At 72.6% G+C, this 111,231-nt stretch carries 110 protein-coding genes and 3 tRNA genes (1 of these 113 only partly in view); 55 read left to right on the forward strand and 58 right to left on the reverse strand.

Annotation, left to right across the window (positions count from 1 at the left end; all coding sequences use genetic code 11):
* Positions 1-160: 160 nt before the first annotated feature.
* From RQG84_RS11465 to RQG84_RS11475, 3 genes are read right to left on the reverse strand one after another with little or no spacing between them, the layout of a single operon-like run.
* Positions 161-1,558 carry a class II fumarate hydratase gene (locus RQG84_RS11465; protein ID WP_311210138.1) on the reverse strand — a complete coding sequence of 466 codons (1,398 nt, stop codon included), beginning with the start codon at positions 1,556-1,558 and terminating at the stop codon, positions 161-163.
* Between the two features lie 31 nt (positions 1,559-1,589).
* Positions 1,590-3,290: a fumarate hydratase gene (locus RQG84_RS11470; protein ID WP_056580271.1), complete on the reverse strand. Its 1,701-nt coding sequence runs from the start codon at positions 3,288-3,290 to the stop codon at positions 1,590-1,592.
* A 22-nt stretch (positions 3,291-3,312) separates the two neighbouring features.
* Positions 3,313-3,942, reverse strand: a complete 630-nt coding sequence (locus RQG84_RS11475) for a hypothetical protein (RefSeq protein ID WP_311210139.1) — start codon at positions 3,940-3,942, stop codon at positions 3,313-3,315.
* A 79-nt stretch (positions 3,943-4,021) separates the two neighbouring features.
* On the opposite strand from RQG84_RS11475, the gene RQG84_RS11480 reads away from it, so the two are divergent.
* Positions 4,022-4,390, forward strand: coding sequence for a VOC family protein (locus RQG84_RS11480; protein ID WP_311210140.1), 369 nt, complete (start codon positions 4,022-4,024; stop codon positions 4,388-4,390).
* Between the two features lie 18 nt (positions 4,391-4,408).
* On the opposite strand, the gene RQG84_RS11485 is transcribed toward RQG84_RS11480, so the two are convergent.
* A complete protein-coding gene (locus tag RQG84_RS11485; RefSeq protein WP_311210141.1) occupies positions 4,409-5,311 on the reverse strand; it encodes an alpha/beta fold hydrolase in 903 nt (300 codons plus the stop codon).
* Positions 5,312-5,397: 86 nt separating this feature from the next.
* Between RQG84_RS11485 and RQG84_RS11490 the strand changes: the two genes are divergently transcribed.
* Positions 5,398-6,012, forward strand: a complete 615-nt coding sequence (locus tag RQG84_RS11490; protein ID WP_311210142.1) for a GrpB family protein — start codon at positions 5,398-5,400, stop codon at positions 6,010-6,012.
* A 7-nt stretch (positions 6,013-6,019) separates the two neighbouring features.
* On the opposite strand, the gene RQG84_RS11495 is transcribed toward RQG84_RS11490, so the two are convergent.
* The 6 genes from RQG84_RS11495 to RQG84_RS11520 form a co-directional block, all read right to left on the reverse strand.
* Positions 6,020-6,784: a methyltransferase domain-containing protein gene (locus tag RQG84_RS11495; RefSeq protein WP_311210143.1), complete on the reverse strand. Its 765-nt coding sequence runs from the start codon at positions 6,782-6,784 to the stop codon at positions 6,020-6,022.
* Positions 6,785-6,824: 40 nt separating this feature from the next.
* On the reverse strand, positions 6,825-7,832 hold the full coding sequence (glpX, locus tag RQG84_RS11500; protein WP_311210144.1) for a class II fructose-bisphosphatase: 1,008 nt from the start codon (positions 7,830-7,832) through the stop codon (positions 6,825-6,827).
* 29 nt (positions 7,833-7,861) lie between these two features.
* The gene (locus tag RQG84_RS11505; RefSeq protein ID WP_311210145.1) at positions 7,862-8,911 is read right to left on the reverse strand and encodes an ABC transporter ATP-binding protein; all 1,050 of its coding nucleotides are present in this window, start codon (positions 8,909-8,911) and stop codon (positions 7,862-7,864) included.
* 2 nt (positions 8,912-8,913) lie between these two features.
* Positions 8,914-9,678 (reverse strand): ABC transporter permease, encoded by a 765-nt coding sequence (locus RQG84_RS11510; protein WP_056553530.1) that lies wholly within the window; start codon positions 9,676-9,678, stop codon positions 8,914-8,916.
* Between the two features lie 98 nt (positions 9,679-9,776).
* Positions 9,777-10,541 carry a molybdate ABC transporter substrate-binding protein gene (modA, locus tag RQG84_RS11515; RefSeq protein WP_311210146.1) on the reverse strand — a complete coding sequence of 255 codons (765 nt, stop codon included), beginning with the start codon at positions 10,539-10,541 and terminating at the stop codon, positions 9,777-9,779.
* Complete coding sequence (locus RQG84_RS11520; protein WP_055964735.1) at positions 10,538-10,927, reverse strand: molybdopterin-binding protein; 390 nt, start codon at positions 10,925-10,927, stop codon at positions 10,538-10,540. The genes modA and RQG84_RS11520 overlap by 4 nt, the downstream gene beginning before the upstream one ends.
* Positions 10,928-11,007: 80 nt before the next feature.
* Between RQG84_RS11520 and RQG84_RS11525 the strand changes: the two genes are divergently transcribed.
* A complete protein-coding gene (locus RQG84_RS11525) occupies positions 11,008-11,538 on the forward strand; it encodes a DUF4245 domain-containing protein (protein ID WP_311210147.1) in 531 nt (176 codons plus the stop codon).
* Between the two features lie 19 nt (positions 11,539-11,557).
* Here RQG84_RS11525 and RQG84_RS11530 read toward each other — a convergent pair whose 3' ends face one another.
* Positions 11,558-11,803, reverse strand: coding sequence for an exodeoxyribonuclease VII small subunit (locus tag RQG84_RS11530; protein ID WP_311210148.1), 246 nt, complete (start codon positions 11,801-11,803; stop codon positions 11,558-11,560).
* Complete coding sequence (gene xseA / locus RQG84_RS11535; protein WP_311210149.1) at positions 11,793-13,007, reverse strand: exodeoxyribonuclease VII large subunit; 1,215 nt, start codon at positions 13,005-13,007, stop codon at positions 11,793-11,795. Before xseA ends, RQG84_RS11530 begins: the two co-directional genes overlap by 11 nt.
* Positions 13,008-13,271: 264 nt before the next feature.
* Here xseA and RQG84_RS11540 point away from each other — a divergent pair, with 264 nt between their 5' ends.
* Positions 13,272-14,261 (forward strand): 4-hydroxy-3-methylbut-2-enyl diphosphate reductase, encoded by a 990-nt coding sequence (locus RQG84_RS11540; protein ID WP_055964747.1) that lies wholly within the window; start codon positions 13,272-13,274, stop codon positions 14,259-14,261.
* Between the two features lie 136 nt (positions 14,262-14,397).
* Here the strand turns inward: RQG84_RS11540 and ggt are convergent, their stop codons facing one another.
* Entirely contained in the window at positions 14,398-16,230 is a 1,833-nt protein-coding gene (ggt, locus tag RQG84_RS11545; protein WP_311210150.1) for a gamma-glutamyltransferase, read from the reverse strand.
* Between the two features lie 128 nt (positions 16,231-16,358).
* Between ggt and RQG84_RS11550 the strand changes: the two genes are divergently transcribed.
* Complete coding sequence (locus RQG84_RS11550; protein ID WP_311210151.1) at positions 16,359-16,817, forward strand: YdeI/OmpD-associated family protein; 459 nt, start codon at positions 16,359-16,361, stop codon at positions 16,815-16,817.
* On the opposite strand, the gene RQG84_RS11555 is transcribed toward RQG84_RS11550, so the two are convergent.
* The 3 genes from RQG84_RS11555 to RQG84_RS11565 are packed head-to-tail and all read right to left on the reverse strand — an operon-like array spanning position 16,789 to position 18,510.
* Complete coding sequence (locus RQG84_RS11555; protein WP_311210152.1) at positions 16,789-17,619, reverse strand: methyltransferase; 831 nt, start codon at positions 17,617-17,619, stop codon at positions 16,789-16,791. The genes RQG84_RS11550 and RQG84_RS11555 overlap by 29 nt on opposite strands.
* Positions 17,620-17,622: 3 nt before the next feature.
* The gene (locus RQG84_RS11560) at positions 17,623-18,090 is read right to left on the reverse strand and encodes a DUF6542 domain-containing protein (RefSeq protein WP_311210153.1); all 468 of its coding nucleotides are present in this window, start codon (positions 18,088-18,090) and stop codon (positions 17,623-17,625) included.
* 60 nt (positions 18,091-18,150) lie between these two features.
* Positions 18,151-18,510, reverse strand: a complete 360-nt coding sequence (locus RQG84_RS11565) for an antibiotic biosynthesis monooxygenase (RefSeq protein ID WP_311210154.1) — start codon at positions 18,508-18,510, stop codon at positions 18,151-18,153.
* A gap of 38 nt (positions 18,511-18,548) precedes the next feature.
* On the opposite strand from RQG84_RS11565, the gene RQG84_RS11570 reads away from it, so the two are divergent.
* From RQG84_RS11570 to RQG84_RS11600, 7 genes are read left to right on the forward strand one after another with little or no spacing between them, the layout of a single operon-like run.
* Positions 18,549-19,133: a GNAT family N-acetyltransferase gene (locus RQG84_RS11570; RefSeq protein WP_311210155.1), complete on the forward strand. Its 585-nt coding sequence runs from the start codon at positions 18,549-18,551 to the stop codon at positions 19,131-19,133.
* A gap of 9 nt (positions 19,134-19,142) precedes the next feature.
* Positions 19,143-19,424: a hypothetical protein gene (locus tag RQG84_RS11575; RefSeq protein WP_311210156.1), complete on the forward strand. Its 282-nt coding sequence runs from the start codon at positions 19,143-19,145 to the stop codon at positions 19,422-19,424.
* A 46-nt stretch (positions 19,425-19,470) separates the two neighbouring features.
* Positions 19,471-20,559, forward strand: coding sequence for a redox-regulated ATPase YchF (gene ychF, locus RQG84_RS11580; RefSeq protein WP_311210157.1), 1,089 nt, complete (start codon positions 19,471-19,473; stop codon positions 20,557-20,559).
* Between the two features lie 49 nt (positions 20,560-20,608).
* Positions 20,609-20,842: a FitA-like ribbon-helix-helix domain-containing protein gene (locus tag RQG84_RS11585; RefSeq protein WP_311210158.1), complete on the forward strand. Its 234-nt coding sequence runs from the start codon at positions 20,609-20,611 to the stop codon at positions 20,840-20,842.
* Positions 20,839-21,258, forward strand: a complete 420-nt coding sequence (locus RQG84_RS11590) for a type II toxin-antitoxin system VapC family toxin (RefSeq protein WP_311210159.1) — start codon at positions 20,839-20,841, stop codon at positions 21,256-21,258. Before RQG84_RS11585 ends, RQG84_RS11590 begins: the two co-directional genes overlap by 4 nt.
* A 24-nt stretch (positions 21,259-21,282) precedes the next feature.
* Positions 21,283-21,621: a glyoxalase superfamily protein gene (locus RQG84_RS11595; RefSeq protein WP_311210160.1), complete on the forward strand. Its 339-nt coding sequence runs from the start codon at positions 21,283-21,285 to the stop codon at positions 21,619-21,621.
* Positions 21,618-22,325 (forward strand): MOSC domain-containing protein, encoded by a 708-nt coding sequence (locus RQG84_RS11600; protein ID WP_311210161.1) that lies wholly within the window; start codon positions 21,618-21,620, stop codon positions 22,323-22,325. The genes RQG84_RS11595 and RQG84_RS11600 overlap by 4 nt, the downstream gene beginning before the upstream one ends.
* Positions 22,326-22,423: 98 nt before the next feature.
* Here the strand turns inward: RQG84_RS11600 and RQG84_RS11605 are convergent, their stop codons facing one another.
* Together RQG84_RS11605 and RQG84_RS11610 are read right to left on the reverse strand one after the other, a co-directional pair.
* The gene (locus tag RQG84_RS11605; protein WP_311210162.1) at positions 22,424-22,837 is read right to left on the reverse strand and encodes a hypothetical protein; all 414 of its coding nucleotides are present in this window, start codon (positions 22,835-22,837) and stop codon (positions 22,424-22,426) included.
* A gap of 2 nt (positions 22,838-22,839) precedes the next feature.
* Positions 22,840-23,325 (reverse strand): DinB family protein, encoded by a 486-nt coding sequence (locus RQG84_RS11610; RefSeq protein WP_311210163.1) that lies wholly within the window; start codon positions 23,323-23,325, stop codon positions 22,840-22,842.
* A 71-nt stretch (positions 23,326-23,396) separates the two neighbouring features.
* Between RQG84_RS11610 and rnhA the strand changes: the two genes are divergently transcribed.
* Positions 23,397-23,870: a ribonuclease HI gene (gene rnhA, locus RQG84_RS11615; RefSeq protein WP_311210164.1), complete on the forward strand. Its 474-nt coding sequence runs from the start codon at positions 23,397-23,399 to the stop codon at positions 23,868-23,870.
* Between the two features lie 198 nt (positions 23,871-24,068).
* On the opposite strand, the gene RQG84_RS11620 is transcribed toward rnhA, so the two are convergent.
* On the reverse strand, positions 24,069-24,392 hold the full coding sequence (locus RQG84_RS11620) for a hypothetical protein (protein ID WP_311210165.1): 324 nt from the start codon (positions 24,390-24,392) through the stop codon (positions 24,069-24,071).
* A gap of 114 nt (positions 24,393-24,506) precedes the next feature.
* On the reverse strand, positions 24,507-25,736 hold the full coding sequence (locus tag RQG84_RS11625) for a YibE/F family protein (RefSeq protein ID WP_311210166.1): 1,230 nt from the start codon (positions 25,734-25,736) through the stop codon (positions 24,507-24,509).
* A gap of 27 nt (positions 25,737-25,763) precedes the next feature.
* On the opposite strand from RQG84_RS11625, the gene RQG84_RS11630 reads away from it, so the two are divergent.
* Entirely contained in the window at positions 25,764-26,561 is a 798-nt protein-coding gene (locus tag RQG84_RS11630) for a phosphotransferase (protein WP_311210167.1), read from the forward strand.
* Positions 26,562-26,630: 69 nt separating this feature from the next.
* Positions 26,631-27,521 (forward strand): bile acid:sodium symporter family protein, encoded by an 891-nt coding sequence (locus RQG84_RS11635; RefSeq protein ID WP_311210168.1) that lies wholly within the window; start codon positions 26,631-26,633, stop codon positions 27,519-27,521.
* On the opposite strand, the gene RQG84_RS11640 is transcribed toward RQG84_RS11635, so the two are convergent.
* Both RQG84_RS11640 and RQG84_RS11645 read right to left on the reverse strand, forming a co-directional pair.
* Entirely contained in the window at positions 27,463-28,209 is a 747-nt protein-coding gene (locus RQG84_RS11640; RefSeq protein ID WP_311210169.1) for a DUF2071 domain-containing protein, read from the reverse strand. The two genes, RQG84_RS11635 and RQG84_RS11640, sit on opposite strands and share 59 nt — an antisense overlap.
* A 4-nt stretch (positions 28,210-28,213) precedes the next feature.
* Positions 28,214-29,824, reverse strand: coding sequence for an ATP-binding cassette domain-containing protein (locus RQG84_RS11645; RefSeq protein WP_311210170.1), 1,611 nt, complete (start codon positions 29,822-29,824; stop codon positions 28,214-28,216).
* 243 nt (positions 29,825-30,067) lie between these two features.
* On the opposite strand from RQG84_RS11645, the gene RQG84_RS11650 reads away from it, so the two are divergent.
* The gene (locus RQG84_RS11650) at positions 30,068-30,502 is read left to right on the forward strand and encodes a cupin domain-containing protein (protein WP_311210171.1); all 435 of its coding nucleotides are present in this window, start codon (positions 30,068-30,070) and stop codon (positions 30,500-30,502) included.
* 38 nt (positions 30,503-30,540) lie between these two features.
* On the forward strand, positions 30,541-30,819 hold the full coding sequence (locus RQG84_RS11655; RefSeq protein ID WP_055964808.1) for a hypothetical protein: 279 nt from the start codon (positions 30,541-30,543) through the stop codon (positions 30,817-30,819).
* Positions 30,820-31,590: 771 nt separating this feature from the next.
* Here the strand turns inward: RQG84_RS11655 and RQG84_RS11660 are convergent.
* Positions 31,591-33,693 (reverse strand): prolyl oligopeptidase family serine peptidase, encoded by a 2,103-nt coding sequence (locus RQG84_RS11660; protein ID WP_311210172.1) that lies wholly within the window; start codon positions 33,691-33,693, stop codon positions 31,591-31,593.
* An 82-nt stretch (positions 33,694-33,775) separates the two neighbouring features.
* On the opposite strand from RQG84_RS11660, the gene mshB reads away from it, so the two are divergent.
* From mshB to RQG84_RS11680, 4 genes are read left to right on the forward strand one after another with little or no spacing between them, the layout of a single operon-like run.
* The gene (gene mshB / locus RQG84_RS11665) at positions 33,776-34,690 is read left to right on the forward strand and encodes an N-acetyl-1-D-myo-inositol-2-amino-2-deoxy-alpha-D-glucopyranoside deacetylase (protein WP_055964811.1); all 915 of its coding nucleotides are present in this window, start codon (positions 33,776-33,778) and stop codon (positions 34,688-34,690) included.
* Complete coding sequence (locus tag RQG84_RS11670) at positions 34,687-35,040, forward strand: hypothetical protein (RefSeq protein WP_311210173.1); 354 nt, start codon at positions 34,687-34,689, stop codon at positions 35,038-35,040. The genes mshB and RQG84_RS11670 overlap by 4 nt, the downstream gene beginning before the upstream one ends.
* Positions 35,037-35,567: a flavin reductase family protein gene (locus tag RQG84_RS11675; protein ID WP_311210174.1), complete on the forward strand. Its 531-nt coding sequence runs from the start codon at positions 35,037-35,039 to the stop codon at positions 35,565-35,567. The genes RQG84_RS11670 and RQG84_RS11675 overlap by 4 nt, the downstream gene beginning before the upstream one ends.
* Positions 35,564-37,960, forward strand: a complete 2,397-nt coding sequence (locus RQG84_RS11680; RefSeq protein WP_311210175.1) for a VanW family protein — start codon at positions 35,564-35,566, stop codon at positions 37,958-37,960. The genes RQG84_RS11675 and RQG84_RS11680 overlap by 4 nt, the downstream gene beginning before the upstream one ends.
* A gap of 37 nt (positions 37,961-37,997) precedes the next feature.
* Here the strand turns inward: RQG84_RS11680 and RQG84_RS11685 are convergent, their stop codons facing one another.
* On the reverse strand, positions 37,998-38,855 hold the full coding sequence (locus RQG84_RS11685; RefSeq protein ID WP_311210176.1) for an intradiol ring-cleavage dioxygenase: 858 nt from the start codon (positions 38,853-38,855) through the stop codon (positions 37,998-38,000).
* 9 nt (positions 38,856-38,864) lie between these two features.
* The gene (locus RQG84_RS11690; protein ID WP_311210177.1) at positions 38,865-39,851 is read right to left on the reverse strand and encodes a GNAT family N-acetyltransferase; all 987 of its coding nucleotides are present in this window, start codon (positions 39,849-39,851) and stop codon (positions 38,865-38,867) included.
* A 123-nt stretch (positions 39,852-39,974) separates the two neighbouring features.
* On the opposite strand from RQG84_RS11690, the gene fdxA reads away from it, so the two are divergent.
* The 10 genes from fdxA to RQG84_RS11740 all read left to right on the forward strand — a co-directional run bounded on the left by fdxA (position 39,975) and on the right by RQG84_RS11740 (position 49,752).
* On the forward strand, positions 39,975-40,298 hold the full coding sequence (gene fdxA / locus RQG84_RS11695) for a ferredoxin (RefSeq protein WP_055964831.1): 324 nt from the start codon (positions 39,975-39,977) through the stop codon (positions 40,296-40,298).
* 24 nt (positions 40,299-40,322) lie between these two features.
* Positions 40,323-41,426, forward strand: a complete 1,104-nt coding sequence (dapC, locus tag RQG84_RS11700) for a succinyldiaminopimelate transaminase (protein ID WP_055964833.1) — start codon at positions 40,323-40,325, stop codon at positions 41,424-41,426.
* Between the two features lie 112 nt (positions 41,427-41,538).
* The gene (locus tag RQG84_RS11705) at positions 41,539-41,628 is read left to right on the forward strand and encodes a potassium-transporting ATPase subunit F (protein ID WP_083516245.1); all 90 of its coding nucleotides are present in this window, start codon (positions 41,539-41,541) and stop codon (positions 41,626-41,628) included.
* A gap of 7 nt (positions 41,629-41,635) precedes the next feature.
* Positions 41,636-43,306: a potassium-transporting ATPase subunit KdpA gene (gene kdpA, locus RQG84_RS11710; protein WP_311210178.1), complete on the forward strand. Its 1,671-nt coding sequence runs from the start codon at positions 41,636-41,638 to the stop codon at positions 43,304-43,306.
* The gene (kdpB, locus tag RQG84_RS11715; protein WP_311210179.1) at positions 43,303-45,339 is read left to right on the forward strand and encodes a potassium-transporting ATPase subunit KdpB; all 2,037 of its coding nucleotides are present in this window, start codon (positions 43,303-43,305) and stop codon (positions 45,337-45,339) included. Before kdpA ends, kdpB begins: the two co-directional genes overlap by 4 nt.
* Positions 45,339-45,917, forward strand: a complete 579-nt coding sequence (kdpC, locus tag RQG84_RS11720; RefSeq protein ID WP_396135296.1) for a potassium-transporting ATPase subunit KdpC — start codon at positions 45,339-45,341, stop codon at positions 45,915-45,917. Before kdpB ends, kdpC begins: the two co-directional genes overlap by 1 nt.
* On the forward strand, positions 45,907-48,411 hold the full coding sequence (locus tag RQG84_RS11725; RefSeq protein ID WP_311210180.1) for an ATP-binding protein: 2,505 nt from the start codon (positions 45,907-45,909) through the stop codon (positions 48,409-48,411). The genes kdpC and RQG84_RS11725 overlap by 11 nt, the downstream gene beginning before the upstream one ends.
* Before the next feature lie 27 nt (positions 48,412-48,438).
* Positions 48,439-48,810, forward strand: a complete 372-nt coding sequence (locus RQG84_RS11730) for a hypothetical protein (RefSeq protein WP_311210181.1) — start codon at positions 48,439-48,441, stop codon at positions 48,808-48,810.
* Positions 48,811-48,847: 37 nt separating this feature from the next.
* Complete coding sequence (locus tag RQG84_RS11735; RefSeq protein WP_311210182.1) at positions 48,848-49,528, forward strand: response regulator; 681 nt, start codon at positions 48,848-48,850, stop codon at positions 49,526-49,528.
* A gap of 59 nt (positions 49,529-49,587) precedes the next feature.
* Complete coding sequence (locus tag RQG84_RS11740) at positions 49,588-49,752, forward strand: hypothetical protein (RefSeq protein WP_311210183.1); 165 nt, start codon at positions 49,588-49,590, stop codon at positions 49,750-49,752.
* Between the two features lie 4 nt (positions 49,753-49,756).
* Here the strand turns inward: RQG84_RS11740 and ald are convergent, their stop codons facing one another.
* Positions 49,757-50,875 carry an alanine dehydrogenase gene (ald, locus tag RQG84_RS11745; RefSeq protein WP_056553145.1) on the reverse strand — a complete coding sequence of 373 codons (1,119 nt, stop codon included), beginning with the start codon at positions 50,873-50,875 and terminating at the stop codon, positions 49,757-49,759.
* Positions 50,876-50,986: 111 nt separating this feature from the next.
* Here ald and RQG84_RS11750 point away from each other — a divergent pair, with 111 nt between their 5' ends.
* The gene (locus RQG84_RS11750; protein WP_056580318.1) at positions 50,987-51,463 is read left to right on the forward strand and encodes an Lrp/AsnC family transcriptional regulator; all 477 of its coding nucleotides are present in this window, start codon (positions 50,987-50,989) and stop codon (positions 51,461-51,463) included.
* Between the two features lie 4 nt (positions 51,464-51,467).
* Here the strand turns inward: RQG84_RS11750 and RQG84_RS11755 are convergent, their stop codons facing one another.
* The 6 genes from RQG84_RS11755 to RQG84_RS11780 form a co-directional block, all read right to left on the reverse strand.
* Complete coding sequence (locus RQG84_RS11755; protein WP_311210184.1) at positions 51,468-51,776, reverse strand: DUF503 domain-containing protein; 309 nt, start codon at positions 51,774-51,776, stop codon at positions 51,468-51,470.
* A gap of 7 nt (positions 51,777-51,783) precedes the next feature.
* Positions 51,784-52,635 (reverse strand): NAD-dependent epimerase/dehydratase family protein, encoded by an 852-nt coding sequence (locus RQG84_RS11760; protein ID WP_055964849.1) that lies wholly within the window; start codon positions 52,633-52,635, stop codon positions 51,784-51,786.
* Positions 52,636-52,680: 45 nt separating this feature from the next.
* Positions 52,681-52,995: a zf-TFIIB domain-containing protein gene (locus RQG84_RS11765; RefSeq protein ID WP_311210185.1), complete on the reverse strand. Its 315-nt coding sequence runs from the start codon at positions 52,993-52,995 to the stop codon at positions 52,681-52,683.
* 118 nt (positions 52,996-53,113) lie between these two features.
* Positions 53,114-53,189 (reverse strand) — tRNA-Lys (locus tag RQG84_RS11770).
* Positions 53,190-53,231: 42 nt separating this feature from the next.
* Complete coding sequence (locus RQG84_RS11775; RefSeq protein ID WP_311210186.1) at positions 53,232-54,914, reverse strand: NAD(P)/FAD-dependent oxidoreductase; 1,683 nt, start codon at positions 54,912-54,914, stop codon at positions 53,232-53,234.
* A 39-nt stretch (positions 54,915-54,953) separates the two neighbouring features.
* Positions 54,954-55,139 (reverse strand): hypothetical protein, encoded by a 186-nt coding sequence (locus RQG84_RS11780; RefSeq protein ID WP_311210187.1) that lies wholly within the window; start codon positions 55,137-55,139, stop codon positions 54,954-54,956.
* Positions 55,140-55,231: 92 nt separating this feature from the next.
* On the opposite strand from RQG84_RS11780, the gene RQG84_RS11785 reads away from it, so the two are divergent.
* Positions 55,232-56,560, forward strand: a complete 1,329-nt coding sequence (locus RQG84_RS11785; protein ID WP_311210188.1) for an Nramp family divalent metal transporter — start codon at positions 55,232-55,234, stop codon at positions 56,558-56,560.
* Positions 56,561-56,587: 27 nt separating this feature from the next.
* On the opposite strand, the gene RQG84_RS11790 is transcribed toward RQG84_RS11785, so the two are convergent.
* Positions 56,588-57,160 carry a hypothetical protein gene (locus RQG84_RS11790; protein WP_311210189.1) on the reverse strand — a complete coding sequence of 191 codons (573 nt, stop codon included), beginning with the start codon at positions 57,158-57,160 and terminating at the stop codon, positions 56,588-56,590.
* Between the two features lie 91 nt (positions 57,161-57,251).
* On the opposite strand from RQG84_RS11790, the gene RQG84_RS11795 reads away from it, so the two are divergent.
* Complete coding sequence (locus tag RQG84_RS11795; protein WP_311210190.1) at positions 57,252-59,018, forward strand: glycerol-3-phosphate dehydrogenase/oxidase; 1,767 nt, start codon at positions 57,252-57,254, stop codon at positions 59,016-59,018.
* Positions 59,018-59,836, forward strand: a complete 819-nt coding sequence (locus RQG84_RS11800; RefSeq protein ID WP_311210191.1) for a DUF4097 family beta strand repeat-containing protein — start codon at positions 59,018-59,020, stop codon at positions 59,834-59,836. The genes RQG84_RS11795 and RQG84_RS11800 overlap by 1 nt, the downstream gene beginning before the upstream one ends.
* A 77-nt stretch (positions 59,837-59,913) precedes the next feature.
* Here RQG84_RS11800 and RQG84_RS11805 read toward each other — a convergent pair whose 3' ends face one another.
* The 3 genes from RQG84_RS11805 to orn form a co-directional block, all read right to left on the reverse strand.
* Entirely contained in the window at positions 59,914-60,117 is a 204-nt protein-coding gene (locus tag RQG84_RS11805; RefSeq protein ID WP_055964870.1) for a cold-shock protein, read from the reverse strand.
* A gap of 213 nt (positions 60,118-60,330) precedes the next feature.
* Positions 60,331-60,403, reverse strand: a tRNA-His gene (locus tag RQG84_RS11810).
* A gap of 73 nt (positions 60,404-60,476) precedes the next feature.
* On the reverse strand, positions 60,477-61,097 hold the full coding sequence (orn, locus tag RQG84_RS11815; RefSeq protein WP_311210192.1) for an oligoribonuclease: 621 nt from the start codon (positions 61,095-61,097) through the stop codon (positions 60,477-60,479).
* Positions 61,098-61,265: 168 nt separating this feature from the next.
* Between orn and RQG84_RS11820 the strand changes: the two genes are divergently transcribed.
* On the forward strand, positions 61,266-62,024 hold the full coding sequence (locus RQG84_RS11820) for a thioredoxin domain-containing protein (RefSeq protein ID WP_311210193.1): 759 nt from the start codon (positions 61,266-61,268) through the stop codon (positions 62,022-62,024).
* Between the two features lie 49 nt (positions 62,025-62,073).
* Here RQG84_RS11820 and RQG84_RS11825 read toward each other — a convergent pair whose 3' ends face one another.
* Complete coding sequence (locus tag RQG84_RS11825) at positions 62,074-62,418, reverse strand: CrcB family protein (protein WP_311210194.1); 345 nt, start codon at positions 62,416-62,418, stop codon at positions 62,074-62,076.
* Positions 62,415-62,939: a fluoride efflux transporter CrcB gene (gene crcB / locus RQG84_RS11830; protein ID WP_311210195.1), complete on the reverse strand. Its 525-nt coding sequence runs from the start codon at positions 62,937-62,939 to the stop codon at positions 62,415-62,417. The genes RQG84_RS11825 and crcB overlap by 4 nt, the downstream gene beginning before the upstream one ends.
* A gap of 153 nt (positions 62,940-63,092) precedes the next feature.
* Here crcB and RQG84_RS11835 point away from each other — a divergent pair, with 153 nt between their 5' ends.
* Positions 63,093-64,043 carry an aldo/keto reductase gene (locus RQG84_RS11835; protein ID WP_311210196.1) on the forward strand — a complete coding sequence of 317 codons (951 nt, stop codon included), beginning with the start codon at positions 63,093-63,095 and terminating at the stop codon, positions 64,041-64,043.
* Between the two features lie 139 nt (positions 64,044-64,182).
* On the opposite strand, the gene RQG84_RS11840 is transcribed toward RQG84_RS11835, so the two are convergent.
* Positions 64,183-64,256: transfer RNA gene (locus tag RQG84_RS11840), tRNA-Arg, on the reverse strand.
* A gap of 76 nt (positions 64,257-64,332) precedes the next feature.
* On the opposite strand from RQG84_RS11840, the gene RQG84_RS11845 reads away from it, so the two are divergent.
* The 4 genes from RQG84_RS11845 to ettA all read left to right on the forward strand — a co-directional run bounded on the left by RQG84_RS11845 (position 64,333) and on the right by ettA (position 70,865).
* Entirely contained in the window at positions 64,333-65,556 is a 1,224-nt protein-coding gene (locus RQG84_RS11845) for a PrsW family intramembrane metalloprotease (protein WP_311210197.1), read from the forward strand.
* Between the two features lie 165 nt (positions 65,557-65,721).
* Complete coding sequence (locus RQG84_RS11850) at positions 65,722-67,395, forward strand: ABC transporter (RefSeq protein WP_311210198.1); 1,674 nt, start codon at positions 65,722-65,724, stop codon at positions 67,393-67,395.
* Between the two features lie 76 nt (positions 67,396-67,471).
* Entirely contained in the window at positions 67,472-69,133 is a 1,662-nt protein-coding gene (locus RQG84_RS11855) for a GTPase (protein WP_311210199.1), read from the forward strand.
* 49 nt (positions 69,134-69,182) lie between these two features.
* Positions 69,183-70,865, forward strand: a complete 1,683-nt coding sequence (gene ettA, locus RQG84_RS11860; protein ID WP_056553095.1) for an energy-dependent translational throttle protein EttA — start codon at positions 69,183-69,185, stop codon at positions 70,863-70,865.
* 106 nt (positions 70,866-70,971) lie between these two features.
* Here ettA and RQG84_RS11865 read toward each other — a convergent pair whose 3' ends face one another.
* From RQG84_RS11865 to RQG84_RS11875, 3 genes are read right to left on the reverse strand one after another with little or no spacing between them, the layout of a single operon-like run.
* Positions 70,972-71,871 (reverse strand): hypothetical protein, encoded by a 900-nt coding sequence (locus tag RQG84_RS11865; RefSeq protein ID WP_311210200.1) that lies wholly within the window; start codon positions 71,869-71,871, stop codon positions 70,972-70,974.
* Positions 71,868-72,134 (reverse strand): helix-turn-helix domain-containing protein, encoded by a 267-nt coding sequence (locus tag RQG84_RS11870; protein WP_055964893.1) that lies wholly within the window; start codon positions 72,132-72,134, stop codon positions 71,868-71,870. The genes RQG84_RS11865 and RQG84_RS11870 overlap by 4 nt, the downstream gene beginning before the upstream one ends.
* Before the next feature lie 59 nt (positions 72,135-72,193).
* Positions 72,194-72,670: a MarR family transcriptional regulator gene (locus RQG84_RS11875; protein WP_311210201.1), complete on the reverse strand. Its 477-nt coding sequence runs from the start codon at positions 72,668-72,670 to the stop codon at positions 72,194-72,196.
* Between the two features lie 123 nt (positions 72,671-72,793).
* Here RQG84_RS11875 and RQG84_RS11880 point away from each other — a divergent pair, with 123 nt between their 5' ends.
* Positions 72,794-73,330 (forward strand): YceI family protein, encoded by a 537-nt coding sequence (locus RQG84_RS11880; protein WP_055964900.1) that lies wholly within the window; start codon positions 72,794-72,796, stop codon positions 73,328-73,330.
* Positions 73,331-73,379: 49 nt separating this feature from the next.
* Here RQG84_RS11880 and RQG84_RS11885 read toward each other — a convergent pair whose 3' ends face one another.
* The gene (locus RQG84_RS11885) at positions 73,380-73,958 is read right to left on the reverse strand and encodes a TetR/AcrR family transcriptional regulator (RefSeq protein WP_156364705.1); all 579 of its coding nucleotides are present in this window, start codon (positions 73,956-73,958) and stop codon (positions 73,380-73,382) included.
* Positions 73,959-74,068: 110 nt separating this feature from the next.
* On the opposite strand from RQG84_RS11885, the gene RQG84_RS11890 reads away from it, so the two are divergent.
* The 7 genes from RQG84_RS11890 to RQG84_RS11920 all read left to right on the forward strand — a co-directional run bounded on the left by RQG84_RS11890 (position 74,069) and on the right by RQG84_RS11920 (position 88,123).
* The gene (locus RQG84_RS11890) at positions 74,069-75,214 is read left to right on the forward strand and encodes an acyl-CoA dehydrogenase family protein (RefSeq protein WP_056553089.1); all 1,146 of its coding nucleotides are present in this window, start codon (positions 74,069-74,071) and stop codon (positions 75,212-75,214) included.
* 72 nt (positions 75,215-75,286) lie between these two features.
* Entirely contained in the window at positions 75,287-76,504 is a 1,218-nt protein-coding gene (locus RQG84_RS11895; protein WP_311210202.1) for an acetyl-CoA C-acetyltransferase, read from the forward strand.
* Positions 76,504-77,253 carry an SDR family oxidoreductase gene (locus tag RQG84_RS11900; protein ID WP_056575729.1) on the forward strand — a complete coding sequence of 250 codons (750 nt, stop codon included), beginning with the start codon at positions 76,504-76,506 and terminating at the stop codon, positions 77,251-77,253. Before RQG84_RS11895 ends, RQG84_RS11900 begins: the two co-directional genes overlap by 1 nt.
* Positions 77,254-77,787: 534 nt before the next feature.
* Positions 77,788-86,916, forward strand: coding sequence for a polyketide synthase (locus tag RQG84_RS11905; protein WP_311210203.1), 9,129 nt, complete (start codon positions 77,788-77,790; stop codon positions 86,914-86,916).
* Positions 86,917-87,002: 86 nt separating this feature from the next.
* Entirely contained in the window at positions 87,003-87,425 is a 423-nt protein-coding gene (locus RQG84_RS11910) for a holo-ACP synthase (RefSeq protein ID WP_311210204.1), read from the forward strand.
* Positions 87,426-87,434: 9 nt separating this feature from the next.
* Entirely contained in the window at positions 87,435-87,812 is a 378-nt protein-coding gene (locus RQG84_RS11915) for a DUF202 domain-containing protein (RefSeq protein WP_311210205.1), read from the forward strand.
* Positions 87,809-88,123, forward strand: coding sequence for a DUF202 domain-containing protein (locus tag RQG84_RS11920; protein ID WP_311210206.1), 315 nt, complete (start codon positions 87,809-87,811; stop codon positions 88,121-88,123). The genes RQG84_RS11915 and RQG84_RS11920 overlap by 4 nt, the downstream gene beginning before the upstream one ends.
* A 7-nt stretch (positions 88,124-88,130) precedes the next feature.
* On the opposite strand, the gene RQG84_RS11925 is transcribed toward RQG84_RS11920, so the two are convergent.
* The 3 genes from RQG84_RS11925 to RQG84_RS11935 all read right to left on the reverse strand — a co-directional run bounded on the left by RQG84_RS11925 (position 88,131) and on the right by RQG84_RS11935 (position 90,658).
* On the reverse strand, positions 88,131-88,754 hold the full coding sequence (locus RQG84_RS11925) for a TetR/AcrR family transcriptional regulator (RefSeq protein WP_056553075.1): 624 nt from the start codon (positions 88,752-88,754) through the stop codon (positions 88,131-88,133).
* Between the two features lie 107 nt (positions 88,755-88,861).
* Positions 88,862-89,893, reverse strand: a complete 1,032-nt coding sequence (locus RQG84_RS11930) for a phosphotransferase family protein (RefSeq protein ID WP_055964921.1) — start codon at positions 89,891-89,893, stop codon at positions 88,862-88,864.
* Positions 89,894-89,899: 6 nt separating this feature from the next.
* A complete protein-coding gene (locus RQG84_RS11935) occupies positions 89,900-90,658 on the reverse strand; it encodes an SDR family oxidoreductase (RefSeq protein WP_311210207.1) in 759 nt (252 codons plus the stop codon).
* A gap of 178 nt (positions 90,659-90,836) precedes the next feature.
* Here RQG84_RS11935 and RQG84_RS11940 point away from each other — a divergent pair, with 178 nt between their 5' ends.
* Genes RQG84_RS11940 through RQG84_RS11950 form a run of 3 tightly spaced genes read left to right on the forward strand, consistent with a single transcriptional unit; the run spans position 90,837 to position 93,407 of the window.
* Positions 90,837-92,387 carry an acyl-CoA carboxylase subunit beta gene (locus RQG84_RS11940; RefSeq protein WP_311210208.1) on the forward strand — a complete coding sequence of 517 codons (1,551 nt, stop codon included), beginning with the start codon at positions 90,837-90,839 and terminating at the stop codon, positions 92,385-92,387.
* Complete coding sequence (locus RQG84_RS11945; RefSeq protein WP_257728427.1) at positions 92,384-92,641, forward strand: biotin/lipoyl-binding carrier protein; 258 nt, start codon at positions 92,384-92,386, stop codon at positions 92,639-92,641. Before RQG84_RS11940 ends, RQG84_RS11945 begins: the two co-directional genes overlap by 4 nt.
* Positions 92,642-92,666: 25 nt before the next feature.
* Positions 92,667-93,407 (forward strand): acyl-ACP thioesterase domain-containing protein, encoded by a 741-nt coding sequence (locus RQG84_RS11950; RefSeq protein ID WP_311210209.1) that lies wholly within the window; start codon positions 92,667-92,669, stop codon positions 93,405-93,407.
* Here the strand turns inward: RQG84_RS11950 and RQG84_RS11955 are convergent.
* Both RQG84_RS11955 and RQG84_RS11960 read right to left on the reverse strand, forming a co-directional pair.
* The gene (locus RQG84_RS11955) at positions 93,394-93,843 is read right to left on the reverse strand and encodes a globin (protein ID WP_311210210.1); all 450 of its coding nucleotides are present in this window, start codon (positions 93,841-93,843) and stop codon (positions 93,394-93,396) included. The genes RQG84_RS11950 and RQG84_RS11955 overlap by 14 nt on opposite strands.
* Positions 93,840-94,754 carry a mechanosensitive ion channel family protein gene (locus RQG84_RS11960; protein ID WP_311210211.1) on the reverse strand — a complete coding sequence of 305 codons (915 nt, stop codon included), beginning with the start codon at positions 94,752-94,754 and terminating at the stop codon, positions 93,840-93,842. Before RQG84_RS11960 ends, RQG84_RS11955 begins: the two co-directional genes overlap by 4 nt.
* Before the next feature lie 32 nt (positions 94,755-94,786).
* Between RQG84_RS11960 and RQG84_RS11965 the strand changes: the two genes are divergently transcribed.
* Positions 94,787-95,068: a hypothetical protein gene (locus tag RQG84_RS11965; protein WP_311210212.1), complete on the forward strand. Its 282-nt coding sequence runs from the start codon at positions 94,787-94,789 to the stop codon at positions 95,066-95,068.
* Between the two features lie 271 nt (positions 95,069-95,339).
* On the opposite strand, the gene pepN is transcribed toward RQG84_RS11965, so the two are convergent.
* Together pepN and RQG84_RS11975 are read right to left on the reverse strand one after the other, a co-directional pair.
* Positions 95,340-97,856, reverse strand: a complete 2,517-nt coding sequence (gene pepN / locus RQG84_RS11970; protein WP_311210213.1) for an aminopeptidase N — start codon at positions 97,854-97,856, stop codon at positions 95,340-95,342.
* A 63-nt stretch (positions 97,857-97,919) separates the two neighbouring features.
* Complete coding sequence (locus tag RQG84_RS11975) at positions 97,920-98,594, reverse strand: methyltransferase domain-containing protein (protein WP_311210214.1); 675 nt, start codon at positions 98,592-98,594, stop codon at positions 97,920-97,922.
* A 47-nt stretch (positions 98,595-98,641) separates the two neighbouring features.
* On the opposite strand from RQG84_RS11975, the gene RQG84_RS11980 reads away from it, so the two are divergent.
* Positions 98,642-99,793, forward strand: coding sequence for a glutamate--cysteine ligase (locus RQG84_RS11980; protein ID WP_311210215.1), 1,152 nt, complete (start codon positions 98,642-98,644; stop codon positions 99,791-99,793).
* Here the strand turns inward: RQG84_RS11980 and RQG84_RS11985 are convergent.
* The 7 genes from RQG84_RS11985 to RQG84_RS12015 are packed head-to-tail and all read right to left on the reverse strand — an operon-like array spanning position 99,766 to position 109,789.
* On the reverse strand, positions 99,766-100,473 hold the full coding sequence (locus RQG84_RS11985; protein ID WP_311210216.1) for a sirohydrochlorin chelatase: 708 nt from the start codon (positions 100,471-100,473) through the stop codon (positions 99,766-99,768). The two genes, RQG84_RS11980 and RQG84_RS11985, sit on opposite strands and share 28 nt — an antisense overlap.
* Positions 100,470-101,585: a uroporphyrinogen-III synthase gene (locus RQG84_RS11990; protein WP_311210217.1), complete on the reverse strand. Its 1,116-nt coding sequence runs from the start codon at positions 101,583-101,585 to the stop codon at positions 100,470-100,472. The genes RQG84_RS11985 and RQG84_RS11990 overlap by 4 nt, the downstream gene beginning before the upstream one ends.
* 2 nt (positions 101,586-101,587) lie before the next feature.
* Positions 101,588-101,953 (reverse strand): nitrite reductase small subunit NirD, encoded by a 366-nt coding sequence (gene nirD, locus RQG84_RS11995; RefSeq protein ID WP_055964946.1) that lies wholly within the window; start codon positions 101,951-101,953, stop codon positions 101,588-101,590.
* Complete coding sequence (gene nirB / locus RQG84_RS12000; RefSeq protein ID WP_311210218.1) at positions 101,950-104,523, reverse strand: nitrite reductase large subunit NirB; 2,574 nt, start codon at positions 104,521-104,523, stop codon at positions 101,950-101,952. Before nirB ends, nirD begins: the two co-directional genes overlap by 4 nt.
* 46 nt (positions 104,524-104,569) lie before the next feature.
* Entirely contained in the window at positions 104,570-106,066 is a 1,497-nt protein-coding gene (locus RQG84_RS12005; RefSeq protein ID WP_311210219.1) for an FAD-dependent oxidoreductase, read from the reverse strand.
* On the reverse strand, positions 106,063-108,228 hold the full coding sequence (locus RQG84_RS12010; RefSeq protein WP_311210220.1) for a molybdopterin-dependent oxidoreductase: 2,166 nt from the start codon (positions 108,226-108,228) through the stop codon (positions 106,063-106,065). Before RQG84_RS12010 ends, RQG84_RS12005 begins: the two co-directional genes overlap by 4 nt.
* Position 108,229: 1 nt before the next feature.
* Complete coding sequence (locus RQG84_RS12015) at positions 108,230-109,789, reverse strand: MFS transporter (RefSeq protein ID WP_311210221.1); 1,560 nt, start codon at positions 109,787-109,789, stop codon at positions 108,230-108,232.
* Positions 109,790-109,976: 187 nt separating this feature from the next.
* Here RQG84_RS12015 and RQG84_RS12020 point away from each other — a divergent pair, with 187 nt between their 5' ends.
* Positions 109,977-110,603: a DsbA family protein gene (locus RQG84_RS12020; protein ID WP_055964961.1), complete on the forward strand. Its 627-nt coding sequence runs from the start codon at positions 109,977-109,979 to the stop codon at positions 110,601-110,603.
* Positions 110,604-110,625: 22 nt separating this feature from the next.
* On the opposite strand, the gene RQG84_RS12025 is transcribed toward RQG84_RS12020, so the two are convergent.
* Positions 110,626-111,231: the 3' portion of a sugar diacid recognition domain-containing protein gene (locus RQG84_RS12025; RefSeq protein ID WP_311210222.1), read on the reverse strand. 537 nt of this gene lie beyond the right edge of the window; 606 of the gene's 1,143 nt are visible here — the last part of the coding sequence; the start codon falls outside the window, past its right edge — the gene reads right to left on this strand; its stop codon occupies positions 110,626-110,628.

Here is a 111,231-nt window from a genome sequence, read left to right on the forward strand (position 1 = left end):
GTGGTCGAGTAGCGCGGGGCCGCGAGGTACGAGCGTGCTTCGTGCGTATCGAGACCACGATGGGGGCCGGTGGTGGGTGGTCTCGATACGTCCGGCCGAGCTCCTTCGTCGCCGTCCGGACTACTCGACCACCGGTCTCCGACCCACCGCCGGGAGAGCGTCAGGGGTGGGTCATGCTCATGACGTCGAGGGCGGCGTCGAGGTCGGCCTCGGAGAGGTCGCCACGCTCGACGTAGCCCTCCTCCAGCACGACCTCGCGGATCGTCTTGCGCTCCTTGACCGCCTTCTTGGCCACGGCCGCAGCGTTCTCGTAGCCGATGTGGCGGTTGAGGGGCGTGACCACCGAGGGGCTCGACTCGGCGAGCTCGAGGCACCGCTCGACGTTGGCCGTGATGCCGTCGACGCAGCGGTCGGCGAGGACGCGCGAGGTGTTGCCCAGCAGCCGGATCGACTCCAGGACGTTGCGGCCGATGACCGGCAGCTGCACGTTCAGCTCGAACGACCCCGACGCGCCCGCGTACGTGATCGTCGCGTCGTTGCCGATGACCTGCGCGCACACCATGAGCGTGGCCTCGGGCAGCACCGGGTTCACCTTGCCGGGCATGATGCTCGACCCGGGCTGCAGGTCCGGCAGGTTGATCTCGCCGAGACCCGTGCGGGGTCCGGAGCCCATCCAGCGCAGGTCGTTGCAGATCTTCGTGAGGCTGACGGCGACGGTGCGCAGCGCCCCGGACAGCTCGACGATCCCGTCGCGGGCGCCCTGGGCCTCGAAGTGGTCGGTGGCCTCGGTGATCGGCAGGCCCGTGTCGGCCGCGAGCAGCTCGATGACCCGCTGCGGGAACCCGACCGGGGTGTTGATGCCCGTGCCGACGGCGGTGCCGCCCAGCGGGACCTCGGCGGCCGACGGCAGTGCGCGCTCGATGCGGGCGATGCCCTTGCGCACCTGGGCCGCGTACCCGGCGAACTCCTGGCCGAGGGTCACGGGGGTGGCGTCCATCAGGTGCGTGCGGCCGGACTTCACGACCTCGGCGAACTCGTCGGCCTTGCGCTCGAGGGCCTGCGCGAGGTGGTCGAGGTCGGGCAGCAGCTCGTTGACCGTGGAGGCCGTGGCAGCCACGTGGATCGACGTCGGGAAGACGTCGTTGCTCGACTGCGACGCGTTGACGTGGTCGTTCGGGTGCACGTCCTTGCCGAGCGAGCGCGTGGCGAGGGTGGCGATGACCTCGTTGGTGTTCATGTTGCTCGACGTGCCCGACCCGGTCTGGAACACGTCGATCGGGAACTGGCTGTCGTGGGCGCCGGTGGCGACCTCGGCCGCGGCGGCGACGATCGCCTCGGCGACGTCGGCGTCGAGGATGCCCAGCTCGGCGTTGGCCTTCGCGCAGGCACCCTTGATCTGGGCCAGGGCCTTGATCTGGGCCGGCTCGATCGGGGTGCCGGAGATCGGGAAGTTCTCGACGGCGCGCTGGGTCTGCGCCCGCCAGAGGGCGTCGGCGGGCACCTTCACCTCGCCCATGGTGTCGTGCTCGATGCGCCAGGTCGTGTCGGTCTCGGTCATGCGACCACGCTAGCGCGGGCCCGTCGGACGGCTACTCGGCGGAGCGGACGCGCAACCCGGTGACCGGCACGGTGACGGCACCGGACGGGTCGGTGAAGAAGTCGTTGCCCTTGTCGTCGACCACGATGAACGCCGGGAAGTCCTCGACCTCGATCTTCCAGACCGCCTCCATGCCCAGCTCGGGGTACTCCAGCACCTCCTGGCTGCGGATGCAGTCCTGGGCCAGACGGGCGGCCGGACCACCGATGGAACCCAGGTAGAAGCCGCCGAACGCGTCGCACGCCTCGGTGACCTGCTTGCTGCGGTTGCCCTTGGCGAGCATGACCAGGGAGCCGCCGGCCTCCTGGAAGCGGCGCACGTAGGAGTCCATGCGGCCGGCCGTCGTCGGTCCGAACGACCCGGACGCCATGCCCTCGGGCGTCTTGGCCGGTCCGGCGTAGTAGACGGGGTGGTCCTTCATGTACTGCGGCATCGGCTTCCCGGCGTCGAGCAGCTCGGCGATCTTGGCGTGCGCGATGTCGCGGGCCACGACGAGCGGACCGGTGAGCGACAGCCGCGTCTTGACCGGGTACTGCGACAGCTGGGCGCGGATCTCGTCCATCGGTCGCGTGAGGTCGACCTGCACGACCTCGCCGCCGCTGATGTCCTCGGCCACGCCGGCGTCGGGCATGTACTGGGCCGGGTCGGTCTCGAGCTGCTCGAGGAACACGCCCTCGGGGGTGATCTTGGCGCGCGCCTGGCGGTCGGCCGAGCAGGAGACGGCGATGGCCACGGGGCAGGAGGCGCCGTGGCGGGGCAGGCGCACGACGCGGACGTCGTGGCAGAAGTACTTGCCGCCGAACTGGGCGCCGATGCCGAACGACTGCGTCAGCTCGAAGACCTGCTGCTCCAGCTCGACGTCGCGGAAGCCGTGGGCGCTCATCGAGCCCTCGGTGGGCAGCTCGTCGAGGTAGTGCGCCGACGCGTACTTGGCGGTCTTGAGCGCGAACTCCGCCGACGTGCCGCCGATGACGACCGCCAGGTGGTACGGCGGGCAGGCGGCGGTGCCGAGGCTCTTGATCTTCTCGTCGAGGAACTCCAGCAGCCGCGTGGGGTTCAGGATCGCCTTCGTCTCCTGGTACAGGAACGACTTGTTGGCCGACCCGCCGCCCTTGGCCATGAACAGGAACGAGTACTCGGGGGTGGGCTTGGTGCCGGGCGTGGAGTACAGCTCGATCTGTGCCGGCAGGTTGGTGCCGGTGTTCTTCTCCTCGTACGTGGTGAGGGGAGCGAGCTGGCTGTACCGCAGGTTGAGCGTCGTGTAGGCGTCGTGCACGCCCCGGCTGATGGCCTCGGCGTCGTCGGCGCCGGTGAGGACGCCCTCGGACTTCTTGCCCATGACGATCGCGGTGCCGGTGTCCTGGCACATGGGCAGCACGCCACCGGCGGAGATGTTGACGTTCTTCAGCAGGTCGAGCGCCACGAACCGGTCGTTGCCGGAGGCCTCCGGGTCGTCGATGATGCGCCGCAGCTGGGCGAGGTGCGCGGGCCGCAGGTAGTGGCTGATGTCGTGCATCGCCTCCGCGGTGAGCCGGCGGATCGCCTCGGGCTCCACGTGCAGGAAGGTGCGGGTGCTGCCGTCCGGCAGGGTGACCTCGGACGTCGAGACGCCCTCGGTGGTGACGAGACGGTAGGGCGTCTCGTCGGGCCCGGTCGGGAGCAGGTCGGAGTAGAGGAAGTCTGCGGCTGCCACGGGGCGACCATAGCGTTCCTGGTCAGCGGGCGTGGCCGGTGAGGACCCAGTAGTGCTCGGCGCGGCCCTGCAGGTCGACGGGCACGGCGACGGCGCGGACGTCGTCGAGCACCTCGCCGAGCCGCTCGCGCAGGGGCTCGGAGTCGGCCATCGACCACACGGCCAGCGTCCCGCCCGGCCTCAGCGCACGGGCGCACGCGCGCACCCCGGTGGAGTCGTAGACGGCCGCGTTGGCGTCGTGCACGAGGAAGTCCGGTCCGTTGTCGACGTCGAGGAGCACGGCGTCGAGCGACGCCGCGGGCTGGGCCGCGACGACGTCGAGCACGTCGCCGACGACCACGGTGCAGCGCGGGTCGTCGAGCACCTCGGGACCGGCGCCGGCCCCGTCGCGCACCGCCCGGAGCACGCCGTCGTGCAGCTCCGCCACCACCAGCCGCTCGACGCGTCGACCACCCTCGGCCTCGAGCAGCGCACGGGCGGTGAACCCGAGTCCGAGGCCCCCGACGAGCACCTCACGGGCTCCTGCGTCGAGCGCGTGCTCCGCGAGCACCCGCTCGGAGGAGGTCTCGACGTCGTCCATGACGAAGACGCCGTTGACGCGCAGCTCCGTGGCGCCGTCGGCCCGCGTCCGCACCACCACCTCGTCGTCCACGTCGGCCAGCCTAGGACGGTCGCCGTGGGCCCAGGTCTCGGTGGTCGAGGGTGTCGGCGGTCGGGGCTAGCGTCGCGCCATGACGCACACCCACCACGGCATCGACTACGTCGAGCTCCCGGCACCGGACCTGCAGGCTGCGAAGGCCTTCTACGGCGCGGCCTTCGGCTGGTCCTTCACCGACTACGGCCCGGCCGACGACCCCGCCTACGTCGGCATCCAGGCTCTCGACGGCGAGGGTGAGGTCGGCGGCCTCGACCCGGCCGGGACCCCGGGGACGAGCGGCCCGCTCGTGCAGCTGTGGTCGGCCGACCTCGAGACCACGCGCCAAGCGGTCCTCGACGCCGGCGGCTCGGTGGTCGACGACATCTTCGCCTTCCCCGGTGGGCGGCGGTTCCACTTCACCGATCCCGCGGGCAACCGGCTCGGGGTGTGGAGCGAGTCCTGAGCCCCGGCCCTGGGACGACTAGTGCCGCGCGGAGGCGCGCTCGACCGTGCGCACGACTGCGTCGATGATCGTGTCGTAGAGCTGGCTGGGCAGGTCGTGGGCCATGCCGGCGATCTCGAGGTGCTCCGAGCCCTTGAGGGCGGCGGCCGTGGCGCGGCCGCCCGAGCGGTGCACGAGCGGGTCCTTCAGGCCGTGGATCACGGTGGAGGGCACGTCGAGCGCCTCGAGGTCCACGGTGCGGTCGGGCTGCGTGAGGATCGCCATGAGCTGGCGCGTGACGCCGCCGGCCGACCAGCCGCGGTCGTACGTCTCGTAGGCGCGGTTGCGGGCGAACTCCTCGTCGGTCGGGAAGTCCGGCGACGAGATCATCGACGTGCCGCGCAGCGAGCGGGCCACGTACTCGTCGCGGGTGTGCCCGGCCTTGCTCAGCAGGGCCGGCAGGATCTTGGGGTTCTGGTACCCGACGGTGCGCTTGCCGGTGGTCGACATGATCGACGTCAGCGACAGCACCCGGTCGGGCTCGGCCACGGCCATGGTCTGCACGATCATCCCGCCCATCGACACGCCCACGACGTGCGCCGCGTCGATGCCGAGGTGGTCGAGCAGGCCGAAGGCGTCGGTGGCCAGGTCGCCGATGGAGTACGGCGCCTTCGCCAGGCCCGCCACCGCCTTGAGGATGTCGATCCGGCTGACCCGGTGCTGGCGCAGCTTGGTGGAGCGGCCGGTGTCGCGGTTGTCGTAGCGGACGACGAAGAAGCCGCGGGCCACCAGACGCTCGCAGAACTCGCTGTCCCACCAGCCCATCGGCCCGCCCAGACCCATGACGAGCAGGACGGGTGGATCACTCGGGTCACCGAACGTCTCGAAGCAGAGGTCGATGCCCGAGGGCAGGTGCGCGAACTGTTCTCCAGAACCGGCCATGGACCCGATCGTACGGTTTCGGGACCAGCTGGGCCCGTGGAACGGACGGTGGCCCGGTCGTCCGTCCGGCGGTCTAGGGTCGGACGATGGCCACCTCCGAGGAGATCGTCCGCTTCGACGACGCCGAGCCGCCGCCGGGATCGAGCCCCTGGGTCGGTGGTGCGGGACCGGGCCGCGAGGTGGCGGTCGTGGACCCGGACCCGACCTGGCCGGAGCAGGCGGCCCGACTGGTGGCGACCGTGCGCGCCGCGCTCGGGCCGAACGTCGTGAGCCTCGAGCACGTGGGGTCCACGTCGGTGCCCGGGCTGCCGGCCAAGCCGATCATCGACCTCGTGCTCGTGGTGCCCGATCCCGCTGACGAGGACGCCTACGTCCCGGCGCTCGAGGAGCAGGGCTTCGTGCTCACGGTGCGGGAACCCTGGTGGCACGAGCACCGGATGCTGCGCCATGCTGCCCCGCGCACCAACCTGCACGTGCATGCCGCGGACTCACCCGAGGTCGTGCGGATGCCGATGTTCCGCGACTGGCTGCGCAGCCACCCCGACGACCGAGAGCTGTACGCCACCGCCAAGCGAGCGGCGGCGGCAGCCGCGGCCGAGGCGGGCGAGCACGTGATGCAGTACAACGCACGCAAGCAGACGGTGGTGCGGGAGATCTATGCGCGGGTCTTCGCCGCCGCCGGCCTGCCGCGCCCGCGCTGAGACCACCTCACGGGCGTCGGAAGAGCGCGGTGAGGAGGAACTCCTCGCCGAAGAGTGCGGAGTCCGCGTCCTGGGCCAGCATCGGCCGGGACTCGACGGGCTCGAGGTCCTGGAAGATCCAGCGCAGCGACTCCGGCGTGAACGCCAGCCCGCCCTCGAGCCCGCCGCGCAGGTACAGCTCGGCGTCCGGGACGCTCGTGCCCATCCGCCCGTCGGCGAAGCAGACGACCCCGAGGACGCCGCCCGGTGCGAGGACGCGGTCGATCAGGCGCAGGTACGCGATGCGTCGGTGCGGCGGCAGGTGGTGCAGGCAGCCCGAGTCGTACACGAGGTCGTACGGACCCGTCAGGGTCGCGCCGGCCTCGCCGAGTGCGTCGCCGACGAGGAAGCGCGGTGCTGGCTCCTGGGCCGACTCCTGGTCGGGTGCGTGCTCGCGGGCCCACGCGACGGCCGTCTGCGACAGGTCGATGCCGTCGACCTGGAACCCGCGCGACGCCAGGTGACGGGCGTTGCGCCCTGCGCCGCAGCCGAGGTCGAGCGCGCGGCCCGGAGGCACCAGCCCGGCGTCGAGCCAGGCGACGAGGTTCTCGTCGGGCTTGTCGACGAAGAACGGCACCGGGCGCGACCGGTCGGTGTAGAAGTCGTCCCACCAGGACCGGCCCGCCCCGTCGGACCACCGGTCGGCGGCCGACTCGAAGAGGGTGTCCATGAGGGCCAGCACGTCGTCGACGCTGCGCACGTGACGGGCGCGTCCCTCGTCAGACGTCTCCATGGATCCCCCGATCGTCGGCCGCGCTGCGTTCAGTGCAGGCTCAGTGCTCGTAGTCGATCGACGAGTACGCCTTGAGCTTCGTGAGCTGGTGCTCGCTGGTGATCTTGCGGATCGTGCCGCTGCGCGAGCGCATCACGATCGACTCGGTGAACGCCTTGCCGGCCGAGTAGCGCACCCCGGACAGCAGCTCGCCGTCGGTGATGCCGGTGGCCACGAAGAAGCAGTCGTCGGCGACCACGAGGTCGTCGGTGAGCAGCACGCGGTCGAGGTCGTGGCCGGCGTCGATCGCACGCTGCCGCTCGTCGTCGTCGGTGGGGGCGAGGCGGCCCTGGATCACGCCGCCGATCGCCTTGATGGCGCACGCGGTGATGATGCCCTCGGGGGTGCCACCGGTGCCGACGAGCAGGTCCACGCCGGAGTCGGGCTGCACCGCCACGATGGCCCCGGCGACGTCGCCGTCGCTGATGAACTTGATGCGCGCGCCCGCGTCACGGATCTGCTGCGTGAGGTCGGCGTGGCGGGGTCGGTCGAGCACGCAGACCGTGACGTCGCTGTTGCTGATGCCCTTGGCCCTGGCCACGCGGGCGATGTTCTCGGCCACGGGAAGTCGGATGTCGACGGCGTCGGCGGCCTCGGGGCCGGCCACGAGCTTCTCCATGTAGAAGACGGCCGACGGGTCGTACATGGAGCCGCGGGGCGCGACGGCCATGACCGCGATGGCGTTGGGCATGCCCTTGGCGCAGAGCGTCGTGCCGTCGATCGGGTCGACCGCCACGTCGCACTCCGGGCCCGTGCCGTCGCCGACGTGCTCGCCGTTGAACAGCATCGGGGCCTCGTCCTTCTCGCCCTCGCCGATGACGACGACACCGTTCATCGCGACGGTGTTGATGAGGCTCCGCATCGCGTTGACGGCCACGCCGTCGGCGCCGTTCTTGTCCCCGCGCCCGACCCAGCGGCCGGCGGCCATGGCGCCGGCCTCCGTGACTCGGACGAGGTCCAGGGCGAGGTTGCGGTCCGGGGCTTGGGCGGCGGGCTGCAGGCTGTCCACGAGTGCACCCTACCGGCGACGGGCGTCGCTCAGAGCCCGTGCACCTGGACCTCGCTCGCCTTGACCACCAGGTGGACGTGACGGCCGGGCTCCAGCCGCAGCTCGGCGACGGCGTCGACGGTCACGTCGGCGCTCACGACGTCGGTCCGCACGAGCGCGCGACGGCCGCGCGGCTCGACCGACGTGACGGTGGCGGGCCACACGTTGCGCGGGCTCCCGACGGGGGCGTCGAGGTGCACCGCGACCGCCGCCGGGTCCAGGACGGCCACGGCCGGGCTGCCGTCGGGGAGTGCGGCCGTGGCGGCGTGCACCACCAGCCCGTCGTCACCGTGCAGGCCCGGGCCGGTCGCGGTGCCGCGCACCAGGTTGAGTCCGGCGAGGTCGGCGGCGAACCTGCTCCGTGGCTGCTCGAGGACGCGCGCGGTGGGGCCGACGTCGACCAGGCGGCCGTCCTCGACGACCGCGAGCCGGTCCGTCAGCAGCAGGGCGTCGAGCACGTCGTGGGTGACCAGGACGGCCGTCCTGCCCTCCTGCCGACGTCGGCGCAGCACCTGCGCGAGCGCCGAGCGCAGCAGGGGGACGGTGCCCGCGTCGAGGGCGGCCATCGGCTCGTCGAGCAGCAGCAGACGTGGGTCGGGGGCCAGCGCCCTGGCCAGGGCGACCCGAGCGGCCTGACCGCCCGACAGGGTTCCGGGTCGGCGGTCCGCCAGGTCCGCACAGCCCAGCTCGTCGAGATGGTCGCGGGCGGTCTCCCGTGCCGCGGCCCGCGGGGTGCCCGCGCTGCGTGGGCCGAAGGCCACGTTGTCGAGGACGCTGAGGTGCGGGAACAGCAGCGGTTCCTGCGCGAGCAGGCCGACGCCGCGCTCGTGCGGGGCGCGCCACGTGCCGGAGGTGGTGTCGAGCAGGACCTCGCCGTCGACGACCACGCGGCCGTGCTGCGGACGCAGCGTGCCGGCGAGCGTGGCGAGCACGGTCGACTTCCCGGCACCGTTGGGCCCCACGAGGCCCAGGGTGGTGCCCGGCGCGACCTCGAGCTCGAGCGTGACGCCGCGGTCGGGGGCGTCGACGAGCAGCTGCACGCTCACAGCGAGGACCCCCGTCCGCGGACCAGTGCGATCACGGCCACCGCCGCGACGACGAGCAGCAGCGACAGCGCGACGGCGGCGTCGGGATCGGTCTCGCGCTGCAGGTAGATCTCGAGCGGCAGCGTGCGCGTGACCCCCTGCAGGCTGCCGGCGAAGGTGATCGTGGCGCCGAACTCGCCCAGCGCGCGGGCGAACGCCAGCACGGCTCCGGAGAGGAGACCCGGGAGCACGAGGGGGATGCTGACCCGGCGCAGGACCGTGGTGGGGCGTGCCCCGAGCGTCGCGGCCACCACCTCGTAGCGGCGGCCCGCCGTCCGAAGGCTGCCCTCCAGGCTGATCACCAGGAACGGCAGTGCGACGAACGTCTGCGCCAGCACCACCGCGGTCGTGGAGAACGCCACCTGGACGCCCAGCACGTCCAACGACTCGCCGAGCAGCCCCCGCCGACCGAACGTGGCCAGCAGCGCGATGCCTCCCACGACCGGTGGCAGCACCAGCGGGAGCAGGACGAGCGCGCGCAGGAGCGCCTGGCCGGGGAACCGGGCGCGCGCCAGCACGAAGGCCATGGGCACGCCCAGCACGATGCACAGCACCGTGGACACCGCCGCCGTCCGCAGGCTCAGCCAGAGGGCCGACCGCGCCGACTCCGACGTCAGCAGCGACGGCAGGTCGGTCCACTCGACGCGGGCGAGCAGGGCCACGAGCGGCAGCACCACCAGGGCCGCGCCGGCCGCAGCGGGCACCCAGATCCAGCCGGGCAGGTCACCGGAGGTGGGGGAGCGGTCCCCGCGGAGCCGGCCCGCCCCGCGCCGCCCAGCTCCGCGCCGCCCAGCGGGGGCCTGCGCGGAAGTCGGCGTGGTCACGGCGGGCCGAAGCCGGCGTCGTCCAGCACCTTCTGACCCTCGTCGCTCGTGACCCACTCGACCCAGTCCTGTGCGAGCCCGGGCTGGCGGGCGTCCGCGAGCGCCGCGATCGGGTAGGTGTTGACCACGTCGTCGGCGCCGGGGACCTCGACGGTCTCGACGTCGTCGCCCGCGGCCTCGGCGTCCGTCACGTACACGAGGCCTGCGTCGGCCTCGCCGGCCGCGACCTTGGCCAGCACGTCGGTCACCGACTGCTCCTCGCTGTCGGGAGCCAGGGTGACACCGTCCTTCTTCGCGAGCTTCTCGGAGGCGGCACCGCACGGCACCTGGGGCGCGCAGACCACGACGTCGAGGTCGGGGTTGCCCAGGTCGGCCAGCGACGTGACGTCGCCCGGGTCGTCCGGTGGGGTCACGATGACGAGCGTGTTGGTGGCGAAGTCCTGCGGCTCGCCCTCCACGAGGTCCTCGTCGACGAGCGTCGTCATGTTCTTCTCGTCGGCCGAGGCGAACACGTCGGCCGGGGCGCCCTCGGCGATCTGCGCGGCGAGGTCGGACGACCCGGCGAAGCTCAGCTCCACGGTGACGCCCTCGTTCTGCTCCTCGAAGCGGTCGGCGAGGTCGGTGAAGGACCCCTTCAACGAAGCCGCCGCGAACACGGTGAGCGTGCTGTCGACGTCGGCCCGGGGGTCCACGGCGTCGCTGTTGCCGCAGCCTGACAGGACCAGGGCGAGGGTCGGGACGAGGAGGGCGAGACGCTTCACGGGGTGACCTCCAGCGAGACGTTGGTGGACTTGACGGTGGCCCAGGCGATGGCGCCGGGCTCGAGGCCGAGGGCGTCGACGGACTCGCGGCTGACGAGGGAGACCACGCGGTAGGGCCCGCAGACCAACTCGACCTGGGCCATCACGGTGTCGGCCGTGACCCGGGTGACGATGCCGCGCAGCCGGTTGCGCGCGCTCGTGTGCTCGGGTCCGTGGTCGGGGGTCGCCGCGTGGTCGGCGGCGAGCCTCGCGAGGTCCACACCCTCGATGCCGGCCCGGCCGTCGGCGTCGACCGGGTTGAACCGGCCCTGCTGCTGCCAGCGTCGTAGGGTGTCATCGCTGACGCCGACGAGCGCGGCGGCGTCGGAGAGCCTGTGCACGACCATGACGCGGAGCCTAGCCGCACTCGCGGCGGTACGCCGACGAACAAGCCGCAGGTGCGGCACGACAGAGCAGTGGAGGACGCATGGCCGGTTCCAGTCGGGGCAATCCCAAGCTGGGGGACATCCTCCGCTCCGTCGGGGTCCTCGGCGCCGCCCTGCTGCTGGTCTGGGCCGCGACGCAGTTCCTGTTCGGCAGCACGCCCGAGACGCCCGACGTGCCCGCGGTCGACTACGCCGCCGTGCTGCCCGGCGCCGAGCGCGAGACCGGGGCCGACCTGCTGGCGCCCACCTCGCTGCCGGAGGGCTGGAAGGTCACGTCGTCGCGGGTGCGCGACGGCGTGTGGAGCCTGGGGACGTTGACGTCCGACACCGACTTCATCGGGCTCACGCAGGCGCCCGAGGGCGAGGACGCCGCCGTCGACGAGTACGCCGAGGGCAGCGAGCGGGTGGACGACGTGCAGGTCGGTGGCCTGACCTGGACCCGGTGGACCTCACCGGACGGCGAGAGCACCTACTCGCGCGAGGTGGAGGGTCCCGAGCAGCGCACCACCGCCGTCGTGACGAGCGACGTGGACCGCGCGACGCTCGAGCAGTACCTCGCGTCCCTCTCCTGAGCCGAGCGGTCGATCCCGGTCAGGCCTCGTCGTCCTCGTCACCGTCGTGGCCGGCGGCACGGTCGAGCCGCGCGCGGGCACCGTCGAGCCATCGCTGGCAGACGGCGGCCAGGTGCTCGCCGCGCTCCCACAGGGCGAGCGACTCCTCGAGGCCGACGCCACCGTTCTCGAGCCGCTGGACGACGCTGACCAGCTCGTCGCGGGCCTGCTCGTAGGAGAGCTCCTGCCCGTCGGGCTCCGTCTCGGGGGCGGGGTCAGTCGGCATGGCGGGTCTCCTCGGTGCGGTCGGTGGTGACGTGCGCGCTGCCGTCGGCCAGGCGCACGACGAAGGCGTCGGGGACGTCGTGGACCGACGTGAGCACGTGCCCGTCGGCGGTCTGGGCCACGGCGTAGCCGCGCTCGAGCGTGGCCAGGGGCGAGAGGGCCCGCACACGCGCGAGGTGGTGGCCGACGGCGTCGTGCTCGCGGTCGAGCCGGTGCCCGAGCGCCCGGTGGGTGCGTTCGCGCAGGTGCGCCAGGGCGTCCTCCTGGGCGTCGACGAGCGTGAGTGGCGCGGCGAGCACCGGTCGGGAGCGCAGCTGGGCCAACGCGTGCGCCTCGTGCTCGACGAAGCCCGAGACGGCTCGGCGCAGGCGGGCGCGGGCACCGGCGAGCCGGTCGTTCTCCTCGGCGGCGTCGGGGACCACCCGCTTGGCCGCGTCGGTGGGCGTGGACGCGCGGACGTCGGCCACGAGGTCGAGCAGCGGGGTGTCCTGCTCGTGGCCGATGGCGCTGACCACCGGCACGCGGCAGGCGTGGACGGTGCGCACCAGGGCCTCGTCGGAGAACGGCAGGAGGTCCTCGAGCGACCCACCGCCGCGCGCGACCACGATGACGTCGACCTGCGACGCGAGCTCCTCGACGGCGGCGGCCACGGCGCGGGCCGAGCCGCTGCCCTGCATGAGGGCGTGCCGGACCTCGAACCGCACCCCGGGCCAGCGCAGCCGGGCGTTCTCGAGCACGTCGCGTTCGGCCGCCGAGGCGCGGCCGGTGACCAGGCCGACGGTGCCGGGCAGGAACGGCAGCGGCTTCTTGAGCCGGGCGTCGAACAGGCCCTCGGCGGCCAGCAGCTGCTTGCGGCGCTCGAGCTGGGCGAGCAGCTCGCCCTCGCCGGCGGGCCGGATCTCGCGGATCTGCAGCGTCAGCGATCCGTTGGGCTCGTAGAACTCCGGCTTGGCGTGCACGACCACCCGCGCGCCCTCGGTGACCGGGGCGGGGGACGCGTCGAGCACCGAGGCATGGCACGTGGCGCGCACCGAGAGGGTGGCGCGCAGGTCGCGCAGGACGAGGAAGCAGATGCCGGGACGACGGGTCAGCTGGGCGACCTCGGCCTCGACCCACACCGGCCCGAGCCGGCCGACCCACTGCCCGATGAGCGTGGAGACCTGGCGCAGCGGCGCGGGGGAGTCCGCGCTCGTGTCCAGGGCCATGGCCCACACCCTAGGAGGTCGCCCTGACGCTCCGCGCCACCCGCGGCTCTCCCGTCCCGGCCGTCGGAGGTAGGTGACGCGCCGAACGAGCCGTCAGAGGTAGGTGACGCACCGAACGGCTCGCCCGGAGGTAGGTCTCGCACCTCATCGACGGCCGAAGAGGTGCGAGACCTACCTTCGGGGCTCGGGGGCGCGGCCGGCGACCGGCACGGACAGGTCGCCGGACGTCGTCGACGTCTGTCCCCGGTCGTTACGATGGGGGACATGACGACCAACGTGCACCTCGGCATGCCCCCCGTCGGCGGGAGCGTCCTCCTCGCCGACCCGCGCGGCTACTGCGCAGGCGTCGACCGCGCCGTCATCACGGTCGAGAAGGCGCTCGACCTCTACGGCGCCCCCGTGTACGTGCGCAAGCAGATCGTGCACAACAAGCACGTCGTCAACACGCTGGCCGACCGCGGCGCGATCTTCGTGGAGGAGCTCGACGAGGTGCCCGAGGGCGCCACGGTCGTGTTCTCCGCCCACGGCGTGTCGCCGATGGTGCACGCCGAGGCGGCCGAGCGCAGCCTCAAGACCATCGACGCCACCTGCCCGCTGGTCACCAAGGTGCACCACGAGGCTCGCCGGTTCGCCGCCGACGACTACCGCATCCTGCTCATCGGCCACGAGGGCCACGAGGAGGTCGAGGGCACCGCGGGCGAGGCTCCCGAGCACATCACGCTCGTGCAGAGCCCGGCCGACGTCGACGACCTCGAGTTCCCCGAGGGCACCAAGCTGTCGTGGCTGTCGCAGACCACGCTGAGCGTCGACGAGACCATGGAGACGGTGCGCCGGCTGCGCGAGAAGTTCCCGCAGCTGGAGGACCCGCCGTCCGACGACATCTGCTACGCCACCCAGAACCGTCAGGTTGCGGTCAAGGAGATCGCGAAGGACGCCGACCTGGTCATCGTCGTGGGGTCCTCGAACTCCTCGAACTCGGTCCGCCTCGTCGAGGTCGCGCTCGAGGCCGGCGCCAAGGCGTCGTACCGGATCGACGACATCAGCGAGTTCGACGAGGCCTGGCTCGACGGCGTCGAGACCGTGGGCGTCACGTCGGGCGCCTCGGTGCCCGACGACCTCGTGCAGGACGTGCTGACGTACCTGTCGGAGCACGGCCACCCCGACGCCGCCGCCGTTCGCACCGCCGACGAGACCCTCACCTTCGCCCTCCCGCCCGAGCTGCGCAAGGACATGAAGGCCGCCGGCCTCGTCTGAGGTGTCCCACGATTCCCATCAGGTGATGGGAACCCCCCACTCACCTCGGTGTTCCCTCCAGGGTCAGTGAGGAAGAACCATGGTGAGCTCGTGATTCCCATCAAGTGATGGGAATCGCCGACCCGGGTCGCGGCGCTCAGCGCCGCCGGTCGGGCTTGACGACCAGGGCGGTGCCGCCACCGCGGCGCTCGGGCTCGGCGACCGCGGTGAGCCGACCGCGCCGGTCCTGCTCGATCGCGGCGGCTGCGCCGATCTCGGCCTGCGAGGTGAAGGCGTCGCCCGACGGCGTGAGCTGCTGACCGAACGGGGCGAGCAGGGAGCCGTACTGCTCGATGAACGCGGGCTCGGCGGGCGTCACCGCGACGTTGCGCTGCGACGCGCGCGGTGCGGCCACGGCCTGCGGCAGGGTCATGCCGAGGTCGATGCGGTTCGCCAGCACCTGCAGCACCGTCGTGATGATGGTGGCGCCGCCCGGCGAGCCCACGACGTACTTCACGCGGCCGCGGTCGAGCACGATGGTCGGCGACATCGACGAGCGCGGACGCTTGCCGGGCTCGATGCGGTTCGGGTCCTTCGGGTCGTAGACGGCCGTGAAGTCGGTCAGCTCGTTGTTGAGCAGGAACCCGCGGCCGGGGACGGTGATGCCCGACCCGCCGGTCTGCTCGATCGTGAGCGTGTACGAGGCGGCGTTGCCCCAACGGTCGACGACGGACAGGTGCGTGGTGGAGATGTTCTCGGTGTCGGGCTTCTCCTCGTTGGCCACCGTGGCACAGCCGGAACCGTCCAGCGCGCCGGCGGCGACGGGGCGGGTCGACGCCTTTGCGGGGTCGATCGTGCACGCCCGCGAGTCGGCGAAGCGCTGGCTGAGCAGCGTCGACGTCGGCACGCCCGGCACGTCGCCGACGTAGGCGGCGCGGTCGGCGAAGACCCGGGCTGAGGTCTCGAGGAACAGGTGCAGCGACGTGCCGAGGCGCTGGCCCCCACCGAGCCGGAATCCCTCGAGGATGTTGAGCGCCTCGCCCACCGCGATGCCACCGGAGGACGACGGCGCCATGCCGTACACGTCGAGACCGCGGTAGCGGGCCCGTGTCGGCGCCTGACGGTCCACGCGGTACCCGGCGAGGTCGCGCTCGGTCATGGAGCCGGCGGGTGCGGGCAGGTCGGAGGCAGGGTCCTTGGGCGGCGCCTGCACGGTGCGGGCGACGTCGCGGGCGACCGCACCGGTGTAGAAGGCACGCGGTCCCTTCGCCGCGAGGAGCGAGAGCGTGCGGGCCAGGTCGCGGTTGCGGAACGTGCTGCCGACCTTCGGTGCGTCGCCGCCCGGAAGGAACAGCTTCGCCGTGGCGGGGAAGGCCGCGAAGCGCTCGGCGTTGTCGAGCGTCTGGCTGCGGAACGTCTCGTCGACCCGGAAGCCCCTCGAGGCCAGGGCGATGGACGGCGCCAGGGCCTTGCGCAGCGACCATCGGCCGTGGTCGCGCAGCGCCGCCTCCCAGGTGGCCGGGGTGCCGGGGACGCCGACGGCCACGCCGGACGAGACGAGGTCGGGCGTGAATGGGTAGGGCTCGCCGGTCGCGGGGTCGATGAACGCGTCACGGGTGATGCCGGCGGGCGCGGTCTCACGGCCGTCGATCGTCGACACCTTCTTGCGCTTCGCGTCGTAGTAGACGAAGTAGCCGCCACCGCCGATCCCGGCGCTGTAGGGCTCGGTGACGCCGAGCGCCGAGGCGGTGGCCACGGCGGCGTCGGCCGCGTTGCCGCCACGCTTCAGCACGTCGAGTCCCACGCGGGACGCCTCGGCGTCGACGGACGACACGGCTCCACCGGAGCCGACGGCGGTCGACGAGCCGGAAGGTGGTCGCGGCGCCGACTTGCGGGCCTCGGCGGCCGACGTCGTGGCAACGAGCGTGGTGGTGGCCAGACCGGCGGCGAGCAGGCCGGTGGTGAGGCGGACGGACGTGCGTGCGGTCATGGTGCGACCTGCTTCCCCCGAAGTCGGCCCTGGCTGGGCCCGGTCGTGTCCACGCTAGGCAGCCCCCGGACACCTGGCAACCCCAGGCGCACGAGACCTACGCTGACCCCCCGACCCCAGGAGGACCCATGACAGAGCTGCGGATGACCACGACGCTGGAGCCCCGCGGGCCGGCGGCGGCCGTCGTGCTCACCGACGAGCAGGTGGCCGGGCTGGGCGACGGGAAGGCCTTCCCCGTGGCCGTGACGATCGGTGGGACGACGGTGCCCCTGCGGCTGGCCCGGATGGGCGGCGAGAACCTGGTGGGGCTCAGCAAGGCCGCCCGCGCCTCGTTGGGCGTCGAGGTCGGGCAGACCGTCGACGTGGTGATCCGGCGCGACGACGCCCCGCGCGAGGTCGAGGTGCCACCGGCGCTGGTTGAGGCGCTGGGGTCTGCCGGTCTCCGCGCCGCCTTCGACGCGCTCGCCCCCTCGCGGCGCAAGGAGCACGCGCGCAGCGTGGCCGACGCGAAGGGCGACGACACCCGGGCCCGCCGGGTGCAGAAGGTGCTGGACGCCCTCAGCGCCTGCGCGACGCGACGATCGTGAAGCTGGCGGCGAGCCGCTCGGGCCGGTCGGTCAGGCGGAACTCGCCGGGGGCCTCGGGGTGCGGCGTCATGTGGCCCGGCAGCGCGACCCACGGCACGCTGTCGTGCTCCAGCACCGTCTCGAGGACCATGCCGTGCGCCATGAGCGCGGTGAGGATCTCCGCGAGACCGTGCGCCCACTCGCGGGACGGCAGCCCGGGAAGTGAGTGGTCCGAGGGGTCGACGTAGGACGCGGTGTCCTCGAAGACGAGGGGCTCGACGTGCTCGGCGTACGGGTAGACCAGCTCGATGCGGTCGTCGACGACGTCGAGCGTGCCGAGCATGGGGTGGCAGTCGCGGAACACCAGCCGCCCGCCTGGGCGCAGGAGCGCAGCGACGGTGGCGGCCCACCGGTCGATGCTGGGCAGCCAGCAGATCGCGCCGATGCCGGTGTAGACGAGGTCGAAGCGTTCGCGGCCCAGCACCTCAGGAGCGTCGAACACGTCGGACTCGACGTAGTCGATGTCGGCGCCGACCTCGTCCGCGAGCGCGCGGGCCTCGGTGAGCGACGCGGGGGAGAGGTCGAGCCCGGTGACGCTGGCGCCGAGGCGGTGCAGGCTGAGGGTGTCGGTGCCGATGTGGCACTGCAGGTGCACCGTGTCGAGGCCGCTGACGTCGCCGAGCCGTGGCAGGTCGAAGCGGACGACGTCGCTGATCGCGGCCGGGTCACGGCGGTAGCGGTCGAGGTCGTAGGACGCGGCGGCGGCGTGCCGTGCAGCGCGGCTGTCCCACATGGCGCGGTTGAGCCGCAGGTACTCCTCCACGGGTCAGGCCGTGCGACGGGCCGGACGGGCGACCCGCGTACGGCGCGGGTGGCGCGGGTCGGTCACGATCCGGGCCACGACCGCGGCGAGGGCCAGTCCGTGGCCGACCATGAGCGTGACGCCGCGGTCGATGACGCCGGTGAGGGTGCGTCCGAACCAGCCGGTGCCCTCGGGCAGACCGGAGACCTCCACCGCGTCGGGCGAGGCGGCCGCCACGACGCCCACGAACACGAGGAGCAGCACGGGCGGCAGGACGCCGGCCGGCAGCAGCGAGCGGACGTCGACCGCGAGCGGCACCGTGACCACGACGAGCACGAAGCCCACGGAGAAGATCAGGCCGAGGCGACCGTCGGTGACGACGTCGAGCGCGGTGATGGCGGCGAGGGCCATGGTGGCGAACAGGATCGACTGCCGGGCCCCGAGATCGTGACGGGCCAGTCCGGCAGGCGAGGGTGCCACGGAGGCTGCCATGACTGTGACGCTAGGGCATCGGACCGACAGAGTCGTGGCGGCGCGCTGGAACGGCGGGTCTCAGGCGGGTCCGGGGGTGGGGTCGGCCGCGGGGTTGCCGGTCGATCCGCCGGCGACCTGGTAGGACCAGACCTCGCTGTGGGTCGACACCGGCTTGGGCGCGTCGCCGCCACCGCGCTCGGACTCCGACCGGTGGCCGTGCGCGAACGACGGCGAGGCCAGCCAGGCCTGGAAGGCGTCCTCGTCGCGCCAGCGGGTGACGACGAGCCACTGGGTGCGCTCGTCGGTGGGCTGCAGCAGCTCGAAGCCCTCGAACCCGTCGGCTCCGTCCACGGCACCGGCGCGGGCGGCGAAGCGGTGGGCCAGCTCGTCGCCGGCGTCGTCGGGCACGGTGATGGCGTTGATCTTGATGACGGTCATGCGGCCATCGTGGCACCTGGGTCCGTACGCTCGGGCTCATGCTCACCGGGTCGGACTTCCCCGAGCGCGTGGAGACGCCGCGGCTCGCGGTGCGCCGCTTCGGCGAGGCGGACGCCCCGAGGGTGCTCTCGATCCTCTCCAGGCTCGACGTGATCCGCTGGCTCGACAACCCGCCGTTCGTGCCCATGGCCGACCTCGACGCCGCTCGCGCGTGGGTCGTCCGGGTGAACGCTCGCGAGGCGGAGGACCCGCTGCAGGCGTGGCGCGCGCTGGAGGTGCGCGAGACCGGGGTGATGGCGGGGACGGTGCTGGTGTCGCGGATGGAGCGCATCGACGGCGGGTTCGTGGGGGAGTACGAGCTGGGCTGGCACCTGCACCCCGACAGCGCCGGGCACGGGTACGCCACCGAGGGCGCGGCGGCCCACGCCCGAAGCGCCTTCGCCGCCGGTCACGAGTCGCTCGTCATCGGCATGTACCCCGACAACGTGCCGTCGGCGGCCGTGGCGCGGCGGCTCGGCGCCGAGGACCTCGGCGAGGTGCCCGACGACCCCTGGTACGGCGGGGTCAGCCGGCACTTCACGCTGCGTCCCGAGCACCTCGACGCCACCGAGGTGCGGGAGTAGGTTCGCCGCATGAGCACCTGCACGCAGTGCGGCAGACGTCCCGGCGCCCACGAGACCGTCTCGGGTCGGCTGCTGTGCGACGACTGCTACCGCCGGCTCGCCGAGTTCTCGGGCGCGGGCTCGGCCATGGTCGGCGGCGCGTCGCCCGAGCAGGCCGTGGGCACCGGGCTGGCCACCGGCGGCTGGGCCGGCGCTGCGGACGGGGAGACCGCGGCCCTGCGCCGACGTCGGGCCAAGCTGGCTGCGACCGAGGGCTTCTGGCGTCGCCTGTGGGTGCGGGTCTGGGGCTGACGCGCGCCGTCCGCCGCCGCGCACCGCACCAGTAGGCTGGTGTCTCGTGGCACTCAGCATCGGCATCGTCGGACTCCCCAACGCGGGCAAGTCGACCCTCTTCAACGCCCTGACCAAGAACGACGTCCTTGCGGCGAACTACCCGTTCGCGACGATCGAGCCGAACGTCGGCGTGGTCGGCGTGCCGGACTCGCGGCTCGAGAAGCTCGCGGAGATCCACGGCTCGGCCAAGATCCTCCCGGCGACGGTCCAGTTCGTCGACATCGCCGGCATCGTCCGCGGTGCGTCCGAGGGCGAGGGCATGGGCAACGCGTTCCTCTCGCACATCCGCGAGTCCGACGCGATCTGCCAGGTCACCCGCGTGTTCCGCGACGAGGACGTGACGCACGTCGACGGCAAGGTCGACCCGAGCAGCGACATCGAGACCATCTCGACCGAGCTGATCCTGGCGGACCTGCAGACCGTCGAGAAGGCGGTCCCGCGGCTCGAGAAGGAGTCGCGCAAGGACAAGTCGCTCGCGGCGCAGCTGGCCGAGGTGCAGAAGGCGCAGACCGCGCTCGAGGCGGGCACGGGCGTGCTCAACGCCGGGCTCGACCTCGCGCTCCTGCGCGACCTGCACCTGATGACCGCCAAGCGGTTCCTCTTCGTCTTCAACTGCGACGCCGACGAGCTGGCCGACGAGGCGCTCAAGCAGAAGATGCGCGACATCGTCGCCCCCGCCGAGGCCGTGTTCCTCGACGCCAAGAGCGAGGCCGAGCTGGTCGAGCTGGGCGACGACGAGGAGGCCGAGATCATGCGCGCGGAGATGCTCGCCGAGATGGGCGTGGAGGAGCCGGGCCTCGACGCGCTGGCCCGCGTCGGCTTCGACACCCTCGGCCTGCAGACCTACCTGACCGCCGGTCCCAAGGAGACGCGCGCCTGGACGATCCCGAAGGGTGCCACCGCACCCGAGGCCGCCGGCGTGATCCACACCGACTTCCAGAAGGGCTTCATCAAGGCCGAGATCGTCTCCTTCGACGACCTCGTCGAGGCCGGGTCCATGGCCGCGGCGAAGTCGGCCGGCAAGGTCCGCATGGAGGGCAAGGAGTACGTGATGGCCGACGGCGACGTGGTGGAGTTCCGCTTCAACGTCTGACCCTCGTGCCGGGTGATATCATTGTTGATATCACCCGAGGAGGTGCCGCATGACGTCGATCGTGGTCCGTGGGCTCGACGAGTCCGTCAAGCGGCAGCTTGCTGCGCAGGCGAAGGAGAACGGCCGCTCGATGGAGGCCGAGGCCCGCGACATCCTCACGAGGGGCACCCGTCGCCCGCACATCGGCCTGGCTCTCGCGCGGGCGGCAGAGGAGGCCGGCGGGTTCGACGAGCTCCAGCTGCCCGAGCGGGCCGACGACGCCCGTGCCGTGGACTTCGAGTGATCGTCCTCGACACCAACGTGGTCTCCGAGGTCCTTCGGCGAGCACCCGAGCCGCGAGTGATGACCTGGATGTCCGGGCTGACCGGCGACGTGGCCATCACCGCCGTGACACTCGCGGAGCTGCTGGCCGGCGTGCGTCGGCTGCCTGAAGGGAAGCGCCGGACCGCGCTGTCGACGGCGATCGACGTCGCGCTGGAGCCCTACCGGGAGACCCGGGCCGTGCTGCCGTTCGACGCCCGTGCTGCCGACGAGTACGCGGAGGTGCTCGCGTCGAGGGAGCGGGCGGGGCTGCCCATCCACACGGCGGACGCGCAGATCGCCGCGATCTGCCGCGTGCACGGGGCCACGTGCGCGACGCGCAACGTCAAGGACTTCGCTGGGACGGGCGTCGAGTTCGTCGACCCCTGGACCGCCTGATCACCGACGTGTGAGGGTGGCGCCATGAGCCGTCCGGAGGTCGCCGCCGTCCCGATCCTGCGCGTCGCCGACGTCGACGTGTCGCTGCCGTGGTGGGCGCGGCTCGGGTTCGTCGAGGAGTTCCGCCACGTGTTCGAGCCGGGGTTCCCGCGGTTCGTGGGCGTCGTGCGCGACGGCTGCGGGGTGTACTTGTCCGAGCACACGGGTGACGCGCCCGGACCGTCGTTGGTCTACCTGTGGGTGCCCGACGTCGACGCGATCGCGGCCGACCTCGGCGCCGAGGTGGAGGACAACCCGTGGGCGCGCGACTGCGAGGTCGTCGACCCCGACGGCAACCGGGTGCGGGTGGCGACGGCTCCGTGACGACGCCCGGTGTCGTTCGCCCGACGGTTGTCGCCCTGCGTCGCTACCCGGTGAAGTCGATGGGTGGCGAGGCGCTGCGCAGCGTCGAGCTCGATGCCCGCGGTCTGGTGGGCGACCGCTGGTACGCCGTGGAGGACGAGGACGGTCGCTTCGCGTCGGGCAAGGACAGCCGACGCTTCCGTCGGCGCGACGCGGTGTTCGAGCACGCGGCGCGCACCACGGAATCCGGTGAGGTGGTCGTGTCGAGCGGGGCGGGCACGTGGGCGGTGGGCGACGCGGCGCTTGACGCCGAGCTGAGCGCCGTCATGGAGGCCGCGGTGCGGGTGCTGCCGGAGGCGGGTGTCGGGCACCAGGACCAAGGGGCGGTGTCGCTGGTCGGCACGGCCACCCTCGCGTGGTGCGCCGAGCGGTGGGGCCTCGACGCGGACCCGCGTCGGCTTCGCGTCAACGTCGTCGTCGAGACGGACGAGCCGTTCGTCGAGGAGGCCTGGGTGGGTCGTTCGCTCACCGTCGGGGGTGTGGGTCTTCGCGTCGTCGAGCGGGTCCCGCGGTGCCGGATGGTCGACGTCGCGCAGGACGGGACGTCCGCCGAGGGGTCGTTGCTGAAGCAACTCGGCGCGGAGCGCGACCTCTGCCTGGCGGTGTACGCCCACGTCGAGACGCCCGGCGTCCTCGCGGTCGGAGACTCCCTGCACCTCGCCTGAGGGATGCGGCCGCGGGCAAGGATGCTTCCTTCTCGCGGCACGGTCCATGCGAAGGGAGAAGCCCTGATCGCAGAGGGAGAATCGTGCGTGGCGAGAGGTCAGCCGAGGGCGACGAGCGACAGGAGGAGACCGGTCCACGCTGCAGCCGTGCGGGCGAGGTCGGAGCGGGCCAGGCGACGCAGCAGCGCCGGGGTGGGGCCGTCCGTCCCGAGCCGTCCGTGGGTCGGGGCGGCGACCAGCGCGGTGAGCAGGAGGGCGACGCCGTGGGCCGCCACCGCGGCCAGGACGAGCGGGCGCGGATCGGCCAGCGCGGCCCACCCGCCCACGGCGAGGAGAGCGGCGTAGAGCGGGGCGACGAGCGCGACGATGCGCCGCGAGTGCGCGTCGTGCGCGGCCGCGAAGCCCTCGCGCCCGACCGCGGCGAGGGCCGGGTAGACGACCAGCGACACCGTGGTCTGGAACGCCGCGTGCGCCGCACCCACCACGGCCAGCGCCACGACCGGGTCGATCACGCTCAGTCCGTGCCGACGGGGCGCCGCGCGATGAGCTGCTCGACGAGGATGTCACCGTGCCCGGCGTGCCGAGCCAGCTCGGCGATCATGTGTCCGAAGACGTACCGAAGGGAGACCGGGCCGTCGTGCCACGGCCAGGTCTCGTCGAGGTCGTGCTGGGCGGCCACGACGCGCGAGCGGTCGCAGGCGTCGTCGTAGTCGGCCCGCACCGACTCGATGGTGTCGCCCTCGGCCAGCTCGAAGCTCTCGGCCGGTGTGCGGGGCAGCCGCAGGTCCTCGCGCGGGACACCCGCCACGCGCGAGTGGAACCAGACCATCTCCACGAACGCCGCGTGCTTCACGAGGCCCAGGACGGTGGTCATCGACGACACGAGCCGTGTGCGCGCCTCGGCGTCGTCGAGCTCGTCGAGCAGCAGGGCGATCTCGGTCCGCTGCGCGTCGAGCAGACCTTCCAGGACGGTCCGCTCGTCGGAGGTGTGCAGGCTCATGACCGCCACGCTACGCGCCCCGGCGGTGCGCACCCCCGCTTGCGGCTGCCGGGTGCGAGGATGGGCCCGCCATGTCGACCGATGCCCTGCAGACCGCTGTCGTGACCATCCACACCGACGGGGGCTGCACGCCGAACCCGGGCCCGGGCGGCTGGGGCGCGGTGCTGCGCTACGGCGCGCACGTGCGCGAGCTGTGCGGCGGCGAGCCGGGCTCGACGACCAACAACCGGATGGAGCTGACGGCGCCGATCATGGCGCTGGAGATGCTGAACCGGCCGAGCACGGTGCACCTGCACACCGACAGCACCTACGTGCGCAGCGGCATCACGTCGTGGCTCGCCGGGTGGGAGCGCAACGGCTGGCGCACGGCGGCGAAGCAGCCGGTCAAGAACGTCGACCTCTGGCAGCGGCTGAAGGCCGCCTGCGACCGGCACGAGGTGGAGTGGTTCTGGGTGAAGGGACATTCCGGGGTCAGGGACAACGAGCTGGCCGACCAGCTGGCCACGCGCGGGATGCGCGAGGCGATGGGAGTGCGACGAGCCTGAGGATCAGGCGCGGCGCGAGCCGGACCGCAGGGCGTCGAGGGCCTGGGCGCCCACGAATGCGTAGAAGCCGATCGTGCTCGTGAGGATCGTGCGGGCGGTCTGCATCACTCGACGGTAGGGCCCTTCGTCCCGGTCCGCCTCCCGAACGTCCCGAATCGCCCGGAGCAGCGGTGGCGGGACCCGCTCGGGCGAGGGGCGTCAGTCGTCGTCCGAGGTGGGCCGTGAGATCCGGATGGAACGCGGCGATCCGTCGGGGTTGCGCCGGACCTGGCCGTGGCGCTCGTCGTCGTCCTCGTCGGGCGACGGCATGACGTGGGCGGCACGCTTCTGCCGCTCGAGCTCCTCCTTGGCGTCGGCACGCGAGGGGCTGAAGAAGTTGTCCATGACGCCCATGCCGTTGCCCATCGTGCCCAGGCCCTCGCGGCCACCGGGCTTGTCGAGCGAGCGTTGGAACAGGTACAGCGCCAGCACCAGCACGGCCAGCACGCCCACGGCGAACAGCACGATCCCGACCCACTCCATGTCCTGAGGGTACGCACGCCACCGCGCCACGGCCGGCGTCCTGACGCGCTTGCGTCGGTTCCTCCGACGCAGATCGACCCGAACGCGTCGAGACGCGGCGTGGGGGTGGGAGAGTCAGGCGGGGGCGCGGCGGTGGCCGCCCGCGTGCTCGGGCTCGTCCTCGGCCGCTGGGGCGAGGGCGACGGCGATCGCGGTCGTCACGGGCACCGCGAGGACGAGTCCGATGGCACCCACGAGCGTGCGGACGATCTCCTGGCCCAGCTCCTCGGTCGACGCCATCTCGCCCAGGGGCCGGGAGTAGGCCGTGATGAGCAGCAGCACCGTCATCGCCGAGCCCGCGTACGCGAACACGAGCGTGTACACGCTGGAGGCGATGTGGTCGCGGCCGATCCGCATGGCCGACGTGAACAGCTTCGCCGCGTTGGCGGTCGGCTGGAGCGCGCGCATCTCCCACACCGCGCTCGCCTGGGTCACGGTCACGTCGTTCAGCACGCCGAGCCCCGCGATCACCATCGTCGCGGCCACGACCCCCGACATCGACAGGTCGGGCACGGTCGCCACCAGCGTCCGGTCGTCCTCGGAGCCGATGCCGGTCAGGCTCGACCAGTCGGTCGCCAGCGCGCCCATGAGCGCCGTGGCGACGATGCCGAAGTACGTGCCGAACAGGGCGCTGGTGGTGCGGATGCTCACCCCGTGGGCGAGGTACAGCACGAGCGTCATGATCACCGTCGAGCCCACGATCGCCACCGGGAGCGCGGACCTGCCGGCCAGCAGGGCGGGGAGGATGAACTGCATGAGCGCCAGCAGCGTGACGCCGATGCCGACGAGCGCGAACAGGCCACGCCAACGGGCGACCGCCACGACCAGCACGGCGAACGCGATGGCGAGGGCCAGCAGCGGGAAGCTGCGCTGGAAGTCGTAGAACTCGAACGTCGCCTCCTGGCCCGCGGGCGCGATGCGGATGACCTCGATGTCGTCGCCGACGTCGATGCCGGCCTGGAAGCGCGCCGAGTCGAGCACGAACGAGGCGTTGCCGGCGTCGGTCTCGGCCGTCACGTTGGCGCAGTCGCCCGCCACGGTGGGCAGGTTGTCGGGCCCGACCCCGCCCGAGCCGCAGTCGAAAGGCTTGACCGCGGTGACGGTGGCGTCGACCAGGGTCACGCCCTCGCCGCTCAGCGGGTTGGCGTCTCGGGGGACCTCCGACGCCGACGGCCACAGCATGACCATGGCGACGACCGCCACGAGCGAGATGGCCCCCACCACGACGGCGAGGGTCGCGGCCAGGCCCCGGCGGGGCGGGCCGACGTCGAGGTCGTCCAGGGAGTGCGCGTGTCCGTGAGCCACGGGAGACAGCGTGCCACGATGGGCCACGTGAGCGACGCACAGGACACGGGACCGGACGACGGAGGAAGCGACGACGTCGAGCACCTGCCGGGTGCCGTCGGGGGAGCGATCCGCATCGGACGCACCGTCCGCCGCCCCACGGGGCCCTGGACGCCGGCCGTCCACGCCCTGCTCGACCACCTCGCCGCGGAGGGCCTCGGCGGTGTGCCACGGGTCGAGGGCCTCGACGAGGAGGGCCGCGAGGTGCTCAGCTACGTCGAGGGTCGCGGCGTGCCGGTCGACCAGGAGGTCGTGCTCGACTCGGTGCTGGTCGAGGCGGTCACGTGGCTGCGCGAGTACCACGACCTGGTGGAGGGCTTCCGCCCCGACGAGCCGCTGCGGTGGCGCGGCACCGGCGACGAGCCGGTGCTCCTGGAGGCGGACCAGATCATCTGCCACCACGACCCCGGCGCCTACAACTGGATCGTCCAGAGCGGCCACTTCGTCGCGATGATCGACTGGGACATGGCGGGTCCGGGGCGCGCGATCGACGACCTTGCCTTCCTGATCTGGACGGGCATCCCGCTCTACCGCGACATCGGCGCGCAGGAGACCGCCCGACGTCTGGACCTCGTCGTGGAGGCGTACGGGGAGTGGGGCCCGATGACGCTCCTCGACGCCGTGGTGGCGCGGATGACGACGGCCAGCGAGCGGATCGCCGCGGGCATCGCCCGGGGAGATGCCGGCATCGCGAACCTGCAGAAGGTCGGCGAGCCGCAGCGCACGCGCGACCGCGTGGCGGCCTTCCGGGAGCGGATCCCCGCGATCCTCGACGCCCTTCCCTGACCGACAGGGCCTCTCGGTCGACCGGAGCGCCGGCCACGATGTGACCCGCATCACTCCTAGGCTTCGCCCATGGACTCCGCGCTCTCGACCGTCGGGCTGCCCATCGCGCTCGGGATCATCATGTTCGGGCTGGGCCTCTCGCTCACGCCCGACGACTTCCGGCGCGTGGCCCGCCACCCGAAGGCGGTCACGGTGGCCCTGGCCTGCCAGCTCGTCGTGCTGCCGGTCGTCTGCTTCGGCCTGGTCACCGCGTTCGACCTCGACCCGCTGCTCGCCGTGGGCATGCTTCTGCTCGCCGCGTCGCCGGGTGGCACGTCGGCCAACCTCTACAGCCACCTGTTCCGGGGCGACGTCGCCCTGAACGTGTCCCTGACGGCGATCAACTCGATCATCGCGATCGGGTCGTTGCCGCTCATCACCAACCTCGCGATCGCCCACTACGGGCTCGACGACGAGGTGTCGCTGCAGTTCCGCAAGGTCGTCGAGGTCTTCGTCGTCGTGCTCGCCCCCGTGCTGGTGGGCATGCTCGTGCGCGCGAAGAGCCCTGGCTTCGCCCAGCGCGCCGACAAGCCGGTGCGCATCGCGTCGGCCGTGATCCTGCTGGTCCTCGTGCTCGGGATCCTGGCCAGCACCGGCTCGGACGCAGGTGACTACCTGGCGCAGGTCGGCGCGGCCGCCACGCTGTTCTGCGTCGTGAGCCTCGTGGTGGGGTTCTTCGTGCCGCGGCTCGTCGGCCTCACGCCGGCGCAGGCGGTGGCCAGCTCGTTCGAGATCGGCGTGCACAACGCCACCCTCGCCATCTACGTGGCCGTCGAGGTGCTCGACGACACCGCCATCTCGGTGCCGGCGGCGGTCTACGGGCTGCTGATGTTCCCGCTCGCGGCGGTGTGGGGCGTGCTGCTCACCCGAGTGCTGCTGCCCGGCGAGGGACGGCGCCGCGCGGCGTCCCGAACGTCGTGAAGGTGCCCTCGGACCACAGCACCGACGTCGGCTCCGTGGCCGCCAGCCCGGGGAGGCCGGCCGCCTCGACCAGGGTGTCGTCGAGCGACACCAGCTCGGCGCGGTGCAACGGCCATGCCCGGTGCGTGTTGGGGACCCACCAGGTCCGGCCGAGCACCCGGGTGTGCAGCCCGAACCGGGCGGTCACGAAGTGCTCCAGCTCGCTCGGCTCGTGCAGCGGCTCGGTGGGGCGCACCTCGATCCGCCCGCCGGCGCCGCGCGGCCCCGGCCATCGACGACGCGACGTGTAGCGGTGCCGGTCGCCCTCCTGGTCGACCCGCATCCGGGCCCAGGTGTACGGCGTGCCGAAGACGATCCGGGCCAGGGCGGAAACGAGCAGCCGTGAGGACTCCAGCGACAGGAACACCACGCCGTGGCGGCCTGCGTCGTCGACCGAGTAGAGGCGCACGTTGGTCTCGTGGAACGTGCCCAGCCACGGTACCGCTGGCCCCGTCCCGAACCCGGCACGTTGCATCCGGAAGGGGATGAGGCCCACGTAGGTGCTGCCGTCGAGCACGTCGGGGCGCACCCCGGGCGGCATGAAGCGCTCGACGGTCGACGGGTCGACCGCCCAGTGCACGAAGGCGATGTCGGCCCACGTCTGGCGCATGATGCTCGGCCCGTCCAGCGGGGGTCCGTCGGGGTTCACGCTCCTAGTCTCGTGCGGGTCGCACCGGTCCGCTGGGCGACGGGAGCGCCACGCGGCGGTCGAGCTCGAGCTCGTCGAGGAACCGCTCGTCGTGGCTGACCACCACGAGCGCCCCCCGGTAGCCGCGCAGCGCCTCCACGAGGTGCCCGACGCTCACGAGGTCCAGGTCGTTCGTCGGCTCGTCCAGGAGCAACAGCTGGGGCGCGGGGTCGGCCAGCAGCACGCACGCGAGTGCCGCGCGCAGCCGCTCGCCCCCGGACAGCGTCGACACGATCCGCTCCGCCGCGCGGCCACGGAACAGCAGCCGTGCCAGCTGGGCCCGCACGTGCTGGGGGTCGGCCTCCGGAGCCACCCGACGCACGTTCTCGAGGACGGAGGCGTCCTCGTCCGGGAGCGTCGGCCGCTGGGCGAGCCGGCCGACGGGCACGCTCACGGTCGCGGACCCGGCGGTCGGGGCGAGCCGGCCGAGGGCCACCTCCAGGAAGGTGGTCTTGCCGCTGCCGTTGGGCCCGGTCAGCGCCACGCGCTCCGGCCCCCTCAGGTGCAGGGCCACCTCGGTGCCGACGTGCGGGAGCACGAGCCCTTCGGTGACCAGCACGTCACGGGTGCGCGGAACGGCCGTATCGGGCAGCTCCAGGCGGATCTCCCGGTCGTCGCGGACCCGCTCCTCGGCCGCGTCGAGGTCGGCTCGTGCGCGGGCCACGTGCTCCTCGTGCGCCCCGCGCAGCTTCCCGGCCGACACCTCGGCCGACATGCGCCGGCCGTGGGCGACGATCTTCGGCACCCGCTTCTCGGCCTCGGCCTTGTGCGCCGTCCGCCTCCGCTGGGCGAGCTTGGCGCGGGCCTCGACCAGCTCACGCTCCTGACGCCGCACGTCCGCCTTGGCGTCGCGGACCGCGCGCCCCGCCGCCTCCTGCTCCGCCGCCACGACCTCCTCGTAGACGGAGAACCCGCCCGCGACGGTGCGCACCCGTCCGGCGTGCACCTCCACGATCGTGTCCATGCCCTCGAGGAGCTCGCGGTCGTGGCTCGCGACGAGGGCCACCCCGCCGAACGCGCCGAGCGCCGACGTCAGGTGCGCGCGGGCGCGTCGGTCGAGGTTGTTCGTGGGCTCGTCGAGCAGCACCACGTCGGGCCGGCGCAGCAGGCGGGCGGTCAGGGCCAGCAGCACGAGCTCGCCGCCGGAGAGGCTCGACGCCGCACGGTCCAGGCCGAGCGACCCGAGCCCGAGACGAGCGAGCCAGGCCGCGGCCCGTTCCTCGACGTCCCAGTCGTCCCCGACCCGGTCGAAGTCGGCCTGGTCGGTGCTGCCCGCCTCGATGGCGCGCAGCGCGACGAGGGTGTCGGCGACGTCGAGGACGTCGGCCACGGTGAGCCCCTCGACGGTGCGCACCGGGTCCTGCGGCAGCAGCTCCAGCGACCCCGTGGTCAGGACGGAGCCGCCCGTGGGGACGAGGTCGCCGTGGGCGAGGCGCAGCAGCGTGGACTTGCCGCTGCCGTTGCTGCCGACGAGCCCGTGCCGCCCGGGCCCGAGGTCGAGGTCGACGTCGGACAGGGCGGGTGCGCCGTCGGGCCAGGTGTGGGTGACGTGGTGGAAGGACAGGGATGCAGCCATGGGGGCCTCCTGAGGGTCGTGGCGGGCTGGAGCGGTGTGAGCCGCGCGAGCGCGCCGTCAGGAGGACACGACGTCAGGACGTCCCGAGCGTCCGGGCAAGCGCCCGGGGTCGCAGGAGCAACCGTGAACGAGGTCGACGAGGCGCGCAGCGTCGAGCGGACGCGCGCAGGGCTCGGACCTCAGAGCTTCACGGTGGCAGATCACCTCACGGATCGGGGACCCCCAGGCTACTACCGTGCGGCCATGAGCTCCACCCCCTCCGAGGCGCCCGCCACCGCACGTCGGCTCGGTCTCGAGCCACATCCCGAGGGCGGGTGGTACCGGCAGACCTGGCGCTCGCCGGTCGACGTCACGCTGCCCGACGGACGGGTCCGCCCCACCGCGACCCTCATCTGGTTCCTGCTGCCCGCGGGCGAGTCGTCGGCCTGGCATCGCGTGGCGTCCGACGAGCTGTGGCTCGCGCACACCGGGACCGTCCTGCTGGAGCTCGGGGGCGACGGTCGGGCGCCCGCTGCCGGGCAGCGGCACCACGTCGGCGCCGGGGCGGGGGAGTCGAGCCAGGTGCTCGTCCCTGCAGGTCGGTGGCAGCGCACCGTGCCAACCGACGAGGAGGCGCTCGTCAGCTGCATGGTGTCGCCGGGCTTCGACTTCGACGACTTCACGCTGCACCGCGGCTGAGTCCCACCCCGCCGAAACCCCGTCCTACCATCGTCGCCATGAGCGAGATCTGGTTCGACGAGCGCGACGACGCCGACGAGCTCGTCAAGGCGCTGGAGGCCGAGGGCTACACGGTGACGGCCCGACGCGAGGGCTTCGCGGGCGAGGACGACGCCGAGGACCATGCGTGGGCGGTCGTCGTCGAGCCCTTCGACGAGCGGGTCGTCGAGATGGTCGACGTGTACGGCGGCTGGCTGCCGGGCGACGAGCGACTGTCCGAGGATGCTCCGGCCCCCGACCTGCCCGACGGCCCGAAGCGGCTGAAGCGGGAGGGGTAGGGGGCGTCCTCGTCCTCCTGCTCGTCCTCCCGTCCGTCCTGCGGCTGCGCTGCCTCGGGGGGTGCTGGTCCTGCGGGTGCGCTGCCTCGGCCGGCGCTCGTCCTGCGGGTGCGCTGGCTCGGCTTCTCCGTGGAGGTGGGTCCCGAAAGGGCCTCGACCGGGGAGCTGGGTGCGTCGTGGCCCGGGTTCCCGGGGTCCGGGGCGATCGGAGGTAGGAGACGCACGGAACGACGGCGTCAGAGGTAGGCCTGACACCTGTCCGGGTCGCCGTTGGGTACCAGGCCTACCGCCGTGATCCTCGACAGGTGCTGCACCTACCTCTGACTGCCCAGCCGCGGCCCGGTAGCTCGACCGACCCCCGGCCCACCGTCAGGTCGAGGCCCTTTCGGAGAGCAGACCGACTCGGAGCGGAAGCAGCGCAGCCGCAGGTCGAGGACGGTCCTTCCCCTCGCCCCCGGGAGGTAGGTGGCCCGCGCTACGGGCGACGGCGGAGGTAGGTGGCCCGCGGATGGAGGCCCGCTATCCGCGCGCCACCTACCTCTGACTGCCGCATTCGGCGTGTCACCTACCTCTGACTGCCGCATACGGCGCGCCACCTACCTCTGACTGCCGAGCCGCGGCCCGGTAGCTCGACCGACCCCCGGCCCACCGTCAGGTCGAGGCCCTTTCGGAGAGCAGACCGACTCGGAGCGGAAGCAGCGCAGCCGCAGGTCGAGGAAGGACCGGCAGCGCAGCCGCAGGTCGAGGACGGTCCGAGCAGCGCGGCGTAGGTCAGGCCCCGAGGTGCGTCCGCAGGAAGTCCACCTGCAGCACCTTGAGGTTCTCGGCCACGACCTCCTGGGGGGTCATGTGCGTGACGCCCGACAGGGGCAGCACGGTGTGGGCGCGGCCGGCGGCGAGCAGGGCCGACGACAGCCGCAGGGTGTGGGCGGCCACCACGTTGTCGTCGGCCAGGCCGTGGATCAGCATGAGCGGACGCTCCAGGCGCGGGGCGAGCGGCAGCAGCGAGTTGCGGTCGTACACGTCGGGCCGCTCGTCGGGGTGGCCGAGGTAGCGCTCGGTGTAGCAGGTGTCGTACAGGCGCCACTCGGTCACGGGGGCGCCGGCCACCGCGGCGTGGAAGACGTCGGGTCGCGCCAGCACGGCCAGGGCGGACAGGTAGCCGCCGTACGACCAGCCCGTGATGCCGACGCGCGAGGTGTCGACGTCGTCGGGGAACCGCTCGGCCACGCCGGCGAGTGCGTCGACCTGGTCGGCCAGGGTGACCTCGGCGAACGCGTCGAGGATCTCCCGCTCCCACACCGCCCCGCGACCAGGCGTCCCGCGACCGTCGGCGACGATCACGCAGAAGCCCTGGTCGGCCAGCCACTGCGCCTCCAGGAACATGCGGGCCGACGCGAGCACGCGCTGGGCGTGCGGGCCGCCGTAGGGGTCCATGAGCACCGGCAGGCGGCGTGAGCCCCGCACGTGGTCACGCGGGAAGAGGACGGCGGCGCGGAGCTCGCGCTCGCCGACCGACACGACGGTCACGTCGGGCTCGAACGGCGCCGGCTCGGCGACGACCGACAGCTGCGTGGTCTCGGCCGTGCCCTCGCGGTGCACCGTCAGGGTGGTGCCGACCACGTCGAGCGCGGAGCGGCTCACCACCGTGGTCCCGCCACCGACGGCCGCACCGTGCACGGCCTGGCCCGACGTGAGCGGCTCGACGTCGGAGGTCCCGCCCAGGCCGACGCGCAGCACCTGCACCTCGGTGGGCTCCGCCGACGCGGTCACGACCACCGCGTCGGGGTGGGTGCTGACGATGCCGCGCACCTGCCACTCCGACGACCCGACGGGCGTGCCGTCGACGACGAGCCGACGCGAGCCGTCCACGTCCTCCACGGTGACCAGACGGCCGCCGGGCGCACGGCGCGGTGCGCTCGTGACCTCCACCCAGGCCGCGTCGGAGTGCTCGCGCAGCGTCTCGGTGGAGCCGTCGGCGACGTCGACCGAGAGCACCCGGGCGCTGCGCTGGTCGCGGCTCATCACCTGCACCACGGGGGCACCGTGCTCGGTCCACGTGACGCTCGAGAGGTACTCGAACCGCTCCCGGTCCCACTGCACCTCGGTGCGGGTGCCGTCGAGCGCGACGTGCCAGAGCGCCACCTCGCTGTTGGGGGTGCCGGCGGCCGGGTAGCGCTGGGCGACCGGCTCGCGGTCGGGGTTCTCGGGGTCGGCCACGTGCCAGACCTGCACCGGGGCGTCGTCGTAGCGCTCCACGAGCAGCGAGGCGCCGTCGGGAGCCCACCAGAACCCGCGGTACCGACTCATCTCCTCCGCGGCGATGAACTCGGCCTGGCCCCAGACCTGGGTCGCCGTCTCCGGAGCAGCCAGCACCTGCTCGTCGCCCGTCCTCTCCTCGCCCTGCAGGTCGACGACCCGGAGGGCGCCGTCGGCAGCGGCGTAGGCCACCCGTCGTCCGGTCGGGTCGACGCGCGGGTCGATCACGCCGTCGACGGTGGGCAGCTCGTGCACGGCACCGGCGGCCAGGTCGACCGCCCACGCCTTGCCCGAGAGGGCGAAGGAGGCCCACCGCCCCGCCGTGTCGACGGCGTAGTCGACCACACCGGCGCCGGTCTCCCGCGAGCGCTCCCGTCGCGCGCGCTCGGCCGCCGACAGCTGCTCCCCGTCGGCGAGGAGGGCGTCGGGGTCCACCAGGACCCGCTCCTGCCCGGTGGCCACGTCGTGGGCCCACAGGGCACCGGTGCGGCTGACGCCGTCGGCGGTGCGCACGAACCACACGGTGCCGCCGTCCGGCGAGACCGTCACGTTGCGCGGGATGCCGAGCGTGAAGCGTGCGGTGCGGGCGGCGAGGCGAGGGTAGGAGACCGTCATGGCACCCATCTCACCATCCGTGCCCCCGCGCCCCTCCTGCGCTCCCGTGCCCGCGCTCGTGCCGCGTCGATACGCTGGCGCCATGGCCCTGCCCGCACGTCGTCTCCTGCTCGTCCACGCCCACCCCGACGACGAGACCATCAACAACGGCGCCACCATGGCGAAGTACGTGAGCGAGGGGGCCCACGTCACCCTCGTCACCTGCACCCTCGGCGAGATGGGCGAGATCCTCGTGCCCGAGCTCGAGCACCTGGCGGCCGACCAGGACGACGGGCTCGGCGCGCACCGGCTCACCGAGCTCACCGACGCGATGGGGATCCTGGGCGTCACCGACTTCCGCCGCCTCGGTGGCGACGGCCGCTTCCGCGACTCCGGCATGAAGTGGGACGAGAACGGCAACGCCACCGCCGCCGACGAGATCCACGCGAACGCGTTCTGGCACGCCGACCTGCTGGAGGCCACGAACGAGCTCGTCGCCGTCATCCGCGAGATCCGGCCGCAGGTCCTCGTGACCTACGACGAGTTCGGCAACTACGGCCACCCCGACCACGTGCAGGCCAACCGGGTGGCGCACTACGCCGTCGCCCTCGCGGCGGCCCGGTCCTACCGCCACGACCTCGGCGAGGCCTGGGACGTGGCGAAGGTCTACTGGACGGCGATGTCGGAGTCGGCCATGCGTCAGGGCATCAAGGAGATCCGCGAGGCCGGGGACCTGCAGTTCATGGAGGGCATGGACCCCGACAACCTGCCGCCGTTCGCGATCCGCGACGAGGACCTCGACGCCGTGGTCGACGGCAGCACCTGGGTCGACGCCAAGCTCGACGCCATGCGGGCCCACGCCACGCAGATCGCCGTCGACGGGCCGTTCTTCGCGCTGTCCAACGACGTCGCCCAGCGGGCGTGGGGCACCGAGCACTACCGCCTGGTCAAGGGTGTCGCGGCGCCGGCGCCGGGCACCACGTTCGAGGACGACCTCTTCGCCGGCACCGGGGTGTGAGCGCGGCGGCGGCCCTCGCCCGCCTGGTCGTGGTGCTGCTCGGCGTCTGGGTGGGGGTCCTGGGGTCCCTCGTGCACCGCACGACGTTCGAGGTGATGGGGGCCGACCGACCCGGCGGCCTGGTGCTCAGCCTGGTCACCGTGGCCGTCGTGGCCGTGGCCTGCGGCCTCGCGGTGCGGGTGGGGGCCGCCTGGTTCGGGCTCGGCTGGACCCTGGTGCTGCTGCTCCAGCAGCTGCAGCCGTCGGGCTCCTACCTCGTGGCCGCCGACGCGATCGGCTGGACCTGGATGATCGGGGGCCTGGGGGTGTGCGCCGCCGCGGTCCTGCTCGCTCCTAGGCTGGAACGATGACCGCGTCCGTCGACCAGCGTGCCTTCCGCGACGCCCTCGGCAGGTTCGCGAGCGGTGTCACGGTGGTCACCACCGTCCTCGACGGCATCGACCACGCCATGACGGCCAGCGCCTTCTGCTCGGTGTCGCTGGAGCCTCCGATGGTGCTGGTGTGCTCGCACAGGACGAGCCGGTTCCACGACGCGGTGCTCACGACAGGGACGTGGGGCGTCTCGATCCTCACCGAGGAGGGGCGCGACGCCTCGGCATGGTTCGCCGACCGCGGCCGACCACTGGAGGACCAGCTCGCCGGCGTGCCGTTCCACCGCGGCGCCAACGGCGCACCGCTGCTCGACGACGCCCTGGCCTGGCTGGAGTGCACCACGCACGCCGTGCACGACGGTGGCGACCACTCCGTCATCATGGGTGCAGTGACGGGCGCGGCCGTGCGTGACGGGGTGGACGACCCGTTGCTGTACTACCGGTCGCACTACGGGACGATCGTGCGGTCGCCCCTCAGCGAGAAGACCATCCAGGAGAAGGCATGAGCGACGAGCGACCTGAGCGGCCGGACGTCGAGGGACCCGACTCCGAGCACCCGCACCCCGACGCGGGGGAGACGACCGAGGGAGCCGGCGACCGCCACCTCGACGACACCTTCACCGACGCCGAGCCCCTCGCCGAGCACGACGACGCCGAGCTCGACCTCGGTGACGCGACCCCCGCGGACGACACCGGCGTCGAGGCGCAGGAGGACGCCGCCCTCGACGCAGCTGCGGACGAGGACCCCGCGGACGAGGAGATCGCCCTCTCCGAGGACGCCGTCGAGCCGGACAGCGACGACGCCGTCGTCGAGGCCCCGGAGGAGGTCGTCGCCGAGGACGAGCCGTTCGAGGACGTGGACGACCCCGAAGAGGACGACCTCGACGAGGGCGACGTCGACGACGACTCGGTCCCGCCGCCGCACGCGATCGACGCCGACCCCGTCGAGGACGAGCACGACGACCTGCACGAGGACCCGGACGACGACCGTCGCGACGAGACGCGCACGCGGTCGGCCGTCGCCGCGGCCCTCGCCGGCTCGGCGCTGAGCACCCCGCCGCCGGACGACGAGCTCCGGCACGAGCCCGAGGACGACGCGCTCCCGCTCCACGACGACCCGGACGAGGAGTCCTCGACGGACCGCCACGACGGGGCCGCCGGCATCCCGCCCACCGGGGGAGAGGAGCCGTCGGACGAGCGCCCGCGCCGTCGGGGCCGCTGGGCCCTGCTCGCCGCCGTCGTCGTCCTGGGCGGCCTGTACGTGGGCGGCTACTTCCTGACGGGCACCCGCATGCCCGCCGACGCGAGCATCGGCGGCGTCGACGTGGGCGGGCTGTCACCGGCCGCCGCCCGCGCCGCCGTCGACGAGGAGCTCACCCCGCGCGAGGGCGACCCCGTCACCCTCACCCACGGCGACGAGTCCTTCGAGATCGACCCGGCGGAGGCCGGGCTGGCTCTCGACGTCGACGCGTCGGTCGACCAGGCGGGTGGTGCCCGCAGCTGGGACCCGCGCGACATGGTCGCCCTGTTCTTCGGCAGCCACGAGCACGCGCCCGCCCTCGACGTCGACGACGCAGCCCTGAAGGCGGCTGTCGACGGTGTCGCCGAGGCCGTCGACGTGCCGGTCACCGAGGCCCTCATCACCTTCCCCGAGGCGAAGCCGAAGCCCCGTGAGCCCAAGCCCGGCCTGGTGGTCCGCAAGGACGACACCGCCCAGCTCGTGCAGGACCAGTACCTCGTGCAGACCGACCCGGCGAAGGTCCCCACCGCCGCCGTCGAGCCCGCGGTCGACGAGGACGGGCTGCGTCAGGCGATGACCGAGGTCGCCGAGCCCGCCGTCGCCGCGCCCGTGACCATCGAGGTCGGTGACAAGGACGTGGACCTCCCGGTGACCGCGTACGCGCCCGCGCTCACCGTCGAGCCCGTGGACGGGGCGATGGCCCCGGTCATCGACCCCGAGAAGCTGGCCGAGCCGCTCACCGACGCCACGACCGGCATCGGCAGGAAGGCCGTCGATGCCACGGTCGAGATCCGCGACGACAAGCCCGTCGTGGTGCCCGGCAAGGAGGGCGTCGGCCTGCAGCCGCAGGAGATGGCCGAGAAGCTCGTGCCGGTGCTCACCGAGACCGGCGACGAGCGCACCGTCCAGGTCGAGGCCAAGGTCGTCGAGCCGGTGTTCACCACCGAGGACGCCAAGGCGCTGAAGATCGTCGAGAAGATCGGCGAGTTCACCACCGAGTACCCGCACGCCGAGTACCGCAACGTCAACCAGGGCCGCGCGGCCGAGATCCTCAACGGCACGATCCTCAAGCCGGGCGACACGTTCTCCTTCAACGACACCGTCGGCGAGCGCACCGCGGCCAACGGGTTCACGACCGGCTCGGTCATCAACAACGGCCGCTTCCAGGACGAGCTGGGCGGAGGTGTGTCGCAGGTGGTCACCACCACCTACAACGCGGCGTTCTTCGCCGGCCTCGAGGACGTGGAGCACCACCCGCACGCGTTCTACATCGACCGCTACCCGGTGGGCCGCGAGGCGACCGTCTACTTCGGCTCGCTCGACCTGCGCTTCCGCAACAACCTCCAGAGCGGTGTGCTCATCCGCGCGTTCGTGCAGAAGAGCAGCCCGGGCGGTGTCGGCCGCACCACGGTCCAGATGTGGGGAACCAAGGAGTTCGAGGTGAAGGCCGGCAAGTCCGAGCGCCGCAACTTCCGCGCCCCCGCCACGCGCTACGACGACTCCGACGACTGCGTGCCCCAGGCTCCGCTGCAGGGGTTCGACATCGACATCTACCGCACCCTCAGCAAGGGCGGGAAGGTCGTCAAGCGCGAGACGGACACGGCCAACTACCAGGCAGCGGCCCGGATCGTCTGCGGCGAGGAGCCGAAGGACGACTGAGGGTCGGCCACCCCCGGTCCCGAACCACCTGCGGCCCTCAGATCGGGACGCGCAGGGACGCGGTGTAGCCGTCGGCGACGGAGCCGCTGACCTTCGCGAGCTGCAGGGAGTAGCCGTCGCTGAACACGTTGTCGGAGTCGAGCGAGACCTGGGCGAGGTTCGAGACGCTGCGCTCGTAGCCGTCGGTGGCGTACACGTCGGCGCACACGTCCTCCGGGAAGGCCAGCTGGGACGTCCGCAGCCGGTTGCTCGCCGACGTCGCGTCGTCGAGGCTCGGGTACACCTCGAAGTGCACGTGCGGCCACCGCCCGGCGTAGCAGGCCGGAAAGATCGACGTGAACGTCACCGTGCCGTCGGCGTCGGCCTCCTGCACGCCACGCAGGTAGTTCTCGTCCGCCACGTCGTCGGAGTACATCGAGTAGCTCCCGTCGCGGTCGCAGTGCCACACGTACACCGCCGCCCCGGCCGCAGCGGTGCCGGCGTCGTCGGCGCTGCTCACGTCGACGACGGTGAGCGTCAGCGTCAGGGCGATGCCCTCGGCGACGCCGCTCGCACCACCGAAGCTCGAGCGGATGTCGCTGCGCACGATGCCCGACTCGGTGAGGACGTTCACGCCGTTGGTGCCGTCCGCGGGGTAGGGGCCGTTCGTCTCCTCGGGGATCTCGCCGTCCCCGACCTCGGCCGAGGTCCCGGCTCCACCGCCCTGGGGTGGGCCGCTCGACGGTGCACCCGTGGCGGTGGCGGTGCCGGTGGAGTCGGTCGAGCAGGCGGCGAGCGCGACGGCCGCGCCGGCGCCGCCGAAGAGGCCCAGCAGGCGGCGACGGTGCCACATGGTCGGGAGGTCGTGGGAGAGGCCGAGGTCGTGGTCCTCGACCTCGTCGTGGTGGGTGCTCATGCGGTCACGCTAGGCGCCGGCGCTGTGATCCCCGCTGGATCGGCTGTGGGCCTCCTGTGAGGGCTCGAGGTAGCGGTACTCGTGGTGGGTGACGAAGCCGTGGGGCGCGTACAGCGCCAGCGCGCCCGTGTTGTCCGGCATGGTCTGCAGGTACACGCGGGTCGCGCCGCGCTCGTGCGCCCAGGCCAGGCAGGTGCGCACGACGGCGTCCGCGAGGCCGCGACGCCGGTGGTCGGGGAGGGTCTCCACGGCGGCGACCCCGGCCCACTCCCCGGTCACGACCACGCGTCCGACGGCCGCAGCAGGCACCCCGCCGTCCTCCAGCTCGGCGAACCCGACCGTGCGTGGTCCTTCCAGGACCGCTCGGGCGGCGTTCGCGTCGTCCACCCGCCCGTAGCGCGAGAGCCAGCGGTCGGACGCGGCCCCCACCACGTCCACGCGGGGGTCGGCCTCGGGCGCGTCGACGAGGTCGGCGACCTGCACCACGGCGCCACCGCGGTAGCCCGCCTTCGGCACCCAGCCGGCGTCCAGGAACCGGCGCTCCCAGTCCGAGCCGACCACGACCTGGGCCTGCGGCGGCAGTCCGCGCGCGGCGTAGAACGCCAGGACCTGTGCCACGGCCTCCGCCGGGGGCAGTCCCGGCTCGCCCACGACGGCCACCGAGTTCGCGCGCCCGGTGAACGAGCCCGCGGCCCTCAGCTCCCAGTCGCCGAGCTGCTCCACGTCCGGCGCCGGCCACCCTCGCGACGTGACGCGGACGAGCTCGTCGACGCCCACGTCGAGGGCGCGACGGCTGCGCGCCGGACGCGGCGGGACGACCTTCAGCGCCACGACGCGGTCGGCGGCGACCACGACCTCGGACCCGTCACGACGCTCGACCGTCACGCCGTGCGGACCGGCCTCGACGACGCGCCCCACCACGTCGGTGGCACTGCCGTCGTCGAGCCGGTGGCGCACCGTCACGCGCTGCCCGACCAGGAACTCCACGTCGCTCACGGCAGTACCGTCTCATGAGGCAGACCTGGGTGCGGACGCCCTTGCCCGAGGCGCGATACTGGTCCTCGGCCTGCCCGTGAGCCCTCGGGTCGTGCAGCCGTGCTCGTGTCGAAGGAGTCTCCCGTGACGTACGTGATCGCCCAGCCGTGTGTGGACCTCAAGGACCGCGCGTGCGTGGACGAGTGTCCCGTCGACTGCATCTACGAGGGCAAGCGGATGCTCTACATCCACCCCGACGAGTGCGTCGACTGCGGTGCCTGCGAGCCGGTGTGCCCGGTCGAGGCGATCTTCTACGAGGACGACACCCCGTCCGAGTGGAAGGAGTACTACGACGCCAACGTGAACTTCTTCGACGACCTCGGGTCTCCCGGTGGCGCGGCGCGCACGGGTGTCATCGACAAGGACCACCCGTTCATCGCTGCGCTCCCGCCGCAGAACCAGGAGTGATCCGCGGCCGATGAGCAGGCAGTGATGGACCGGCCCCGGCTGTCCGCGCGGTTCCCCGACTTCCCTTGGGACACGCTGGCCGACGCGAAGCAGCGCGCGAACGCCCACCCCGACGGCATCGTCGACCTGTCGATCGGCACTCCCGTGGACCCCACGCCCGCGGTCGCCCGCGAGGCGCTCGCCGCGGCGTCGGACGCTCCCGGCTACCCGACGGTGCTCGGACCCGACGCGGTCCGCCAGGCCGCGGTCGACTGGCTCCGCCGCCGGCTCGGTGTCACGGGGCTCGCCGCCGACCAGGTGCTGCTCACCGTCGGCTCCAAGGAGCTCATCGCCAACCTGCCGACCCAGCTCGCGCTGGGTCCGGCCGACACCGTCGTGCTGCCGTCGCTGGCGTACCCCACCTACGAGGTGGGTGCCCGCTTCGCCGGCGCCCGTGTGGTGCTCGGTGACCCGGTCGCCGACGGGCTCACCGACGTGCCGTCCCTGGTGTACGTGAACTCCCCGGCCAACCCGCACGGCGAGGTGCTCGGCGCCGAGCACCTGCGGGCGGTGGTGCGTTGGTGCCGCGAACGAGGCGCGCTGCTCGTGTCCGACGAGTGCTACGCCGACTTCGGCTGGGACGCGGAGCCGGTCTCGGTGCTGCACCCCGACGTGTGCGAGGGCAGCCACGAAGGACTGCTGGCGGTCCACTCGACGTCCAAGCGGTCCAACCTGGCGGGCTATCGCGCCGGGTTCGTGGCAGGCGACCGCGCCGTGGTGGCCGAGCTGCTGGCGGTGCGCAAGCACCTCGGCTTCATGGTGCCGACCCCGGTGCAGCACGCCTTCGCCGCAGCGATCGCCGACGACGAGCACGTGGAGCTGCAGCGTCGGCGCTACGCCGAGCGACGCGACGCCCTGCGCCGCGCCCTGGAGTCGGCCGGCTTCACGATCACCCACTCCGAGGGGGCGCTCTACCTCTGGGCCACCCGCGGGGAGGGCTGCCGCGACACCGTGGCCTGGCTCGCCGAGCGCGGCATCCTGGTGGCACCCGGTGACTTCTACGGCGAGCGCGGTGCGCACCACGTGCGGGTCGCGTTCACCGCCACCGACGAGCGCATCGCCGCCGCCGTGGCCCGTCTGACCGCCTGAAGCCTGCGCCTCGGGGCGCTGCGTCGAGAAGGCGCGTCAAGAAGGCGTCAAGACGCGTCAGGAGCCCGTCAGGACGGGCGTCGAGCGGTCGTGACGGGTGTGGGCTGGGGGCATGTCCCTCGTCACCGCCCTCCAGCTGCTCGGCGTCGCTGCGCTGCTGGTCTACCTCGTCGTGGCCCTCGTGCGGCCCGACCGGTTCTGAGCCGCCCATGTCCGACACCGTCTCCGGCCTCCTGACGATCGCGACGCTGCTCGCGCTCCTCGCCGTGGTCTACGTCCCGCTGGGCGACCACATGGCCCGTGTCTTCACCTCCAGCCGCCACCTGCGCGTCGAGCGAGCCGTCTACCGCGTCGGCGGCATCGACCCCGACGCCGAGCAGAGCGCACGCGGCTACGCGCTGAGCGTGCTCGCGTTCTCCGCCGTGAGCCTCGTGCTGCTCCTCGCCATCCTGGTCGGCCAGTCGGCCCTCCCGTGGAGCCGCGGTCTGCCCGGCATGCCGTGGGACATGGCCGTCAACACGGCGGTCTCGTTCGTCACGAACACCAACTGGCAGTCCTACGCAGGGGAGTCCACCCTCGGGTTCACCGCGCAGGCGGTCGGTCTGACGGTGCAGAACTTCGTCTCCGCCGCGGTCGGCCTCGCGGTGGCCGTCGCGCTCGTTCGGGGACTCGTGCGGACCGAGACGACCACGCTCGGCAGCTTCTGGGTCGACCTCGTCCGTGGGGTCGTACGGATCCTGCTGCCGCTGTCCGCGGTGGCCGCCGTCCTCCTGCTCCTGGCGGGAGTCGTGCAGAACCTCGGCGACGTCACGGTCCGCACCCTCGCCGGCGGCACCCAGGTGGTCCCCGGCGGCCTCGTGGCGAGCCAGGAGGCGATCAAGGAGCTCGGCACCAACGGTGGCGGCTTCTTCAACGCCAACTCGGCCCACCCGTTCGAGAACCCGACGGCCCTCACGAACCTGCTCGAGATCTTCCTGCTGCTCGTGATCCCGGTGTGCCTCACCCGCACCTTCGGGACGCTGACCGGTCGGCGTCGCCAGGGCCTCGTCCTCCTCGGGGTGATGGGCGTCCTGTGGGCCGGCTCCCTGGCCGTGACGACGTGGGCCGAGGTCGGTGGGCAGGGCCAGGCGGCCACGGCTGCCGGGGCGGCGATGGAGGGCAAGGAGACCCGGTTCGGGGAATGGGCCTCGGCCCTGTTCGCCGTCTCGACCACGGGCACGTCGACCGGTGCCGTCAACGCGGCCCACGACTCGTTCTCGCCCCTCGGTGGCGGCGCGGTGCTGACGAACATGATGCTGGGCGAGGTGTCGCCCGGCGGCGTGGGCGCCGGGCTGTACGGCATCCTCGTGGCCGCGATCCTGGCGGTCTTCGTCGCCGGACTGATGGTGGGCCGGACCCCCGAGCTGCTCGGCAAGAAGATCGGCACGAAGGAGATGACCTTCGTGGCGCTCTACACGCTCGCCTCACCCGCCCTGGTGCTCGTGGGGGCCGGCACGGCCATCGCCCTGCCGTCCAGCGTGGCGGCGATGGGCAACCCGGGCGGTCACGGCTTCTCCGAGGTGGTCTACGCGTTCACCTCGGCGGCCAACAACAACGGCAGCGCGTTCGGTGGTCTCACGGTGACGTCGACGTTCTTCCAGCTGACGCTCGCGGCGGCCATGCTGCTCGGCCGGTTCGTGCCGATCGTGCTCGTGGTGCTGCTCGCGGGATCGCTGGCACGCCAGCGTCGCGTGCCGACCACGGCGGGCACGCTGCCCACCGACACCCCGCTGTTCGGGGGGCTGGTCGTGGGCGTCGTGCTCCTCGTCTCCGCGCTCACCTTCTTCCCGACCCTCGCCCTCGGCCCGGTGGCCGAGGCCCTGACAGGAGCCTCCCGATGACCCGCACCTCGGCCACCACCCCGCTGTCGCGGCAGCTTGTCGCGCAGCTGCCGGCCGCGCTGCGCAAGCTCGACCCGCGCCACCTGTGGCGCAGTCCGGTCATGTTCGTCGTCTGGATCGGCTCGCTCGTCACGACGGTCGCGGCGGTGGTCGACCCGAGCGTGTTCACCCTCGCCATCGCCGTCTGGCTGTGGCTGACGGTCGTCTTCGGCAACCTCGCCGAGGCGGTCGCGGAGGGCCGAGGCAAGGCGCAGGCCGACTCGCTGCGTGCTGCCCGCACCGACGTGACCGCCCGGCGGATCGATGCCGACGGCGTCGAGCAGGTGGTGGCCGGGACCGAGCTGCGGGTCGGCGACCGGGTCCGCGTGGCCGCCGGCGAGGTGATCCCGGGCGACGGAGACGTCGTCGAGGGCGTCGCCACCGTCGACGAGTCCGCCATCACCGGGGAGTCCGCCCCCGTCGTCCGCGAGGCCGGCGGCGACCGCTCGGCCGTCACCGGCGGCACGCGCGTGCTGTCCGACGAGATCGTCGTGCGCGTCACGGCTGCGCCGGGGGAGACCTTCCTCGACCGCATGATCTCGCTCGTGGAGGGTGCCGAGCGGCGCAGGACCCCCAACGAGATCGCCCTGTCGATCCTGCTCGTCAGCCTGACCATCATCTTCCTGCTCGCCGTCGTGACCATCGCGCCGATGGCCGACTACGCCGGCGCGCCCCAGCCCACCGTCGTCCTCGTCGCGCTGCTGGTCTGCCTCATCCCGACCACCATCGGGGCGTTGCTGTCCGCGATCGGGATCGCCGGCATGGACCGGCTGGTGCGGGTCAACGTGCTGGCGATGTCCGGCCGCGCGGTGGAGGCCGCGGGAGACGTCAGCACCCTGCTGCTCGACAAGACCGGCACCATCACCTACGGCAACCGCCGAGCGTCGCGGTTCGTGCCGGCCGACGGCGTGACCCTCGCCGAGCTGACCGAGGCGGCGCGGGTGGCCTCGCTGGCCGACCTGACGCCCGAGGGCCGCTCCATCGTCGACCTGGCGGTCGCCGAGACCGGCGGCAGCGGCACGGGCCCGGCCCTGCCGAGCGGCGCGGAGGCCGTCGAGTTCACGGCGCAGACGCGCATGTCCGGTGTCGACCTGCCCGACGGCCGCTCGTTGCGCAAGGGTGCGGGCAGCGCGGTGACCGCGTGGGTCGAGACGCCGCTGTCGCCGACCGTGACCGAGGCGATCGACGAGATCTCCCGCTCCGGTGGCACCCCGCTCGTCGTGGCCGAGCGGCAGGGCGACGACGGGCCGGCCCGGGCCCTCGGCGTCGTGCACCTCAAGGACGTGGTCAAGGAGGGCATGGTCGAGCGGTTCGCGGAGCTGCGACGCATGGGGATCCGGACGGTCATGGTGACGGGCGACAACGCCCTCACCGCCCGGGCGATCGCCGCGGAGGCAGGTGTCGACGACGTGCTGGCCGAGGCGACGCCCGAGGACAAGATGCGCCTCATCCGCGAGGAGCAGTCCGGCGGGCGTCTGGTGGCCATGACCGGTGACGGCACCAACGACGCGCCGGCCCTGGCCGCGGCCGACGTCGGCGTGGCGATGGCGTCGGGGACGTCGGCGGCCAAGGAGGCCGGCAACATGGTCGACCTCGACTCCGATCCCACGAAGCTCATCGACGTCGTGCGCATCGGCAAGCAGCTGCTCATCACCCGCGGTGCGCTCACGACGTTCTCGATCGCCAACGACCTCGCGAAGTACTTCGCGATCGTGCCGGCCATGTTCGTGGCGGCCTACCCGTCGCTCGACACGCTCAACGTGATGCGGCTGGCCACGCCGGAGTCGGCGATCCTCTCGGCCGTCGTGTTCAACGCCCTGGTGATCGTCGCCCTCATCCCCATTGCCCTGAAGGGGGTGCGCAGCCGCGCGGCCGACGCCGCGAGCGTGCTGCGCCGCAACCTGCTGGTGTTCGGCCTCGGCGGCGTCGTCGTCCCCTTCGTCGGCATCAAGCTCATCGACCTGCTCGTCTCTCAGATCCCAGGAATCGGGTGATCGTCGTGCTTCGCGACCTCCTTCGTCAGTCCTTCGCCGCCGCACGGGTGCTCCTCGTGCTCACGGTCCTCCTCGGCGTGCTCTACCCGGCCGCGGTCTGGGCCGTCGGTCGCGCCGTCCCCGACCGCGCCGACGGCAGCCTGCTGCGCGTCGACGGCCAGGTCGTCGGCTCCCGGCTGCTGGGTCAGGCCTTCGAGGGACCCACGTGGTTCCACCCACGACCGTCGGCCGGCTCCTACGACGGCCTCGCGTCGGCACCGTCCAACCTCGGCCCCTCGAACCCCGACCTCGTCGCCGCCATCGAGGAGCGTCGTGCCGCCGTGGCGGCCGAGGAGGGCGTCGAGCCCGCTGCCGTGCCGCCCGACGCGGTCACGGCCTCCGGCTCGGGCCTGGACCCGCACGTCAGTCCCGCGTACGCGGACCTGCAGGTGGCGCGGGTGGCGCGCGAGCGGGGCCTGCCCGTCGAGCAGGTGCGCCGACTGGTCGAGGAGGCGACGTCGGGGCGGGTCCTCGGCTACCTCGGGGAGCCCACCGTGAACGTCCTCGAGCTGAACGCGAGCCTGCCGGGTGCAGACTGAGACCGTGCGCAGCAGCGGGTCGAGCGAACCGGGACGCGGCTGCCTGCGCGTCTACCTGGGCGCTGCGCCGGGGGTGGGCAAGACCTACGCGATGCTCGACGAGGGCGCGCGGCGCGCGGCGCGTGGCACCGACGTCGTCGTCGGCGTCGTCGAGACGCACGGGCGTCAGCGCACCGCGGAGCAGCTGGGCGACCTCGAGGTCGTGCCGCGACGCAGCGTCGAGCACGGTCGGACCACCCTCACCGAGCTCGACGTCGACGCCGTGCTCGCCCGCGCGCCGCAGGTGTGCCTGGTCGACGAGCTCGCCCACACCAACGCGCCCGGCTCCCGGAACACCAAGCGCTGGCAGGACGTGGAGGAGCTGCTCGAGGCCGGCATCGACGTCGTCACCACGGTGAACGTGCAGCACCTGGAGTCGCTCAACGACGTGACCGAGGCGATCACCGGTGTCCGGCAGCGTGAGACCGTGCCCGACTCGTTCGTCCGTGCGGCCGAGGCCATCGAGCTGGTCGACATGAGCCCGTCGGCCCTGCGACGTCGGCTCGCGCACGGCAACGTGTACCCCGCCGACCGCGTCGACGCGGCCCTCTCGCAGTTCTTCCGCGAGGGGAACCTGGCAGCGCTGCGCGAGCTGGCGCTGCTGTGGCTCGCGGAGCGGGTCGACGAGGGGCTCGAGCGCTACCGGGAGCGGCACGAGATCGATGCCACCTGGGCCACGCGCGAGCGGATCATCGTCGGCGTCACGGGCGGGCCGGAGTCGGAGTCGCTCCTGCGCCGCGCCGCGCGCATCGCGTCGCGAGGGACCGCGGCCGAGGGCGGTGCGCCGTGGTCGGCGCTCTACGTCTCGCGTGGCGACGGGCTGCGCCAGACCGGACCGGCCCGGCTGGAGGAGCTGCGACGGACGGTGCAGGACCTCGGTGGGTCCTTCCACACCGCCGTCGGCGACGACGCCGCGACCGCGATCCTCGACTTCGCCCGCGGTCGCAACGCCACCCAGGTGCTGATCGGCGCGAGCCGTCGCGGTCGCCTCTCCACCCTGCTCCGGCCGGGCATCGGGGAGACGATCGTGACCGAGTCCGGCGACATCGACGTGCACATCGTCACGCACGACGAGGCGCGCCGCCGTGAGGCGCGGGTGCGCGAGCAGTCGGCCCTGGGCCACCGGCGCACGCTCGCCGGGTTCGTCGTCGGTGTGCTCGGGCCGTTCGCCCTGGCGGCGCTGCTCCTCGCCACGCCCGAGCTGCACGGCCTGCCCACGGAGGCCATGCTCTTCATGGTGCTCGTCGTCGGCACGGCGCTGCTCGGCGGGCTGCGTCCGGCCGTCGCCGCGTCGCTCGTCAGCGGCGGGGTGCTGAACTACTTCTTCACGCCTCCCGTCCGGACGCTGCGGATCGCCACGGGCGAGAACGCGGTCGCCGTGGTGCTCTTCGTCCTCGTCGGCATCTCGGTGGCACTCGTCGTCGACCGGGCGGCACGGCTCGCGCTGCTGGCGAGGCGAGCCCGCGAGGAGGCCGCCACGTTGAGCGTCCTGGCCCACCAGCTCGTCCATGCGGGCCAGGACCTGGACCGGCTGCTGCGCACGACGGTCGAGCTGGTCGACGTCGACGGCGTGGTCCTGCGCTCGATCGACGGCACGGTCCTGGGGCACCACGGTGAGCTCGTCGGCACGGAGACGGTGGTCCCGGTGGGGGCCGACCACGAGCTGGTCCTCGTCGGGGACGGCGCGCCGGGCGGTGACGACGCCCTGCTGGCCGCCGTCGTCGCCCACGTCACCGTGCTGCTGGAGCGTCGCGCGGCCTCGGCCGTGAAAGCCGAGCAACGGGTGCTGGCCGAGGGGGAGCGGACCAGGACGGCGCTGCTGGCGGCCGTCTCGCACGACCTGCGCACGCCGCTGGCCGCCGTCAAGGCGGCGGTGAGCAGCCTGCGCGACCCGGGCGTCCCCTGGTCCGACCAGGACCGGGCGGACCTCCTGGAGACGATCGAGGACGGCGCGGACCGCCTCGACGCGCTCGTCGTCGACCTGCTCGACATGAGTCGGCTCCAGACCGGTGCCGTGGTGGCCCGCACCGACCCGGTCGACGTCGGCGCGGTCGTGCAGCGGGTCGTGACCGGTGCCGGGGTCGAGGTGGACGTCCCCGACGACCTCCCGGAGGCGCGAGCCGACGCCGCCCTGCTGGAGCGTGTGCTGGCGAACATCGTCGAGAACGCGCTCAAGCACGCGGACGGAGCGACGGTGCGGGTCGACGCCACCGCGGTCGGCGGTCGGGTGGTGGTGCGCGTCGTGGACCGTGGTCCCGGCGTGCCCGAGCAACGTCGCGACGAGATGTTCGCGCCGTTCCAACGTCTCGGCGACGTGCCCCGCGGCTTGGGCGTCGGGCTCGGCCTCGCCGTCGCGCGCGGCCTCACCGAGGCCATGGCAGGCACCCTCACGGCCGAGGACACCCCCGGTGGTGGCCTCACGCTCGTCGTCGAGCTGCCGAGGGCGGTCTCGTGAGTCGCGTGACCCGTCCATACTGGGCGCATGCCGACCGACGTGGACCTCGACCGCACCGAGCAGGCGATGCTGGCGATCGGTGGCTCGGTCGGGCTGTCGGCGCTGCTCGCGCCCACGGTGCTGCAGCGGGTCTTCGGCATCCCGTCCGACCAGCTGACGGGGGCGGGCTCGGTCGGGTGGCGCCTGTTCGGGGCGCGCAACGTCTACCTCTGCGCGAGGGCGCTCACCGGTCACTCCGACGGGCTCGCCGCGTTCGGGCCGCTGCAGGCCCTCGACCAGGTGGTCTTCTGGCACGCCTGGTCCACCCGGGCGGTGCCACGCCCGACCGCCCTGGCCGCTGCGCTGGCCTCCGCCTCCCTGGTGGCGCTCGACGTGCACCGGCGTCGGGGTGCGCGCTGAGCCGGCCCGTCGCCACGGTGGAGACGGAGGTGCGCCGGTGACCGTCGTGCTCGCGGTCGACGACGACGCCGCGATCCTGCGCACCCTCGGCATCGCGATGCGGGCCCGCGGCTACGAGGTCGAGACCGTCGCGGACGGCAGGTCCGCGCTGCAGTCGCTCGCCGAACGGGTGCCCGACGTCGTGCTGCTCGACCTCGGCCTGCCCGACCTGGACGGGACGGAGGTGCTGTGCCGCATCCGTCAGACGTCGCAGGTGCCGGTCGTCGTGCTCTCGGCCCGAGACGAGTCCGACGACAAGGTCGAGGCGCTCGACCTCGGTGCCGACGACTACGTCACGAAGCCGTTCGGGATGGAGGAGCTCCTGGCGCGCGTCCGTGCCGCGGTGCGCCGGGCCCAGCCGACACCGGCCCCGGTGGTGAGGGTCGGTGACCTGGAGCTCGACGTCGAGGACCGCAGGGCTGCGCGTGCGGGTGAGACCGTCCACCTGACCCCGACCGAGTGGAAGATCGTCGAGGTGCTGGCTCGCGCGGAGGGCCGGCTCGTGCGTCAGAGCACGCTGCTGACCGAGGTGTGGGGCCCGTCGTACGAACGGGAGACCCACTACCTGCGGGTGTACCTCGCGCAGCTTCGCCGCAAGCTGGAGGACGACCCCGCCCATCCCCGGATGCTGATCACGGACCCGGGGCTCGGCTACCGCCTGCTCTCGGACCTGTCCTGACGCGATCTTGACGCCCCGCCCGCTGGAGCCTTGACGCCGCTCGGGCGCAGGCTCGAGTCATGATCTCGACAGCGCACCAGCACTCCGACCACACCCCGCCGAGCGAGCCGCGCCCGCCCCGGTCGTTCCACGAGAGCCTCGAGCTGTTCGGTGGCGCGTGGCTGGCCGCAGCGGTCACCACCGCCGTCGGCGGGGTGGCGCTGCTCGGACGCTTCGCGGCCTGAGGCCTCAGGCGGCCAGCACCCTCGCGACGTCCAGCGCCTCGAGGTCGAGCGCGTCGGCCACCGGGCGGTTGTAGAGCCGGCCGGCGTGCGCGTTCAGCCCGAGGGCCAGCGCGGGGTCGGCGGCCAGCGCCGCCTGCCAGCCGTGATCGGCGAGGGCCAGGGCGTAGGGCATCGTGACGTTGGTCAGCGCGTACGTGGAGGTCCGCGGCACGGAGCCCGGCATGTTCGCCACGCAGTAGAAGACCGAGTCGTGGACCCGGAACGTCGGCGCGTCGTGGGTGGTGGGGCGCGAGTCCTCGAAGCAGCCGCCCTGGTCGATCGCGATGTCGACCAGCACGGAGCCGGGCCGCATGGCCGCGACCAGGTCGTTGCTCACCAACGTGGGAGCCTTCGCGCCCGGCAGCAGCACGGCGCCGATCACGAGGTCGGACGACGTGACCGTCCGCTCGATCTCGGCGGCGTTGGAGTGCACCGTGCGCACCCGGCCGGCGAACCGTGCGTCCAGCTCGCGCAGACGCGGCACGCTGAGGTCCAGGATCGTCACGTCGGCCCCCAGGCCGACGGCCATGGTGGCGGCGTGCTCGCCGGAGACGCCACCGCCGATGACGGTGACGGCCGCGGGCAGGGTGCCGGGGACGCCGCCCATGAGCACGCCGCGCCCGCCGTCCTGGCGCATCAGGTGATAGGCGCCGACCTGGGTGGCGAGGCGGCCGGCCACCTCCGACATGGGCGCGAGGAGCGGGAGGGAGCGGTCGGCGCGCTGCACGGTCTCGTAGGCGATCGCGGTGGTGCCGCTGTCGAGCACCGCGCGGGTGCACGCCGGGTCGGCGGCGAGGTGCAGGTAGGTGAACAGCACCTGGCCCTCCCGCATGCGGTGCCACTCCGGCTCGATCGGCTCCTTGACCTTCATGACCATGTCGGTGGTGCCCCAGACCTCGTCGGGGTCGTCCAGCACGGAGGCGCCGGCGGCCCGGTACTCCTCGTCGGGCATCGAGGATCCCAGGCCGGCACCGGCCTGCACCACGACGTCGTGGCCGTGGGCGACCAGCTCGCGGACGCCCTCGGGCGTCATCGCGACGCGGTACTCGTGGTTCTTGATCTCCGTAGGAACGCCGATACGCATGGACCTATCGTGAACTTTCGACTCGAAAGACCGCAAGAAACCTGAAGATCATTCTGTAGAGTGCACCTCGTTCCGTGTGCTGACCGACTCCCAGCCCCGCGAGGTGGCGCCGTGCCGAAGGATGTTCGACCACTCGACGACGTCGACCGGCGGCTGGTCGCCCTGCTCCAGCAGGACGGCCGCCTCCCCAACAACGAGCTGGCCCGCCGGGTGGGCGTCGCGCCGTCGACGTGCCTGGGCCGGGTGCGGTCGCTCGTGGAGCGCGGGGTGGTGCGCGGCGTCCACGCCGACGTCGACCCGGCGGTTCTCGGGCTCGAGATCCAGGCCATGATCGCGGTGTCCCTGACGCGCGACTCGCGCACGTCGCTGCCGGACTTCGCGCCCGTCATGGCGTCGCGGGCCTACGTGCTGAACACCTTCTACGTGTCCGGCTCCTACGACTACCTGCTCCACGTGGGGTGCGCGGACACCGAGGACCTGCGCGACATCGTCAACGAGGTGAGCGGCCTGCCGCAGGTCGCGGGCACCGAGACCCACCTGATCTTCGAGCACCGGGCGGGCCGGGCCGCTACCTCGGCGGCGCCCTGATGCGTCAGTCGAGGTCGTCGGAACGGACGAGCCGTCGGCGCACCGAGAGCAGCTCGAGCTCAGGTCGGGAGGCGAGCATCCGCTCGGCCCGGTCGAGCACGGACTCGGCGTGCGACCGGTCACCCGAGGTGAGTGCCACCCCGACCAGTGCGCGCTGGTAGAGGTCGAGGTGGCCGACCTCGGCCACGGAGACCTCGAGCGCACGTCGCAGCTCGTGGACCACGGGCCGCACCACGCCACGCTTGGCCTTGAGCGAGTGCACGTCGCCGAGCAGCAGCTCGGCCTCCAGCCAGCCCACCCACATCCGCGTCATCGCCCGGTCAGGCGCGCGAGGCCCGCAGCTCGTCGACGAGGGTCGGGCGTGACGGCGTCCAGCCGAGGCTCCGCGCCTTGGCGCCGTCGGCCTGCTGGTCGAGCAGGAGGGCGTCGCCGAAGGCCTCGCCGAGCCGCTCGTGGACCGTCTCGGTGGTGGTGCCCGCCACCGCGTCCGCAAGGGCCAGTCCGAGGTCGCGCACGCTGGGGGAGTGGCCGCTGACGCCGAGCAGGTGTCCGTGGCCCTCGCCGGAGGTGAGGACGAGCGCGTAGAGCTCGGCGAGGTCGTCGACGTGCACCGTGGCCCAGTGCTGCTCGCCGCTGCCGACGAGCTCGAGAGCGCCCTCGCCGGTGCGCTGGGCGTGGACGAGGAGCTGGGGGATGCCCTGGTCCGGTGCGTGGACGACGCCCGGCTCGACCACCGTGGCGCGCACGTCGGCATCGAGCAGCCGCTGCTCGCGCTCGCGTCGCCAGGCCGTCAGGGCGGGTGGGGCCGGAGGGGTCTGCTCGGTGATCGCGTCGCCGTCGCCGTAGGTCCAGACCCCGCCGGTGTGGACGAAGGGCCGGGACGTCCCGCCGAACGCCGAGACCACGGCGTCGACGACCGCGTCGTCCAGGGCCGGCGACGTCGCGTCCCCCGGCGAGGCGGTGTGCACCGCACCGTCGTGCTCGCGCAGGGTCGCGGAGAGCCATGCGACGTCGGTGAGGTCGCCCTCGAGCGCCGTGGCACCCGCGGCCGCCACGGTCTCGGCCGAGTCGGCGCTGCGCACCACGGCCGTGACGTCGTGGCCGTCGTCGACGAGGCGGCGCAGCACGGCGCCGCCGATGAACCCGGTTCCCCCGGTCAGCAGGATCTTCATGGAGAGGTCAACGCCGACCCCGACGCGACTGTTCCGCGGCGTCGGTCAGCCGAGGATCTCCATGAGCCAGTGCTCCTTCTTCTTCGGCTTGCGGTAGCGGTCGCCCCGATACTTGTCGTCCCGGTACCGGTCGTCGGGGCGGTCGTAGCCGAACGTGCGGTCGTCGTCGCGGTGCGCGACACGGGGCGCCGTCGGGGGAGCGGGAGCGGGAGCGGGGGCGATGTCGGTGGCGACGCGATCGAGGATCTTGTCGAGCTCGCCGCGGTCGAGCCACACGCCTCGGCACTCGGGGCAGTAGTCGATCTCGACGCCGGACCGCTCGCTCATGGTCAACGTGGCACCGTCAGTGGGGCACTTCATGGTGGAACCTCCTGCCGGGCACAACGTCCGGGACGTGGTGTCGGTTCCCGCGCCCCTGCGTCCGACGAGATCGGGGAAAAAGCGACGTGGCTCCGAGCGATGCTCGGAGCCACGTCGGTGGTACACCCCCTCGGACTCGAACCGAGAACCCATTGATTAAGAGTCAATTGCTCTGCCAATTGAGCTAGAGGTGCGCGCGAGGAAGTACATTACCAGCCGTCCTCGGCGTGACGAAATCAGGGGCGACGGCCCAGCAGCTCGAGCAGGGCGTGGGCGGCGTTGTGGCCTCCGATGCCGCTGACCGCACCACCTCGTCGGGCGCCACTGCCGCACAGCAGCACCCGGTCGTGCGCCGTCGCCACGCCCCACCGCTGCGCCGGGGAGTCCGCCGCCTCGTCGTCCTCGAGCCACGGCCAGGCGAGGTCGCCGTGGAAGATGTGCCCGCCGGGCATCGCGAGCGCGGCCTCGACGTCGGCCGGGGTCTTCACCTCGACGCCCAGGACCAGCGGCTCCAGCGGCTCGGCCAGGTGGGCGTCGATCGCGGTCAGGAACCGGCGGTACTCGCGCTCGGCCGCGCCGTCGTCGAGCAGGTTCTCGTAGGGCGTGTGCAGCCCGAAGTAGGTGAGCGTCTGGGCCTCGGACGCGGCGAGCTCGGGGCCGAGGATCGAACGGTCGGTGAGCGTGTGGCAGTAGAGCTCGCCGGACGCGAACGGCTGCTCGCCCTGCGCTGCAGCGGCGTGCAGCGCCTCCACCTGGCTCATCGCCTCGTCGACGTGGAACGTCCCTGCGAAGGCGACTGCGGGGTCGTCGCCGGAGCGCAGGCGGGGGAGCCGGGACACGAGCAGGTTGATCTTGAGCTGCGACCCGGTCGGTCGGGTCGGGCCCTCCTGGTCACCGGGCCGAGGTGGCCACATCAGGGGGTCCAACGCATGTGGGGCGATCCCGGAGAGCACGTACTGCGCCTCGACCAGAAGCTGTCCGTCCGCGTCCTTCGCATCGAGGTTCACGTGGGCCGGCTCCGGCGGGTCGAAGTCGTCGAGGTCGCGCAGACCCTCGTGCTCGGCCACCGGATGAACCGAGGTCACCGTCGTGCCCGTCGAGATCCGCACACCGGCCTCGCGGGCCACCCGCTCGAGCTCTCCCGTCACGGCACCCATGCCACCGACGGGCACCCGCCACTCGCCCGTCCCGTTGCCCACCAGGTGGTACAGGAAGCAGCGGTTCTGCGCGAGCGAGGGGTCGTGCAGCGACGCGAACGTGCCGATGAGCCCGTCGGTGCCCACGACGCCGCGCACCAGGTCGTCGTCGAAGCGCCGCTCGAGCGCGACCCCGAGCGGCTGCTCGACGACGTCGGTCCAGACCTGCTGGTCGACGACCGGACCGAGGTCGGCCCGCCGGGGGAGGGGCCGCAGGAAGGTCGGGGCCACGGCGTCGGCCAGCGTCGCCACCTCGCCGTAGAACGCCTGCCACGCCTCGAAGGCGTCGTCGGAGCCGGTCAGCTCCCGGAACGAGGCGCGCGTGGCGTCGCCCGCGTCGGTCTCGACCAGCAGGCCGTGGGCCTCGCCGTCGCGCTCGTACGGCGTGTACGAGGCGGTGTCGCGCGAGCGCAGCTCCAGCCGCAGGCCCAGGTCGTCGACGAGCGCCTGCGGCATGAGGCTGACGAGGTAGGAGTACCGCGACAGGCGGGCATCGTGCTCGGGGAAGGTCTGTGCGCTGACCGCCGCGCCGCCCACGTGGTCGAGCCGCTCGAGCAGCAGCACGTCGAGCCCGGCACGGGCGAGGTACGTGGAGGCGACGAGGGAGTTGTGCCCGCCACCGACGACCACGACGTCGGCCGAGAGCTCGCGAGGCTCGACATACCCCTCAGGGGCGAAGGCCGTCCATCCGGAACCGGGAGTACCGAACCACTCGCTGGGCATGGGCCCAGCCTGCCAGAGTTCGGTGCACACAAGGGCAGGTCAGCGGTGCGGAAAGCCCTTGCCCTGGTCGATCTGCCGTCGCACCTCACGCAGGGCCCGTGCGACCTCGGGGTCGGTCTCCTCGTGGCGCCGCGAGCGTCCGAGCAGGTCGGTCTGGTGCTGCAGCACGAGCCAGACGACCACGAGGACCGCCACGACCAGGCCGGTCAGGATCCACCACCACATGCTGCGACCGTACGGGAGTCTCGCCGGGGGTGGAACCGTTGCGCGATCAGACCGGACTGGCGGGTAGCGCGCCGGGTTCCTAGGGTGTCCGGATGACCTCGGGGGAGAACATGGATCAGCCCACTCCTGGCCAGCCGACTCCTGACCAGCCCGCCTCGGACGTGTCCGGCAGGACCGGGCTCGAGCCGGCGGCGCGCTGGAAGCTGATCGGCCCGGGCCTCGTCGTGGCCGGCACCGGCGTGGGCGCGGGCGACCTCGTCGCCACGCTGTCGGCCGGGGCGAAGTTCGGCTACGCGCTGCTGTGGGCCGTCGTGCTCGGCACGGTCTTCAAGATCGCGCTCGTGGAGGGGGCCGGCCGCTACGTGCTGGCCTCGGGCCGCACGATCTTCCAGGGCTGGCGCTCGCTCGGCCGCTGGACGGGCTGGTACTTCGGGCCGTACATCGTCATCTGGGGCCTCGTGTACGGCGCGACCGCCATGTCGTCGTCGGCGCTGCCTCTCGTGGCGCTGTTCCCGAACGGGCCGGACCTCAAGGTCTGGGCGATCGGCATGGGTCTCGTCGGGTTCGCGATCGTGTGGCTCGGTCGCTACGGCTTCGTCGAGAAGATCGTCGCGCTGTTCGTGGGGATCATGTTCCTGACGGTGGTCGGGGCGGCGGTGCTGGCCACGCCGAACCTGCCCGACATGCTCCCCGGCCTGGTGCCCACGATCCCCGACGGTGCCCTCGTGAACACCTTGGCCGTCGCAGGTGGCGTCGGCGGCACGATCACGCTCGCCGCGTACGGCTACTGGCTGCGCGAGAAGGGCTGGGCCTCGCCCGGCTGGATGCGCGTCATGCGGCTCGACAACGGCGTGGCCTACGCCGTGACCGGGGTGTTCGTCGTGGCCATGCTCATCGTGGGTGCCGAGCTGCTCTACAGCGCCAACATCGCCCTCGCCACGGGCGACAAGGCCCTGGTGGACCTCTCCGACGTGCTCGACGAACGGTACGGGGAGGTGTTCGGCAAGGTCTTCCTGCTCGGCTTCTGGGCGTCGTCGTTCTCGTCGCTCATCGGCGTGTGGAACGGCGTGAGCCTCATGTTCGCCGACTACCTCGGCACGTCGCGCGGGCTGGCCAAGGACGACCCGCGGATGCTCTCGGGCGGCTCGTACTACAGGGCCTACGTCCTGTGGCTCACGTTCCCGCCCATGGCGCTGCTGTTCCTCAACGAGCCGGTCGGGATCATCCTGGCGTACGGCGTGCTGGGCGCGATCTTCATGCCGTTCCTCGCCATCACCCTCCTCGGGCTGCTGAACTCCGACCGCACGCCGCGGGAGTGGCGCAACGGCGTCACCGGCAACGTGGCGCTGGGCGCCTGCGCCCTGCTGTTCCTGGCCGTGGGCGCGAACGAGCTCTACAAGGCCGTCACCGGGGTGTTCTGAGCGGTCGGCACCGACCGTGGCAGCGCGTCAGCCCTGGCAGAACAGCTGGCCGTACGGCCCGGTCGTCGTCCGCTGCTCGGTGACCTTGCCGTCGACGGTGATGGTGCAGGTCATGCTCACGCTGGCCGGCCCCGCCTGCAGGAACATCTGGGCGTAGTCCGGGCGGCCGTAGACGCGGGTGCTGAGCGACCACGATCGGCCGACCCCCCGCACGACACCGCTCGGACGGTCCCGGCTGGTGGGGATGTTGTAGCCGACCACGCCGATCGGGTCGGAGGACCGGACGCTCAGGGTGATGCGATGGGCGCGGACGTTCAGGACGCCGCCCGACCCGGACAGACCGGTCGGTTCCTCGGCACGGACGACCGACGGTCGCACGAGGCCGGAGGTGGCGTCGGCGGCCTCCGCCGCGGTGGTCATGGACGGCGACGAGGTGGGCCTGGGCACCGTCGGGGTGCCCCCGTCCGGTCCTGCGGCCCCCGGACCACCGGCAGGCCCGTCGCCGGAGCCGCCCGGCAGCGGGACGACGAGGGCCACCAGCACGAGCAGCGCGGCGACGACGGCCGCGGCGGCCACGGGGTGGCGTCGAACGAGCTCCATGAGCAGGACAACGACGGCGCGGCGCCGGGGTTAGGCGAGGCCGGCCGCTGCTCGGGACGCGCGCCTCAGGCGTCCCTGATTGACTGGAGCCATGCGCCCCGTACCCCTGTCGCCCCACACCCGTCAGACCGCGCTCGACGCGATGGAGCAGCAATCGCTCGACGTCCTGGTGATCGGCGGTGGCGTGGTGGGTGCCGGGTCGGCGCTCGACGCGGCGACCCGGGGCCTCTCGGTCGGTCTCGTGGAGGCGCGCGACTTCGCGTCGGGCACGTCGAGCCGCTCCAGCAAGCTCATGCACGGCGGGCTGCGCTACCTCGAGATGCTCGACTTCAGGCTCGTCGCGGAGGCCCTGAAGGAGCGTGGGCTCAACCTGCAGAAGCTGGCACCGCACCTGGTCCGCGAGGTGGCGTTCCTCTACCCGCTGCAGCACCGCGGGTGGGAGCGCTTCTACGCCGGCTCGGGCGTGGCGTTGTACGACGCGATGAGCAAGGCGTCCGGCTACGGCAAGGGTGTGCCGCTGCACCGCCACCACACCCGCCGCGGCGCGCGCAAGATCTTCCCCGGCCTGCGCAAGGACGCGCTCGTGGGCGCCCTGCGGTACTACGACGCCCAGGTCGACGACGCCCGGCACACCATGTTCCTGGCCCGCACCGCAGCGGCCTACGGCGCGCACGTGGCCAGCCGCACCCGCGTCGTCGACCTGATCCGCGAGGGCGGGCGGGTCACCGGCGCCCGGCTCAAGGACCTGGAGTCCGGCCGTGAGCTCGACGTCCGCGCCGCCGTGGTGATCAACGCCACCGGTGTCTGGACCGACGAGACGCAGGGCATGGCGGCCGAGCGCGGACAGTTCCACGTGCGGGCGTCGAAGGGGATCCACCTCGTGGTGCCGCGCGACCGCATCCGCGGCGAGGGCGGCCTGATCCTGCGCACCGAGAAGTCGGTGCTCTTCGTCATCCCGTGGGGACGGCACTGGGTGATCGGCACCACCGACACCGACTGGGACCTCTCGAAGGACCACCCTGCGGCCAGCCGCAGCGACATCGACTACCTGCTCGAGCACGTCAACACGGTGCTCGTGGAGCCGCTCACGCACGCCGACGTCGAGGGCGTCTACGCCGGGCTGCGGCCGCTGCTGGCCGGGGAGTCCGACGCCACCAGCAAGCTGTCGCGCGAGCACGCGGTCTCCACCAGCACCAAGGGCCTCGTGGTCATCGCCGGCGGCAAGTACACGACCTACCGCATCATGGCCAAGGACGCCGTCGACGCCGCCGTGCACGGCATGACCCACCAGCTCGACCGCAACGTGCCGGGCTCCTGCACGGAGGACGTGCCCCTCCTCGGCGCCGACGGCTACGAGGCGCTGTGGAACCAGCGGCACCGGCTCGCCGAGGACAGCGGCCTGAACGTCGGCCGCATCGAGCACCTGCTGCACCGGTACGGATCGCTGGTGGTCGAGGTCCTCGACCTCGTGGCCACCGATCCGTCGCTCGGCGAGCCGCTGACCGGCGCCGACGACTACCTGCGCGCCGAGGTCGTCTACGGCACCACTCACGAGGGCGCGCGCCACCTCGACGACATCATCGCCCGGCGTACCCGCATCTCCATCGAGACCTTCGACCGTGGCACCGAGGTCGCCCGCGAGGTGGCGTCGCTCATGGGCGACGCGCTCGGCTGGACCGACGACCAGCGCGAGCTCGAGGTCGAGCACTACCTCAAGCGGGTCGCCGCCGAGCGGGAGTCCCAGACGATGCCCGACGACGAGACCGCGGACGCCGCGCGCATGGGTGCGGCCGACGTCGTTCCGGTCGCCACGGCCGACGGCGGGGGAGCGGGCCCAGGAGCGGACACGGCGTCGTGATGCACGATCCGCCGCCGGGAGCTCTCGACGGCCTGGATCTCGCCGACGACCCCGACGCGGGTCCGTCTCCCCTCCTGCGCACGCTCGTCCCCGTGGTGGCGACGCTGGTCCTGGTCGCGCTCGCGGTCGGCGGGTTCGCGCTGGTCTCGCACCTCACGAAGGACGTGCGCACCGAGACCGGCAGCATCGACCTCGGCGACGCACGCCAGCTCGCTCTCCAGCTGCCCTCGGCCGACGTGCGGGTCGTGCAGGGCGACGTGGCGTCGCCGACGTACTCGGCCCGGGTCACGAGCGGCCTGCTCGAGACCGACTTCGCCCTGGGACGCCGCGGGAGCGTGGTCCAGGTCGTGGCCGACTGCCGGGCGTGGCTGAGCCCGGGCTGCGGTGTCGACCTGACGATCACGGTGCCGGAGGGTCTGCAGGTCGACGTCGTCGGCGGGAGCGGTGACGTCGAGGTGGCCGGTCTCACCGCCGGCGTCGTCACGATCCGCGCGAGCGAGGGCGACGTCGACCTCGACGGCCTGGGTGTCCAGGACCTGACCGTGACCACCGGGTCGGGTGACGTCGAGGCCACGTTCGCCGATCAGCCGTTCGCGGTGAAGGTGACCACGGGCAGCGGCGACGTCGACCTCGGCCTGCCCGACGGGGACCGGCCCTACGAGGTGGAGGCGACGTCGAGCAGTGGAGACGTCGAGGGGGTCGGCGCCGGTGCGGGAACCGACGGCTCCCCGGCCGGGGACGGGGACGTGCAGGAGGGGGCGCGCCTCGTGCTCGTGCGCAGCGACTCCGGCGACGTGGAGATCGACCGCGGGCCCTGACGAGGCCCCGAACATGACGACGCCCCCACCGCGAGCGGTGGGGGCGTCGTGCGTCTCGTCGTGGTGACGAGAAGGAATCAGACGGGGCGGATGTTGGCCGCCTGCAGGCCCTTCTGGCCCTGCTCGACGTCGAACTCGACCTTCTGGTTCTCCTCGAGCGAACGGTAGCCGTTCGCCTGGATGGCGCTGAAGTGAGCGAAGACGTCCTCGCCGCCCTCGTCGGGAGCGATGAAGCCGAAGCCCTTGTCAGCGTTGAACCACTTGACGGTTCCAGTAGCCATGATGTTTCTCCTTGCGGTGGTGCGCATACGCGTGTCGTATGCGACGGGGGTGTCGCGACGCGCATCAACCGGGAGAAGCGGAGCATCCGGGGGAACCCGGGTGCTCGATCTTTCTGGCACAACCAACGTCTACAACTGCTGACAACCCTACACGGTGCCCGAGCCGATGACGAAGCCCCCGGACCGGGCGGGTCCGGGGGCTTCGTTCGACGGGGTGGACGACGGGACTTGAACCCGCGGCCACCGGCACCACAAGCCGGTGCTCTACCAACTGAGCTACGCCCACCATGCGCGGCGGAACCCCGCCACGGCGTGGACGATCATAGCCCACGGTCGTGGGGGTCCTGGACGGTGGCCCGTCAGGAGTCGGACGGGCCCAACGTCGGCTTCTCGGTGATCTGCGTGGCGACGGTGCGAGCGGTGTCGGAGTCGGGCCCGGGGTCGGGCACGAAGACGGTGCGTCGGTAGTAGCGCAGCTCGTCGATGCTGTCGGCGATGTCCTCCAGGGCGCGGTGGTGGCCGGCCTTCGGGGGAGCGGCGAAGTAGGCCCGGGGGAACCACTGGCGAGCCAGCTCCTTGATGGAGGAGACGTCGACGACCCGGTAGTGCAGGAAGCTCTCGAGCTCGGTCATGTCGCGGGCGAGGAAGGCGCGGTCGGTGCCGATGGTGTTGCCGGCGAGGGGTGCCTTGCGGGGCTCCTTCACGAACTGGCGCACGTAGTCGAGCACCTGCTCCTCGGCGTCGCGCAGCGTCGTCCCGGCGTCGAGCTCGGTGATGAGTCCCGACGCGGTGTGCATGCGGGTGACGACCTCGTTCATCTGCTCGAGCGCCTTCGCCGGCGGCTTGATCACCAGGTCCACGCCGTCGCCGAGCACGTTCAGCTCGTAGTCGGTGACCAGGGCCGCGACCTCGACGAGGGCGTCGTCCTCCAGGGAGAGTCCGGTCATCTCGCAGTCGATCCACACCAGCTTGTCGTTCACGCCTGGCACCTTAGGCCATGGTGCGGGGCCGACGAGGCCGCCGGGCACGGGACCACGGCGGGTAGCCTTCCGGGGAACCGAGGGGACGCGACGATCGTTGTGCCCCACGACAGGCGGACCGCCCCTGCTTCCGCCGTGCCCCACGACGCCGCACAGGAGCCAGACCACGTGAGCAACGACCGCAAGCAGCGAGCCGAGCAGATGCGCAAGGAGCGCGAGAAGGCCGAGAAGCGCCAGCGCAACGTCATCACGGTGGCCATCGTGGTCGTCGTGATCGCGCTGGTCGCCGTCGGTGGCTACGCCATCAAGACGACGTCGGACCAGAACGCCAAGAACACCGACCTGGTCGCGCCCAAGAACGCCACCGAGGACTACGGCATCGTCTACGACACCGCCGCGGCAGGTGGCGAGGCGACCGCCGACGCCGAGCCGGTCGAGGTCGAGCTGTACGAGGACTTCCAGTGCCCCGCCTGCAGTTCCTTCGAGCAGGCGTCCGGCGCCTTCCTCAAGCAGCAGGTGGAGTCCGGTGCCATCACGATCGTCTACCGCCCCTTCTCGTTCCTCGACGGCCAGAGCCTGAACGAGTACTCCTCGCGCTCGACCAACGCGGCGATCTGTGCCCTCGACTCCGGAGGCGTCGAGGACTACGTGGCCGTGCACGACTACCTCTACGCCAACCAGCCCGACGAGGGCACCGCCGGCCCCGAGAACTCGGCCCTGGTCGAGGCGCTCGACGGCCTCGGGATCACGGGTGTCGAGCAGTGCGTGAAGACGGAGAAGTTCGTCCCGTGGATCGAGAAGGCCAAGGAGACGGCGCAGGACGGCGACCGTGAGGTCAGTGGCACCCCGACCGTCTACGTCGGTGGCAAGAAGGTCGAGGACGTCAGCCCGGCCGGTCTGCAGCAGGCCATCACCTCCGCTGCCTGACTCCGCTCGTCCCGAAGGGCCCCGCACCTCGTGCGGGGCCCTTCGTGCGTCACGCGACGGCGATCCCGGCCGCCGCGGCCAGGACGCACGCGCACGCCGTGCCCGCGGCGTGGGCGACGGCAGCACCTCCGCGCCCGCGCAGGGCGAGCCGCGCGGAGTCCAGGCTTGCCGTGCTGAAGGTGGTGTAGCCGCCCAGGAAGCCGGTGGCGACCACCGTCTGGGTGAGGCCCGACGTCGAGCCGACCACGACGCCGATGGCGAACGAGCCGGTCAGGTTGACCACCACGACGCCCCAGGGGAGTCGCGACCCGAGTCGCCCGGTCACGACGGCGTCGACGACGAACCTGGCGGCGGAGCCGAGCCCGCCTGCCAGTGCGATGAGCAGCGTGGTCACGGGCGCCACCCCCGTCCTCGACCGGCCCGTCCCCGAGCAGCTCTTCTCCTGCGCCACGTCCGCCCCGTCGCCACGCCCAGGACGGACGCCGCGAAGCCACCCGCCACCGTCGCGAGCGCGTAGGAGAGTGCGAGGGCCGGCTCTCCGGTCGCGACCAGACGTTCCGTCTCCAGGGCGAAGGCGCTGTAGGTGGTGAAGCCACCGAGGAAGCCGGTCCCGAGGAGCAGGCGCAGGTCCCGACGGCGGCCGTGGTCGGCCCCGGGGCGGGTGAGCAGCTCGAGCAGGAGGCCGAGGGTGAAGGCGCCGACCACGTTCGCCGCGAGGGTGCCGACCGGGAGCCGGTCGACGGAGCCGAGCGCGACCTGGACGCCGTGGCGTGCGGCCGACCCGCCCGCGCCGCCCAGCGCCACCAGCGCGACGAGCAACGGTCGCAGGTGCGCCGGTCGTGGCGCGGCAGCCGCGGTGCGCGGATCGTCGACGTCGAGATCGGGATCGTCGGGGATCTCGGGGAATCCGGACATGCCTCTCCTGTCGTCGGACAGGAAACCATCAGCCACGGTCGGCGGTTCGGAGCACGGGGCTCCCGGCGGGATCCATCGCCGCACCGAAGTCTAGCCACCGTCGGCCGCCGAGGGCGGGCACGAACGGCGGTGCTCCTGGGGTAGAACGGGAGCATGGACGTCAGTCGGCTGGTGCTCGGCACCATGTACTTCGGCACCCGGACCGACGAGCGGACCTCTCGGGCGCTCCTCGACCGCTTCGTCGACGCCGGGGGGACCACCCTCGACACCGCGAACTGCTACTCGTTCTGGTCCGACCCGTCGGGTCACGGCGGGCAGAGCGAGGAGACGCTCGGTCGGTGGCTCGCCGCCGACGGCTCCCGGCGCGACCGGGTTCAGCTGGCCACGAAGGTGGGGGTGGAGCCGCTCGACCACCCGCGCCCCGACGGCGCCACGGTCGAGGGGCTGTCGGCCGACGTCGTGCGGGCCGGCTGCGAGGCGAGCCTGCGTCGGCTCGGGGTGGACGTGATCGACCTGTACTGGGCGCACGGTGAGGACCGGGGAACGCCGCTGGAGGAGTCGGTCGAGGCGTTCGGTGCCCTCGTGCAGGCCGGGTCGGTCCGACGCCTCGGGGTCTCCAACCACCCGACGTGGCGGGTCGAGCGCGGGCGTTCGATCGCGCTGGACCGCGGACTCGAGCCCTGGACGGCGCTCCAGCTGACCACCTCGTACCTGCATCCCCGGCCCGGTGCCGCGGTGGAGGGCAAGGACCACCGCTTCGGCTTCGTGACCGACGAGACGATCGACTACGTCGCCGAGCACCCCGACGTGGAGCTGTGGGCGTACTCGCCGCTCGTCCAGGGTGCGTACGACCGCGCCGACCGACCCTTCCCCGAGCCGTACGAGCACCCGGGCTCCACCCGGCGGCTGGCGGTGCTCGACGAGGTCTCAGCCGACCACGGCGTGCCCCGCTCGGTGGTCGTGCTCGCCTGGCTGATGGCCTCGCAGCCGCAGATCCGCCCCATCGTCGGGGTGAGCGGGGTCGAGCAGCTCGACTCCGCCCTCCGCGTCGCCGACGTCGACCTCACGCCCGACGAGCTCGCCGCCCTCGACGCACCGGCCTGAGCCCCCATCGGTGCCTGAGCAACGTCAGGAGGCGTTCTGCGGTTGCGGATCCACCGACAGACGGCTGAGCGCCCCCGGCAGGAATCGAACCTGCGACCCAGAGATGAGAAGGCGGGGCCCAGTGTCCGAGGCGGCTGAGCGCCCCCGGCAGGAATCGAACCTGCGACCCAGAGATTAGAAGGCTCTTGCTCTATCCAACTGAGCTACGGGGGCTTGACCCCAGCCTAATCGGGGGGAGGGCCTGCGTGGCAGAGGGCGGGGGAGGACCGGTTCGCCTAGGCTCCTGCGGGTGAGCCAGCCCTACGCCGACGACGTCGCCGTGCCGCAGGAGGCGGGCCGCGGGGAGATCCCGCGCCGACTGCCCCGCTACCGCGAGACACCGCGCCAGCGCGGCCGGACCCTCCTCATGGTGCTCGTCGGCATCGGCGTCGTGATCGGGCTCGTCGCGGTCGGCATCTTCGCCGCCAGCGCGGGCGACGCCGAGGGCGCGCGGCTGGCCGTCCTGTACGCCTTCATCCCGCTGCCCGTGCTGTGGCTCGTGTACTGGTGGCTGGACCGCTACGAGCCGGAGCCCCGTCGCTACAAGGTGGCGGCCTTCGTGTGGGGTGGGGTCGGCGCCGTCGCGATCGCACTGGTCGTCCAGCTCGTCGTGGCCGAGGTGGCCGACCTCACCGACCAGCAGCTGGCCTCGTTCGTCGCGCCCCTGTCGGAGGAGCCGGCGAAGGGCCTCTTCCTGCTGTTCACCTTCCTGCGCTGGCGACGCATCATCGACGGCTTCCTCGACGGGCTCGTCGTCGCCGGGCTCGTCGGCCTCGGCTTCGCCTTCGTGGAGAACATCGGCTACTACGCCGCCAGCTACCTCGGATCGCCCGAGATCCCCGTCGCCGGCGCCGAAGGTGCTGCGGGCACGTTCTTCGTGCGCGGCGTCGTGAGCCCGTTCGCGCACCCGCTGTTCACCTCCGCCTTCGGCATCGCCCTCGGCCTGGCGGTCCTGGTCCGCTCGAAGGTCCTCAAGGTGGTGATCGGCGTGCTCGGCATGGCCGTCAGCGTCGCCCTGCACGGCCTCTGGAACGCCTCGCTGTCCTACGGCGGCGGCGCCGGGTTCGTCCTGGTGTACCTGGCCCTCGGCCTCGTGCTGCTGGTCGTCGGCGTGATCGCCGTCGTCACGCGCGTCCGGCAGGTGCGCACGCTCGAGCGCTCGCTGTCCTACGTGGCCGAGCGTGGCTGGATCCACCCGGCGGAGATCCCCTACCTCTCGCGGTTCTCGTACCGCAAGAAGGCCAGGAAGCACGCCCGTTCCAGCCACGGTCGGGTGGCCGGGAAGGTCGTGCGGCGCTACCAGCGCCTGGCCACCGAGATGGCCTTCCTGCACGACGCGATCATGAGCGGCCACGCCAAGCCGCACGGGGTCGAACGGACGTACGCGCTGCTCGACGCCATGTACGCGTTGCGCCCCGCGCTCAGGCTTCCGCCGCCGCTGCCGGTGGCCCACCGCGCCGTCCCGCACGCGTGAGGGCGTGGGAGCGGCGCGCGAGTGGTGTCCGGTCCACTAACCTGGTCCCCAGCCCTGGGGCGGGAGAGAACCCAGGTCGTCGACGTCAGGACGGGAGGACCGCCGGTGCCCAGCGAACATGCTTCGGCTGAGCTGCTGGGAGCGCTGAGCAGGTTGCTCACCGACGTGACCGCTGCCCCTCTCGGGCTCGAGGTGCCCGGCGTCTCCGACGTGCGCTCGACCCGCGCCGAGATCGTCGACCAGCTGTCCGACTACGTGATCCCGCGGCTCGTGCAGCTGGAGGCTCCGCTGCTCGCGGTCGTGGGCGGCTCCACCGGTGCCGGCAAGTCGACGCTCGTCAACTCGCTCGTCGGCGAGCCCGTCACCGAGTCCGGCGTGCTGCGTCCGACGACCCGCTCGCCGGTGCTGGTGCACCACCCCGCCGACGCCGAGTGGTTCCAGCCCGACCGCATCCTGCCCGAGCTGCCCCGCACGCAGGCCGTGACGAACGACGTCCACGCGCTGCGCCTCGCCGAGTCCACCGGCGTGCCGCGGGGCCTGGCGATCCTCGACGCGCCCGACATCGACTCCATCGACCAGGGCAACCGCGAGCTGGCGTCCCAGCTGCTCGCCGCCGCCGACCTCTGGCTGTTCGTCACCTCCGCCGCGCGCTACGCCGACCAGGTGCCGTGGGACTACCTGGGCAAGGCCGCCGAGCGGAGCACCTCCGTGGCCGTCGTGCTCGACCGCACCCACGACGACGCCGTGGTCGAGGTCCGGGGCCACCTGGCCCGGATGATGACCTCACGCGGGCTCTCCGACTCCCCGCTGTTCACCGTGCCCGAGTCCGCCGTGGGCGAGGACGGGCTGCTGCCCCGCGCGGCGGTCGCGCCGATCATCGGGTGGCTGCGTGACCTCGCGGCCGACCCCGAGGGACGCGCTGCGGTGGTCTTCGGCACCCTCGACGGCGCCGTCCGCCACAACGTCATGCGGTCGCACGGCGTGGCCGACGCGCTCGACGAGCAGCGCGCCACCGCCCAGCGCCTGCACGACGACGCCACCGGCGTGTACCGCGAGGCCGCCGACCTCCTGGCCCGCAAGGCGGGCGACGGCACCGTGATGCGGGGCGAGGTGCTGTCGCGCTGGCAGGACTACGTGGGCAACGGCGAGCTGCTCCGGTCGGTCGAGGAGCGGGTCAGCCGCATCCGGGACCGGTTGGTCGACCAGGTCACCGGCAAGCGCACCCGCTCGGCCGAGGTCAGCGAGGCCGTCGAGAGCGGTCTGCAGACGATCGTCGTCGAGCAGCTGGAGTCCGCCGCCGAGGCCGTGTACCGCTCCTGGTCGTCCCTGGAGTCCGGTCGTGCCCTCATCGCCACCGAGCGCGGCCTCGACCGCGCGTCCCGCGACGTGCGGGTCAAGGCCGAGCGCCTGGTGCGCGACTGGCAGGCCGAGGTGCTCGACATGGTGCGCGCCGAGGGTGCCGACAAGCGCATGACCGCCAAGTTCCTGGCGTTCGGCGTCAACGGCATCGGCGTGGCGCTCATGGTGGTCGTCTTCGTCGGCGGCTCGGCCGGCCTCACCGGCGCCGAGGTCGGCGTGGCCGGTGGCACGGCGGTCGTGGCGCAGAAGCTGCTGGAGGCGATCTTCGGGGACCAGGCCGTCCGCGACCTCGCCGAGCGGGCCCACACGTCGCTCGTCGCATCGATGCAGGCGCTGGTGCAGAGCGAGCAGAAGCGCTACCTCGACCTCCTGTCCGACCCCACCTCGATCGAGGCGGCGCAGACCAGGCTCCGCGAGGCCGCGCGTCGGGCAGACTACGCACGACACATCGACTTCCTGGACGGAGAGACCGCGTCATGAGCGAGCGCCAGCGAGCGATCGACTGGCACGTCGTGCCGGCGCCTTCGTACCCTGCTCTTCCCACGGAGGTGGCGGCATGACCGAGCGCACCGGGCCCGTCGCACGTGTCGCTGAGAAGGTCTTCGGCGGCGAGCGCTCCGACGTCGCCACCCGGCTCGACGGCCTGAGCGAGGCGGTCGAGGCCGCGCGCGACCGGCTCGCCGACGACGTCCTCGACCCTGCCGCGGCGCTGGCCGAGCGCGCGTCCGACCGGCTGCGGCTGTCCGGCGAGCACACCATCGTCGCGCTCGCCGGTGCCACCGGGTCGGGCAAGTCGTCGCTGTTCAACTGCCTCACCGACCTCGAGCTCGCCGGCGTCGGCGTGCGTCGGCCCACCACGTCGTGGGCGCTCGCCTGCTCCTGGGGCCCCGACGGAGCGCAGGAGCTGCTCGAGTGGATGGGGATCCCGGCGCGGCACCAGGTGTCGCGGATGAGCATGCTCGACCGCTCCTCGGCCGACACGAAGCTCGACGGCCTCGTCCTGCTCGACCTGCCCGACCACGACTCCACCGAGGTGTCGCACCACCTCGAGATGGACCGCCTGGTGCAGTACGCCGACCTGCTGGTCTGGGTGCTCGACCCGCAGAAGTACGCCGACGCCGCCATCCACGACCGCTACATCCGACCGATGGCCGGCTACAGCGACGTGACCCTGGTGGTGCTCAACCAGATCGATCGCATCCACTACTCCGACCGCGAACGCGCCCTCGGCGACGTGCGCGCGATCCTCGAGCGCGAGGGGCTGCCCGACGTCCCGGTCATCGGCGTCTCGGCGCACCGCGGTGACGGCGTCGACGACCTCAAGCGCGAGCTGGCGCGGCGCATCCGCGCGAAGGCGTCGGCCAAGGACCGGCTGGCCCAGGACGTGGCCGAGGCCGCCGAGCGGGTCGTCGCGACCGGCGGCCGTGCCGACATCCCCGGCCTCACCGACATCGACCGGCAGGCCCTCGACCTCGCCCTGCTCGACAGCGTGGGCGCCCCGCAGCTGGTCGAGGCCGTCGAGGCCTCGACGCTGCGCACGGCCCGACGCCACACGGGCTGGCCACCCCTGCGCTGGGTGGGACGGCTCCGCAAGGACCCGCTCCGCGAGCTCGGCATCGACCCGACAGGGTCGGTCGCGTCGCTCACGCGGGCGGTACGGCCGTCGATCGGTCACGTGCAACGGGCCCAGGCCGAGTCGGCGGTCCGCGAGATCGCCGAGAAGGCCGCGGTCGGCCTCGAGCGCCCCTGGCGCGACGCGGTGCGGAACGCGTCGGTCCGCACCGGCGACGACGTGGTCCGCGAGCTCGACGACACGATCGACCGCATCGACCTCGGGCTGTCCCGCACCCCCGTGTGGTGGAGGCTCGTCGACGTCCTCCAGTGGCTCGCGTTCGCGGCGTTCGTCGCCGGCGTGGGCTGGGGCGCCGTCGAGCTCGCGAGCCGGGTCGCCGGGTGGGAGGTCCCCGACGCCCCCGTCGTTCTGGGCTTCTCCCTGCCGCTGCTGCTCCTCGTGGGCGGTCTGGCCGTGGGCGTCGTCCTGGCGGTGCTGGCCCGCGTGACCGTCCGCGCGAGTGCTCGGCGGCGCGCCCAGCGGGCCGAGGCGGTGCTCCGTCGCACCGTCGACGAGGTGGCGCAGGAGAAGGTCCTCGCGCCGCTCCAGGCGGAGCTGGACCGGTACGAGCGGTATCGCAGCGGGATCGTCCGCGCCCTGGGCTGAGACCCGCGGCGGTCGCGCGGCAGGAACGTCTCGCTAGGCTGGGACGCCTATGGCTGACTACGTGCTCTCCCTCCGCAACGTCCGCAAGGCCCACGGCGACAAGGTCGTCCTCGACGACGTCACCCTCTCCTTCCTCCACGGCGCCAAGATCGGCGTCGTCGGCCCGAACGGCATGGGCAAGTCGTCGCTGCTCAAGCTGATGGCCGGGCTCGACCAGCCCAACAACGGCGACCTCGTGCGCGACCCCGACGCCACCGTCGGCATGCTGCAGCAGGAGCCGCCGCTCACCGACGGCAAGACCGTGCTCGAGAACGTCGAGGAGGCCGTCTCCGAGGTCAAGGGCAAGATGAAGCGCCTCGAGGAGGCGTATGCCGAGATGGGCGAGCCCGATGCCGACTACGACGCCCTCATGGCCGAGACCGGTGACCTGCAGACCTTCCTGGACAGCGTCAACGCCTGGGACCTCGACTCCCGGCTCGACCAGGCCATGGACGCGCTGCGCTGCCCGCCGCCGGACGAGCTGGTCGACCACCTGTCCGGTGGTGAGCGCCGCCGGGTGGCGCTGTGCAAGCTGCTGCTCCAGCAGCCCGACCTGCTGCTGCTCGACGAGCCCACCAACCACCTGGACGCCGAGTCCGTGCAGTGGCTCGAGGGTCACCTGAAGTCCTACCCGGGCGCCGTCCTGGCCGTGACCCACGACCGCTACTTCCTCGACAACGTGGCCGAGTGGATCGCGGAGGTCGACCGCGGTCGCATCCACGGCTACGAGGGCAACTACTCCACCTACCTCGAGACCAAGAAGGACCGGCTCAAGGTCGAGGGGGCCAAGGACGCCAAGCGCGCCAAGATGCTCGAGAAGGAGCTGGAGTGGGTCCGCTCCAACGCGAAGGGACGCCAGGCCAAGAGCAAGGCCCGTCTGGCCCGCTACGAGGAGCTGGCCGCCGCCGCCGAGCGCGACCGCAAGATCGACACCAGCGAGATCAACATCCCCGCCGGCCCCCGACTGGGTGACGTGGTGCTGGACGCCAAGAACCTGACCAAGGGCTTCGAGGGCCGGACGCTCTGGGACGACATCAGCTTCTCGCTGCCGCGCGCCGGCATCGTCGGCGTCGTCGGGCCCAACGGCGTCGGCAAGACCACCTTGTTCCGCATGATCACCGGCCACGAGCAGCCCGACTCCGGCTCGCTCGACGTCGGCCAGACGGTCAAGATCTCCTACGCCGACCAGACCCGCGGCAGCATCGCGGCCGACAAGAACGTGTGGGAGGTCGTCTCCGAGGGGCTCGACTTCATCAAGGTCGCGAACTTCGAGATGAACAGCCGCGCCTACGTGGCCTCGTTCGGCTTCAAGGGTGCCGACCAGCAGAAGAAGGCCGGGGTGCTCTCCGGTGGTGAGCGCAACCGGCTGAACCTCGCGCTCACCCTCAAGCAGGGCGGCAACCTCCTGCTGCTCGACGAGCCGACCAACGACCTGGACGTCGAGACGCTGTCGTCGCTGGAGGACGCGCTGCTCGACTTCCCCGGCTGCGCCGTGGTCACGTCGCACGACCGGTGGTTCCTCGACCGCATCGCCACCCACATCCTGGCCTGGGAGGGCACGGAGGACGAGCCCGGACGCTGGTTCTGGTTCGAGGGCAACTTCGCCTCCTACGAGGAGAACAAGATCGAGCGCCTCGGCGAGGAGGCGGCGCGCCCGCACCGCGTCACGCACCGTCGCCTCACGCGCGACTGACGACACCCTCACGCAGCGGCCCCGTCACCTCGCGGTGACGGGGCCGCTCGTGCGTCCAGCCACGGTGCTGCGGCGCGCACCCCACCTCGACGCTGACCGGGTCGCGTCAGTCGGCGCCGCAGACGGCACAGTGCGGCGAGCCGACCCGACGAGGGCTGGAGCAGGCGCCGCACTCACCGACGACCTCGCGGCCGCACCCCTCGCAGTGCGGGCCGTCGCCCCTGACCGGGAAGCCGCAGAACGGGCACTCGCCCTTGCGGACCCGGCTGCGGGGCACTCGGCGGGCGAGGTACCGCTGCAGGGCGACGAACGCCACGACGGTCGCGCCGGCACCGAGCACCGACAGCACCAGCGGTCCGAGCTCGAGGACGTCGATGTAGTCGGTGATGTAGTCGCCGGCGAACCAGACGGCGGTGAGGGTGGAGGCAGCGACCGCCGAGAGCCCGAGCGTGAGGTAGCGGGACTCGCGGGCGCGCTGCACGGTGATGAGGCGCAGGGACCCGCCGACGAGCGCCCCGACGAACAGCAGGCGCAGCAGGGCGACGATCCAGTACCGGCCGTCCTTGCCGCGGGCGCGGTCGTCGTAGGTCTCGCGTGCGTCGTCGGCGGCCTGCTGGGCGGCGTCGGCTCGACTGCGTGCCGTCGTGGCTTCGGCGCGCGCCTGCGCGTACTCGGTCTGCGCCTCCTCGAACGTCTCGGACAGCGACTCGGTGGGCTGGTCCTGCTCGATCGCGAGGCTGAGGTTCTCCCGCGCGAGCTCGAGGTCGGTCAGGGCCGTGTCTCGCTCCTCCTCGGCCCGCCAGGCCCGGTCCTCGGCGGTCTCGGCGGCGTCGATCGAGCGCTGCTCGGCGGCGGTGTACTCCCAGGCGCGGGACCCGCCGACCCAGTCGTCGATCTTGACGTAGAACCAGCCGGAGCCGATCAGCAGGAAGACGACCAGGACGACGGCGAGCACCCGCTCGCTCCTGGTGGAGGCGATGTCCTCGGTGTCGACGCGTGTGCTCATGGTGTCTCCTCGGTCGATCGGGCGCGTGCTGGTCGGGTGCGGGCGCGGAAGGTGACCTCGAGCGTGCAGTCGAGGGCCTCGGCGACGGCGGCGAGCGTGTCGAGCTTCGGTGGCCGGGTGGCCGACTCGAACCGGGCGATGGCCGACTGGGTGGTGCCGCAGAGGTCGGCGAGCTCGCGCTGCGACAGCCCGAGCTCCGTCCGGCGCGCGACGACCTGTGCCACGACGCCCGCGTAGAGCGCCTCGTCCCGGATGTCCTTCACGACACCGACACTATTGCACGCGTGCTATGGGTGTCCATAGCACGCGTGCAATGGCTCGACTAGAAGCGACGACCTTCCAGGCCATCGCGGACGGCCTCGAACACGCGGCCCACGGCCTCGAGGTCCTCGCGGCTGCAGTGCGAGACCAGGTACTCGTGGACGCCGCGCACGTGGGTGTGGGCAGCCTGGCCGAGGACCTCGTACCCGTGGTCGGTGAGCACGGCGCTCACGCCGCGCCCGTCGGTGCAGCTGGCCGTGCGTCGCACGATGCCGTCGCGCTCGAGCCGGGCGATGGTGTGGGTGATGCGGCTGCGCGAGTGCGACACGGCGGCGGCGAGCTCGGCCATGCGGATCGAGCGGTCGTCGGCCTCGGAGAGGCGGACGAGGATCTCGTACTCGGCCATGGAGAGGTCATGGGCGGCGCGGAGGTCGCGGTCGAGCTGGTCGATCAGGACGGTCGTGCCACCCATGTAGGAGCGCCACCACTGCTGCTGGTCCGCGTCGAGCCACGGGGTGTCGGTGGGCGCTGTGGTCATGGGCACATCCTAGTGCGGGAGGGATCCCGGTCGAGAGGGTTGATTGAGTCTTCAACTATATGCTACCGTCTCGAACGTTGAAGGTTCAACCACGAACCTCACTCCCCATCTTCAGGAGACACCATGAGCACCATCACCACCGGCACGTGGAACCTCGACCCCACGCACACCGAGATCGGCTTCGCCGTCCGCCACATCATGAGCAAGGTGCGCGGCAAGTTCGAGACCTTCGAGGGCACCCTCGTGACCGCCGACCCGGTCACGGACTCCACCGTCACCGTCGAGGTCGACCTCTCCTCGATCAACACGGGCACCGCGGACCGCGACGCGCACCTGCGCTCGAGCGACTTCTTCGACACCGAGGCGCACCCGAAGATGACCTTCACGACGAACGGCGTCGTGCAGAAGTCCGACGAGACCTTCGTCGTGCAGGGCGACCTGACGATCAAGGGCGTCACCAAGCCGCTCGAGCTGAACGTCGACTTCCTCGGCGAGGGCGGCGACCCGTGGGGCGGCACCCGCGTCGGCGTCGAGGCCACCGGCGAGATCAGCCGCAAGGAGTTCGGCATCGACTTCAACATCCCGCTCGAGGGTGACAAGGTCATGATCGGCGACAAGATCACGCTGACGATCAACGCGGAGGCCGTGCTGCAGGCCTGAGCCTCGCACCAGCGCGCCCGACGGCGCTCACCCCTCGGGGTGGGCGCCGTCAGTCGTCGTGGGACAGGACCATGCGGAGGGCGAGCCGCGCGTGCAGCTCGGCGACGTCGGCAGGCGTCTGCGGCCCGGTGGGGGAGAACCAGCGCACCAGGTCGATGCTGAGGCTCAGGATGGCGCGTGCCGTGCCCACCAGGTCGTCCACGGCGAAGTCGCCCGAGGCCACGCCGGCCTCGAGCACCTGCTGCAGGCTGCGCTCGATCGCGCGGCGCAGCGCGGCGACCTCGGCGCGGTGCTCGGGGGTCAGTGCGTCGAACTCGTACTGGACGATCCGGCCGACCCGGCTGTGCGAGGCGTGCCAGGCACTGAAGTCGTGCACGAGCCGTCGCAGGCGCTCCGGTGGCGTGGCGGCGGGATCGTCGCCGGACTCCACCACGTGGAGCGCCGAGCGGTGCCCGTCGATGCTGACCGTGAAGAGCAGGCTCTCCTTGGTGTCGTGGTGCACGTACACCGCTGCAGGGCTCATGCCGGCGCGTGCCGCGATGTCGCGGGTCGTGGTCGCCGTGAAGCCCTTCTCGGCGAAGGCCTCGACGGCGGCCTCGAGCAGACGCTCGCGTGCCGTGGCTGTCATCACAGGTCCCTTTCGTCGGTTGACAGCATGGCCCATGCCGGGCACGCTAAGCAAGCGCTTACCTACCCGCGCGTAGTGAACCAGGCCCGCACCCGAGCACGAGGGACCCGATGGACCGCACCGTCTACACCGCTGACCACGACGACTTCCGCGACACCTGCGCGACGTTCCTGGCGAAGAAGGTCGCGCCGAACATCGAGCAGTACATCGAGGACAAGGCCATCCCGCGCGACTTCTGGCTCGCCGCGGGCGAGCTCGGTCTCCTGGGCCTGGAGATCCCCGACGAGTTCGGCGGCGCCGGCGCGGAGGACTTCCGCTTCAACGCCGTCTGGGCCGAGGAGCTGAGCAAGGTCAGTGCCGCCCTGGCGTCGTGCGTGGGCATCCACTCCGACATCACCGCCCCCTACATCGTGGAGCTGGGCACCCAGGAGCAGAAGGAGCGCTGGCTCCCCAAGATCGCCACGGGCGAGTGCCTCCTGGCCATCGGCATGACCGAGCCGGGCGGCGGCTCCGACCTCGCCGCGCTCAAGACGACCGCCGTCCGCGATGGCGACGAGTGGGTCATCAACGGCTCCAAGACCTTCATCACGAACGGCTACAGCGCCGACCTGGTGGTCACCGCCGTGCGCACCTCGCCCGAGAAGGGCGCCAAGGGCATCACCTTGTTCGCCATCGAGGCCGGCGACGAGGGCTTCAGCCGCGGCCGCAAGCTCGACAAGGTCGGCCAGACCGAGTCCGACACCGCCGAGCTGTTCTTCGAGAACGTCCGCGTGGGCGACGACCGCATCATCGGCGAGATCGACCGCGGGTTCATCCACATGATGCAGAAGCTCCCGCAGGAGCGACTCAGCTGCGCCATCTCCAACGTCGCGCACGCCAAGCAGATCCTGCTCGAGACCATCCAGTACGCGAAGGACCGCAAGGCCTTCGGCCAGTCCATCGGCGCGTTCCAGTGGAACAAGTTCCTCATCGCCGAGCTGGTCACGAAGGTCGAGGTGGCCGAGGCCTACCTCGACCAGGCCGTCGCCGCGCACGCCGAGGGTCGGTTCACGGCCGTCGACGCCGCCAAGGCCAAGTGGTACACGTCGGACCTGCAGAACTCCGTCCTCGACCACTGCGTCCAGATCCACGGCGGGTACGGGTTCATGAACGAGTACCGCGTCGCCCGCGCCTGGCGCGACGCTCGCGTGACCCGCATCTGGGCCGGCTCGAACGAGATCATGAAGGAGCTCATCGGCCGCGACCTCGGGTTCTGAGCCGACCGTCCTCGAGCCCGTAGAGGGCCGCACCACCCCGCCGCACGACTCCCACCACCGGAAGGCAGCACCATGACCGAAGCCGTCATCGTCTCGACCGCCCGCTCGCCCATCGGGCGTGCCGTCAAGGGCTCGCTCAAGGACATGCGTCCGGACGACCTCACCGTGCAGATGGTGCAGGCCGCGCTGGGGAAGGTCCCCGGGCTCGACCCGAAGGACATCACCGACCTGCACCTGGGCGTGGGCCAGCCGGCCGGCGAGGCGGGCCACAACCTGGCCCGCGCCGTGGCCGTGCTCTCGGGCATGGACCACCTGCCCGGCGTGACCGTGAACCGCTACTGCTCGTCGTCGCTGCAGACCACCCGCATGGCGTTCCACGCCATCAAGGCCGGCGAGGGTGACGCCTACATCTCCGCCGGCGTGGAGACGGTGAGCCGCTTCCAGAACGGGTTCTCCGACCTGCCCGGCTCGGAGAACCCGCTGTTCGCCGACGCGATCGCCCGCACCGCCAAGCGTGCCGAAGGTGGTGCCGACACCTGGACCGACCCGCGGGAGAGCGGCGAGCTGCCCGACCTCTACATCGCGATGGGCCAGACGGCCGAGAACGTCGCCCAGCACCTGGGCATGAGCCGCGAGGAGCAGGACGAGTTCGGCGTGCGCAGCCAGAACCTCGCCGAGGCCGCGATCGAGTCCGGCTTCTGGGCCAAGGACATCACCCCGGTCACGCTGCCCGACGGCACCGTCGTCTCCAAGGACGACGGACCCCGCGCAGGCGTGACGATGGAGTCGGTCAGCCAGCTCAAGCCGGTCTTCCGTCCCGACGGGACCGTGACCGCAGGCAACGCGTGCCCGCTCAACGACGGTGCCGCCGCCGTGGTGATCATGAGCGACGAGAAGGCCAAGGCCCTCGGCCTCACGCCGCTCGCGCGCATCGTCTCGACCGCGGTCACCGGCCTCTCGCCGGAGATCATGGGCCTCGGTCCGGTGGAGGCCATCCCGGCCGCCCTGCGCAACGCCGGCATGGGCATCGACGACATCGACCTGTACGAGATCAACGAGGCCTTCGCGGTGCAGTCGTGGGGCTCGGCCAAGGTCCTCGGCATCCCGATGGACAAGCTGAACGTCAACGGCGGCGCGATCGCCGTGGGCCACCCGTTCGGCATGACCGGCGCCCGCATCACGAGCACCCTGATCAACTCGCTGCAGTGGCACGACAAGCAGTTCGGTGTCGAGTCGATGTGCGTCGGCGGCGGCATGGGCATGGCCATGGTCATCGAGCGGCTCTCCTGATGGGCCGCTTCGACGGCAAGGTCGCGATCGTCACCGGCGCCAGCCGAGGCATCGGTCTCGGCATCGCGCAGCGGCTCGTCGACGACGGCGCGCAGGTGCTCATCACGGCGCGCAAGCCCGACGCGCTCGCCGAGGCTGCCGCGACGCTCGGAGACGGCCGCGCCGTGTTCGTGGCGGGCTCCGGTGACGACGCCGGTCACCAGGAGGAGGCGGTGCGCACCGCGATCGAGACCTTCGGGCGCCTCGACTTCCTGGTGAACAACACCGGCATCAACCCGGTGTACGGCCGGATGATCGACATCGACCTCGAGGCCGCGGCGAAGATCTTCGCCGTCAACGTCCTCTCCGCCGTGGCGTGGGCGCAGCAGGCCTACGGCCAGTGGATGGGTGAGCACGGCGGCGCGATCGTCAACGTCGCGTCCGTGGCCGGTCTCAAGCCGGCGCCCATGATCGGCATGTACGGCGCCTCGAAGGCCGCGCTCATCCACGTGACCGAGGAGCTGGCGGTCGAGCTGGGCCCCGACATCCGCGTCAACGCGGTCGCCCCGGCCGTGGTCAAGACGAAGTTCGCCAAGGCGCTCTACGAGGGCCGTGAGGACGAGGTCTCCGCGCCGTACCCGCTCAAGCGCCTCGGGCTGCCCGAGGACATCGCCGGCGTCGTGGGCTTCCTGCTCTCCGAGGACGCCGCCTGGCTCACCGGCCAGACCATCACCGCCGACGGTGGACTGCTCCTGGGTGGCGGGGTCTGACCTCTGCTTCCTCGATCGACCCCGTGGCTGCTTCGACGGCTGCGGGGTCGTTCGTCGTCCACCCTGCGGCTGCGTCGCTCTCGGCGGGCGTCGACCTGCGGGCGCGCTGCTCCGGCCGGGTCTCGGCTCGGTCTCCGAAAGGCCTCGACCGGGCGGTGGGGTGCGCCGCGGCCGGGACTGCGGGCACTCCTGGGGCATCGGTGGATCCTCAACCGCAGGAGTGCCGCTGTGGTTGGGAATCCACCGATGACGCGGTCCCGACGCGCCTCTCGGTGGATCCTCAACCGCAATCCGCACTCTGCGGTTGCGGATCCACCGATGGTGGGCCCGCAAGCAGGGGGCGACCGCGCTGGGGGCTGTCCGGTCGAGGCTCTTTCGGAGGCCAGGCAGGGTCGGAGTGGAGGCAGCGCAGCCGCAGGCGGACGGACGTGTGACCAACAGAACATGAGGAAACCCTCGGAATAAACTTGAGGTTCCTCTCACGTTTTGCGACGATGGTGCTTCCACTCATCTGCCGCAGCGAGGTAATTCGACGTGACCACCACCCCCACGACGCCGACGACCACGAGCACCGCCACCACCGGAGGCCGCCGCGAGGCGCTGGTCGACCGTCTGCGGGGTGGGCAGCGCTACGCCGTCGTCGCCGGGGGACAGGGCGAGGCCTGGCTCGACGCGCTCGCCACCCTGGTCCGCGACTTCGCCCTCGAGGCGGACCTGACGTCCGTCGTCGACCGCGCCGAGCGCACCCTCGAGCCGGTGGCCGGTGAGCTCCTGCGCACCGGGGCCACGGTCACGCCGCTCGCGTGGGTCGACGCCCTGGCCGTCGGCGAGTCCGCCGAGGACGACGAGGCGCCCAGCCTTCCCTCGGCCGTCGACCAGCAGATCCCGGCCGTGTCCGTCCCCGGCATCCTGCTCACCCAGCTCGCCGGGCTGGCGGCCCTGCGCCGCCAGGGGCTGGACGTCACCGCGACCCCGCCGGTCGCGTCCGCCGGGCACTCGCAGGGTTCCCTCGCGCTGGAGGCGTTGGCAGGCGCCGACCCGGCCGAGCTCTACGCGTACGCCCGTCTGGCCGGTGCGGCCGCCCACGTCGTGGGTCGCCGCCGCGGCCTGCTCGGAGCCACGATGCTCAGCGTCACGGGGGAGAGCCCCGCGCGCGTGGCGGAGGCGCTCTCGTCGCTCCCCGCCTCGGCCGACGTGGTCACGCACCTGCGCAACGGACGTCGTTCCGTGGTGCTGTCGGGTCCTGAGGAGGGTCTGCGCCGTGCCGTGACGCTCATGGACGAGGTGGCCGCCGCCCAGAAGGACGAGCGTGCACGCAAGGTCACCGGAGGCGCGGCGTTCAAGCCCGTCGTCGAGCCCGTGGCCGCGCAGCTCGCCTTCCACCACCCTGCGCTCTCCGAGGCCGCCGACCTCGCCGCCACCTGGGCGGCCGCCTGCGGACTCGACCCCGAGCAGGCTCGCACGCTCACGCGGCGTGCCGTCGTCGACCCGGTCGACTGGGTCGCCGAGGTCGAGCGCGTGCTCGACGCCGGTGCCGAGTGGCTGCTCGACGTCGGTCCCGGCGACCTGGCCGCGCGCCTGAGCGCCGCCGAGGCGAAGGTCCGGGGCGCCGGCGTGGTGTCCGTCGCCACGCGTCGCGGCCACCGCGAGCTGACGGTGCCCGGCGCGGCGCCCCGTCGCAGCCGTCCGTGGTCGTCCTACGCGCCCACCGCCGCCACGCTGCCCGACGGCAGCCTGCGCGTCGAGACCGCGTTCACGCGTCTGACCGGTCGCTCGCCCGTGCTGCTGGCCGGCATGACGCCCACGACCGTCGACGCCGCCATCGTCGCCGCGGCCGCGAACGCCGGCTACTGGGCCGAGCTCGCCGGCGGCGGCCAGGTGAGCGAGCAGATCTTCACCGAGCGGATGGCCGAGCTCGACGACCTCCTCGACGAGGGCCGCACGTTCCAGTTCAACTCCCTCTTCCTCGACCCCTACCTGTGGAAGCTGCAGCTCGGTGGTCAGCGTCTGGTCCAGAAGGCCCGGGCTGCCGGGTCGCCCATCGACTCCGTGATCGTCACCGCCGGCATCCCCGAGCTCGACGAGGCCGTCGCGCTCGTCGAGGAGCTGGCCGAGGTCGGCATCGAGTACGTGGTGTTCAAGCCGGGCACCGTGGCGCAGATCCGCCAGGTGCTCGCCATCGCCGACAAGGTCGCGCCCCGCTCGATCATCGTGCAGATCGAGGGCGGCAAGGCCGGCGGTCACCACTCGTGGGAGGACCTCGACGACCTGCTCGTCGCCACCTACGCCCAGCTCCGCGCCCACGACAACGTGGTCGTCTGCGTCGGCGGCGGCATCGGCACCCCCGAGGTGGCTGCGGCCTACCTGACCGGTGAGTGGGCCCGTGCCCACGGCCACCCCGTCATGCCGCTCGACGGCGTGCTCGTCGGCACCGCGGCGATGGCGACCCTCGAGGCCACCACCTCGCCCGCGGTCAAGCAGCTCCTCGTCGACACCCCCGGGACGCCCGCGTGGGTCGGGGCGGGTGCGGCTGACGGGGGCATGTCCTCGGGCCGCAGCCAGCTCGGCGCCGACATCCACGAGATCGACAACACCGCGTCGCGCACCGGACGGCTGCTCGACGAGGTCGCCGGCGACGCCGACGCCGTCGCAGCCCGCCGCGACGAGATCGTCGAGGCCCTCGACCGCACCGCCAAGCCGTACTTCGGCGACGTCGCGACCATGACGTACGGTGCGTGGCTCGACCGCTTCGCCGCGCTCACCACCGATCATGCGGCACCCACCGGACACGACGACGAGGGCGGCTCCGCCTGGCTCGACGTGACGCTCCGCGACCGCTTCCACGCGATGCTGCAGCGCGCCGAGGCGCGCCTGGTCGACGTCGACCACGGCCCCGTCGCCACCCTGTTCGCGACGCCCGCCGACGTGGAGGACGCCACCGCCGCACTCACCGCGCTCCGCGAGGCCCACCCGGCCGCCGACGACGTCGTGCTGCACCCGGCCGACGTCCCGTTCTTCGTGCAGGTGTGCCGTCGTCCGGGCAAGCCCGTGCCGTTCGTGCCCGTGGTCGACGCCGACGTGCGCCGCTGGTGGCGCTCGGACTCCCTGTGGCAGGCCCACGACCCGCGCTTCGCCGCCGACGAGGTCTGCGTCATCCCCGGCACCGTCTCGGTCGCGGGCATCACCCGTGTGGACGAGCCGGTGGCCGACCTGCTGCGCCGCTTCGAGGACGCCGCGGTCGACGCGGTGCTCGCCTCGGGTGCCGCACCGCTCGAGGTCGTCGGCCTGCGCCGCGCCGACGGCGCCACCGGCGCCGTGTCCCTCGTGCTCGCCTCGCCCGACGCCGTCTGGGCCGGGCGCGCCGTGCGCAACCCCGTGCACCGCCTCGGGACCCCGGCCTCGTCGTCGACGGGCTGGGTCAGCGTCGCCCCCGAGCGCGCCGAGCACCCCGAGACGGGTGCCGTCCTGACCGGTTCGGGCCACACCGCCGAGCTCGTCGTGCCGCTGGACCGTGGCGGCCGGACGCTCACGCTCACCTTCGACGTCACCGACGGCGTGGCCACCGGTGGCGCGCCCGTGATCTCCACGAGCACCGCCGCCGCCGCGATGCTCGACCTCCTCACCGCCGCCGCGGGCGGCTCGCTCCCGTCGGTCTCCGAGGGAGCCGCGACGCTCAGTGCTCCCTGGAGCGACGACCTCGTCGCCGACCACGCCGGCGTCACCGCCGGCGAGACCGCGGCCTTCGTGCCCGACGCCCTCGTCGGCCTCGCCTGGCCGGCCGTGTTCGCGGTCATCGGCGCCAGCCGTACCGAGGCGGGCGACCCCGTCGTCGAGGGCATGCTCGACCTGGTGCACCTCGACCACGCGGTCGACGTCGCCCGCACGCCGGTCGACGGTGTCGAGCTGAGCCTTCGTGCCGCCGTCCGCTCCGTGCGGGCCACCGACCTCGGTCGCGTCGTGACCGTCGACGTCACCGCCACGGACGCCGACGGCACCGTGGCCACGCTGGTCGAGCGTTTCTGCGTGCGGGGCCGTCCCGGCTCCGCCGACGCCGGCGAGCCGGTCCGTGCCGGTGGCCGTCTGGGCGACGCCGAGGTGCACCCGACGCCGCGCCGCACCCGCGCCGAGGGCACGGTGGTCACCCCCACCGACCTGCGCGCGTTCGCCTCCGTCTCGGGCGACCACAACCCCATCCACACGAGCGTGGCCGCAGCCCGTCTGGCGGGTCTCGGCGAGCCGATCGCCCACGGCATGTGGCTGTCCGCCGCGGCGCAGCGCGTGGTGGCCGACGCCACCGGTCGCACGCTGCTCGGCTGGACCACTCGCTGGCTCAGCCCTCTGGCCCCCGGCGCGACCGTCTCGGTGAAGGCCGAGCGCACCGCCCTGGTCGACGGCGACGAGGTCGTCGAGGTCACCTGCCGCGCCGGTGGTGAGCTCGTCATGGCCGCCACGGCCCGGGTGGCCGCCCCGCGCACGGCCTACGCCTTCCCCGGTCAGGGCATCCAGCACCCGGGCATGGGCATGGCCGGCTACCAGCGGTCCAAGGCCGCCCGCGCCGTGTGGGACCGTGCCGACGCGCACACCCGCAGCGCGCTCGGCTTCTCGATCCTCACGGTCGTGCGCGACAACCCGACCGTGCTCGTCGCCCACGGCACCACCCACAAGCACCCCGACGGCGTGCTGTTCCTGACCCAGTTCACGCAGGTGGCCATGGCGGTGCTCGGCGCCGCCCAGATGGCCGAGCTGCGCGAGTCCGGCGCGTTCGTCGAGGGCTCCGTGCTGGCCGGCCACTCGGTCGGTGAGTACAACGCGCTCGCCGCCGTGTCCGGCGTCATCCCGTTCGAGGCCGTCGTGGAGGTCGTGTTCCAGCGCGGCTCGGTCATGCACACGCTCGTCCCCCGTGACGAGCACGGCCGCAGCGACTACCGCCTCGCCGCCATCCGTCCGTCGCAGATCGGCCTGGCCGACGACGAGGTGACGGCGTACGTCGACGGCGTCGCCGAGCGCAGCGGCCAGTTCCTGCAGATCGTCAACTACAACCTGCGCGGCTCGCAGTACGCGATCGCCGGCACCGTCCGCGGCCTGGAGGTCCTCGAGGAGGACGTCGCCGAGCGTCGTGCGCGCTTCGGCGGCAAGGCCGCGTTCATCCTGGTGCCCGGCATCGACGTGCCGTTCCACTCGCGCGTGCTGCACGGCGGCGTGCCGGACTTCCGGGCCCGCCTGGAGGAGCTGCTGCCGGCCGAGATCGACCCGACGATCCTCGAGGGTCGGTACGTGCCGAACCTCGTGCCGCGGCCGTTCTCGCTCGACCAGGGCTTCGTGCAGGAGATCGCCGACCTCGTCGGTGAGTCCCCGTTGGACGCCGTGCTGTCCGACTTCGACGCCTGGGCTGCCCGCCCGCAGGCGCTGTGCCGCACGCTCCTGGTGGAGCTGCTGGCCTGGCAGTTCGCCAGCCCGGTGCGCTGGATCGAGACGCAGGACCTGATGTTCGCGTCGGTCGAGAACGGCGGCCTCGGGGTCGAGCGCTTCGTCGAGATCGGCGTGGGCCAGTCGCCCACCGTCGCGAACCTCGCGTCGTCGACGCTCAAGCTCCCGGCCGTGCAGTCCACGCTCGGTGAGCGTGGGGTCGAGGTCGTCAACGTCGAGCGCGACGCCGCCGCGGTGTTCGCCACCGACGAGGACCCGGCGCCCGTCGAGGACGACGCTCCCGCCGAGGAGGCTCCCAGTGCGTCGGCCCCGGCCGACCAGGCCGCCGCGCCGGCGCCTGCGGCCCCGGTGTCCTCCGGTGGTCCACGTCCGGCCGACCTCGGCTTCGACGCCGCCGACGGAACCCGCACGCTGATCGCCTGGTGGACCAAGCTGCGCCCCGAGCAGATCGGTGCTGCCGACTCCATCGAGTCGCTCTGCGACGGTGCGTCGTCGCGCCGCAACCAGCTGCTGGTCGACCTCGGCGGCGAGCTCTCGCTCGGTGCCATCGACGGCGCTGCCGATGCCGACGTGCCCACGCTCTCGGCCCAGGTCAAGGGCCTGGCCCGCAGCTACAAGCCGTTCGGTCCGGTGCTCTCCGCGACCTTCGCCGACCACCTCAAGAAGGTGCTCGGCCCCACGGGTCGCAAGCAGTCGGCCGTCGCCGACCGCGTCACCGACGTCTGGCAGCTCGGCGCGGGCTGGGCGAGCCACGTGCTGGCCGAGCTGGCGCTCTCGACGCGTGACGGTGCCAGCGTGCGCGGGGGAGACCTCGCCACGATCCCGGTGCCGTCCAACGGCGCCGAGGTCGACGCGGCCGTCGACGCCGCCGTCCAGGCCGTGGCCGCGCGCCACGGCGTGAGCGTGGACCTGCCGTCCGCCGGTGGCTCCGACGCCACCGTCGACGCCGCCGCGCTCGCCGAGATCACCGGCGAGATCACCGGACCCGACGGCGTGCTCGCCAGCACCGCCCGTCACCTGCTCGCGCAGCTCGACAACCTCGGCGGGGGTGCCGGGCCGTGGGCGGCAGACGGCACCGAGACCGACGAGGACGCGCAGCGCGTGCTCGACCGGGTCGAGGCCGAGCTCGGCTCCGACTGGGTCGACGCCGTCGCCCCCGCGTTCGACGAGCGCCGTGCCGTGCTGGTCGACGACCGCTGGGCCAGCGCCCGCGAGGACCTCGCCCGCATCGCGCTCGGCTCCCTCGATGCCGACGACGTCGTGTTCACCGGAGCCGGCGAGGTGCTCGCGTCCCAGGCCCGCTGGTGGGCCGGACGCACCGACGACGCCGCACTGAAGGTCCGCCTCGAGCGGATCGTGGAGGACGCCCTCGACACCACACCCGGCGCGTGGGCCGACGACATCGCCGTCGTCACCGGTGCGAGCCGTGGCTCCATCGCGGCGTCGGTGGTCGGTGAGCTGCTCGCCGGTGGCGCGACGGTCGTGGCCACCACGTCGAGCCTCGACAGCCGCAAGGTCGGGTTCTACCGCGAGCTCTACCGCACGCACGCCCGTGCCGGTGCCCGCCTCTGGGTGGTCCCGGCCAACATGGCCTCGTTCGCCGACGTCGACGCGCTCTCGTCGTGGATCGTCACCGAGCAGGCCCGTACGGTCGGCAGCACCAAGACCGTGACCAAGCCGGCCCTCGTGCCCACGCTGCTCGTGCCGTTCGCGGCCGGCCGCGTGATGGGCGACCTGTCCGACGCAGGCAGCCGCACCGAGGTCGAGGCTCGCATCCTGCTGTGGTCGGTGGAGCGCCTCGTCGGTGCCCTCGCCACCACGGGCCGCGACCACGACCTCGCGTCGCGCCTGCACGTGCTGCTGCCGGGCTCGCCCAACCGCGGCATGTTCGGCGGCGACGGCGCGTACGGCGAGGCCAAGGCCGCGCTCGACGCCGTCGTCACCAAGTGGGGTGCGGAGAAGAGCTGGTCCGACCGCGTCACGCTGACCCACGCCATCATCGGCTGGGTCCGGGGCACGGGCCTCATGGGCGGCAACGACCCGCTCGTGCAGGCCGTCGAGTCCGCCGGTGTCCGCACCTGGAGCCCCGACGAGATGGCCGACGCGCTGCTCACCCAGGGCTGCACGACCGCGCTGCGCGAGCAGGCGTCCGTCGCCCCGGTCGAGCTGGACCTGACCGGCGGACTCGGCGAGGCCGACCTCGACCTGCGCGCCCTCGCCGAGCGCGTGGAGCGCCCGACGGTCGAGGAGGACGACGAGACGCCCACCGTGGCGGCCCTCGCACCGTCGCCGGCGCAGCTGCCCGACGCCGCCACCCCGGCGTGGGGCGAGGTCACCGCGCGCCCCGAGGACATGGTCGTCATCGTCGGCACCGGCGAGCTGGGTCCGTACGGCTCGGCCCGCACGCGCTTCGAGATGGAGGTGCACGACGAGCTGTCCGCGGCCGGCGTGCTCGAGCTGGCCTGGAACACCGGCCTGATCACGTGGGACGACGTCAACCAGGGCTGGTACGACGTCGAGTCGAACGAGCCGGTCGACGAGGCCGACGTGCACGAGCGCTACCACGACGCCGTGGTCGCACGGTGCGGCATCCGCACCTACGGCGACGACGGCTCGATGGTCGACAACACGGCGCCGCTGCTCACGTCGGTGTACCTCGACGACGACCTGACGTTCTCGGTCGGCAGCGAGTCCGAGGCCCGCGCCATGGTGACCGCCGATCCCGAGCGCACCAGCATCACGTCGTCGCCCGACGGCGAGTGGACCGTCACCCGCAAGGCCGGCACCGAGATCCGCGTGCCGCGCCGCATGGAGCTGAGCCGCACCATCGGCGGCCAGATCCCGACCGGCTTCGACCCCTCCGCCTGGGGCGTCCCGGCGGAGATGCTGGAGTCCATCGACCGCGTCGCGATCTGGAACCTCGTGTGCACCGTCGACGCGTTCCTCTCGAGCGGCTTCACGCCGGCCGAGCTGATGCGCTGGGTGCACCCGGCGTTCGTCGCCAACACGCAGGGCACCGGCATGGGTGGCATGGCCTCTATGCACGCGCTGTACATCAACACCCTGCTGGGGGAGAACAACCCCAACGACATCCTGCAGGAGGCGCTGCCCAACGTCATCGCCGCGCACGTCGTGCAGTCGTACGTCGGCAGCTACGGCGCGATGATCCACCCGGTCGCCGCGTGCGCCACCACGGCGGTCTCCGTCGAGGAGGGCGTCGACAAGATCAAGGTCGGCAAGGCCGAGTTCGTGGTGGCCGGTGGCTTCGACGACCTGAGCACCGAGGGCATCATCGGCTTCGCGGACATGTCCGCGACGGCCGACTCGGGTGCGATGCTCGCCAAGGGCATCGACCCGCGTCGGGTGAGCCGGGCCAACGACCGTCGTCGCGGCGGGTTCGTGGAGTCCCAGGGCGGCGGCACGCTGCTGCTGGCCCGCGGTGACGTCGCGGCCCGCATGGGCCTGCCGGTCCACGGCGTGGTCGCCTACGCCGGGTCGTTCGCGGACGGCGTGCACACGTCGATCCCGGCGCCCGGGATCGGTGCCCTGGCCGCAGCCATCGGTGGGCGCGAGTCGCAGCTGGCCCGCTCGCTGACGGTGCTCGGCCTCGACGCCGACGACATCGGTGTCGTGAGCAAGCACGACACGTCGACGGACGCCAACGACCCGAACGAGTCCGAGCTGCACGAGCGGCTCGCGGCGGCGATCGGTCGCAGCGCCGGCAACCCGCTGTTCGTGGTGTCGCAGAAGACGCTCACGGGCCACGCGAAGGGTGGTGCCGCGGCGTTCCAGCTGATCGGTCTCACCCAGGTGCTGGCCGGCGGGATGCTGCCGCCGAACCGCAGCCTCGACTGCGTCGACGACGTGCTCGCCGAGCACGAGCACCTGGTCTGGCTGCGCGAGCCGCTCGCCGGTGCGACGCTCAAGGCCGGCCTGGTCACGAGCCTCGGCTTCGGCCACGTGGCGGGGCTCATCGCCCTGGCGCACCCGGAGGCGTTCGTGCAGGCGCTGCCCGAGGCCGAGCGCGAGGACTACCTCGCACGGTCGCGCGAGCGGGTCGTGGCCGGCCGGATGCGCCTGGCGCAGGTGATGGTCGGTGCGGCCACCGCGTACGAGCGTCCCGCGGGACGTCGGCTCGGCAAGGAGGGCGTGCGGGGCCGGGAGGCGTCGATGCTGCTCGACTCGCAGGCGCGCCTGGGCGACGACGACGTGTACGTCGCCACGGCCTGCTCGTGACCCCCGGCGGGGGTGCCGGGCCGCGGGCGGCGGCTGACGCCGTCGGGGGTGCCGGCGCGCCGTCTCCCGGGACGGTCGAGGGGACCGTGCTGGGAGTTGGCGTCGACCTGGTCCACGTGCCGTCGTTCGTCGACCAGCTCGACCTGCCCGGCACGCGCTTCGCGAGGGTGTTCACCCCGGGGGAGCGGCGCGACGCGGCCGAGCGCGCGGCGCAGGTCGGTCGTGGGCAGCACGGTGGTGGCGAGGGCCGCCACCTCGCGGCGCGCTGGGCGGCCAAGGAGGCCTTCGTGAAGGCCTGGTCGGCCTCGATCTTCGGCGAGCCGCCGGTCATGGGCGACGAGGTGCTGGGGCTCGTCGAGGTGGTGTGCGACGCGTGGGGCCGCCCCCGCCTGCGTCTGCACGGGGAGGTCGCGGAGCACCTGCCCGGTGTGGAGGCGCACGTGAGCCTCAGCCACGACGGTGACCACGCCCTCGCCTACGTCGTGCTGGCAGAGGGTGCGCGTCGCTAGGGTCGTCCCATGACCACCGAGGACCGTGGCGACCGTCGTTGGCCACGCAGCGTGTACGGCGTCGGCGACGAGCCCGATCCGCGCTTCTCGCTCGCGAACGAGCGCACGTTCCTCGCCTGGGTTCGCACCTCGTTGGCCCTGCTGGCCGGGGCGGTGGCCGTGCACGTGCTCGATCTCGAGCTGCCCGACCTCGTGGTGGCCCTGACGTCGACCGGGCTCGCGCTCGCCGGTGCGCTGTGCGCCACGCACGCCTGGCGGAGCTGGGCGCGCACCGAGCGCGCGATGCGCCAGGGTCGGCCGCTGCCCTCCAACGGGGTCGGGGTCCTGCTCGTCGGCGCGGTGGTCGTGGCCTGCGTCGTCCTGGTCGTGCTGGCGGTGCCCGGGTGAGTCCTCCGCCGGCGGTTCCGCAGGAGCGGACCTGGCTCGCCTGGCGGCGCACGGCCGCGTCGTGCGTGGTGCTGGGCCTGCTGGTGGCACGGGTCGCCTGGATCGAGGGGACGGCCGTGACCGTGGTCTCGGCCGTGCTGGTGCTCGCGATGGTCGGGTGGGTCGGCGCCCTGGTGCTCCGGGGTCGAGGAACGTCGTCGAGCGGCGGCGAGGTGTCGATCGAGCTCGTCGGCGACGGCCGGGTGCCGGCGAGCGTGGCCGCGCTGGCGCTCGCGGTCGCGGCGGTCGTCGTGCTGCTGGCCTGGTCCTGAGCCGCGCTCAGCGGGCGTCGGGCTCCGACGACAGCAGGTACGCGGCGAGCAGACGCTTGAGCTCGATGACCGCCTCGGCGTGGCTCTGGCCGTCGCGCACCGAGAAGTTGAGCATCGAGTAGCTGACGTGGAGGAGCACCTCGGCCATGATCCGGCGACGCTCGCGCGGGGTGCCGGGCGTCAGGGGGGCGAGGAAGCGGGCCACGGCGGCAGCGAGCTCGCGCTCGGTGACGGCAGCGGTCGCCCGGGTGGCCGGGGTCGACTGCACGGCGAGCCACACGGCCCGCCGCGACGGGTCGTCGGCCCACAGCCGGGCCACGTGGTCGATCATCCGGTCGAGGAAGCGCAACCAGTCCAGCGACGGGATCATCTCCGAGAAGCTGGTCAGCTCCTCGTGCACGGCCACGGCGTCCTGCCGGTCGAGCTCGCACACGATCACGTACTTGTTCGCGAAGTACTGGTAGAGGGTCCCGGTGGGGAGCCCGGCCCGCTGCGAGACCTCCTCGCAGGTGAACGACTCGAAGCCGACGTCGAGCAGGAGGTCGCGCGACGTGCGCAGCAGCAGCTCGAACTTCGCCCGGCTGCGGTCCTGCGTCGGGCGACGTCGGGGCTCGAGGATCTCCGCGGTCACGCGGCCCACCCTAGGGGACGGGCGCCGCCCGGCACGCCACTTCGGGGCTCGACCTACTGGTGGGTCACCTCACGGGGACGATGGACCGTCGCCGTTCCGCGAGGGGGTCAGGCGCGCAGGCCGGCCTGGATGAGCGGCTCGATCAGGTCGCCGATGCCGTCGAAGCCTGCGCCGAGCGTCTGTCCGTGCGCGTGCCGGTAGTGGATCCCCTCGAGGATCACGGCCAGCTTGAAGAACGCGAGCGCCAGGTGGAAGTCGATGTCGGAGACGTCGCGTCCGGACCGTTCGGCGTACCGGCGCAGCACCTCCTCGCGTGGGAGGTAGCCCGGCGCCTTCGCGGCGTCGGTGACCATGGCGGCACCCGGGCCGTCGGCCGCGCTCTCGGCGAGCTGCTGGTAGGCCAGCAGGATCGCGACGTCGGTGAGCGGGTCGCCCAGCGTGCTCATCTCCCAGTCGAGGACGGCCGTCAGACGGTCGCCGCCCTCGGGGCCGGTGTCGACGAGCACGTTGTCGAGGCGGTAGTCGCCGTGCACGATCGTGCCCTCGCTGGTCTGCGGGATCGACGAGTCGAGCCGGGCGATGAGGTCGTCCATGCCGGGCAGGTCGCGGCTGCGGGAGGCGTCGAGCTGCTTCTTCCAGCGACGCACCTGCCGCTCGAGGTAGCCGTCGGGGCGACCGAAGTCACCCAGGCCGACGTCGTCGGGGGAGACGGCGTGCAGGTCGGCGAGCACGTCGACCATGCGCCCGGTGATGGTGCGGGTTCGCTCCTCGCCGATCTCGACCAGCTGGGCGGCGCGGGCGAAGGGGGTGCCGACGACCCGTTCCATCACGTAGAACGGCGCGCCGATGACCGTGTCGTCCTGGCAGAGGCCGTAGGTCGCGGGGACCGGCACGGCGGTGCCCGCCAGCGCGTCGATGACCCGGTGCTCCCGCGTCATGTCGTGCGCCGTGGCGAGCACGTGCCCGAGGGGCGGGCGACGCACGACGACGTCGCGCTCACCGTCGGAGACGGCGTACGTCAGGTTCGACTTGCCGCCGGTGATGAGCGTCGCCTCGAGCGGTCCGGCGAGCAGGCCGGGGGCCTGGTCGTCGAGCCAGCGTCGGAGCGCGTCGAGGTCGAGCCCCTCGGGTCCGGTCACGTGCGATCAGTCCTTCGGTCCGCCGGCGACGTAGATGACCTGGCCCGAGACGAACCCGGCACCCTCGCTCACGAGGAACGACGCGGTGTGGGCGATGTCGTCGGGCTGGCCCACGCGCTGGACGGGGATCTGCTCGGCGCTGAACTTGATGAAGTCGTCGAACGGGACGCCGATGCGCTCGGCGGTGGCCGCGGTCATGTCGGTCTGGATGAAGCCGGGGGCGATCGCGTTGGCGGTGACGCCGAACTTGCCCAGCTCGATGGCGAGGGTCTTGGTGTAGCCCTGGAGGCCGGCCTTGGCGGCGGAGTAGTTGGCCTGGCCGCGGTTGCCGAGCGCCGAGGTGCTCGAGAGGTTCACGATGCGGCCGAACTTCGCCTCGACCATGTGCTTCTGGGCGGCCTTGACCGTGTTGAAGGAGCCGCGCAGGTGCACCGCCATGACGGCGTCCCAGTCCTCGACGGTCATCTTGAACAGCAGGTTGTCGCGGATGATGCCGGCGTTGTTGACGACCACCGTCGGTCCGCCGAGCTCGGCGGCGATGCGCTCGACCGCGGCGTCGACGGCGGCGGCGTCGGAGACGTCGGCGCCGACGGCGATGGCGGACCCGCCCGCGGCGGTGATGGCGTCGACGGTGCCGGCGCAGGCTCCCTCGTCGAGGTCGACGACGGCGACGGCGAGGCCGTCGGCGGCCAGGCGCTGGGCCACGGCGGCGCCGATGCCCTGGGCGGCTCCGGTGACGAGGGCGGTGCGGCGGTTCTCGCTCATGCAGATTCTCCTGAGGTAAGCGCTTGCTTAGGTCTGGGCTCACGGTAGCGCACGGGCGCAGTCGCGGCCAGACCCCTCGGCGCGCTCGCGACCGGCGGGGCGAGGTGGGTCACAAAGATGAGGGATTCCTCGGCTTTGCGGTACAGTTGAGGAAACCCTCACGTTTTCAGGAGATCGCATGACGCAGCTCGACGTGCCCACCGCCCTCGACGCGGGAGCCGACGCAGCAGTCGACAGCGGGCTGGACGCCGGCCGACCGCACCACCGTGACGTCCTCGCGCAGCGACGTCAGGAGCGGACCGCCCGCGTCGAGCCCCGTGGCCGACGCGTGAACACCGCGCGCGAACGCGCGCACCTCCTGGTCGACGAGGGCACGTTCGTGGAGATCTCGCCGTTGCGCACGGCGGGACCCTCCAGCGGCAGCGGTGTCGTCATCGGGTGGGGGCTCGTCGGCGGTCGACCCGTCGTCGTCGCGAGCCATGACGCGGCGGTCGCCTCCGGGGCCATCGGAGCGGTGTTCGCCGAGACGGTCCAGCGCGCCCAGCGCATCGCGATCGACCGTGGCCACCCGATCGTCTACATCAACGACTCCGGCGGAGCGCGGATCCACGACGGCATCCACGCCCTCCACGGCTGCGGCGGCATCTTCGCCAACAACGTCGAGGCCAGCCGCAAGATCCCGCAGATCTCCCTCATCCTCGGCCCCTGCGCCGGTGCCGCCGCCTACTCGCCGGCGCTCACCGACTGGACGATCATGGTCAAGGAGCAGGGCCAGATGTTCCTCACCGGTCCGGAGATCGTGCGGGCCGCGACGGGTGAGGACGCCACCGCCGACGAGATCGGTGGCTCCGGCATGCACACCCGGACCAGCGGTGTCGCCCACCTCGAGGTCGACGACGAGCAGGCCGCGCTCGACGCGGCCCGCGGCATCCTCTCGTTCCTGCCGTCGCACGTCGGCGGCCAGCAGGCCCTCGTCGAGCCGGTGCCCGCTCGGCCCGAGGCCGTCGCGCGCCTGCCGCACGTGGTGCCGGACAAGTCGAGCATCGTCTTCGACATGCACGAGGTCCTCGACGGCGTCCTCGACGACCGTCCCCGGCTCGAGCTCAGCCCGGAGCACGCCCCGAGCGTGCTCACCGTGCTGGCCCACCTCGACGGACGCCCGGTCGGCATCATCGCCAACCAGCCGAAGGCCCGTGGCGGCATCCTCGACGCGAAGGCGTCGGTCAAGGCGTCGCGCTTCGTCGACTTCTGCGCCCGCTACGGCCTGCCCGTCCTGACCTTCGTCGACGTCCCCGGCTTCCTGCCCGGCACGGTCGAGGAGGGTCGCGGCGTGATCACCCAGGGCGCCACGATGCTGCGCGCCTACGTCGAGGCGCAGTCGCCCGTGCTCACCGTGGTGGTGCGCAAGGCCTACGGCGGCGCCTACATCGCCATGGGCTCGCGGTCGCTCGGCGCCGACTTCACCTGGGCGTGGTCGGGCTCGGAGATCGCCGTCATGGGCCCCGGTGGCGCCGTGGCGCTGCTGCACCGTCGCGCCCTCAAGGACGCCGAGGACCCCGACGCCCTCCGCGACGAGCTCGCCGCCGAGTACCGCGAGAACGTCGCCCGGCCCTACCTCGCGGCCGAGGCCGGCATCCTCGACGACGTGATCGTCGCCGAGGAGACCCGCGACCGCATGGTCCAGGCGCTCGGCGTCCTGGCACCGCGCGCCCAGGGGGCTCAGGCGTGAGCGCCCCCGGCACGTCCGCCGCGAAGGCCGACATCGTCTCCAACGTCTGGAAGCTCGTCACCGAGGTGGGAGCCCAGGTGGTCGAGGGCGACGTGCTGGCGGTCCTGGAGTCCATGAAGATGGAGCTGCCGGTGCACGCGCCGGCCACCGGCACGGTCTCCGAGGTGCTCGTGACCGAGGGCCAGATCGTCCAGGAGGGCGACACCCTCGTCGTCATCGAGACGACCGACCAGGGCGTCCCCACCCCAGCCTGAGAGCACGGTCTGAGAGCATCGACGGGTGTCGAACCCGCTTCATGACCCGACCCGGCTCGAGCACGAGCTGCCCATGCGCTGGGCCGATCTCGACGAGCTGAGCCACGTCAACAACGTCGTGTACCTCGACTACGCCTCCGAGGCGCGCGCCGTGCACGTGGCCGCCGGTGAGCTGGCCGACCGCTCGGCCCGCTCGATCTCCGTGGAGTTCCTGCGCCCCCTGCTGCTCAGCCGCACGCCGCTGCGCGTGACGTCCACCGACGACGGCAGCCGGCTGGTGCAGGAGATCGCCCCCGCCACCAGCGCGTCGCCCTTCGCGCGGGTCACGTGGTCGGACGCCCCGGCGCCTGAGGGCGACGTGCCGGGCGGGGGAGAGGGCTACGACGTGGCGGTCCGGCGCAGCGACCTCGGGTCGGGCGACGTGGCCACGCCGATCGCGGTGTTCGAGTTCGCCCAGGAGGCGCGCATCGCCTCGGTGGCACGGGTGCGGGGCGCCGGTGGCGCCGGTGGCGCCGCACGCTTCGTGGTCGCCCAGGTCGACCTCACGCTCGGTGAGCCCTTCGGGTGGCAGCGCGAGCCCTACCCGGCCCGGACGGTCGTCACGCGGGTGGGCCGCTCGTCCTTCACGGTCACGACGCTCTTCGACGAGGGGCGGCGCGGACGGGCCGAGGCCGTGCTGGTCGGCTTCGACCTCCAGGCGCAGCGCTCACGCGTCCTCGACGACGACGAGCGCGCCGTGCTGACCGAGCAGCTCAGCCCTCGCTGACCGGTCCTGCGCCGCGTCGAACGGTGGGCGTGAGCCCGGGTGAGGCCTGGTCGGGGGAGGGCTCGTCGGCGGTGTTCAACATGAACGTCGCCGCGTGCTGCACGTAGGCCCAGAACTGGGCGTCCTGCTCGGGCGTGAGCTGCACGGCGTCGAGCCCGGCCCGGAAGTGGTGCAGCCACCGGTCGCGCGCGGCCATGGTGACGGCGAACGGGGCGTGTCGCATCCGTAGGCGCGGGTGTCCGCGGGTGTTGCTGTAGGTGGTGGGCCCGCCCCAGTACTGCTCGAGGAACAGCGTGAACCGCTCCGCCGCGGGGCCGAGGTCCTCCTCGGGGTACATCGGGCGCAGCAGCTCGTCGGTGGCCACGCCCGCGTAGAACACGTCGACGATGCGTTCGATCGTGGCGTGGCCGCCGATCTCGTCGTAGAACGAGCTCACTCGGTGGTCCTCTCGAACGGGACGGCCGCCGTGGACGGGATGCGGATGCCGGACTGGTCGAAGCGTCGCTTCACGCGCTGACGCAGGGTGCGGGCCACCAGCCACTGCTGCAGCGGCGCGGTCTTGAGCACGACGCGGACGACCACGCCGTCCTTGTCGAAGCGCTCGACGCCCCACACCTCGGGCTCCTCGATGATCACCCCGGCGAAGCGCTCCTCGTGGTACATCGCCTCCGCCTCCTCGGCCAGGATCGCCTGCACGACGTCGAGGTCGGAGTCGTAGGCGACGGTCACGTCGAGGACCGTGCGGGCCCAGTTCTGGCTCTGGTTGCCGACCCGCAGGATCTCGCCGTTGCGGACGTACCAGACGGTGCCGTTCACGTCGCGCAGCCGCGTGATGCGCAGGCCCACCGCCTCGACGATCCCGCTGGCCTCGCCGAGGTCGACGGAGTCGCCCACGCCGTACTGGTCCTCCAGGATCATCGAGACGCCGGCGAGGTAGTCCTTCACCAGCGTCTGGGCGCCGAAGCCGAGCGCGATGCCCACGATGCCGGCGCTGGTGAGCAGCGGCGCGATGGGGACGCCCACGACGTCGAGGATCATGACGAACGCGACACCGGCGATGACCAGGCCGACGATGGAGCCGAGCAGGTCTCCCATCGCCTGGGCCCGCTGCTTGCGCCGCTCGCCCGCGCCGGGGCGCATGTCCGACAGGATGGCGCCGGCGCGGGTGTTCGCGATCGCGCCGGGGACCTGCCCCTCACCGGTCTTCTTGACGATGCGACCGATGGCCCGGCGGGCGACCCAGCGCAGCAGCAGCGCCAGGGCGGTGATCGCGACGATGCGGGTCCCGCTGGTGGTGAGGGACTCCCACGTCCAGGACTGGGGAAGGTTCACGTCGAGGCCGAGCATGCCTCCAGCCTACGGGCGATACGATGGTGGCCATGAAGGCTCCCGCGCGCATCCTCGCCGTCGTCGTCTCCACGCTCGTGGTGCTCGGCACGACCTCTGCCACCGCCTGGGCCGACTCGCCGGCCTCCGAGGCCTGGCCTGCGGCCCCCGAGCGCAGCTGGCTCGAGTGGCTGCTGCTGTTCGGCGGCGGCACCGTCGGCCTGTTCGTGGTCGTGTCGCTCTTCGGTCTCCTCACGGCGCGCAACAACTACGTGCCCCCGGCGCCGTCCACCGACCTCGAGGTGGCTCCGGGCAACGAGGCCGCTCACCACTGAGCCCGGCCGGCTCGGTGATTCCCATCAGCTGATGGGAATCACGGACCCACCTGCGTTCTCACCCACTCCCCATGGCGTACGCCATGGGGAGTGTGGCGTTCCCATCAGCTGATGGGAATCGCGGAGCGGGGGCACCCGCTCCGACGCGTCGCGCAGATTCCCAGGTCGTCCTGGGAATCGCAGGGACGCACGGCTTGCTTCCCGTGCGCGGCTGAGTTCTCCGTGCGTGGTGGGAGATTCCCAGGTCGTCCTGGGAATCTCCCGGCCGCGGTCAGCGGGGGGCGCGGGCGCGCAGGGCGCGGGCGAGGTCGTCGCGACCCTCGCTCACGTAGCGCTTGGCCGCGGCCGAGGCCTCGGTGGAGCCGAGCCACGCGTCGACCGCGTCGAGGGTGGACGGCGCGGGGTTGGCGAGCGGGAACAGGTAGACCAGCGCCACCTGCCCGATCCAGACGCCCTTGTCCTCGATGACCGACTCGGCCATCTCGAGGTAGCGCTGCACGTAGGGCTCCAGCACGTCGCCCTGCCCCGAGACCTGGAACGCCGACGCCGTCTGGCGACGGGTCTCGTTGGGGGTCGACTCGTCGACCACCGCGGCCTGCCAGGCCGCCTCCTTGGCCTCGGCCGTGGGACGGATGGCGCGCGCGGCAGCGGCGCGCTCACGGCCGGAGATGGTGTTGTCGCGCTCCAGCTCGGCAGCGATGTCGGCCTCGTCGGCCGCGCCCAGGCGGGCGAGAGCGGTCACGAACGTCCAGCGCAGGTCGGTGTCGACGTCGAGCCCCGGCAGGCCGTCGTCCAGCAGGGCACGCACCTGCTCGGCCGACGTGGTCGCGGCGGCGTAGCCGCGCACGAACGCCAGCTGGTGGTCGCTGCCCGGCTCCGCCGCCTCGAGCAGGGCGCGCACCCCGGCCTCCCAGCGCTCGGCGAGCGGCGGTCGGTCCTCGTCGGAGGTGTACAGGTTGACCGCGGACTGGCCCTGGCGCAGCAGCGAGGCGACGGCCGTCAGGTCGGTCTCGGAGCCGACGCCGGCCAGCACGAGCGACACGAAGTCGGCCGACGGCAGCTCGGCGTCGCGCGTCATGTCCCACGCCGAGCCCCAGCAGAGGGCCCGTGGCAGCGACTCCGTGAAGGCCATGTCGTGCTCGACCAGCTGGCCGAACGACTGCTCGTCGAGGCGGATCTTGGCGTACGTGAGGTCGTCGTCGTTGAGGAGCACCAGGGCCGGCCGACGCAGGCCGACGAGCTCGGGGACCTCGGTGAGCTCGCCCCGCACGTCGGTCTCGATGCGCTCGGTGCGCACGAACCGGCCGTCGACGACGTCGTAGAGGCCGATGGCGATGCGGTGGCGGCGCAGCGTGGGGTACTCCTCGATCGCGGTCTGCTCGACGGCGAAGGAGGTGAACGTGCCGTCGTCGCCGGTCTCGAAGCGTGCGCGCAGCGTGTTGACGCCCGACGTCTGCAGCCATTCCGCCGCCCACGAGTCGAGCTCGCGGCCCGAGGCCTCCTGCAGCTCGACGAGGAGGTCCTGCAGCGTGGTGTTGCCGTAGGCGTGCTTGGTGAAGTACGAGCGCAGGCCGGCGAAGAAGTCGTCGACCCCCACCCAGGCCACGAGCTGCTTGAGGCTCGAGGCGCCCTTGGCGTAGGTGATGCCGTCGAAGTTGGCCTCGACCGCGTGCAGGTCGTAGTTGTCGGCGGCGATGGGGTGCGTCGACGGCAGCTGGTCCTGGCGGTAGGCCCAGTTCTTGCGGTTGTTGGTGAAGCCGGTCCACGCGTCGGTGAAGCGGGTGGCCTCGACCGACGAGTGGTGCGCGGCGAACTCGGCGAACGACTCGTTCAGCCACAGGTCGTCCCACCACTTCATGGTCACGAGGTCGCCGAACCACATGTGCGCCATCTCGTGCAGGATCGTGTTGGCCCGCTGCTCGTAGGCGGCGACGGTCTGCCGGCTGCGGAAGATCATCTCGTCGCGGAAGGTCACGCATCCCGCGTTCTCCATCGCGCCCATGTTGTACTCCGGCACGAAGAGCTGGTCGTACTTGCCGAAGGGGTACGCCATCTGGAACGCGTCCTCGAAGAACGCGAAGCCCTGCTTGGTGACGAGCAGGATGTCGTCGGCGTCGAGGTGCTCGACGAGGGACTGGCGGCACCAGACGCCCAGCGGGATCTCGCCGTACTCGCCGACGTAGACGTCCTCGACGCCGTGGTACTCACCGGCCACGAGGGCGGTGATGTAGGTCGACATGGTCTTGGTGGTCTCGAACACCCGGGTGCTGGCGCCGTCGGAGACCTCGATGGTCTCGGCGACGGGGGAGTTGGACACGACCGCCCAGTGCGACGGGGCCGTGACGCGGAAGTCGAAGGTGGCCTTGAGGTCGGGCTGCTCGAAGGTGGCGAAGACCCGGCGCGCGTCCGGGACCTCGAACTGGGTGTACAGGTACACGCGGTCGTCGACGGGGTCGACGAAGCGGTGCAGGCCCTCGCCGGAGTGGGAGTAGGCGCACGTGGCCTCGACGACCAGCTCGTTCTCGGCCTGCAGGTCGGGCAGCGGGATGCGGCTGTCGGCGTAGGTGGCCGGGTCGAGCGGGGTGCCGTTGAGCGTGATGGCGCCGATCTCGGCGCCGACCAGGTCGACGAAGGTCGACGAGCCCGGGACCGCGCCGAACCGCAGGGTCGTGGTGGAGCCGAAGCGCTCCTCGCCCGTGGTGAGGTCGAGCTCGACGACGTAGTGGTCGGTGGAGACGAGGCCTGCGCGCTCGGTCGCTTCTTCACGGGTCAAGTTGGTTCCGGGCATGCCGCCCACTCTATGCACCGCGGAGGACACCGTGGTGCGCGGTCGGCGGCCGACCGTCCGGGATCAGGCGAGGGTGGCGTCGGCGTACGTGAGTCCACCGGCCTGGTCCAGCCGCAGGTCCACGAAGCCGGCCTCCACGAGCCACCGTCGGACGTCGCCGCGCCGGACCCCGGGGCCGAGCACCCCGACCGCGCGACCGGCGAGGTGGACCGGGACGAACCGCAGGCCGGCGTCGGAGCAGAACACGCTGACGACGATGCGTCCGCCGGGCTTGAGCACCCGGGCCAGCTCGTGCACGGCGGCCTCCGGGTCGGGGAAGCAGTGCAGGCTCGTGAAGGCGAGCACGAGGTCGTAGGTGTCGTCCGCGTCCTCGAGGTCCTGCACGTCGGCCTCGCGGGTCCGCACGGCGAGCGGGCCCGCGTCGGGCAGGCCGAGGCGCTCGGCCTCGCGACGCGTGCGGTCGAGCATGGCGGGGGAGATGTCGGCGGCGACGTACTGCAGCGCCGCGTCCGGTGGGACGTCGCGCAGGGCCACGCCCCCGCCGCAGGGCACGTCGAGGACCGTGGACCCGGGCGGGAGGGCGGTCAGCTCGCGGCGGGCCCGCCGGTGCAGCTCGTCGATGCTCGAGCCGACACCCACGCGCCACAGGAGCGCACCGAGCCGCGGGTCACCGCTGACCTTGTCGTACACGACGGCCCACGGGTGGTCGGACCGCCAGGCCCCGCTCACGTCGCGCATGCTGGGACGATAAGGCCTCGGCCGCCGTCCTGGGGCAGGATGAGGGGGTGGATCTTCCCTTCGCGCGCTCCGAGCGCTCGTCCGTCGGGATCGAGTGGGAGCTCGCCCTCGTGGACGCCGACTCCGGCGACCTGCGCCAGGTCGCGCAGACGGTGCTCGACGCCGTCGCCCCCGAGGGAGGGGGCCAGCACCCGCTCATCCGCCAGGAGCTGCTCCTCAACACGGTCGAGGTGGTGTCCAGGCCGCGACGGACCGTGGCCGAGGCCGGTGCCGACCTGCAGGAGGCGATCGACGAGATCCGCACCGTGACCGACCCCCTCCGGGTCGAGCTGATGTGCGCCGGCACCCACCCGTTCGCCCGCTGGGACAACCAGAAGGTCACCGACCAGGAGCGCTACGCGACGCTCATCGACCGCACGCAGTGGTGGGGCCGCCAGATGCTGATCTACGGCGTGCACGTGCACGTGGGCATCGAGGACCGCGACAAGGTGCTGCCCATCAGCAACGCGATGCTCGCGTACTACGGACACCTGCAGGCACTCAGCGCGTCCTCGCCGTTCTGGGGCGGCAAGGCCACGGGGTACGCCTCCAACCGCGCCCTCATGTTCCAGCAGCTCCCGACGGCGGGGCTGCCGTTCCACTTCCAGGAGTGGTCCGAGCTGGAGCACTACGTGCAGGACCTGACCACGACCGGCGTGATCGACGTCTTCGACGAGATCCGGTGGGACCTGCGTCCGTCCCCGAAGTTCGGGACGCTCGAGGTCCGCGTGTGCGACGGCATCCCCACGATGAGCGAGCTGATGAGCGTCTCCGCGCTCACCCACTGCCTGGTCGAGCACTTCTCGAGCGAGCTCGACGCCGGTCACGAGCTCCCCGACCTGCCTCCCTGGTTCGCCCAGGAGAACAAGTGGAGGTCCGCGCGGTACGGCATGGACTCCTGGCTCATCCTCGACCAGCACGCCCACGAGGACCTCGTCACGGCCGACCTCGCCCGGCTGCTCGTCACGCTCGAGCCCGTCGCCGAGCGGCTCGGCTGCACCGACGAGCTGGCCGGCATCGACGACATCGTCCGGCGCGGGCCGTCGTACGAACGTCAGCGCAGGGTCGCCGCCGCGCACGACGGTCGCCTCGACGCGGTCGTCGCGTCGCTCGTGGAGGAGATGCGAGCCGGTCAGCCCGTGCCGCTCCACGCCCCCTGAGCCACGGCATCGGAGTACCGCTCCAGCACGAGGTCAACGAGCCGGGTGTCGACCGGACCGTCGTCGAGCAGCGGCCGGGCCACCACGTCGACGTCGGCGTGGGCGATGCGGTCGTGGAAGAAGCCCGGCGCCATGAGCAACGAGGAGACGACGACGCGTCGGTCGACCCCGTCGGCGCGTGCGTCGGCGACCACGTCGTCGAGCGGTCGTCCGGTGCCGCCCACGTAGCCGACCGGCACGATCTGGCCGATGGCGGCACTGAGGTCGCGGGCCACCTCCTCGAAGCAGGCCCGGGCGTCGTCGTCGCTCGAGCCGGCCGACGCCATGACGACGACGTCGTCGTCGCACGTCCCGGCCTCGAGGAGCCGCCGGACGAGCACGGTGACGACACGGCCGTCCGGGGCCAGGGTGGGAGCCGCCGAGGCGCCGGGAACGCTCGCCGCGCGGGCGATGTCCACCCGCGCGTGGAACCCCGGCGCGAGGAGCAGCGGCACGACCACGGCCGGCCGTCGCAGCCGCGCCATCACCGCGTCCGGGGACGGCTCCTGCACGTCGACGAACGCGTCGAGGACCTCCACGTGCGGCAGCCGCTGCCGGACCGCCTCGACGAGGGCGGCCACGGCCCTGCGGCCCTGGGGGCTCGACGTCCCGTGGGACGTGGCGACGAGCGCAGGTCTCATGTCTCCTCCTCGACCGCGAGGCGGTAGCCGCGCTTGACGACGGTGCGGATGGTCGACCGGCCGACCGCGTCGCGAAGCCGGGCCACGGCCATCTCGGCGGTGTGGGGGTCGCGCGAGTCCCCGGGCAGCACGTCGAGCAGCTGCTCGCGCGTGCAGACGCTGCCGGGCTTCTCGGCCAGGAGCCGCAGCACGGCGAGCCCGCTCGGCGAGACGGGCAGGATCGTGTGGTCCAGGGTGGCGGTCGTGGCGTGCAGGCGGAGCTGTCCGTCCGGCACCTCGATCGCGGCGGCGTCCTCACCGAGGTGCACGATCAGCTCACGGACGAGGGCGCCGAGGCGCGAGCGCTCCGGCACGAGCGGGCGGAAGCCGCGCGTCACCAGGGGCTCGGCCGTGACGGGTCCGACCGCGGCGAGCGTCAGCCGCCGCGCCGCGACCAGGTGCTGCAAGGCGTCGAGGCCGTCCTGCCGCTCGACCACCTCGAACCACGCCGAGGCGCCCGGCGCCGAGGTGAACACGACGGCGTCGAACCCGCCGCAGGTGGCGATGCGGACGGAGCGCTCGACGGCCTCGGGGTCGGGGGGTGGGCCCCACCGGTAGACGACGAGCGTGGTGGTGGTCGCGCCCGCGTCCTGCAACGCCCACTCGATGCCGTCGTCACCGGCCCCGTGGTGCTGCACCGCCACGTGAAGACCCGACACGCCCTCGGTGAGGAGCAGCGTGACGATCTCGGCGGACGTCTCGGACTCCGCGACCCAGTCCGGGGTGAGTCCCGCGGCCTGGAGGGCACCCCGGGCCTTCGGCCCCCGGGCCACGATGCGGGTCCGGCCCAGCGCCTCGACCAGGTCGTGCCCCACGCCGGAAGCCTCTGCGGTGTCCAGCCAGCCACGGAAGCCGATGCCGGTCGTGACGACCAGGACGTCCGGCGGGTCCGCGAGCAGTCGGCGGGTCTCGGCGAGCAGACCGGCCTCGTCGATGTGCGACTCCACCCCGAGCGACGACGCCGTCGTGACCTCGGCCCCGCGTCGTTGCAGGGCGCCGGCGAGCTCCTCGGCCCGGCGCTGGGCGGTGACGAGCACCGCGGTGCCGGCGAGGACGGGTCGAAGGACGTTCACGGTCACCCAGTCTGGTCGATCAGCACGTGCACGACGCCCTCGACGACCGAGACGGGCCAGGTGGCGATGGACACGTCGGGGTCGTCGAGGCACCGGCCGGTGCGCAGGTCGAAGGTCTGCTTGTGCAGGGGCGAGGCGACGGTGGCGGCCTCGCCCCGCGACCCGACGAGCCCACGGGCCATCACGTTCGCGCCGGTGAACGGGTCGCGGTGGGAGACCGCCAGCACCTCACCGGTGTCGGCGAGCAGGAAGAGCGCGACCTGGTGGCCGTCGACCAGCGCTGCGGCTCCGCGGTCGGGGTGCAGGTCGTCGACGCGGCACACGGCGTGGGCCGTCGTGGTCTGCGTCGGGACGAGGGACGTGGTCACAGTGGGCCTCCTGCGGTGCGGACGGGCAAGGTGTCGCCGGCGATGACGACGCCGCGCTCGGCCGGCGACGCGGGTCGCTTCTGGCCGCGCTCGGGCACGTAGGCCAGGTCGGGGTCGGCGACGTCGGGCGCGTTGACGAACGAGGCGAACTTGCGGAGCTTCTCCGGGTCCTCGAGCGTGGCCGCCCACTCGTCGCGGTAGCCCCCGACGTGGGCGTCCATGGCCGCGTCGAGGTCGGCGGCGATGCCGAGGGCGTCGTCCATCACGACGGCACGCACGGCGTCGAGGCCGCCCTCGACCGACTCGACCCAGGGCGCGGTGCGCTGGAGCCGGTCGGCCGTGCGCACGTAGTACATGAGGAACCGGTCGATGGCACGGACCAGCTGCTCGGTCGAGAGGTCCTCGGCGAAGAGCCGGGCGTGCCGGGGCGTGAACCCGCCGTTGCCGCCGACGTACATGTTCCAGCCCTGGTCGGTGGCGATCACGCCGACGTCCTTGCCGCGCGCCTCGGCGCACTCGCGCGCGCAGCCGGACACGCCGAGCTTGATCTTGTGGGGCGAGCGGAGCCCGCGGTACCGCAGCTCGAGGGCGATCGCGAGGCCGACGGAGTCCTGCACGCCGAAGCGGCACCACGTGGACCCGACGCACGACTTCACGGTGCGCAGCGACTTGCCGTAGGCGTGCCCGGACTCGAACCCGGCGTCGACCAGACGCGACCAGATGGCGGGCAGCTGCTCGATGCGCGCCCCGAACAGGTCGATCCGCTGGCCGCCGGTGATCTTGGTGTACAGGCCGAAGTCCTTCGCGACCTCGCCGATGACGATCAGTCCCTCGGGGGTCACCTCGCCGCCGGGGATGCGCGGGACCACCGAGTAGGTGCCGTCCTTCTGCATGTTGGCCATCACGTGGTCGTTCGTGTCCTGCAGCGCCGCACCCTCGCCGTCGAGGACGTGCTCCTGGTAGAGCGAGGCCAGGATCGAGGCCGCGACCGGCCGGCACACGTCGCAGCCGCGACCACGGCCGTGGCGGGCCACCAGCTCGCTGAAGGTACGGATCCCGCTGACGCGCACGACGTCGAACAGCTGCGCGCGGCTGAGGGAGAAGTGCTCGCAGAGGTCGTCGCTGACCTCCATCCCGGCCTCGGCCAGCTGGGCCTGGAGCAGCTGCTTGACCATCGGCACGCACGAGCCGCAGCTGGTGCCGGCCTTGGTGCAGGCCTTCACCCCGGCCAGGTCGGTGCAGCCCTGCTCGGTGACGGCGCAGCGCACGGCACCGGCCGTCACGTTGTTGCACGAGCACACGGTCGCCTCGTCGGGCAGCGCGCCGCCCGTGGGTCGCTCGGCGGACTCGGGCAGCAACCAGCCCGTGGGGTCGGTGCCGAGGGCGTGCCCCACGAGCGGCCGCAGGCTGCCGTAGGCCGAGGCGTCGCCCACCAGGACCCCGCCGAGCAGCGTGGACGCGTCGTCGCTGAGCACGAGCTTCTTGTAGAGGCCCTGGACGGGGTCGGCGTAGACGACCTCCAGGCTGCCGGGCGTCGCGCCGAACGCGTCGCCGAAGCTGGCCACGTCGACCCCGAGCAGCTTGAGCTTGGTGGACAGGTCGGCGTCGGTGAACGCGGCCTCCCCGCCGAGCAGCCGGTCGGCGACCACCTCGGCCATGGTGTAGCCGGGCCCGACGAGGCCCCACACACGGTCGGCGACGCAGGCGACCTCGCCGATCGCGAACACGGCGGGATCGCTGGTGCGGCAGCCGGCGTCGGCGAGCACACCACCGCGTGGGTGCACGTCGAGCCCGGCGCCCCGGGCGAGCTCGTCGCGGGGTCGCACGCCGGTGGCGAACACCACGACGTCGACGTCGAGCCGGTCGCCCGACGCGAACTCCATGCCGCGGACACGACCCTCGTCGTCGGCCTCCACGCGGGAGGTCGCGGTCGAGGTGCGCACGTGGACGCCGAGACCCTCGATCAGCCGGCGCAGCGCCTCGCCGCCACCGGGGTCGACCTGCACCGGCATGAGGCGGTCCGCGAACTCCACGACCGTGGTCTCGGCGCCGAGCGACGTGAGGGCGCCCGCGGCCTCGAGCCCCAGCAGGCCACCACCGACCACGGCGCCTCGCACCGGTCGCCGGAGCGCGGACGACCGCCCGTCGATCCACGTGCGCAGGGAGTCGAGGTCCTCGATCGTGCGGTAGACGAAGCAGCCGGCCAGGTCGGCTCCCTCGACCGGGGGGACCGCGGCGTACGACCCGGTCGCCAGCACCAGTGCGTCGTAGCGACGCCGTTCGCCACCGGCCACGACGGTCCGGGTCGCGGTGTCGACGGACTGCACCGGGGCGCCGGTGTGCAGGGTGACGCCCGGCGTGCTCCAGAGGGCCTGGTCCCCGAGCAGCAGGTCCTCGGGTCGCTCGAGGTCGAAGTAGCTGGTGAGCGCGACCCGGTCGTAGGGGGCGTGCGGCTCGTCGCCGAACACCTCCACGTCCCACGTGTCGGTGGCGCCCCGCTCGACGAGGGCCTCCACGAGACGACGGGCGACCATGCCCGCTCCGGCCACGACCAGGGTGCTGCGTTCCATGTCGTGGACGCTACGAACGACGTGTGTCGACGCACGACGTCCACGGTTACCGGGCTGCAACACCTGTCTCACGCTCCTGAGGTGCGGGGCGTGAGATCGCCGTCGGGGTGGGTGCCGGTGCGGGTCGCGCAGGAGGGTCGACCTCCTGCAGCCAGTCGACCAGGCCGCACACGAGGCTGCGGCATCCTCCGCACCCGGTCGTGGCGCGTGTGGCCGCGACGACCTCGTCGAGGGTGCAGCAGCCGTCGTCCCACGACGAGACGACGTCGGCCTTGGTCACGCCGTTGCACCGGCACACCGTCGTGCTCGACGGCATCGCCGTGGGGGAGCCCGCCTGCTCCTCCGGTGCGCCCACGAGCAGCTGCAGCGGGTCGGGCGGGGCGATGCCCGGGCGATCGAGCTGCACGGAGAGTCGAGCGGCGAGGTCGGGCGCGCCCACGCACGTCATGCCGACGAGCGTGCCCTGGCGCACGACCACCTCCACGAACCGTCGCGCACCGCCGTCGTCGAGTGCCACCACGCGGTCGGTGGGCCGGGCCGTCGAGGCCCGCACGCCGGCCGTGACCACGTCCAGGCCCACGGCCTTGAGCCGCATCGCCGCCCCGGTCACCGCCAGCATCGGCACAGGCGTCGACCTCACGAGGTGGGCCGCCAGGGCGTCGGCCTGGGCCCAGCCGGGAGCAACCAGGCCGCTGACGCCGTCCGCCGTCTCGGCGCAGTCGCCGATCGCGCTGACGTTCGGGTCGCTCGTGCGCAGGTCCTCGTCCACGACGATGCCGTGGCGGACCGTGAGGCCGGCCTGCGCCGCGAGCTCGGTGCGGGGGACGGACCCGGTGGCCAGCACCAGCAGGTCGGTGCCGACGTGGGTGCCGTCGCCGAGGACGGCCGCGGCCACGTGCCCGTCCTGCACCTCGATGCCGCGGATCCCGGCCCGCGGCACGAGCCGCACCCCGAGGTCGGCGAGCGTGCGCCCGGCCACCTGCGCGACGTGCTCGTCGAGGTCGCGGTCGAGGATGCCGTCGCGGGAGGCGAGCACCGTCACCTCGAGGCCGCGACGGCGCAGGCCGCAGGCCACCTCGGTCCCGATGGCGCCGGCTCCCACCACGCAGGCGCGGTCGGCGTTCAGGGCACCCGCGACGACGGCGCGGGCGTCGTCGATGCTCCGCAGCACGTGCACGCCGGGGACTGGCGGCCCGTCGGTGGTGTCCAGGCCCGGCAGGGGGAGCGTGCGCGCCCGTGCGCCGGTGGCCAGCACGAGGTGGTCCCACGCCAGCGTGGTGCCGTCGTCGAGGGCGAGGCGTCGAGCGGCGCGGTCGAGACCGACCGCGCGCACGCCCCGCAGCGCCTCGACGCCGGGAGTGGCCGGGAGGGTGAGGGCGGCCAGGTCGGTCCGACCCGCCACCAGCTCCGACAGCAGCACGCGGTTGTACGGCTCGTAGGGCTCCTCGCCGACGAGGACCACGTCGGCGTCCGGGCGCAGGCGTACCGCCTCGGAGGCGAACCGGTGGCCCACCATCCCGGCCCCCACCACGACGATCCTCATGACTCGACCTCCAGCAGCGTGGCGGGTGCGTCGGTCGGTCGGCGGACGCCCGCTCCCGGCTCGACCCGTTCGACGGTCACGGCGCAGACCTTGAACTCCGGCATCCCCGAGACCGGGTCGGTGGCGTCGTTGGTGACGGCGTTCACGAGTCCGTCGCCGGAGAAGTGGAAGGGCGCGAAGACGGTGTCGGGGCGGATGTCGCGGGTCAGGCGTGCCGGGGCGACCATCGAGCCACGGGTCGAGGTCACCCGGACCAGCTCCGCGGCGTCCACGCCGAGCCGCGCCGCCAGCGCCGGGTGCATCTCGACGTGGGCCTCGCCGGCGGCCTCGCGCAGCGCCGGGACCCGCCGGGTCTGGGCCCCGGACTGGTAGTGCTGCAGCAGGCGACCGGTGACCAGGTGGATGGGTGCGTCCTCGCGGACGGCGTCGTCGGGTCCGTCGGACGAGACCGGCACCATCGTGGCCCGTCCCGAGGCCGTGGGGAAGCGCTCGGTGAACAGGCGAGGGGTCCCGGGGTGCGTCGGATCGGGGCACGGCCAGTACAGGGCCTCGCCCGTGTCCAGCCGGTCGTGGGTGATGCCCGCGTAGTCGGCCCGTCCGCCGGCACTGGCACGGGCGAGCTCGTCGAAGACCTCCCGGGACTCGGTGGACCACGTGCCGGGGGCGTCGAGCCGCCGGGCCAGCTCGGCCCAGATCCAGAGCTCGTCGCGGACCTGGGGCGGTGCCGTGACCGCGCGTCGGCGCCGCAGCACGCGACCCTCGAGGCTCGTCATCGTCCCCTCCTCCTCGGCCCACTGCGTGACCGGCAGGACGTAGTCGGCCATCAGTGCCGTCTCGGAGGGCACCACGTCGCACACGACGAGCAGGTCGAGCGAGGCGAGCCGCTCGCGCACGGCACCGGCGCGGGGAGCGCTCACCACCAGGTTGCTCCCGTGCACGAAGAGTCCGCGCGGACCGTCCGCGGTGCCCAGCCGGGCCAGCAGCTCGACGGCGGGGACCCCCGACCGGGGGATGGCGTCGGGGTCGACACCCCACACCCCCGCGACGTGGGCCCGGGCGGCGGGGTCCTCGATCGACCGGTAGCCGGGGAGCTGGTCCGCCTTCTGCCCGTGCTCGCGGCCACCCTGCCCGTTGCCCTGGCCGGTGAGGGCGCCGTAGCCACCACGCTCGGCGCCGGGCAGCCCGAGGGCCAGTGCCAGGGAGATCGCGGCCGACACCGTCGCGGTGCCGTCGGTGTGCTGCTCCGCCCCGCGGCCGGTGAGCACGAAGGCGCCCCGTCCGCCACGGTGCGGGGAGGCGTCGGCCAGCCGCCGGGCGACGGCGCGGAGCTGCGGCTCCGGGACGCCGGTCACGGAGGCCACGCGCTCGGGCCACCAGGAGGCCACGGAACGGCGGACCTCCTCCACCCCGTCCACGCGTTCGTGCAGGTAGGCGGTGTCGGCCAGGCCCTCACCGAGGACGACGTGCAGCAGGCCGAGCAGGAGCACCAGGTCGGTGCCGGGAACGAGCTGCAGATGGGTCCCCGCGCCGTCGTCGCACAGGCGAGCCGTGGCGGACCGCCGCGGGTCGACGACGACCAGCCCGCCCTGCTCCCGAGCGCCGGCGAGGTGCTGGACGGCCGGTGGCATGGTGTCGGCGAGGTTGCTGCCGAGCAGCAGCACGGCGTCGGCGTCCCGAAGGTCGGTGAGCGGGAACGGTAGGCCGCGGTCGACGCCCAGCGACCGGTTGGCCGCCGCCGCGGCGGACGACATGCAGAACCGCCCGTTGTAGTCGACCATCCGTGTGCGGAGCGCCAGCCGTGCGAACTTGCCGAGCTGGTACGCCTTCTCGTTGGTGAGACCGCCCCCGCCGAACACCGCGAGCGCATCGGGTCCGTGCTGCTCGGCGAGGCTGAGTGAACGGTCGGCGATGTCGTCGAGCGCCTCCTCCCAGCTCACCGGTCGAAGCCCCCGGGGCGTGCGCCGCAGCGGCTCCACCAGCCGGTCAGGGGTGCGCAGCAGCTCCGCCGACGTCCACCCCTTCTGGCACATGCCGCCGCGGTTCGTCGGGAAGTCGCGGGGCTCGGCGGCCAGAGGGTGGCCGCCGAGCCGCTGCGCGCACTGCAGGGCGCAGTAGGGGCAGTGCGTGTCGGTGTCGGTGATGGGGCTGGGGCTGTCGTGCACGTCAGACCTTCGCGCGGGCCATCGCGGACCGAGGCCGCAGGTAGACGGCCCAGGTGACCACCAGGCAGACCACGTAGAACGCCGCGAACAGGGCGAAGGCCGTCTTCACCGCGGAGACCGGGTCGGTGATCCACGGTGCACCGAACGTCATCGGGATGAGGAAGCCACCGATCGCACCGATGGCTCCGACGATGCCCAGCACGGCCGACGCCTCGCGCGTGGAGCGCAGGAGGGCGTCGCGACGCTCGGACGAGCCTTCCGGCCCCGCCTGCTCGGCCTGCACCTTCCAGATGATGGGGATCATCCGGTAGGTCGACCCGTTGCCGACGCCGGAGGCCGCGAAGACGAAGAGGAAGGCGGCCAGGAAGAACCAGAACACCTGCTCGTTGGCCTCCACCGCGCTCGTCACGGCGGTCGGGTAGGTGAAGGTCTCCGGGTCGACGGTGGTCGGGTCGATCTTGGGCACGGGGGTCAGCCGGGTGAGGGTGAGCAGCACCGCGAGCGTGCCCACGGTCATGAGGGCGAAGGACACGACGGTGATCCGTGCTCCGCCGAACCGGTCGGCCAGCCAGCCGCCGAACGGTCGGGTGATCGAGCCGACGAGGGCGCCGAGGAAGGCGAAGGAGGCCACGTTGACGCCGATGCCGACGACGTCGGGCACGGGCTGGTTCCAGAAGTTGATCTTGATGAGCAGGGGCATCGCCGCGGAGAAGCCGATGAAGGAGCCGAAGGTGCCGATGTAGAGCAGCGCCATGATCCAGGTGTGTCGGTAGGTCACCACGCGCAGCTGCTCGCGGGGTCGTGACGCCGCCACCGACAGGTTGTTCATGAAGAAGAACGCGCCGGCCGCGGCCAGGACGGCCAGACCTCCCCACACGTAGGCCGCCCGCTCCAGCGCGATCCCGGAGCCGCTGGCCTGCACGAGTCCGAAGAGACCGGCACCGCCGACCACGACGGGCAGGAACAGCTGGACCAGGGAGACACCGAGGTTGCCGCCGGCGGCGTTGAGACCGAGTGCCGCGCCCTTGCGGCTCGCCGGGTAGAAGAAGTTGATGCTGGCCATCGAGGAGGCGAAGTTCCCGCCTCCGACGCCGGCCGTCGCCGCGATGACGATGAAGACCCAGTACGGCGTGTCCGGCCGTTGCACGAACCAGGCGAAGAGCCCGGTCGGCACGAGCAGGAGCAGGGCGCTCACGCCCGTCCAGTTGCGGGCGCCGAACCGGGGCACGGCGAACGTGTAGGGCAGCCGGATGAGGGCGCCGACGAGGTTGGGAGCCGCGACCAGCCAGAACAGCTGCTGGGGGGTGAACGCGAAGCCGGCCGAGGCGAGGAAGGTGGCCGTGACGCTCCACAACAGCCAGACGGAGAAGCCGAGGTGCTCGGCGAAGATCGACCAGGCGAGGTTGCGCCGCGCGACCCGACGTCCCCGCGACTCCCAGAACGCGGGGTCCTCCGGGTCCCAGTGGTCGATCCACCGTCCGGTGCGACGCTGCGGTGGCGGGGTCGCGGCCCGGGTCGGTGCCGACGGAGCGGAGCGGGGCGTGTCGAGCTCGATCGTCATGGACTTCCTCGTTCGATCCGGGAGGGGCCGAGGGGCCCCAGGACGTCTCGAACGCTAGGGACGACGTGTTTCGCGGCGCACCGCCCGACGTCAGGGCTCGGTAACACTGTCCGCACACGGTCGGGGGTGGCACTGTGAGATCGCCGGGTCGCCGAGCGCGCTGGGGCTCGCGTGGAAGGATCGGGGCATGACTTCGACCGACGCCACCGCCACCACCGAGACCGTCGACTTCTGGTTCGACCCGCTCTGCCCGTGGGCGTGGATGACCTCGCGCTGGATGCTCGAGGTGGAGCAGGTGCGCGACGTGCACACCGTGTTCCACGTGATGAGCCTGTCGGTGCTCAACGAGGACAAGGACGTCCCCGACGAGTACAAGGAGATGATCCAGGCCGGATGGGGTCCCGTCCGGCTGGCCATCGCGATCGAGCAGCAGCACGGGCAGGAGAAGCTGCGCGCCTTCTACACCGCCATCGGCACGGCCCGTCACCCCGGCGGACGCGACTTCACGCGTGAGCTCTACGAGGAGGTCCTGGCCGAGGTCGGCCTGCCCGCCGAGCTCGCCGACGCCGCGGAGGACACGTCGCTCGACGACGCCGTCCGCGCCTCGCACGCCGACGGCATCGACCGGGTCGGCCAGGAGGTCGGCACCCCCGTGATCTCCGTCGCCGGCACCGCCTTCTTCGGCCCCGTGCTGTCGCCCGCACCCAAGGGCGAGGACGCCGGCAGGGTGTTCGACGGCGCGCGGCTGCTCGCCGGGTACGACGGGTTCTACGAGCTGAAGCGCACCCGCGACCGCGACCCGATCTTCGACTGAGCGTGACGGCGCGGCGGCGGGGTCAGTCGGCCGCTGCGACCGTCGGTGCGGCGGCACCATCGAGGGGACGTCCCGAGGACGCCTCCTGCGCGAGGATCGGGCCCAGGTAGAGCTGGACCAGGCTCGGCACCCGTCGCAGGTCCAGGCCGGTCACGACCTGGATGCGGTCGAGGCGTCCGCGCAGGGTGTTGCGGTGCACATGCAGGGCCTCCGCGCACCGGTGCGGACTCAGGTCGTGCTGGAACCAGGCCCGCAGGGTCGCCCGGAGGTCGCCGTGACGGTCCGCGGCCACGAGGGCACGCCACGGCTCCGACAGGGCGTCGGCCCGCCAGTCGTCGGCCAGGCCGCGCAGCAGCGCGACCAGGGGCAGGTCGCGCGGGTCGTACAGGTCCGCCTCGAGGCCGGAGACGGCCAGCGCGTCCTGCGCGGCGACCCAGGCTCGTCGTAGTCCCTGCGGCCCCTCGAACCCCCGTCCGGACGCGGCCACCAGCCGGCCCGGGTGGGCGTCGACGGCGCGGTGCACGTCGGCGTCGGCGTCGGGGACACGAGTCGGCCACCACACCGCCAGCTCGTCGGACCGGGTGCGGGCGACGAGCAGGTCCGGTCGGCGGACCAGGTGGCGCTGCAG

This window comes from Aeromicrobium sp. WCS2018Hpa-31, assembly GCF_031843905.1.
Taxonomy (GTDB): Bacteria; Actinomycetota; Actinomycetes; order Propionibacteriales; family Nocardioidaceae; genus Aeromicrobium.

What these genes read in the sequence shown, in the direction of transcription:
- RQG84_RS11655 (WP_055964808.1), top strand. Translation starts at nt 30,541, where the DNA reads ATGAGCGAGATCTGGTTCGACGAGCGCGACGACGCCGACGAGCTCGTC.
- RQG84_RS11795 (WP_311210190.1), top strand. Translation starts at nt 57,252, where the DNA reads ATGCGCCCCGTACCCCTGTCGCCCCACACCCGTCAGACCGCGCTCGAC.
- RQG84_RS11465 (WP_311210138.1), bottom strand. Translation starts at nt 1,558, where the DNA reads ATGACCGAGACCGACACGACCTGGCGCATCGAGCACGACACCATGGGC.
- RQG84_RS11780 (WP_311210187.1), bottom strand. Translation starts at nt 55,139, where the DNA reads ATGTGGTGGTGGATCCTGACCGGCCTGGTCGTGGCGGTCCTCGTGGTC.
- RQG84_RS11880 (WP_055964900.1), top strand. Translation starts at nt 72,794, where the DNA reads ATGAGCACCATCACCACCGGCACGTGGAACCTCGACCCCACGCACACC.
- RQG84_RS12020 (WP_055964961.1), top strand. Translation starts at nt 109,977, where the DNA reads ATGACTTCGACCGACGCCACCGCCACCACCGAGACCGTCGACTTCTGG.
- RQG84_RS11565 (WP_311210154.1), bottom strand. Translation starts at nt 18,510, where the DNA reads ATGACCGTCATCAAGATCAACGCCATCACCGTGCCCGACGACGCCGGC.
- RQG84_RS11650 (WP_311210171.1), top strand. Translation starts at nt 30,068, where the DNA reads ATGAGCTCCACCCCCTCCGAGGCGCCCGCCACCGCACGTCGGCTCGGT.
- RQG84_RS11595 (WP_311210160.1), top strand. Translation starts at nt 21,283, where the DNA reads ATGAGCCGTCCGGAGGTCGCCGCCGTCCCGATCCTGCGCGTCGCCGAC.
- RQG84_RS11585 (WP_311210158.1), top strand. Translation starts at nt 20,609, where the DNA reads ATGACGTCGATCGTGGTCCGTGGGCTCGACGAGTCCGTCAAGCGGCAG.
- RQG84_RS11705 (WP_083516245.1), top strand. Translation starts at nt 41,539, where the DNA reads ATGTCCCTCGTCACCGCCCTCCAGCTGCTCGGCGTCGCTGCGCTGCTG.
- RQG84_RS11730 (WP_311210181.1), top strand. Translation starts at nt 48,439, where the DNA reads ATGCCGACCGACGTGGACCTCGACCGCACCGAGCAGGCGATGCTGGCG.
- RQG84_RS11985 (WP_311210216.1), bottom strand. Translation starts at nt 100,473, where the DNA reads ATGAGACCTGCGCTCGTCGCCACGTCCCACGGGACGTCGAGCCCCCAG.
- ald (WP_056553145.1), bottom strand. Translation starts at nt 50,875, where the DNA reads ATGCGTATCGGCGTTCCTACGGAGATCAAGAACCACGAGTACCGCGTC.
- RQG84_RS11635 (WP_311210168.1), top strand. Translation starts at nt 26,631, where the DNA reads ATGGACTCCGCGCTCTCGACCGTCGGGCTGCCCATCGCGCTCGGGATC.
- RQG84_RS11530 (WP_311210148.1), bottom strand. Translation starts at nt 11,803, where the DNA reads ATGCCGACTGACCCCGCCCCCGAGACGGAGCCCGACGGGCAGGAGCTC.
- RQG84_RS11540 (WP_055964747.1), top strand. Translation starts at nt 13,272, where the DNA reads ATGACGACCAACGTGCACCTCGGCATGCCCCCCGTCGGCGGGAGCGTC.
- dapC (WP_055964833.1), top strand. Translation starts at nt 40,323, where the DNA reads ATGGACCGGCCCCGGCTGTCCGCGCGGTTCCCCGACTTCCCTTGGGAC.
- RQG84_RS11890 (WP_056553089.1), top strand. Translation starts at nt 74,069, where the DNA reads ATGGACCGCACCGTCTACACCGCTGACCACGACGACTTCCGCGACACC.
- RQG84_RS11525 (WP_311210147.1), top strand. Translation starts at nt 11,008, where the DNA reads ATGGCCGGTTCCAGTCGGGGCAATCCCAAGCTGGGGGACATCCTCCGC.
- RQG84_RS11490 (WP_311210142.1), top strand. Translation starts at nt 5,398, where the DNA reads ATGGCCACCTCCGAGGAGATCGTCCGCTTCGACGACGCCGAGCCGCCG.
- RQG84_RS11855 (WP_311210199.1), top strand. Translation starts at nt 67,472, where the DNA reads ATGACCGAGCGCACCGGGCCCGTCGCACGTGTCGCTGAGAAGGTCTTC.
- kdpB (WP_311210179.1), top strand. Translation starts at nt 43,303, where the DNA reads ATGACCCGCACCTCGGCCACCACCCCGCTGTCGCGGCAGCTTGTCGCG.
- RQG84_RS11900 (WP_056575729.1), top strand. Translation starts at nt 76,504, where the DNA reads ATGGGCCGCTTCGACGGCAAGGTCGCGATCGTCACCGGCGCCAGCCGA.
- RQG84_RS11960 (WP_311210211.1), bottom strand. Translation starts at nt 94,754, where the DNA reads ATGCTCGGCCTCGACGTGAACCTTCCCCAGTCCTGGACGTGGGAGTCC.
- RQG84_RS11480 (WP_311210140.1), top strand. Translation starts at nt 4,022, where the DNA reads ATGACGCACACCCACCACGGCATCGACTACGTCGAGCTCCCGGCACCG.
- kdpA (WP_311210178.1), top strand. Translation starts at nt 41,636, where the DNA reads ATGTCCGACACCGTCTCCGGCCTCCTGACGATCGCGACGCTGCTCGCG.
- RQG84_RS11560 (WP_311210153.1), bottom strand. Translation starts at nt 18,090, where the DNA reads ATGGCAGCCTCCGTGGCACCCTCGCCTGCCGGACTGGCCCGTCACGAT.
- xseA (WP_311210149.1), bottom strand. Translation starts at nt 13,007, where the DNA reads ATGGCCCTGGACACGAGCGCGGACTCCCCCGCGCCGCTGCGCCAGGTC.
- RQG84_RS12005 (WP_311210219.1), bottom strand. Translation starts at nt 106,066, where the DNA reads ATGAGGATCGTCGTGGTGGGGGCCGGGATGGTGGGCCACCGGTTCGCC.
- RQG84_RS11570 (WP_311210155.1), top strand. Translation starts at nt 18,549, where the DNA reads ATGCTCACCGGGTCGGACTTCCCCGAGCGCGTGGAGACGCCGCGGCTC.
- RQG84_RS11760 (WP_055964849.1), bottom strand. Translation starts at nt 52,635, where the DNA reads ATGAAGATCCTGCTGACCGGGGGAACCGGGTTCATCGGCGGCGCCGTG.
- nirB (WP_311210218.1), bottom strand. Translation starts at nt 104,523, where the DNA reads ATGGAACGCAGCACCCTGGTCGTGGCCGGAGCGGGCATGGTCGCCCGT.
- mshB (WP_055964811.1), top strand. Translation starts at nt 33,776, where the DNA reads ATGGCCCTGCCCGCACGTCGTCTCCTGCTCGTCCACGCCCACCCCGAC.
- RQG84_RS11660 (WP_311210172.1), bottom strand. Translation starts at nt 33,693, where the DNA reads ATGACGGTCTCCTACCCTCGCCTCGCCGCCCGCACCGCACGCTTCACG.
- RQG84_RS11805 (WP_055964870.1), bottom strand. Translation starts at nt 60,117, where the DNA reads ATGGCTACTGGAACCGTCAAGTGGTTCAACGCTGACAAGGGCTTCGGC.
- RQG84_RS11785 (WP_311210188.1), top strand. Translation starts at nt 55,232, where the DNA reads ATGACCTCGGGGGAGAACATGGATCAGCCCACTCCTGGCCAGCCGACT.
- RQG84_RS11675 (WP_311210174.1), top strand. Translation starts at nt 35,037, where the DNA reads ATGACCGCGTCCGTCGACCAGCGTGCCTTCCGCGACGCCCTCGGCAGG.
- RQG84_RS11965 (WP_311210212.1), top strand. Translation starts at nt 94,787, where the DNA reads ATGAAGGCTCCCGCGCGCATCCTCGCCGTCGTCGTCTCCACGCTCGTG.
- RQG84_RS11740 (WP_311210183.1), top strand. Translation starts at nt 49,588, where the DNA reads ATGATCTCGACAGCGCACCAGCACTCCGACCACACCCCGCCGAGCGAG.
- RQG84_RS11775 (WP_311210186.1), bottom strand. Translation starts at nt 54,914, where the DNA reads ATGCCCAGCGAGTGGTTCGGTACTCCCGGTTCCGGATGGACGGCCTTC.
- RQG84_RS11755 (WP_311210184.1), bottom strand. Translation starts at nt 51,776, where the DNA reads ATGACGCGGATGTGGGTGGGCTGGCTGGAGGCCGAGCTGCTGCTCGGC.
- RQG84_RS11485 (WP_311210141.1), bottom strand. Translation starts at nt 5,311, where the DNA reads ATGGCCGGTTCTGGAGAACAGTTCGCGCACCTGCCCTCGGGCATCGAC.
- pepN (WP_311210213.1), bottom strand. Translation starts at nt 97,856, where the DNA reads ATGCCCGGAACCAACTTGACCCGTGAAGAAGCGACCGAGCGCGCAGGC.
- RQG84_RS11875 (WP_311210201.1), bottom strand. Translation starts at nt 72,670, where the DNA reads ATGACCACAGCGCCCACCGACACCCCGTGGCTCGACGCGGACCAGCAG.
- RQG84_RS11610 (WP_311210163.1), bottom strand. Translation starts at nt 23,325, where the DNA reads ATGAGCCTGCACACCTCCGACGAGCGGACCGTCCTGGAAGGTCTGCTC.
- RQG84_RS11620 (WP_311210165.1), bottom strand. Translation starts at nt 24,392, where the DNA reads ATGGAGTGGGTCGGGATCGTGCTGTTCGCCGTGGGCGTGCTGGCCGTG.
- rnhA (WP_311210164.1), top strand. Translation starts at nt 23,397, where the DNA reads ATGTCGACCGATGCCCTGCAGACCGCTGTCGTGACCATCCACACCGAC.
- RQG84_RS11645 (WP_311210170.1), bottom strand. Translation starts at nt 29,824, where the DNA reads ATGGCTGCATCCCTGTCCTTCCACCACGTCACCCACACCTGGCCCGAC.
- RQG84_RS11885 (WP_156364705.1), bottom strand. Translation starts at nt 73,958, where the DNA reads ATGACAGCCACGGCACGCGAGCGTCTGCTCGAGGCCGCCGTCGAGGCC.
- RQG84_RS11895 (WP_311210202.1), top strand. Translation starts at nt 75,287, where the DNA reads ATGACCGAAGCCGTCATCGTCTCGACCGCCCGCTCGCCCATCGGGCGT.
- crcB (WP_311210195.1), bottom strand. Translation starts at nt 62,939, where the DNA reads ATGTCCGGATTCCCCGAGATCCCCGACGATCCCGATCTCGACGTCGAC.
- RQG84_RS11800 (WP_311210191.1), top strand. Translation starts at nt 59,018, where the DNA reads ATGCACGATCCGCCGCCGGGAGCTCTCGACGGCCTGGATCTCGCCGAC.
- RQG84_RS11575 (WP_311210156.1), top strand. Translation starts at nt 19,143, where the DNA reads ATGAGCACCTGCACGCAGTGCGGCAGACGTCCCGGCGCCCACGAGACC.
- RQG84_RS11935 (WP_311210207.1), bottom strand. Translation starts at nt 90,658, where the DNA reads ATGAGCGAGAACCGCCGCACCGCCCTCGTCACCGGAGCCGCCCAGGGC.
- RQG84_RS11835 (WP_311210196.1), top strand. Translation starts at nt 63,093, where the DNA reads ATGGACGTCAGTCGGCTGGTGCTCGGCACCATGTACTTCGGCACCCGG.
- RQG84_RS11495 (WP_311210143.1), bottom strand. Translation starts at nt 6,784, where the DNA reads ATGGAGACGTCTGACGAGGGACGCGCCCGTCACGTGCGCAGCGTCGAC.
- RQG84_RS11765 (WP_311210185.1), bottom strand. Translation starts at nt 52,995, where the DNA reads ATGAAGTGCCCCACTGACGGTGCCACGTTGACCATGAGCGAGCGGTCC.
- RQG84_RS11520 (WP_055964735.1), bottom strand. Translation starts at nt 10,927, where the DNA reads ATGGTCGTGCACAGGCTCTCCGACGCCGCCGCGCTCGTCGGCGTCAGC.
- ettA (WP_056553095.1), top strand. Translation starts at nt 69,183, where the DNA reads ATGGCTGACTACGTGCTCTCCCTCCGCAACGTCCGCAAGGCCCACGGC.
- ggt (WP_311210150.1), bottom strand. Translation starts at nt 16,230, where the DNA reads ATGACCGCACGCACGTCCGTCCGCCTCACCACCGGCCTGCTCGCCGCC.
- RQG84_RS11790 (WP_311210189.1), bottom strand. Translation starts at nt 57,160, where the DNA reads ATGGAGCTCGTTCGACGCCACCCCGTGGCCGCCGCGGCCGTCGTCGCC.
- RQG84_RS11550 (WP_311210151.1), top strand. Translation starts at nt 16,359, where the DNA reads ATGACAGAGCTGCGGATGACCACGACGCTGGAGCCCCGCGGGCCGGCG.
- RQG84_RS11685 (WP_311210176.1), bottom strand. Translation starts at nt 38,855, where the DNA reads ATGAGCACCCACCACGACGAGGTCGAGGACCACGACCTCGGCCTCTCC.
- RQG84_RS12015 (WP_311210221.1), bottom strand. Translation starts at nt 109,789, where the DNA reads ATGACGATCGAGCTCGACACGCCCCGCTCCGCTCCGTCGGCACCGACC.
- RQG84_RS11940 (WP_311210208.1), top strand. Translation starts at nt 90,837, where the DNA reads ATGACGCAGCTCGACGTGCCCACCGCCCTCGACGCGGGAGCCGACGCA.
- RQG84_RS11865 (WP_311210200.1), bottom strand. Translation starts at nt 71,871, where the DNA reads ATGAGCACACGCGTCGACACCGAGGACATCGCCTCCACCAGGAGCGAG.
- RQG84_RS11915 (WP_311210205.1), top strand. Translation starts at nt 87,435, where the DNA reads ATGACCACCGAGGACCGTGGCGACCGTCGTTGGCCACGCAGCGTGTAC.
- RQG84_RS11680 (WP_311210175.1), top strand. Translation starts at nt 35,564, where the DNA reads ATGAGCGACGAGCGACCTGAGCGGCCGGACGTCGAGGGACCCGACTCC.
- RQG84_RS11975 (WP_311210214.1), bottom strand. Translation starts at nt 98,594, where the DNA reads ATGCGCGACGTGAGCGGGGCCTGGCGGTCCGACCACCCGTGGGCCGTC.